The organism is Empedobacter tilapiae (genome assembly GCF_004785645.1).
GTDB lineage: Bacteria > Bacteroidota > Bacteroidia > Flavobacteriales > Weeksellaceae > Empedobacter > Empedobacter tilapiae.
Window position 1 is genome coordinate 115343 of the sequence record NZ_SRPE01000004.1, and the last position, 115343, is coordinate 230685.

Below are 115343 nucleotides of genomic sequence, written 5' to 3' on the forward strand. Positions count from 1 at the left end.
GGAGCTAAGATTTCTGGAATTTCCTCTAATCTTTTAACGATTGAAGGAGTTGAGAGTTTAGGAGGAACAGAACATACATGTTTACCAGATATGATTGAAATTGGATCATGGATAGGTTTGGCTGCAATGACAAAATCTGAAATAACAATTAAAAATGTTTCATGGGAAAATTTAGGCGTTATTCCAGATGTTTTTAGAAAATTAGGAATTAAACTAGAAAAAGTTAATGATGATATTTATATTCCAGCTCAAGAAAATTATTCGATTGAACGTTTTATAGATGGTTCCATTTTAACAATTTCTGATGCTCCTTGGCCAGGGTTTACTCCAGATTTATTATCTATAATTTTAGTTATTGCAACACAAGCAAAAGGAAGTGTTTTGATTCACCAAAAAATGTTCGAATCTCGTTTATTCTTTGTAGATAAATTAATTGATATGGGTGCGCAAATTATTTTATGTGATCCGCACCGTGCAACAGTTATTGGACTTAATCATGAAACACCTTTAAAAGGTGCAGAATTAACTTCTCCTGATATACGTGCAGGGATGTCTTTACTGATTGCTGCACTTTCTGCGAAAGGAAAAACAGTTATTCATAATATCGATCAAATTGACCGTGGTTACGAAGATATTGATGTACGTTTACGTGCATTAGGAGCTGATATAATAAGAGCTTAAAAGATAAAAAATGCAGTCTATTATTGAGTTTATCACAAATTTTGTTCAACGTCCAGATAAGGTGTTAATGGACATAATCAATAATTATGGTTATTGGATTTATGCCATTTTATTCCTAATAATTTTTGCTGAAACAGGTTTAATTGTTATGTCATTTTTAATGCCATTTTTACCTGGGGATGCGCTAATTTTTTCTATTGGAATGATTGCAGCTAATGATGACCAAAACCATTTACATATCGAATATATTATTCCATTGTTAATGGTTGCAGCAATTCTTGGAGATAATGTAAATTATTATGTTGGACGTAAATTTGGAGGATGGATTCTTGGTAGAAAAGATTCTTGGTTTCTTAAAAAGAAACATATAGAAAAAGCAACAGAGTTTTTTAATGAAAATGGTAAAAAAGCAATTATTATCGCTCGTTTTATGCCTGTTGTTCGTACCATAATTCCGTTTATTTGTGGAGTTACAAACCTTAATTACCGAACATTTATTACTTATAGTTTTATTGGTGCGGTACTTTGGGTTGGTGTAATTTCATTATTAGGACATACATTAGGTCAATTTGATATTGTAAAAAATAATTTAGAGAAATTCATTTTCGGAATAATATTATTGGCAAATATGCCACTAATTATTCGTTTAGTGAAAGCTCAATTCAATAAAAATAAAACAGAAGAATGAGACAATTTGGATTAATCGGAAGAAATATTTCCTATTCATTTTCTAAATCTTATTTTGCTGAAAAATTTAAAAACGAAAACATTGTAGACGCTGTCTACAATGTTTTTGATTTAAAGCAAATCGATGAAGTAGAAAAAGTATTCGAAACGGAAGGTTTAATAGGATTTAATGTAACAATTCCTTACAAACAAGAAATAATTCCATTTTTGGATGAATTATCGCCAGAAGCTAAATCAATTGGTGCTGTAAACACAGTTTTAATAAAAGACGGAAAGCGAATCGGTCATAATACAGATTGTTATGGTTTTCATCATTCATTAGAACCTCTCTTAGAATCACATCACAAAAAAGCGTTAGTTTTAGGAAATGGAGGTGCTGCAAAAGCAGTTTATTATATTCTTGATTTATTACAAATTAAATATAAAATCGTTTCGAGAGCAAAATTAGATAATTATTTAACTTATGAGGAATTAGATGAAGAAGTTATTAATAATCATCAAATTATTATTAACTGTTCACCTGTTGGAACATTTCCGAATGTAGAAAATTCTCCATCTTTACCTTATCAATTAATCAATGAAAAACACTTATTGTACGATTTGATTTACAATCCACCATTGACAAAGTTTTTAGAAAATGGTAAAAATCAAGGAGCTAAAATAAAAAATGGACATGAAATGTTAATATTACAGGCTGAAAAAGCTTGGGATATTTGGAATAAACTCGATTAATGAACTTGATATTGTCCCCAAATTTTATTAAGTTTGAGGAACAAAACTTTTTTTCTTATGAATACTGAAATGGATAACCTGCAAAATGCAGATGGAGAACAATTACCAAAATCTGCACCTATAAATGATTCTAACACGGAAACATACAAAACAGAAGAGTTAACGAATCAAGAAAATGTAAATAATATTTCTTTTAAAGATTACGAAACATTTAGTTTTGATGTATTGATTAACGAAGCTAAAAATCTTCTAAGTAAATACGATGTTCAGGATATTCGTGAACATTTTAATCAAATTCGAGAAGCATTTAAAAATAAATTGGAAGAAGATGAAGCTGTAAAAAAAGAAGCTTTTTTAAATGAAGGAGGAGAAGAGTTAGATTTTAGATACGAAACATCTTTTAGAGCAAAATTTAATGCTGTCTATAACGATTTTAAAAATCAATTGGCAATTTTCCATAAAGAAAACGAAAAAAAGGAATCTGAAAATTTAAAAGAACGTATAGAAATTATTGATGAATTAAAAGCTTTATATCAAGAGCCAAATGATTCATCTGCTGCTATGTTCAAGAAATTTCGAGAATTAAAAACTCGTTGGCATAATGCAGGAAGAATACCAAGTAAAAATGCTGAAAATGTATTCAAAAATTACTTTTTCCATTTAGACAACTTTTATACATATTTGGACATGAATAAAGAATTACAAACTTTGGATTACGTGCATAATCTTGAAGTTCGTTATTCTATTATCAAAAGAGCAGAAGAACTAGTCTTAGAAAATAATGTTCAAAAAGCGTTGAATGAGTTACAATATCTTCACCGTTTATGGAAGGAAGAAGCTGTTCCTGTACAAGAAGATTTACGCGAGCCAACTTGGCAAAAATTCAAAGAATTGACAAATAAAATTCATGACCGAAAAGGAGAATTGAATGAAAAAATAAAACAAGAACAAAAAGATAATTTAGAGAAGAAAAATCAAATTATTGCTCGTATAAAAGAAATAGCATCAACTACTGTAAGTAAGTCACATAGCGATTGGCAAAAAGCAATTAAAGAGGTAAATACATTGCGTGAAAACTTTATTTCTTTAGGTAGAGTTCCGAAAGAAAAAAATTCTGCTACTTGGGAAGCTTTTAAAGAAGTTACAAGAGAATTTAATCACATCAAAAATGATTTTTATAAAGATTTAAAATCTGAACAACAAATAAATCTTGAAAAGAAACTAGCATTACTTGAAATAGCAAAAGAACATACAGATAGTATTGATTGGAATAAATCTGTACAAGTCATTAAAAAAATCCAAAATGATTGGAAAAAAATTGGTCATGTACCAAGAAAAAACTCTGATAAAATATGGAAAGAGTTTAAGGATACATGCAATCAATTCTTTGATCGTTATAAAAAACGTCACGAACAAGCGAATCAAAAATTCGAACAGAATTTAGAAAATAAACAAGCTTTCTTAGAAGATTTCAAGAATCAAACAATTTCTGAAAATAAGAATGAGGCGTTGAAACAATTAGAAGAAATTCAGAATAATTGGACAGCTTTAGGAAAAGTTCCTTCTGATAAAATATCGATTAACCAAGAGTTTACAGATTTATATCATAAGAAATTAGAAGCTTTGAATCTTTCTAAAAATGAATTGAATGATTACAAATTACAATCTTTTGTAAATAAAGTAAAATCTGGAAATAATGGGAATTTATTAGATGATGAGATTAGAAAAACACGAAAAATAATTGAAGATTTAGAGAAAGAAATCAATCAATTAGATAATAATGTACATTTCTTTTCGAATGCAAATGAAAACAATCCTTTGTTAAAAGATGTTTATAAGCAGATTGACGATAAACGTAAAAAATTGATAGAGGCTGAAATCAAACTGAAAACATTATTCAATATTGATTTTAATGCATAATTTTTAGGCATGGCACAACAATCTATCGATGAGCAATATATGGCTCGTTGTATACAAATTGCAACAAACGGGTTAGGAACAACATATCCTAATCCGTTTGTTGGTTCTATTATTGTACATAATAATCAAATAATAGGCGAAGGTTTTACATCAGAATATGGTGGGCCGCACGCGGAAGTTAACGCAATTAATTCGGTTAAAAATCAAGAATTATTAAAAGAATCCACATTATATGTTACGTTAGAACCTTGTTCGCATCATGGTAAAACGCCTCCTTGCGCCGATTTGATTATTAAAAAAGAAATTCAAAAAGTAGTAATTGGAACTCTAGATCCTTTTGCAAAAGTAAATGGACAAGGTTATTTGCGTTTACTGAAAAATGGTGTTGATGTAACATTAGGTGTTTTGGAAAAAGAATGCATCAAACTTAATAAGCGTTTTATGACGTTTCATCAAAAAAAACGTCCATATATTATCTTAAAATGGGCGCAAACAGAAGATGGTTATATGGGACGCGATGATGTGCAATTGTGGATTACAAACCAATATACAAAACAATTGGTACATAAATGGCGAACGGAAGAACAAGCTATTTTAGTTGGAAAAAATACAGCTCTTATTGATAATCCGCAGCTTAATTCAAGATTATGGGAAGGGAATAATCCGTTGAGAATAGCGATTGATAAAAACTTAGCGATTCCGAGAAGTTTCCATTTGTTTGATCAATCACAACCTACTGTTATTTTTAATTCGATTGAAAATTGTTCTGAAGAAAATCTAGAACTTGTTCAATTAGATTTTACGCAAAAAATATTGCCTCAAGTAATGGATTATTTGTACGAAAACAATATTCAATCCTTGATTATTGAAGGTGGAAGTGATACCATTCAACATTTTATTGATGCTGATTTGTGGGATGAAGCACGAATTTTGAGTTCGGATACCATTTGGAATGAAGGAATTTTAGCTCCTCGACTAAAAGGAACTCGAACTGAAAAACATCGCTTTTTGAATGATGAATTAAATATTTTCGAAAATAGAATAGAAATTGAAGAACCTTAGATTTTAAGGTTCTTTTTTATTTTCCATGAGTCATTTTAAGTATTTGTGCATTTCTCTTATCAATAATTATTAGAAATGTTCCTCCAATATAATTTTTATCCAAAGTTCCATTTACAACATAATAATTTCCAAAATCATTTATTCCGTAAGGTTTTTGATCTTCAATATTTTTCTTCCCATAAATATCAAAAAGTATAGGTTCTATTACGCTAATTAACGTTTCTTGATTTTTAATTATTTTATCTTTAGAATTAATTATGTTATGAAGTTTATTATTTGCAAGAACTTCTTTTAATTGATATTCAGCAGCTTCTTTTGATAAAGCAATTCGATTTTTAGAATCTTGTCCACAAGAATAATTAAATAATAAAAAGACAAATGATAAGCTTAAAAATATATGATTCATAATGTTAATTATTTAATGTTAACTAATCCAAATTAAGATTTTCTTTTTAATCTTCCATTTTCCATTCACCTTTTCAAAAATATAAACTGAACTTTCTCCACATAACATTTCACAATGTTCTGTTATTTTGATAAGTGCTAAATCAGAATTTGAGGATAAAATTGGTTCAGAAACTGAATAATAAAAAGTTGTTTTTTGATTCTTATTATTGAGATTCTTAAACTTATTTCGGCTTTTATAATTTACTAATTCTTTAAAATTAGAAAATAGCAATTGTACATAAACAGAAGGTTTATCAATTAATGAAAAAGATTTTAAATATTCAGAATCAAATTCAATATTATCTTCAGCCTCTACTATATTATAACCAGAAATAATATTCGTTTCATTCAAAATTTGCTCAGTGATTACATTTTTTTCATGATTAGAATGATATTGAAAAACCGAATAAGCCAATCCAATTAATAGAATTGCTAAAATAATTTTTATTGATTTTGAAAATTTACTCCTTTTCATCACTTATAAATATAAAACCTTTTTTCTTTAAAAGTACTATTTAAACTATCTTTGCGGTACTTTTCAATACAACATGACGGACAATTATCGTACAATCGAGAAAGCGGTGGAAGATGTAATTTTCAAAGAATTGGGTAGTAAGTTTATTAATTTTGCTTATCCAGTTGAAAATGAAGATGACATCAGAATTTATTTGGATCAATTGCGCGAAATTTATCCCGATGCAAATCATCATTGTTACGCCTATGCACTTGGAATTGATGGTAAAAATCATCGTGCAAATGATGATGGGGAACCAAGTGGTTCGGCTGGTTTACCAATTTATAATCAAATTTTATCAAGTGAAATCACTAATATTTTGATTGTCTCTGTACGTTATTTTGGTGGAACAAAATTAGGTATTCCTGGTTTGGTAAAAGCGTATAAATATGCCGCACAAGTTGTACTAGAAGAAGCAAATATTGTAGAAAAATTTGTTTCGAAACGTGTGAAAATGGTTTTTAGTTATGATCAACAAGGAATTGTAGAGCGCAATGTCGATCGTATTTCTGGTGAGATTAAAGACAAACATTTTTCTGATAAGTGTATGTTTATAATTTCTGTAAGAGAAAGTAAATTAGATGAATTTATTCGCATGTTTGACGAATATTATCAAATGGAAATTAAAATTATTGATTAATGCTAAATAGCTTAACTTCTTTACGTTTTTTCTTTGCTTTTGTCGTATTCTTAAGCCATTTAACGTTTGTAAAAACCGATTTAGCTTGGTATAATAATCTAAAAAACAACGTCTTTTTCGAAGGTTATTTAGGTGTTGGTTTCTTCTTTATTTTGAGCGGATTTGTTCTGGCTCTTAATTACGAAAAGAAAATCATTGACAATCCAAATTTTGATAAAAAGAAGTTTTATATCGCGCGAATTGCTCGTATTTATCCGCTTCATGTCCTAACATTTTGTGTCATGTTGCCGTTTGTTATCATCAATGTTTGGCAAAGTTATTTTCATTGGGATATTGCAGGCGCAAACTTATTTTTATTGCAATCTTATATTCCGATAAAAGACTTTTATTTCTCTATTAATAACGTTTCGTGGAGTATTTCCACCGAATTATTTTTCTACTTAATGTTTCCTTTTTATGTGATTTGGTTGCATAAATTCTCGAAGCTGAAATATATTTTATTACTAATTATTCCGATTATCATTTTTGCTGAACCTTATTTTAGAACAAATATGAAGTTGGAGAAAGCAATTTTTTATATCAATCCAATTGTTCGCAGTTTCGATTTTATTTTAGGAATTATTACGTGTCAAATCTATAAAAAGATAAAAGATACTCCTATCAATTTTTCAAAAGGAACTTTAATAGAAATCGCTGCTATTACAGTTTTGATAATCTTTTTTTATTTCCACAATGATGTTGCAAGAGCTTTTCGTTATGGAATTTATTATTGGATTCCGATGATTGGAATTGTATTAGTTTTTGCATTACAGAAAGGTTTATTTTCTAAGATTCTTCAACATAGAAGTCTTGTTTATTTAGGAGAAATTAGTTTTGCATTTTATATGATTCATATGATTGTTATAAAATATGGGAATCAATATTTACCTGCAATAAACGATTTTGTGAAAATTGGAATCTATTTAAGCATTGCTTTAATTTTAAGTGCTTTTACTTTTGAGTATTTTGAGAAACCAGTTGCAAAAATGATAAAAGAAAAGTTTAAATAGCAATTATTAGTAGTGAAAATTACATATTTAATAAATATACCTTTATTTTTGTTTTATATCTGTATTTCTAACTAACAAACAGTAGTTAATTTTTTGCTTTTTTTACTTTTTTTAAAAATAATTTCTATCATTCTTAATATTAGTAGATATTTTGTGAATTTTTAGGATAAAACATTATCAAAAAAGTTAAGTTATACATTTTTTATATAATTTAATCACAAAATAAATTAACACTAATATGAAAAAAAATCAATTTAAGGCTTTACTACTTTTACCTTTTTTATCTTTCCAATTTTTGAATGCTCAAAATCATGAACAAGAAGTAAAAAAATATTTTCAGACGAATTTGAAAAGCTTAAAAGCTTCAAATCAATTAAAAGATTTTAAGATTGTAAATGTAGATCCTTCCAAATCTTTAAAAGCTGATATTGTTTCAGTTCAGCAAGAAATTAATGGTATTCCTGTTTTTAATCGTTCTGCTACTTTTTTAATTAAAGATGGCAGAATAAATCATGTAACTGATGGTTTTGAATACAAAATTAATATTAGAAATCTAGATCAAAAGAAACAGGTAACGAATGAAACCAATGCTTTTTTGACTTTTGCTAATTCAATAGAATTGAAAAATGCATCTTCTTATACTTTTGAAAAAAAATCGAAAGAAGAAAATAATTTATTGAAAACAAGTAAATTGGATCAGGTTAAAACAGATTTAATTTATTATATAAAAGATAACGAAGCTAAACTTGCTTATAAAATTGTGTTTCGTGAAAAAAATACATCTAATAATTGGTTAGGAATAGTAGATGCTGCAACTTCCGAAATATTACTTAAAACGAATACTACAATTTATGATCATTTTCATCAAAATGATTCATTTCTTTCTCAAAACTATACTTCTAAAGATTCAAAGAAAACAGTAGCTTATCCGCTTAATAAAACTACTGAAAAAACTAAAGCTACTACTGCTAGATATAATGTTTTTAAACTTCCTGTAGAGGCACCAAATTTTGGGAATAGAAGTATTGTAAATGAACCTTTTAATGATACTTATGCTCCTCTTGGATGGCACGATACAAATCATCCAGATTTTGAAGGTTTTAAAGATTATTCCATTGGAAATAATGTAGCTGCTTATACTGATGAAAATAATAGAAATGCCCTTGATGATTTATCTCAAGCCGCATATGGAGGGCCTTCTAAAAACTTTGATTTTCCTCTGGATATAAATTCTTCAGTTGATACTTATCGTGAAGCGGCTATTACAAACCTTTTCTATATGAATAATGTAATGCATGATATTTCTTATCAATTTGGTTTTACAGAAACAGCTAAAAATTTTCAATATAGTAATCTAAATAGAGGTGGGGAAGAAGCAGATTTCGTAATGGCAGAAGCCAGAGATGGTGGAGGTTATGATAATGCTAATTTTCAAGTTTTAGAAGATGGAAGACCAGCTGTAATGCAAATGTACCTTTGGTCTCCAAAATATATAAATGGAATAAAAGTTAACTCACCTTCTGAATTAAAAGATTTTTCTACAAATACTAAATATCCTGCGGATGTTTTGACATTTCCAGAAGAAGGAATAACTGGAAATATAGCGATTGCATTGCCAGAGAATGGTTGTTCTGAATTTACTAATCCTGAAAGTGTAGTCGATAAAATAGTACTTATAAAAAGGGGAGAATGCTCATTTCAAGATAAATATATAAACGCAGCGAATGCAAATGCAAAAGCAATTATTTATTATAATGCAAATGACGAGCAAGTATTAGGGGCTTATAATTCAGGTGTTTTAGTAGAAGGTTTAGCATTTTATTCAATCTTAGTTGATCATAAAGCTGGCGAAATATTAAAAGAAGGTTTAAAAAATCATGGTCAGCTTAATTTAACAATTAATAAAGATTTATCATCAGTTCCTCAGCCAGATGGTAGCTTAGATAATGGTATCATTGCACATGAATATACTCATGGTATTTCAAACCGTTTAACTGGTTTAGGTGATGGATTATGTTTATTAGCACCAGAATCTAATGAACAAATGGGAGAAGGATGGTCTGATTATTTGGCATTAATGTTAACATTAAAACCGACAGATAATGAAACAATACCAAGAGGTATAGGAACTTATTCTCAGAATCAAGATATTAATGGATTAGGAATTCGTCCTGCTCAATATTCTCCTGATTTTAGTGTCAATAATTATACGTATGGTAGGACAAACGGAATGGAATATCCAGCAAGTATTTTTGGAATTGTAGTAGGAACTATGCCTGATGTTCATAGTATAGGCTTTGTTTGGAATACTATGTTATGGGATTTGACTTGGAAATATGTAGAAAAATATGGTTATAATCATGACGTAACAGCTGATAAAAAAAGTGGGACGGCAAGAGCTTTACAGCTTGTAATGGATGGAATGAAATTACAAAAATGTAATCCTTCGTTTGTTGATGGTCGCGATGCTATTTTAGCAGCCGATAAGGCTCAGACAGGCGGTGAAAATAAATGTTTAATATGGAATTCTTTTGCAAAACGAGGGTTAGGAATTAATGCTTCTCCAGGAGGTGTTAATGGAACTTGGTATAATACGGATGGTCAACCAAACCCAGATCTTTATGATCAAGTAGAAGATTTTAATGTACCTAAAGAGTGTGAACTTTCAACTTCTGACATTAATACAACTAAACAAATTATCATTTCACCAAATCCAGCTAAAAATGAAGTGTTTATTAATAGTAAAAGTTTAAATGGAAATTATAATATAAAAATTTATAGTATGACAGGTTCTGTAGTAAAAGAAGATAACTATAGTGCTTTAAATCAGATATCTATAAATGTTTCAAATCTGCCAAATGGAGTTTATATTATGAAAGTTGAAGGAGATAAGATTAATCACTCTCAAAAATTAATAATAAAAAAATAGATTATATAATTACAAAAAAATCAGCTTAGAAAATATTTCTAGGCTGATTTTAATTTTAAGAATTTATTAATCAAAATAATATTGACAACTATTAATGATTATTTCTGCAATTTTATCTAAACCTTCTGTTAAAGCTGCAGGACCTGGTTGTAAAATCAATTCAGATTTTATTTCATACAATTGATTTTGTTGTATAGCTTTTATATTCTCGAAACCGATTCGTTGTTTTACTTTCTCAGGTTTAAACATTTTACCACACCAAGAACCAATAATTATTTCAGGATTTCGAGCAATAACTTGTTCATTCAATAAAATTCTATCTTTTGCTAAAGCTTTATTTTTGAGCTCAGGGAAGGCTAATTTTCCACCAGCGATTTCAATCAAATCATTTACCCAAGCACTTCCTGAAATGATAGGATCATCCCATTCTTCAAAAAAAACAGTTGGATGATAAGAAAGGAGAGAAGCTTGTTGTTTTATTCCTTCGAGTTTTTTTTCGTAAGATTCCACTAATTTTAATCCTTTTTCTTGACAACCAATTAATGAAGTAAATTGAATAATCATATTTAAAATTTCTTCAACTGTTCGATGGTTAAATATAAAGACATTGATTCCTCTTTTTATTAACTCTGAAGCAATATTAGCTTGTAAATCTGAATATCCGACTACTAAATCTGGTTTTAAATCAATAATATCTTCAAACTTTGCATCTAGAAAAGTAGAAACTTTTGGTTTTTCTTTTCTAGCTTCTGGAGGGCGATAAGTAAAACCACTAATTCCAACCAATCGATGCTGTTCGTTGATATTATATAAAATTTCAGTCCCTTCTTCAGTTAAACAAATAATACGTTGAGGAAAACGATTTAATAACATTAATTTTATTTTAAATATAGATTAACTAATCCAATTTGAAAAGTTGATTATAAAAAAGTGAAACTAAAAATAAAGCTATCAATTTTATAATTGATAGCTTTAAATAATTTAAGAGAATTTTATAATTATTTATGTCCTAAATATATTTGAAAACCTACGGCTAAACCTAATCCATTTTGAGCCTGAGCATTTGCTAAATCAGATTTTGAATAGTTATAACCAACCATTCCTTCTAAAGCTACATTTCTTGAGACAAAGTGTGCGTATCCTGCATTTATTCCAAAGGCAAAAGACGTTTGTGAATTTTGCTCAGCTGTTGCTCCAGTTCCTGAAATACCAATATCACCTTGACCAAAAAAACGTCCTGTAGAGCTTGCACCTTCAGGAAAATAGTAACGTACAAATGGAGCTACTTTATAATTCCAAATATTTTTACCTTCTTTCACTGTTTGTAAACCAGCTCCAACACCTAAACCGACAGCTATACCATCTGATATAAAATAACCAGCTTGCGGATTAATATTAATATTGAATTTTTCTCCCTCAAATGAATAACCTAATGACCCGATAGAACCTCCAATTAACCAATTTCCTTGTTTGATTGGAGTGGAACCTACATCTGCTGAAGTTTGTGGAGTTGTTAAATCTTGAGAAAACGCAGTTGTTGCAGTTGCTGCGAATACTAATGTTAAAAATAAATTTTTCATAATTTGTTGATTTTAAAAGAAGTCTGCATACATCGTACCAAAAAAATGTTAATTCTATTTTTTTTGTAAAAAAATAGAATTAATAAAAAATTGTAGATATAAGGATTCCTTATTTAATAAAAAATCACGTATTATTACATTTTGAATATAATTTATTAAACATAACTACAAAATTAACCACAAAATATGAAAAGATTTTTTATTACAATTTCCACTTTATTTATCGTTGGAATATCACAAGTTAATGCACAATATGCATCAGAATATGATGGAGGATTAGTTGTTAAACTGAACCCAGAAGGAAGTAAATATGTCCGATTTATATTATGGGGACAGACTTGGTTTCAAGATTATGAAGGAAAGCATGCAAATGATGGATTTTCAATAAAAAGAGCTCGTGTTTTAGCTTATTCACAAATTAATGATAGATTTATGATTTTAACTCATTTTGGAGCTAATGGAATTTATGATAATAATCTCTCTCCAATGGGAAAAAGTTCAGATGTTTCGTTCTTTTTGCATGAAATGTTTTTGCAGTATAAAGTTACAAATAACTTAGCAATAGGAGCAGGAGTTCATAATTTTGGAGGGATTTCACGTGGAAATGGGCAAGGGTCTATTAATATGTTGATGTTAGACAATAATCGAGCGGATTGGTCTACACTTGGTTTATCTGATCAGTTTTCAAATCATTTAGGGATTTTTGCTAAAGGGAGAATAGGAAAATTAAATTATCGTTTGGCACTAAGTGATGCAATAACAAATACGTTAGATGGAAATTCAAGTACTATATTAGAAAATGGTCAAGAAAAATATTTAGGAAAAGCTTTACTTGGAGAAGGTAAATATGCTATTTCAGGATATTTTGATTATCAATTTCTTGATCAAGAATCTAACGCTTTACCATATCGTGTAGGAACTTATTTAGGTACTAAAAAAGTTTTTAATCTTGGAGCTGGGTTTTTTAATCAAAGTAAAGCCATTGTTAAAAAAGAGGATGATAATTTAATAGGAGAGAATGTTACTCATTTTGCTGTTGATGCTTTTTATGACGCACCAATAGGTAAGACTTCATCTATTACAGCTTATGCAAAATATCAAAATTCTGATATGGGTGAGAATTATCTTCAAGGAAATGTTGTAGGGAATGGTAATCAATTTTCTGGACATATAGGCTATCTTTTGCCTAAGAATCTTAAAGAAGGAGAGGGGAAATTTCGTAATAGAATACAACCGTATGTAGGATATTCTTATAGAGATTTTAAAAGTTTAGTAAAGCCTGCAAATGAATTGAAAGTTGGTGGAAATTGGTATATAGATGGACAAAATGCAAAAATATCAATAGAATATCAAAAATCATTTGATCAGCCAAAAAATATGGATGATATGATTACAATTCAAGCAATGATTTTGTTATAATAGTTAAATAAAATAAATGGAGTTCCATCAACTCCATTTATTTAAAATTGTTTTACATCAGTTCTTTTTCCATGATAAAAGAGAATCTTCCAATGTTCTTCTTTTGCTTGAATTTCCCATTGTAAACGATCCTCCATAGCTTTAATTCCATCAACATCATTTTTGAAAGCTGCATGATATCTAAAATAATTAAGTTGAGGCAAATTATCCGCACCATAGAAAACAATATCTTCATCATTTTTGATCCAAAAAACTTGTTGGAACGGAACGTGTCCTCCTACCACTTCAAATTGGATATTCTCTGAAATAGAACCCGAATTTTCATCATTCATCCAAACAATATTTTTGAATGATTTTAATTTTTCTAAACGTTCGTAATTATATGAATTATTTGATTGAGCAACCGCATAATCGTATTCACGTTGTTGAATATAGATTTTTGCATCAGGAAAATTACATACAAATTGTTCTCCAATCCATGTTCCAATTCCATTAATATGATCTTTATGTAAGTGGGAAATCAATACTTTCGTGATTTGATTTGGCGTAATATTATGTTCACGTAGTTTTTTTAGAATAATTGGTTCACATTCAATTTCACTACCATATCCAGTATCAATTAAAATATTTTCTTCTCCAACTTGTACCAAAAATGAACGTACAATAAGATTGTAACCATCTATTGGACGTTTTACATCTACATCATCACTCAAATAATGAAACTCTTTTTTTGCATCAACATGAAAAATACCTTCTAATAGAGGAATAACTTTCATTTACTTTTATTTTTTACAAAGGTAATTCGTTTCTTGTTTAATCTATTGGAAAAACTTTTATCGTATAGTGTTTTATGTTTTAAATGTGTGTTTTAGAAAAATTACTTATAACTTTTCAAAATAAGAAGATAAACTTATAATTCGCTCATAATTACTTGGATTGATATATTTCAGAAACATATGTTCACTACTATGACCTGTAGCCTCTATTAACAAAGGAGTTGGAATTTTTCCATAGAAGTTTGTCGCAAAACTTCTTCTTCCAATATGACTTGATAGCATTTCCCATTTATTAACCAGCATAGTCTTGGAACGAAAACCTAAACGTTTTCGAGCTTTTATAGTTTCATCAATATGTGCTATTTTAGCAATTTTTTTAATGCTTATATTATATTGTTGAATATCCATTTGTTTTGGAAACTGGTTTTTATTTCTTCTCAAAATATCTAAAACAATAGGATGCAAGGGTAAAATAATTTCCTTTTTTGTCTTCTGTTGGGTAAATTTAATACAAGATTTATCACCAATTTTTATCAATTGATCGGAACTGAAATTCATAAAATCTGAAAATCGTTGCCCTACAAAACAACTGATTAATAACCAGTTTTTTGCGTCTTTTAAGTCTTTTGAAACTCTAGTCGATTTTATTTTTTTAATTTCTTTGTCATTTAAGGTAACCATTTCTCGCGATTGTTTTCCTCGGCGTATTTTAAGTTCTCTAACATTTGTTCTGAAACCTTTTATTTCTGCAAAGTTTAGAATAGTTTTCACAAAGCAAATGGTACGATAAATTGTACTTTCACTATATTTTTCATCTTTTCCGAAAATCATAAAATCTCTCATGAAATCTGCATTAACTTGATTAATATACAGCCGTTTACAAGTAAAACCTTCAAAACGTTCTAACAATTTAAAAAAAACTTGATAGCGTTTATATGTTGAATGACAGATGCTCTCTTTTTTTAAAAAAATATAATTTTCCATCAATAACATCAATGAATTATCAGGAATTTTTGTGATTTTTTCTTTACAAATTAGTTTGATTTCTTTAGATAAAACACGCTGTTGAATATTTTTTTTAGTTGCGAGTTTTTCCTGAACATGTTCAGTGACTTGTAGTTTAATTTTATCCAACAAATTATTTATTTTCTTAAATCTCTTTAGGTAAATATTAATTGGACGTTGTTTTTCTTTGTCCCAATCATCCTCAGAAATCTGTAATTGTGTACGAAATGTATAGGTCGTATTTTGTACAGGGTCAATTAATGAAAGATGAATGTTTTTTAGATTTCCATAATTAGGTAAGAAAAAATTAAGCATCATTTTTGTGTTTTTAAAGCACAAATCTAATAAAAAAAGTAGTCCTATATAGACTATAATGAATAAAACAAATGATTGATAAATAGTGATTTAAGTTTGTTTTCAGGAAGTAATTATTGAATTGATTTTTTTTAATATTCGTTTATTAAATGAATATTTTACTATAAATCAATTTATACATTATTATATTTTAAATAAATAAAATTATAAATAGTCTATATAGGACTACTATTACCAAACCATTTAAAATATCTAACCTATGTTACTACATAAAATTAAAGCGTATCTCTATGATAACGTATTAACAAAAGACAATCCCAACGATTTTATCGCGCGTACTGTGAGCGAGCGATCATTGAATGTGAAGCAGATTTGTGAAGCCGCTGTAATACGAGGTGGAGCTGATGTTTCGGCAACTGCGATGGAGCATGCAACTGAACTTTTTCTGAAAGAAATGGCATATCAATTATGCGATGGCTTTTCTGTAAATACAGGATATTTTACTGCGGGACAGAAACTTTTAATAATCAAAAACATAATATTTTATTTCAGTTTAATCAAGGTGAGAAATTAAGAAGCCTAATCTCCACAATAGAAATTTCTATTTTAGGTGTAGCAGAAATAGGATCTGCAATTCTCCAAGTAAAAGATATAAAAAGTGGTACAATAAACGATGTTCTTACTCCAAATCGTAATCTGATAATTAGTGGGAATAAAATAAAAATTGCAGGTAACAATCCTTCAATTGGCATTTACTTCATCAATACTGAAACTGAAGACCGAATAGTAGTAGATACGAATGATATTGTTATCAATAACCCGTCAGAACTGATCGTGGTCATTCCAAATTTACTACCTGCTACTTATACCATAGAGGTTGTTACACAATATGCCGTAGGCACTTTACTAAAGGAGCCTCGCACTGCAAGTTTCGACAAAATATTGAGTATTTTATAGCCAAAAGACATTTGTCCGAACAGATAAAGGTCTTTTATCAATATTAACAAAGAATATTTGTCAACGTAGATAAAATATGTTTATTCGTTCTATACAAATGAATATTTTGGGTCTTGTACTTCAGATTTTTATTTAAACCAATTTATTATTTATTATACCTAACTAACCTCCATGATCAAGTGGATAAAAAAACTAAAACATGTAGGGGAAGGGAAAATTTATTTTCTCTTCCTATACTTATGTTCGCTTAATTTATCTGCACAGGTTTATGTAAAAGAAAATACTATTTTATATGGTTTTGGAGATACTATTGTTTCTAAAAATGAGATAATTCAACAAAAAAAAGAAGCCGAAAAAACACAGATTTTTATAACAAAGGGAACTACGATTGTTAATTTAGAAAAAATCTCTCATGCAGAAATCGTTTCAATTGATAATACAACAAAAGATAAAACGAAATCTTATTCAGAGGTAAAAAGAAAAATCAGTCAAAAAACATCAACAAAAGAAATTAAAACACTGAAAGTTATACAGTGGAAAAAACTTTTGTATTCGAGAAATCTAATACAAACTCTTTTTTTGGGAACTGATTCTTTACACAAAGCCTTTTTAGTTGTTAATTCCCATTGGCATACAACTATTTTACCTTTGCTCCTAATACTTTTAATCTTCATTTTCTTGGCGAAAAAGAATTGTTTTTTATACAAGAATACTTACAACTATATTTTATTTCATTCAAAACATTCACGTGGACCACCAGAAAAAACGAAACATTTCTCTAATGTTTTAAACTTAATAATAATGCTAAACGGAGTCTAGTAAACTTCGTTCAGTTACAAAAAACAATACAGATCTTAGAAAAATGAAATTTCTGAGTATGTAAATAATAACCAATAATTAAAAGAATGAAAAAAATCTTTAACCTATTAGCTATATCGTTGTTAGGTATCAGTTCTTTTGCACAAACAAAGCCTGGGAACACCACCCTTGACGTAGAAGTTTGGCTAAAAGCAGATGACATTACAGTAGCAGATAAAGCAAATATTTCTACTTGGACTGATAATTCAGGCAAAGGAAGAAACTATGTACAAAACGGATCCAATGCGGTACCTCTTTTTGACAAACAGAACTTAATGAACTTCCAACCTTCATTGAGTTTTCCTGCATCTCCAACTAATCGAAAGTTGATATTGAATACTCCTTTTATAACAAATACGAAATCTTATTTTGTTTTCTACGTATCAAAAGTTATTAATAATACCTCAAGATCTGTCACTTATTCAATAGATGGAGATCTTGATGGTAGTGTTGGATGGAGATATCAAGACCCATTCGTTTATAGTACAGCAACTAGTAATACTAATACTATGCGTCGTATGTATGGAATAAACACTGCTATTTTTAAGAATAAGACAGGAACAACTAATCGAAATTTAATATACCATAATGGGGTGCCTAGTACACTTCTTAATGGAACTGCTGTTGAAGGAACTGCTAATGTTTTTGCTGGTAGTGATTTGACTCGTGCATCAGTTATAGGAAACTCTAATATAACGACTGCTTACCCTTTCGTAGGAAATATTCAGGAAATTATAGTGTTGTCATCAAATGTTACTGGTGATATGATTCATCCAGATGAATTGAGAAAGGTATCTTCCTATCTTGCTTTGAAATATGGTATTTCATTAGATAAGGAAGCTCAAAAAAACTATGTTAATTCTGATAATACGGTTGTTTGGAATGGAACAGAAGATGTTACGTATAACAACCATAGATTTGGTATAGGGCGTGATAACGCTAGTGGTTTGTACCAAAAGCAATCTACTAGTTTTGATAAAAGTTTTGCAACTGTATTTTTAGGAGATTTAGCAATAACGAATAACGAAAATACTGATACATCACTTAATAGTGGAGATTATCTTATTTTTGGTTCTAACGGAATGACAGGAGGAACTGTTTACGAATATAGTGAAGGTACTTCTTTTCCATTAGGAGGTACATTTACAAAAGATGTAAATAGGAGAACGCGTACAATACTGAAAGCGCAAGCGACAAAAGCATTTACTGTAAACATCCGCCCAGAGGTACGTGCAACACATGTATTAGTATCTAATGACGCTACTTTTTCTCAAGTAAATACAAAGATATATCCGCTTGATGCTAATAATATTGCAAAAAATGTAGCGATAAACAATGGAAATTATATTAGCTATGCTTATTTCTTAACTGCTCCAGGAGGTGTTACTGACGGGATGAGAGTATGGCTAAATGCTGATGAAACGAACTTAGATTTAGTAAACGGGAACGAAGTAAATGTATGGAATGATTTGTCTCTTTATGGAAATGATTACTCGTACGCTGCATTAGCAGGTTCAGGAAGATTACGTCCTACTTATATTTCTTGTGATCCTTTAATGAATTTTAATCCATCTGTTAATTTTGGTATCAATGATTATTTAGCAATTGCAAACGGACCAATGAGTACTGATGCTCCTAATGCGTTTACCTCTTTTACTGTTTATAGCGCAACAGCGTATGCAGATAGAGATAGACTTTATACTCATGGTTTTGGAGGAACTAATCCTACAACTAGTGCCACAAGATATCCTGCTATGGGATTTGCACCAGATGATCAAGTAGGTCGATTAAGAAATGATGGTACTGGACAAACTAACAATGATGGAAATGCTAAAGGATTTAAAATAAACACTACAGCACTACAAATGATTAGCACAAAAAAAGCCAATGGTGTTAGCGGTGCAGGTTATACTATACATGATTTTGGAGGATGGCAAGATCATGTTAATGCTACTGGAAATTTTGGAGATGGGTTTCGTATGGCACAAGGAGGTACAATTGGAGGTGCAAGTTTAAGTAATGCTTCTTTTCAAGGAAGAATGTCAGAAGTTTTCTTCTATGAGAGAGAGCTTACACTAGTCGAACAAAATGCTATTCGTTCTTATCTAGGAATGAAATATGCTATCACATTAGATGCCGATGGAGCAAGTACAACAGTAAATTACGATTATATTTTATCAGATAATCTAACCAAAGTATGGGCAGGTAATAGTGTACCAAACAATAAATACCATAACAATGTAGCTGGATTGGTACGAGACGATGTTCAGAATCTGAATATTCGCCGAGCAAAATCTACAGCTAAGGGAGCTTCAATTACTTTACTTACCAAAGGAACAGAAACATGTGGTGTAAATGGTGAAGAATTTGACAATCGAAATGGGATTTTTGTAGGACATAATAACGGAAGTGTAGATTATAAAGAGAAAGCTGCTGCTGAAAGTTCTTGCGGTTCAATAGAGCATTCTTTGACAATGACAAATGGTGGAGAAGGTCGTATTTGGTTAGCACAAAACTCGTCAGAGGGAAATGTAATACCAACTTCTAAAAGCATTACTATAAGAGCTGGAGGAGAGATCTTTCCATTTGATGGTGCTAGTTTTGAAGTGTATCTTATGATATCGAATAATGAAGCTGATTTGAAAAATAGTAATTGGGAGAACATCCAAACAGTACCTATGACATATGTAGACGGAGAACATGAAGTAAACTATATATTTACGAAAGAGTATACATATTTTACGTTTGGAGCGAAATCGGTTATGGGAGATTGTGATAGATGTGAATTTGGAGGTATCAAAACATTAGATTTCCCAAGAAATAATTGGGATAGAGGTCAAAAAGAGCGAACTTTCGATCTTGATGATAATTTCTTTGTAGATGTAAAAGTGGAGGATTATAACCTAATGTCTAGAAATTATCCAAGACCCTATGTTCAAAAAACTTTACGAGAAAGAAGAAAAGGAACAGATAATGTTACAACAACTTTTAACTTCTATAATAATGTAGTAACAGAAGGCCCAAATGATACTGAAATAATTGAGAAATCTCCAATAAGCTCAACGGTTAATTTTCAACTTTATCATGTAGACAGGCAACATTATAATTATAAACAGCTTCAAGTAGTTGGTTATTGTGACGGAGCAAGAGTGTATCCTAAGATGACTTATATAGAAGAACGTCGCCCAGAGAGAAGTAAATATAACATCATAGGTCAAGGTAAAGCATATGCCAAAAAGAGAGGAGAAAGATACAGTGGTTCTACTGGTTATACAAACAAATATGGACGAGTTTTCGTAGAATTTGAATCACCTGTTTCAAAAATTGAGATTATCAATACAATAGAAAAGGATGTTTCAGACCCACTTAGTCATATAACAGATTTTGGTATTGGACCAATGGAGTTTTATTGTCCAGCACCACTCCCAGCACCAAATGAAGAAGGATTGATTTTCGTAAAACAAGGAACACCAGAAGTGTTACTTTGTGAGGAAGTAGATTATTCATTCCGTATCATCAATACAAATTGTGATGAAAAAGAAATGACATTCACAGATGAACTACCTATGGGAATGATATGGGTGAATAATTCTGTAGGTACAGAATTAGAATCTGGATCAATTAATGGCTACGGTACTCGCAAATTAACAATTGATAACTTGAAAGTTCCTGGAGGTGGAGCAACACATGTTATTCGTGCAAAAGCTATTTTTGAACAGAATGCTACAGCTGGAGCGTACACCAATAGAGCTAATATAGTATACACAAATAGAATAACGGGAGCTACTGAAAGTTTATATAGTACAGATCGCTTAACAGGTGAGGAAGAAACTATTACAAATGCGCTTAACTCTGATCGCCCAGAACAAATTATAGCAACTATCGAAACAGATAAAAGCTGTTATAATGTAAATGGTGAAATTGAAGTTAAAGTAATTCTTTCCAACCCTAATGGAGATATAATTAATAGCGCTTATTTAAACTTGGATTTTGATGTTGATATCTTTAAACTGAAATACGGTAAAGACAAAAATTATGGTATCGAGACAAATATCCCCGGTTTATTAGATAAGCTTATAGACGATGTAAATGATCCTGATTATGAACCAATAAATGAAACTGGAAGTATCGAATTTGAAGGTTTTACACTAAAAAATGATCAAGAGTATTGGATAACATATACTGTAAAATCATCTGACAATGAAGCAGATTATAACAATATAGATCCTAATACGTTCGCGCCAGAAGATGTGTCGTTTGGTTTTGACTTCTTTATTGATTCAGATGATGTTTGTACAGCTTCTTCTGCAGCCAATGCAAGTGGAACTATAGATTTATCTTTCTGTACTTTCTGTACAGAATTACCTACAGGAGGAAAACCTACTCCATCAAATGTTGGTATTTCTGCATTTAAAGATCAAATAGAAGGATGGCCACAAAACGTAGCAAACGGTTACTTGGTACTTGAATCAGGTAAAAAAGGAATGATTCTATCTAGAACTACACCAGAAGCTATTGGTGAAGCAAACTGGAAAGAAGGTATGATTATATACAATACAGACCTTAAGTGTATCAATATCTATGACGGTACGGAATGGAAATGTATCCAACGTTCTTGTAACAAAAATTAGAAGAACAAAAAGTTAAACTTACCAGAGTAATTCTGGTAGGTTTTATATGTCACACAAAAACAGTAACAATATGAAAAAAATAATCATAACATTTATTTTGCTTATTTCATCACAAGCTTTTTCTCAAGTCTCTATTGGTAAAAGCGAGGTTGAAAAAGGTGGATTATTGGATTTCGGGAATGATAATCTCGGAATTATTCTTCCCGCAGTAAAAGAATTACCAAAAAATCCAACGAGTGGAACCTTTCTTTTTGATACCGAAGACAAGAAGGTGAAAGTATATTATGAATATACTAATCAAAATAATGAAGAAAAAGAAGAATGGTTAGAGCTAAGTGATGAAGGTTCTTTGGAGATACAACAAGGAAAAAATGGAGCAGGAGAAAACATTGACGTAACGACTAAAAGAGTTTTAAATACAACTGTTGAAGAAGGAGACGGTGTAATCATTGGCGATATCGATGCAAATGGCAACGCTCCATCAGGAGCAACTGGAATCTTGGTATTAGAAGCTATAGATAAAGCATTGATCTTACCAAAAATAGAAGATCCACATCTGACTATAAAATCACCAACAGCTGGTACAATGGTTTTCGATACAAAAAGCAAATCTTTAGCTGTATTTGATGGAAAAGTTTGGAATTATTGGAAATAATATTATAACGTTAGTTTTCTAAAAAAATATTAAAAATCTTAATTAATCAACCTGTTACAAAAGCGGGATAGAAATATCCCGTATTTGTAATAAACTAGATCTAACCTAAATATTATGAATTTCAAAAAAATCCATATTGGAACATTAATTAAACAATTGATTACAGAAAAAGAAATTGATAATCTTAGAATTTGTAATTTCTTAAAATGTACAGAAAAAGAAATTGATAAAATGTATCAAATGAAAAGTTTAGATGCAGAAATTTTATTAAAATGGAGTAAACTTTTGGAGTACGACTTTTTTCGTCTCTATTCGCAGCATTTGATTCTCTATGCTCCACTAAGTAGTAATAATTATAATGTAAAGAACGAGAATACTAACCAATCGTTACTACCGCGTTTTCGTAAAAATATATATACGAGAGAAGTGATTGATTATATTCTGAATAAAATTGAGAAAGGAGAGATGAAAAAATCAGAAGTAATAGAACGATATAAAATCCCTAAAACAACCTTATACAAGTGGATTAGTAAATATAAAACGAAATAAACAATAGCTACTGATTAAAACTAAAATTAAATGATACAAAAAATAGATTATAAAACACTTTACACAGATATTTTGATCGAATTATATCCTGAAAGACTACCGTTTTGCCAAGAAATAATGAATAAGAAGATATTGTCTGTTCTAGATATACTTGAATTGAACAGATTAGTTTTTGGTGAACAACATTATAAAAATAAAGCACTTAATCAGAAATTTAAATCTTATTCAGAACAAGATATTCTACTTATTTTGGATTATCAAAAAAAGCATAAATTAAATGATTCTCAATTAGCGAATCATTTTAAATTAAGTCGAAATACGGTAGCAAAATGGAAAAAAATATATTTATAAAAAAAGAGCCTTATATATTATTGAGATATGTAAGGCTCTTTTTATATTGCTAAAAACTTTTATTAACGAACTATTGTCATTTCATCAACGATGTGTTTTGCTCCAGCAAATTTATCAACAACCCATAAAACATAACGAATATCTACAGATATCGTACGTTGTAATTTAGGATCGAAGATTACATCACCAGCCATTGCTTCAATGTTTCCGTCAAATGCAATACCGATTAATTCACCTTTACCATTCATTACTGGAGAACCTGAGTTACCACCTGTAATGTCATTATTTGATAAGAAATTTACGTGTAAATATCCATCTTTATCTCCATATTGTCCATAATCTTTTGCTTTCGCTAAATCTAATAAACGTTGTGGATTTTCGAACTCTTCGTCACCTGCGATGTGTTTTGCAACTGTACCTTCTAATGTTGTGAAATAATTAGAAGCAACATCTGGTTGACGTTTTGGATTTGTACTTTTTGGTAAATTTTGGATAGATCCGTAAGTTAAACGTAATGTAGAGTTTGCATCTGGATATAAGATATTTCCGATTTTAGACTCACGTAAACCTTTTACTAATAAACGGAAGTTTTTAGAATAAACATCATTCAAATTAGCTTGCTCATCAGTTTGTTTAGAAGCTCTTTCTACTAAAGCATTTGATAAAACGTATAAAGGATCTTTTTTCAATACTTCTACATCTGGAGAAATTAAGAAATTTTCAACTTGTTTTTGATCAGCGAAGAAACTTCTTTCAACTGCATCATTTACAAAAGAAGTAAAGTTCTTATTATTTTGCTTCGCTAAATCAGCAACATAAGGTGCTAAACCAGCTTCGTTCGCTTTAGAAGCATAAAGATTTAACTGAGCAGCCAATAAATCTTTTTCTAAAGGCAAATACATTTTTTCGTAGTATGCATTGATTGCATTCTGAATTCTCGGACGCATTTCATCACGTTTTGCATCATTTGCAGCTGCATAATTTTCTAATGCTTTTCCGATAGAATAAGGTGCACTTGCTAAAGTAGAGTAACGTAATAAAATATTGATGTAATTGTTATGACGAGCATCTAAATTTGTTTTCGCATAATAATTATTCAAGCTAGAAACAACATCACCATATTCAGCTTTGTTAGCTCCTTTTTGAGCCCATTTATTGAATTTTTCTTCTTCTTTTGTTTTCTTAGCAACAGTTCCATGAAGTTTTAACGCTTCAATCATTCCATCGCGATTTTTCCAATAGTTCGCAACTCCAGCATATTTAGAAGCATAATCAATATTTACTTTTTGATTTTGATCCATATACTTTTTCATTTGATCCATTGTCACTTTAGAAGCTTCAACCCATGCAGGATAAGCGTACTCTACATTTTGAGCAACTCCTTGTGCTGGCATCCAACGGTTTGTACGACCTGGGTAACCCAAAATCATAGCAAAATCATTTGGTTGGTATCCTTTTAAAGAAACTGGTAAATGATGTTTTGGTTGTAACGGAACATTGCTTGTAGAATAAGCCGCAGGATTTCCATCTTTGTCACCATAAACACGAAACATTGAGAAATCTCCAGTATGACGTGGCCATTCCCAGTTATCAGTATCTCCACCATATTTCCCGATAGAACTTGGAGGTGTTCCTACTAAACGTACATCTTCATAATCTTGGTAAACGAAGTAATAATATTCATTTCCTTGGAAGAATGAACGAACAGAAACTACATATTTTCCGTTTTCACTGTTTTCTTTTTCAATTTTTGCAATCTCTTGGTTAATCGCTTTCTCACGATCTAACTCAGACATTTTATCATTTACAACACCTAAAATACGTTTAGAAACGTCATCCATACGAACGAAGAAACGTACTTTTAAGCTTTTTGGTTTTAATTCGGCAGCTTTATCTTTTGCCCAAAAACCGTCTTTTAAATAATCATGTTCTGGAGCAGATAATTCAGCAATTGCACCATAACCACAGTGGTGATTTGTCAAAACTAAACCTTGACCAGAAACCATTTCAGCAGTACATCCACCACCAAATTGTACAATAGCATCTTTTAAAGAGTTATTGTTGATACTATAAATTTCTTCTGAAGTTAATTGTAAACCTTGTTTTTGCATATCACGGTGATTCAGACGTTCGATGAACATCAAAAACCACATTCCTTCGTCAGCTTTCACTTTAAAAGGAAAAAGCATAACCACTAAAAGAGTGGATAATAAAATTCTTTTCATTTTTGTTTGTCTTCAATTTTACGAAATGCTAAAATAATTGATTCTTTGAAGTTCTCCTAATTATTAGGTATTTAATAAAGTATTATTGTGTTTTTTTGAATAAATATCAATAGAATTAATGACTAAGAAAATATTAGCTTGAGATTTATATTTGTTATTTTAATAAAAAAGACCACTTACAAAAGTGGTCTTTTAATTAAGTTTTTAGCTTAAATTATATATTTTTAGAATTTGCACAGCTATAATCAACTGGACCATCGTTTGGAATATCTTTTAAAATATCTAGTAAATAATCCCAGAATTTTTGAACTGAAGCAATTTCTACTTTTTCGTCAGGAGAGTGAGCGCCAGAGATATTAGGACCGAAAGAAATCATATCTAAACCAGGATAATTTGTTCCAATGATTCCACATTCTAAACCTGCGTGACATGCTACAACTTTTGGTTCTTGTCCGAATTTTGAAACATAAATACCTTTCATCAATTCTAAAATTTCTGAATGTGTATTTGCTTTCCAACCAGGGTAAGAACCAGAGAATTTAACCTCAAAACCACCTAATTCAAATCCTGATTTTAATGTTTGTGCCAACGCTTCTTTACCCGATTCTATAGAAGAGCGTGTCAAACATAAAACACGAGCGTTACCGTTGATAACTTCTACGCGCGCTACATTATTAGACGTTTCTACTAAACCTTCAACATCTGGACTCATTCTGTAAACACCATTGAAAGCAGCCATTATAGTTTGAATAAAAACTTTAGAGTCTTGTGCTGATATTGCAGAAGTTACTTCGGCAACCTCTAAAGTAATCACCATTTTAGGTTCTTTCGTTTCGTATTCTTCAATAATTTCTGAACGTAGAGTTTCGTAAGTAGCTTTGAAAGCATCCACTTTGTCTGTAGGAATCACAATTGTAGCCCAAGATTCGCGAGGAATTGCATTACGCAAACTTCCACCTTCCATATGAGCGATTTGCAAACCAAACTCATTTCCAGCGTTTAACAAACGAGCGATTAATTTATTCGAATTTCCTAAACCTTCGTGAATTTGTACTCCAGAGTGACCTCCGTTTAGGCCTTTTAATGTTAAAGTAAAAGCCGTTCCGTTTGTATTTTCAGGAGTATAAGTTTTAGTAGCAGTAACATCAACACCACCGGCACAACCAATATCTAATTCATCATCTTCTTCTGTATCTAAATTTAACAAGATTTTCCCAGATAAGAATCCAGCTTTCAAACCTAAAGCACCAGTCATTCCAGTTTCTTCGTCAATCGTAAAGAAAGCTTCGATAGCAGGATGAGGAATGTCTTTCGATTCTAAAATAGACATAATTGTCGCAACTCCAATTCCGTTGTCAGCACCTAAAGTTGTTCCATTTGCAGTTACAAATTTATCATCTTCAATGTACATTTCAATTCCTTGAGTATCAAAATCGAATTCTACATCATTATTTTTTTGACAAACCATATCCAAATGTGATTGCATCACTATTTTTTTACGGTCTTCCATTCCTGGATAAGCTGCTTTTTTGATCAAAACATTTCCTACTTCGTCCGTTTCGACAGGCAAACCTAAGTCTTCACCAAATTTGATGATAAATTGACGAACTTTTTCTTCTTTTTTAGAAGGTCTTGGAACTGAGTTTAATGCTGAAAAATTTTTCCAGATTGCTTTTGGTTCCAAATTAAGAATATCGTTATTCATTGTTTGTTTTTTATTGTTCATCAAAGTTACGGAATTGCTCGGAATAGTTAAAAGAAAGAGATTTTAAATTTACCTTATTAAGTTGTATTAATATCTAATCATTCTTTTATACTATTTATTTATGGTAATTAAAACTTATTATGAAAATTTAGAACAGTATAAATAAAATGAAAGAAAAGTAGAAGTATACTGCCGAGAGAGCAGAGGAATATAAGAAGTATAATCTTGTTATAAAATAAGAAGCTTCTCGTTATATAACGGGAAGCTTCCTTTTGAGTAATTAGAAGCTTTTTATTGGTAGATGAGAAGCTTCTAGTTTTTTATTTGTAATTAGATATTTATCTTGTGGAAGGCATTGGAGATTCTTTGTCTACAACGGGTCTATTTTCAGCGTTTGCTAAAATCCAAATAGTATTGAAAGCTAATTTTGTACGACGTGTTAACAAATCATATTCAATTTTATCTGGTGTATCTCCTGGTTGGTGATAATCATCGTGTACACCATTAAAGAAGAAAACAGAAGGAATGTTATGTTTTGCAAAGTTGTAGTGATCAGAACGATAATAAAAACGATTAGGATCATCAGGCGTATTATAACGCATATCCAAATTAATGCCCAAACCATCATTTGCTGCTAAGACAGCTTTATGTAAATCAGAGGATAACATTTCTGAACCAATTACATACACAAAATCTCTTGTTTTTTCATTATGTTCATAATCTACACGTCCAATCATATCAATATTAACATTTGCAATTGTACTTTCTAATGGGAAAACGGGATGTTCTGAATAATATTTAGAACCTAATAATCCTTTTTCTTCACCAGAAACATGCAGTAATAAAACAGATCGTTTTGGACTAATTCCTTTCTTTTCAGCTTCTCGTAAAATGCGGCCTATTTCCATAACAGCAACAGTTCCAGATCCGTCATCATCTGCTCCTGCATAAAGTTTACCATTTTTTATTCCTTCGTGATCATAATGAGCAGAAATGACCACAATTTCTTCAGGTTTTTCAGAACCTTTGATAAATCCCATAACATTACGCATCTGACCTTTTACACGGTTAAAAGTACTTGCAGGAATAATTTGAAAATAATTATTATTAGGTCCATTTATTCCTAATTCTTTATAATAATTAGATATATAATTACCCGCTTTTACTTCACCTTCGCTTCCTGCATTTCTACCTTCCATTTCTGTTCCAGCAATGATGTAAAGCTGTTTTTTTAATTCAGCTTCAGAAATTTTATCTGTATATTTTACAAGACTTTTTTGATATTTCTCTTGAGAAATTGGTTTTGTAGAATTACAACTTACTAAAGTAGCAGCTAAAGCAATTGCAAATAAAAATTGTTTCATGTAAATTTTTTAATTTAAATTTAAAATTAATCTAACCCAGCAAAAGAAAAAAGAAATTTTGTATAAAAAACCAATATTTATGCGAAATCTATCCATTTTTGGAATTGACTTTTTTATATTTGCCCGTTTTTAAATAAATTATGTCACAATTATTCAGAAAAAAATCTGTTGAGTCTATTTTAGCAGAATCAGCTAAAAATACGACTACAATGAAAAGAACTTTAGGCGTTCGAGATTTAACAGGTTTTGGTATCGCCGCGATTGTTGGAGCTGGTATTTTTAGTACTATTGGTCGAGCAAGTTTTGAAGGTGGACCTGCAGTTATCTTCTTATTTATATTTACAGCAATAGCCTGTGGTTTTACAGCTTTTGCATATGCCGAATTTGCTTCATTAGTACCTGTTTCGGGAAGTGCGTATACCTATAGTTATGTTGCGTTTGGAGAATTATTTGCTTGGGTAATTGGTTGGGCATTGATAATGGAATATGCAATAGGGAATATTGTACTTGCTATTTCGTGGAGTGATTATTTTACCACTTTACTCTCCGGAATGGGGCTTCATCTGCCAGAATGGATGACTATGGATTATTTCACTGCGAGAGAAGGTTTTGAGTTTGTTTCAAATGAATTAGCGAAAGGTAAAACATTAGAAGGAATTGCAAATTCGCCTTATGCACAAGAGATTCCAAAATATTTAGCCTTTAAAGATGCGCCATATCTAGGATTTAATTTAGTTGTAGATATTCCAGCTTTAATTATTACCTTTTTGATTACAGCGCTGGTTTATCGTGGAATTAATGAATCGAGAAAAGCAAGTAATGCAATGGTTGTGTTAAAATTAGCTGTAGTGCTTTTAGTAATTGTTGTTGGTGCTTTTTATGTAAATCCTGATAATTGGAATCCTTTTGCTCCGAATGGAATAGGAGGTGTATTGGCTGGAGTTTCATCTGTTTTCTACGCTTATATTGGGTTTGATGCGATAAGTACAACTGCGGAGGAATGTAAAGATCCGAAACGCGATTTACCTCGTGGAATTTTTGCATCTATTATTATTTGTACTGTTTTATATGTGTTGATTGCTTTGGTGATAACAGGGATGGTACATTATTCTGAATTGAATGTTGGAGATCCTTTAGCCTATGTTTTTGATAAAATAAAGGATTTAAAATGGTTGGCTGGAATTATTGCTTTTTCGGCTGTAGTTGCAATGGCGAGTGTATTTATAGTATTTCAGATTGGACAACCTCGTATTTGGATGACGATGTCTCGCGACGGTTTATTACCAAAGAAATTCTCTACAATTCATCCAAAATTTAAAACACCATCTTTTGCTACTATATTTACTGGATTTGTAGTTGGTGTTCCTATTTTATTTACAGACTTGGAATTGGTTGTAGATGCTTGTTCTATCGGAACTCTATTTGCATTCGTTTTGGTTTGTGCTGCTGTTTTAAAGATGGATGCTGATCCAAATGCTAGAAGAGGAAATTTCAAGACACCTTTTATTGATGCAAAATATATAATGCCAATTGTTACAGCTGTTATTGTATTTTTATGCGCAACAACATTTAAAGATGATTCGATTGATTTCTTTACAAATAAGCCACAACCTATGCCAGTTGAACATTTTGTAAGTTCATTAACACCAAAAGAATTAAAAGATTCTTATACAACAATTAATGAATTAACGGGATCTGAAATCGAATTTTTAGATGATTATTTGACGCAATTAACACCTGAACAATATAAATCTACATTGAACAAATTGCCAGTTTACGAGGATAAGAAAATGGAAAAAGGTTGGGATGTTTTCAAACACAAAATTCCAATGATTCTATTTTTAATGATTTATGTTTTTATGGTTGTCAGAACTTTTTTCAAAAGAACTTCTATTATTCCATTAGCAGGAATGTTGTGTTGTTTTTATATGATGGCACAATTAGGACTTAAAAACTGGATGATTTTCTTAATTTGGATAGCAATTGGTTTGACAATTTATTTTACTTACGGTTATAAACATAGTAAACTGAGAAATCAAAATTCATAATAGTTCTAAAAGCGATTCAATTTTGAATCGCTTTTTTATTGAAATTATTTTCTCAAAAAAGTTATATAACTTCTTTATTTCACATCAAAACTTTACCTTTGCTCAATAAATTTGACGACAAATGTTTAGAACTCATACTTGTGGTGAATTAACACAAGCCAACATTAATGAAAAAGTAACGTTAAGCGGTTGGGTATCAACGCTACGTGACAAAGGTTTTATGATGTGGATCGATTTACGTGACCGTTACGGAATCACACAAATCATCTTAGATGAAGAACGTTCTTCAAAAGAATTATTTGAAACTGCTCGTCATTTAGGACGTGAGTTCGTAATTCAAGTTACAGGTACTGTAATAGAAAGAGCTTCAAAAAATCCAAACATTCCAACAGGAGATATCGAAATCTTAGCAGAAAATATTAAAATTCTTAATGAATCTGCTTTACCACCTTTCACTATTGAAGATAATACAGATGGAGGAGAAGATATCCGTATGAAATATCGCTATTTAGATATTCGTCGTAATCCAGTAAAAGAAAAATTAATCTTCCGTTCTAAAGTAGCTCAGGAAGTTCGTAAATATTTAGATGCACAAGAATTCGTAGAAGTTGAAACTCCTGTTTTGATTAAATCTACACCAGAAGGTGCGCGTGATTTTGTGGTTCCATCTCGTATGAATCCAGGAGAATTTTACGCATTACCACAATCACCACAAACATTCAAACAATTATTAATGGTGGGAGGTTTAGACCGTTACTTCCAAATTGTAAAATGTTTCCGTGATGAGGATTTACGTGCAGACCGTCAACCAGAGTTTACGCAAATTGACTGTGAAATGTCGTTTGTTGAACAAGAAGATATCATGAATGTTTTCGAAGGTTTGGCAAAACATTTATTACATACCTTCAAAGGTTTAGAGTTTGGAGATTTTCCTCGTATGACATTTGCTGAAGCAATGCGTCGTTACGGAAATGATAAACCAGATATTCGTTTTGGAATGGAATTCGGTGAAATTACAGACTTAGCGAAAGGAAAAGATTTTAAAATATTTGATGAGCAAGAATTAATCGTCGGTATTGTTGCTGAAGGATGTAATTCTTACACGCGCAAAGACATTGATAAATTAATTGAATGGGTTCAACGTCCACAAATTGGTGCGACTGGTTTAGTTTGGGCTCGTTATAACGAAGACGGAACGTTCAAATCATCTGTAGATAAATTCTATTCTCAAGAAGATTTAGCAGCTTGGGCAGAACGTATGAATGCAAAACCAGGAGATTTGATGCTGGTGATGTCTGGGAACACAAACAAAGTACGTGCGCAATTATCTGCGTTACGTATGGAAATTGCCGAACGTTTAGGCTTACGTAATCCTGAAGTTTTCGCACCGTTATGGGTTGTAGATTTTCCATTATTAGAATGGGACGAAGAATCTGAAAGATATCACGCAATGCATCACCCATTTACTTCTCCAAAACCAGAGGACATGGAATTAATTTCTACAAATCCAGGTGAAGTTCGTGCAAATGCATATGATTTAGTTTTAAACGGTAATGAAATCGGTGGAGGTTCTATTCGTATTTACGATAAAGATGTTCAAGCAAGAATGTTCGAATTATTAGGATTTACACCAGAGCAAGCAGAAGCACAATTTGGTTTCTTAATGAATGCTTTTAAATATGGAGCACCACCTCATGGAGGTTTAGCATTCGGATTTGACCGTTTTGTATCTATTTTAGACGGTTCTGAAACAATTCGTGATTACATTGCATTTCCTAAAAACAATTCAGGTCGTGATGTAATGATTGATGCTCCATCTCCAATTGATCAAACTCAGATGGAAGAGCTAAATATCACATCTACTTTCAAAGAAAAATAAATAGAATTTTAATTATAGAAAAAGGTCTAAGATGTAAATCATCTTAGACCTTTTTTCATTGAATTCAAAATATAATTAGTTCATATTTATGATAAAGTCCTCATGTAATATCGTTGATTTTATGAATCTAACTGATTTTGAAAAAAATAATATTTTATCGATTGTATATTGTTGTGGTTGTAAATCTTCTGAGTAGAATTCTATCATCTTAAACTTATTTATTGTAAAACGCTAAATACATAAGTTTATTTTTTAATCGATTGTTAAAATAATGTTATTATTTTCTATAACTTTTCTTAGATTAATAATTGCATAACGCATCCTTCCTAATGCAGTGTTTATACTCACATCCGTTTCTTCTGCAATTTCTTTAAAACTTAATTCTTTAAAAATTCTTAATTCTAAGACTTCTCTTTGATCTTCAGGTAATTGAGTTACTAAGTTTCTTAAATCATGCTCAATTTGAGTTTTAATAAGTTTAGTTTCTGAACATTCGTCGCAAATTCCAATAAAATCAAAAATGTTAAAATCATCACTGTAGCCAACTGTTTCACTTACAGTGGGCATTCTTTTATTTGATCGAAAATAATCGATAGTCAAATTATGAGCAATACGCATAACCCAAGGTAAAAATTTTCCTTCTTCGTTATATCGTCCTCCTTTTAAAGTAAGGATAACTTTGATAAAGGTATCTTGAAAGATATCTTCAGTTACATCTTTATCTAAGACTTTAGAGTATATAAAACTATAGATTCTTCCTTTGTATTTCTCTATTAATGTTTCTAAAGCATTTTCATTACCTCTTAAATAATCTTGAATTATTAGAGAGTCATCTTCATAGTTCATAGTAGCAATTGTTAATAATAAAGTAGAATTTAATCTATAGGCTGTATTTTTTTGTTTATCCAAATATAGTTAAACAAAATTTTGTTACAAGTATTTTAACATAAAAAATCTAAATTTTTTTTAAAAAGTTCTTAAAAAAATAAATAAATGTTAATTTTTGTAAATTTTATTAATTTAAAATTTACATTATTGTGGATTTTATAAAGTGATAGTAGTTAGTAAAATAAGAGTTAGTTTAAATTAATATTTAGTTGAGATCCCAATTTTTTTACTTTAACACTTGATAAGGATTTAGAAAAAGCTAATAATTTATCTACAGTTGATTTTTTAGGGCCAACATTTTGTAATTCTTTTCTCATTTTATATTATTTGTTAAACTAAAATCAAATATTAGTCCATAAAATATTAAGAAAATATTAAAAAAAAGTCTTTCCAATTTTGGAAAGACTTTTTAATGTGTGTTATTACTTATAATCTTGAAATGTGTTGAACTAAATCAACAACTTTGTGTGAATATCCAATTTCGTTATCATACCAAGCAACTAATTTTACGAAAGTAGGGTTTAGCATAATACCTGCTTCTGCATCAAAAATACATGTTCTAGTATCTCCTCTAAAATCCATAGAAACTAAAGGTTCATCTGTGTAACCAAGAATTCCTTTTAAATCTCCTTCAGATGCATCAAGCATTACTTTTTTTATTTCATCGTAATTAGTTTCTCTTGCTAATTTAACAGTTAAATCAACTACAGAAACATCAACTGTAGGTACACGGAAAGACATTCCTGTTAATTTTCCATTTAATTCAGGAATTACTTTTCCAACAGCTTTTGCAGCTCCAGTTGAAGAAGGAATGATGTTTACCATTGCACTTCTACCACCTCTCCAATCTTTATTTGAAGGACCGTCAACTGTTTTTTGAGTTGCAGTTGTAGCGTGAACGGTTGTCATTAACGCTTCTACAATTCCGAATTTTTCATGAACTACTTTTGCTAAAGGAGCTAAACAATTTGTTGTACAAGAAGCATTAGATACTATTATATCTTCGGCAGTTACGTTTTCATGGTTAACTCCCATTACGAACATTGGTGTGTCATCTTTAGAAGGTCCTGTTAGAACAACTTTTTTTGCTCCAGCTTCTATATGTTTTCCTGCTGTTTCTTTTGTCAAGAAGATTCCTGTAGCATCAATTACAATTTCAGCTCCAACCTCATTCCACTTTAAATTAGCAGGATCTTTTTCTGAAGTAACTCTAATCTTTTGTCCATTTACAATTAAATGTCCATTTTCTACTTTAATTTCTCCATTAAACTTTCCATGAACAGAATCATATTTTAGCATATATGCTAAATAATCAACATTTACTAAATCATTAATCCCTACAATCTCGATGTCTTCTCTTTCAATAGCAACCCCAAAAACAAGACTACCAATTCTTCCGAATCCATTTATTCCAACTTTAATTTTTGACATATATAATTCCCTTTTATTTTTTTAAATTGCTAATATATTGGCAACTTTTATTAATTCTGAATCAATTTCATTATGTTTTTTTATAGCTTCATCAATAGGAGTAAAAACTACTTTATTAGAACGAATACCAGCCATTAAGTTAGTTTGACCATTTAATAAACCTTCTACAGCTGCAATACCTAAACGACTTGCTAAAACACGATCGTGACAAGATGGAGAACCTCCACGCTGAATATGCCCTAAAACTGTGACACGGATATCATATTCTGGATGACGATTTTGAACTTGTTTTGCTAATTCGAAAACACCTCCTAGTTTTTCTCCTTCTGCAACTACAACAATGCTTGATTTTTTTCCAGACTTCTCAGAACGTTCTAAAGAAGAACATAAATCCTCAACACTATCACGCTCTTCAGGTATTAAGATATCTTGTGCTCCAGAAGCAATACCACTATTTAAAGCGATGAAACCCGCATCTCGACCCATCACTTCAACAAAAAATACACGATCATGTGAAGTTGCAGTATCTCTTAACTTATCAATAGCATCAATTACAGTATTTAAAGCAGTATCATATCCGATTGTGAAATCTGTTCCAAATATATCATTATCAATAGTACCTGGAATTCCTATAAAAGGAATGTTAAATTCTTTATGGAATATGTTTGCACCTGTAAAAGAACCATCTCCTCCAATAACAACTAATGCATCAATATTATTTTGTTTAAGATGATTATACGCTTTTTGACGACCTTCTATAGTTTTAAATTCAGCTGATCGAGCTGTTTTTAGAATTGTTCCACCTTGGTTGATGATGTTTTTTACAGAACGCGGACCTAATTCAATCATGTCATTATTAATCAAACCTTCATAACCTTGGCGGATACCAACAGATTTGATGTCATAATATTTACATGCTCTTACAACAGCACGTAGAGCTGCATTCATTCCAGGTGCATCTCCTCCAGATGTTAATACACCTATTTTTTTTATATTATTTTCCACTTATCCTTTATATTAAATCAAATATAAAAAAAAAACAGAATATTATTATTATAGGTAATATTAAAGATAGATTAATCTTCGTCTATAGGTTTTAAGATCCCATCTGCAAAATCGCGTTGAAGAATTACCGCAATATACAAATCTTCACGAGTTCTTTTAGGATCAAAAGTTTGTTTTAAGTCTATATTAAATGCACCACTAGCTGCTTGATATAGAAAAGCATTTAATCCTCCTCTTAATTCCTTGATAATATCGTATGATGTTTTATCAGTTTCTTTATAAATTAGTTTTGTTAAAATTTGCCCTCGAGAACTTGACATGTTTTTTAATTGATTCTCAAATTGATCTGCTAGATCTTTTTGACGAGATTTAATAAAACGTTTTTTTTCACGTCTTTTATCCATTGTTTGAATGGTGTCCGAAACATAATTGTACTCTCTAACAGCAGTTCTTACGTATGGCCAGACATCACGCACACGTTTTCTTAACCATAAATAGTATTTTTTTTCTAAATCAGTTTTTAAATGTACAGAATAAAAATTTGATTCGTTCAAATGAATTGTGTCAAAAGGACTAAAAGATAAATCATCAATATTAATCGAATCATTTTTAATTTCTTGAGAAGGATTTTTCCCACCTAAATCTAATCCGAAAATTTGAGCTTTAAGATTATTAAAACCAAATAATGAGAGTATTAAAGTTATATGATAGATGTAAAATTTCATATTAGAATTTGTTCAAAAATTGTTCCTAAAATTAGTACATTTGTTAGATAAATAAACTAAAATGAGTACAAATAATTTGTTTGATCAACAATCAATAGACTTTTTGACTAAATATTTAAATACAGCTTCTCCAACTGGTTTTGAAAGCGAAGGACAAAAAGTTTGGATGAATTATGTTAAACCATATGTAGACGAAGTAAAAACAGATAATTATGGATCTGCCTACGGAATTATTAATCCAGAAGCAAAATATAAAGTTGTAATAGAAGCTCACGCAGATGAGATTTCGTGGTTTGTAAATTATATTTCGGAAGATGGTTTGATTTATGTTATTCGAAATGGAGGTTCTGATCATATGATTGCTCCTTCTAAAGTAGTAAACATTCATACAAAAAAAGGAATTGTAAAAGGAGTTTTTGGTTGGCCAGCGATTCACTTACGTCAAGCAGGAAAAGATGAGGCTCCAACTCCAGATAAAATTTGGATTGATACAGGTTGTACATCGAAAGAAGAAGTTTTAGAATTAGGAATTCATGTAGGTTGCGTGATAACATATCCTGATGAATTTTTTACATTGAATGATCGTTATTTCGTTTGTCGTGCTATTGATAATAGAATGGGAGGGTTTATGATTGCCGAGGTTGCGCGTAAATTGTCTGAAAATAAAGATAAACTAGATTTTGGCTTATACATTGTAAATGCAGTTCAGGAAGAAGTTGGATTACGAGGAGCAGAAATGATTACACAAACAATTAAACCAAATGTAGCTATTATAACAGATGTAACACATGATACAACAACTCCTATGATTACAAAGTCAAAAGAAGGAGAACAAAAGTGCGGGGATGGGCCAGTTGTTTATTATGCACCAGCAGTACAAAATAATGTACGTGAATTGATAATTGATACTGCAGAAAAAAATAATATACCTTTTCAAAGAGCTGCTAGTTCTCGTGTTACTGGAACTGATACAGATGCTTTTGCTTATAGTAATGGTGGAGTTCCATCTGCCTTAATTTCTTTACCACTTCGTTATATGCACACAACTGTAGAGATGGTTCATCAATCGGATGTAAAGAATGTGATTGAATTGATATATGAATCGGTGAAATCAATAAAAAATGAACAAAGTTTTAAATATCATAATGTTTAAAATATAAGATTGATAATAAAAAAGCCGATTAGAAACTTTTTCTAATCGGCTTTTTTTAGCTAATAAAGAATTATGTGTACTAAAAAATCGCTGAGAGAACTTGAATAATATCAGTTTATTAATAATTAGTCTAAATAAATTGTTAATTATTTAGAATAATTCTATCTTCGCAATCTAATTTGAGAAGCGAATGTTTGGTAATTTAATGGGGAAATTTAGAGGTGTACTTGTAATTATGGTTTTTAGTTCAAGTGTAAATGCTCAGAATATCAATCAACAATTAAAATTACATGTAATAGATAGTGATAGTATAGCATTACAAGATGTAAACATCATTATTAATAATAGTAAATCTATTCAAACGGATAATAGAGGATTTGCCGAAATAACTTTACCAATTGGTAATTATAGTTTAAATATTTCTCATTTAGGATATGAAAACAAAAACGTTAATATAAGTCTTACTAAAAATAGGACATTAACATATGTACTCATATCTAAAGAAATTGCTTTGCAAGAAGTTGTTTTTACTGCAAAAGAAGATAAAGGATTGACATCTAAATCTGTAATAGATAGAAAAGCTATGGAACATCTACAACCATCTAGTTTTTCTGATTTGATGGAACTTTTACCTGGTGGATTAGCCAAACAACCTAACCTTACAACGACCAATGTTGCTCTGATTAGAGAAAGTTCGGGAAGACCAATAGAAGGTGGTTATAATACATCATCTCTAGGTGTACAATTTATGGTAGATGATAATATTATTAATTCTAATTCGGATATGCAACGTTCATTAAATCAACTGGCTTTTTCTTCAGCTCCAAAGAGTAGAAATACAATATCTACAGGGATTGATATGCGAAGCATTTCAACGAATGATATAGAAAAAGTAGAGATAATAAGAGGAATTCCTTCTGCTGCTTATGGTGATTTGACTTCTGGATTAATTAAAATAGAACGAAAAATAGGTGTAACTCCTTTACAAGCACGTGTTAAAGTAGATGGTTATAGTAAACAATATTATGTAGGAAAAGGTTTTAGTTTACGTGATAATTGGAAGTTGAATACTTCTTTCGATTTTTTAGACGCAAAGATGGATCCAAGTGATGATCAGCAAAATTATCAACGTATAACAGCTTCATTACGATCTGAATTAAAACTTAAATTATGGAACAATCCGTTGAAATTGAGATCTAATTTAGACTTTTCAGGAACATTGGATAATGTTAGTATTGATCCTGATAATGCTTATGCACCAACTGATAGATATAAATCTTATACAAGAAAATTTACGGTTACAAATAATTTTATATATGAACTTCCTAAAAAATCATTTTTTGATTTAGTAACTCTAAATACGTCTATTAGACAAGGTTTTGATCGTATTGAACAAAGACAATTTATACAATATTCGGGACCAAGAGCTTTACCATTGTCAACAGAAGAAGGAGAAAGTGTAGGGATTTTTGCAGCTACTAGCTTTGTGTCTGAATATATGACTGATGGTAAACCTTTGGATTTGAATGCTCAATTACAAACAACAGGTAAGAAGAGTTTTTTAGGATTTACAAATACTTACGAACTTGGGATAGATTGGCGCTACAGTAAAAATAATGGTAGAGGAGATGTATATGATGTTACACAGCCTCCATCTCCTAGTATGTCTATTCGCCCTAGAGCATTTCGAGATATTCCTGCAACACAAAATATTGCTGCTTTTATAGGAGATCGTATCAATTATAAATTAAATAAACACTCTTTTACTCTATATGGAGGTTTACGTATGAGTAAATTGTTGGGTGTAGATAATTCATATAAAATAAGTAATAAAATTTTTGTAGAACCACGTCTTAATTTTCAGTACGGATTACCACAATTCATGATTGCAGGAAAACCACTTCAAATTGATTTGACACTAGGATATGGATTGTTCTATAAGCAACCAACGACTTATTATTTATATCCTAATAAGCAGTTTACAGACTATGTTCAGTTAAATTATTATCATGATGATGCGCGTTATCGCTATATAAATTATATGACTTATGTGCAATCATTAGAAAATAAAAATATTACAGCTGCAAAAAATATAAAGAAAGAAGTTAGAGTAGATTTTTCTTACAATAAGCATAACTTCTCGATTACCTATTACAAAGAAGATATGAATAATGGTTTTCGACCATTTAATAATTTCAGAGTTAATTCATATAAAAAATATGACGCTACGAAAGTAGATCTTAACAATTGGACAGCAAACGGACCAGATTTAACAAATGTGCCATATACTATTGTAAGAGAACATGCAGCTTTTACAACCACAGAAAACGGAAGCGTTACGGATAAAGAAGGAATAGAATTTCAGTATAGTACACCACGTTTCAAAGGTGTTAATACACGATTTACGTTAAGTGGTGCTTGGTTTAAAACCAAATATTACAATGATATTCCTGTTTATGAAAAACCAACTATATCTATAGGAGGAGTTATAGGTTCTTTTCCGTATATAGGAATTTATGAAAATGATGATGCTTATACAAGGTCTAATCTAAATTATAATATGATGATGGATACATATATTCCAAGTTTAGATTTAACATTTTCGGCGTCTGTACAAGGTTCTATTTTTAACCATTACATTCGAGAGAAAATTATCGCATTTCCAACATCTTACATTGATTTGGATGGACAGATAAAACCATATACAGAAGTAGATAAAACGGATATATATAAACAACATTTAGAAAGAAACGTTGCAAGATCAGAACCATTATCTGAAAAGAAAAGTTATACAATTAATGTCAATTTTAAGGTAACAAAAAGTATTTACAAAGCATTACGAGCATCTATGTTTGTGAATCAACTGTATAATTATACCAATCCCTATTATTTCAATAATATAAAAGTAGAAATGGTAAATAAAAGTACACCATATTTTGGTGTTGAAATGAATTATAATTTTTAAAATATATTTAAATAGAATCATATGAAACAAAGATTTTTATTACTAAGTTTTTTAGCACTCACAACTTCTTATACATTAGTATCATGTTCTAATGATGATGATTTTGGAACTGAAATTGTTCAAAATAGTACATTAACTTTATCTTTTAATGGAGAAAATATTTCAACATATAAGACTTTAGAAATAGAGGTAAAAGAATTAAATACAGGAGCAACAACAACTAAAACGATAGAAGGAGCCAATGCATATACACTTGAATTATTAAAAGGATCATACAAGATTTCTGTAAATGGTACAGTTATTACAACAACTAATGAAGAAGTAAAAGTAGGAGGTACATCAACAATAGATGTTAAGAGTACAGCAGAAAATTTAACTGTAGAATTGTTTGTTAAGCAATTTAATGATGATTTTATTATAGAGGAAGCTTTTTATACAGGAGTTAAAACACCAGAAGGAAAAAACTATAATTCAAGTCGTTATTTTAAAATAACAAATAATACAGATAAAGTATTATATGCAGATAAATTAATTTTAGCACAATCAGAATTCTTAACGCAAGTAGATAATAAAGTAACACCTTATCATCCAAATACAGCTTTTGCGGTAAAAGGAGTGATGGTATTACCTGGAAATGGAACTGATTACCCTGTACAACCAGGAGATTTCATTGTAATTGCTGATAATGCAGTAAATCATAATTCAGTAACTAGTACAGCTTTTGATTTGAGCAAAGCAGATTTTGAGTTTCCATCAGAAAACCCTGCTTTAGGACAAGTAGATAATCCTAACGTACCAAATGTAAATATTATTTATTCACAAATGAATTATAATATGTTTTTCTTACATAGCAGCGGTGTAGAATCTTATGTTATTGCTCGTTTTCCTGCAGGAGAAAGTACAACAACTTTCTTAGAAAAATATAAATATAGTTACGAATACGTAAATTCGGCTGGAAATATTACAAAGAAAAATACATACGAAATTCCAAATACATGGATAGTAGATGGAATGAATAATAGCGTTCCGGATAAATTTTTACATATCTTGACATCACCTACAATTGATGCAGGCTGGACAGGAGTTGGTGAATTTTGGAATGATGCCAGTCGTTTAGGAAAATCTGTACGTAGAAATGTTTTAGGAAAAATGGAAAACGGAAAAAATGTTTATAAAGACACTAACAATTCTACGGTAGATTTTATAAAAAATTCTGAACCAAGTTTAAAAAATGGTATTGTTCATTAATTAAAATAATTTATTTTGAAAATTTTAAATAGCTTTCGTTTTTTATTGATAGTATTGTTTACTTATAATTTTGTAAGTGCACAAGACAGTCTTTCACTTTTTCAAAATTTGAAGAATCAATATGATTCTGAAAGAGATTTTAAAATAAAAGCTTTCTATAATCCAGCAAATATGTTGGATTATAGTTCTTTTTCTTCATCAGAACTATATGTAGATTATTTTAATCAAAAAGATAAAGTATATCGACAACAAAAAGGTTCAGAAAAACAAGGATTTGGAGTGAAAACAAATTCTTATCAAAAGCTCAAAAACGATAAAGCGCTTTGGGGTAGTGCTTCTTATCAAAATCTAAAAACAAAACGTATAAAATATAATGAGAATTTAGATTTTGATCGAGTAGCTCCGTATATTTCATCTGATACAGTTGGAGGTGATTTAGAAATTGAAAAATACCAGTTTTTAGGTGGTTATGCTCAAAAATTTAATAAAGTAACCTTAGGAGCTCAAGCTAGTTATAATGCTCAATTGGGGTCAAGAGCTAGAGATCCAAGAATAAATAATACTACTTCAGAATTAAATCTGAAAGTAGGTATTAATTACGCTTTTTACAAAAAATTTGATGTTTCATTATTTGCTGAAGGTGAACGATATTTACAAAATAGCAAGATTAGATTTGCAAGTAAAATTGGGCAACCACTTGTTTATCAAATGACAGGATTGGGACTTTATAATAATCTTTTTAGTGGAGGAACATCTTCACTAGAAACAATTCATGAAGAGTTTGGATATAAAATTGGAGGAGAAATTAATCATAATAAAGGAAAAGATTTTTATATTTTGGCTCAAATAGGGCAATCTAGTATGCTAAAAAGTTATAGAGGGTCTACAAATAGATATTATGATCTAGCTGATCTAGAAAAAGATTATTTAGAATTAGAAGGAGTAAAATTTTTTCAAATTAATAATCATAGAGTTGGGATAAAGCTAAATTATTTGTCAAATAAAATAAAAGGAAAAGAATATGGTTATACGAATAATACTCAATTGTTAGAGCAAATTTATAAACGTTTATCGTATAAAAGAGATGAAACTTTAACTAGTTTTTCGTTATTTTACTCTTTAAATAAGGAAAAGGTAAGTTTTTCTGTAATACCATATTATCGTTTGAATGAAATCAAAGAACAACGAATTAATCCATATAGTGGTCAAAAATTTGAGTATTCTATTGTTGGATTAATAATGGATTATAAACAACAATTAAGTAATAATCAAATAATAACTTTTCGACCATTTTTTGATATCAAATCAGTTTCCTCATCTAAAAATATTTTAGCAACAAATAGTCTGCCTAGTATAAACAATTGGATCAATCAAGATTATAATTATTTAGCTAGTGAAATAAAAACAATAGGGGCAAGTTTGCGTTATGATTTTAAATTAGAGAAAATACCTGCAGTATATATAGAAGCAGGAGTTTCTCAAGCTAAAATTCAATCAAAAAATAATAATTTTTCTACTATTTTAGTAGGAATTACATTCTAAATAAAATGAAACTAAAAGTATTTATTACCTTCTTAATTCTATGTTCTTATTTCTTGGTAAGTTTTGCACCTGCTGTAAAAAATGATTTAAATTACCTTCAAGATCCAACGATTCAAGACATTGTAGAAAGTTATAAAAAGAATATCAGTATTTGGCCTAAACCAGTTATTGATAAAGGTGTTGAATGGAAAGAGTTTAGTTCTATTCAAAGAGATACAGCATATTTTAAAACACAAGAAAAACCAATTGTTATATTAGGGAAAATGTTATTTTTTGATCCTAAATTATCTGGTTCAAATCAAGTTTCATGTAGTTCTTGTCATGATCCTGAAATGGGTTGGACAGATCGTAGAAAAGTATCATTAGGAAATAATCATTTAGCAGGAACAAGAAATACTCAGTCTTTATATAATATAGGGGAAAGAACGTCTTTTTTTTGGGATGGGCGTGCTAGCACACTAGAAGATCAGGCGATTGGACCATTGTCAGCATTTCATGAAATGGATATGGATTTAACTAAATTATCAGAAAAAATAAATCAATATAAAGGTTATAAAAAGCTTTTTAAAGATGCTTTTGAAGACGAAACTATCACAAATGAAAAAATTGCAAAAGCTCTGGCAAGTTTTCAGAAAACGATAAAAAGTCAACCAAGTCGTTTTGATCGTTTTATAGATGGAGATTATAAAGCTTTATCAGATCAGGAGATTTATGGAATGCATTTGTTTCGAACAAAAGCACGTTGTATGAATTGTCATAATGGAAAATATTTGACAGACGAATCTTTTCATAATATAGGATTGACTTATTACAAACGAAAGTTTCAAGATTTAGGACGTTACGAAATTACAAAAAATGCAGACGATGTTGGAAAATTCAAAACACCATCATTACGTGATTTATTAAATACAAGACCGTGGATGCATAATGGCTTTTTTGATGATTTAGACGGACTTATTAATTTATACAATAGTGGAATGCATATGATAGATCCTACACCTGAAAAAAAGGCTGCTGATGCTTTATACCCTTATACAGATCCATTATTGCAACCTTTGAATTTAACGAAAGAAGAGAGAGCTGCATTGAAATCTTTTTTAGAAGCCTTAAGTGGATCCAAGTTTAAAATGGATCGACCAACATTTCCTGTAGAATAAATAATAAATAAAAACAATAAATAAAGGTGAGTTCTTTTGGACTCACCTTTTTTTTAAATTAGTATTCTGAATCATTATATAATTAGCTCATTTATATAACATTTGAAAACTATTTATCTTTATAACAGATTTACGTGTTTTATTTCCATTTTACCTCCAAATTTTCAAAAACAGCTTGTTGAGGTCGGTTTGTTAAATCTTTAGAAAAAATTGATAGTTTTAATTCTCTAATAATAGGAATATTTGTTTCAATTTCTCTAAATGTAATAGTTGCTTTAGTTGGAATATTAGGGTTAATATTCTCAGCTCGAATTCCATTATTAAAAGAAACAATAACCTCATATGTTTGTGATTGATTTCCTTGTAAATCTACGAAGTAAGCTTGTTCACATTGAAAAAAATTTCGAATTTCAGTTTCTATATTTTTATAAATAAATGTAATAGTAATGGTTTTATCAATCTTAGATCCAATAACACTTGTTATGTCAAGTTGTAAATCATCTATTTTAACAGACTGAATAGGTTTTATTAAATTTAATGTTTCTTTATAATAATTATTTTGAATAATTAATTCTTCATTTTTAATCTTACAATTTTTCAAATCATTTTCTAATGTTAAGCAAGCATTTTTCTGAGCAATTAAATATGAGTAAAAGAATAAATTTAAAGAAATGAATGTTAATAGTTTAATTTTCATATTTTATATAAGTTTTAGTAGTTAACTTGTCTAAATTACAATAAAACCTTTAGGTAATTTTGTAATATCTAAGTCTTTAGGGTTTGCTCCTTGAATCAATGAAATGATAATTTCATCCTTTTTTAATTCTTCAAATTCATCATAACCTAAATTAAATAATGCTTGTAAATTTATGTTCAATAATTTCTCTTTGTCATTTACATAATTATCAGAATAAATTCGAATGAATTCTTTTTTAAGAATTTCACTTACTTCAAAACTCTTATACTTCATAAAATCACCTTCTTTAATACTGAATATTTTTTTCAAAAAAGTAAAATCTTGAAGTTCAATTTCAGTAATTATTCCGTCAGATAAAATAAAATTAGCGTAAGAGATTAACCAATCAATCGCTTCTAATTGAATATCTTGAATGTTATCCTTTATTATAGATTTAAATAAATGATAATCAAACTGTTGTTAGAAAGAATTTATAACCTTTGTAAAAAACTCAGATTGATCTTCGTTTTTGTTCAATTCAATAAATTCAGTAAAAGATGGTGAAAAGTTATACATTGTACTATATTTTTTATAAGTTTCTTAAATATACAACTATACTAAATAGAATAGTTTAATTCTTACCTTTGCGTTATTCTTCAAATTTCGATAAATAAATTTATATCATTTTATGGTTTATCGTAAAAGAGATAAAGATTCTCATTCTTGAAGTGTTTGTTTTTACTGATAAAGTGATTCAAAATTTGTTTTCATTAAAAATAAAATAGAGTTACTTTGAATATCGAAACGAAGGTTGCTTTGGCATATTTTATGAAATACTAAAGTTATATTTCTACTATTATATATTTATAAAAAAAACCTAAAACTTATATATGAAAAAGACTCTTTACTTTTTTATGGTATTACTCTGTTCTGTAATTTCTGCTCAAAAATCTGAATATATTTATGAAAAACTGCGAACAGAATTAACTACTTCTCCTAATGAATTCTTTAAAAATATTGAAAAAGAAAAATTAAATGCATTAGCCTCTCAAGATTTAAAATTAGTAACAAAGCTAGATTATTTGAAAGGTTTTGGTTATTATTTGAATAATAATGCCGATTCATGTGTCTTCTACGCGAATGAAGCTATAAATAGAGCAAATAATATTTCTTATATAGAAGGAGAAGCAATGGGATTGCGTCTTCTGGGGACTCAGTATGCGAAAATGGGGTTGTTAAGTGAATCTGATTCTGCTTTGGATAAAGGTTTGGTATTAATAAAACATCTAGATAATGAGGAAGCAAATGATTTAAGAGGAAGTTTGTTTGCTTCAAAACTTGTTTTAATGGATGATACTGTAAATCTAGAAGAAAAACTAAATGTTGCTAAAAAATCAATCCATTCTTATGAACGTTTAAAGTCATTAAAGAGGAAAAAAGAAGTTTTGCCATCTGCTTATACAAATGTAAGTTATATGTATACAAAATTGGAAAAGTACGATTCAGCATATAATTACTCAAAAAAAGCTATATCTATAGTAGATCCTTCTGATAAGTATATGAATGCAGCTATATATCATGATTTAGGTCTGATTTTTTTGAGAAAACATGAGTATAATAAAGCTATAAATTACTTAGAAAAAGCATTGGATTATTGTAAATCAACAGACTTTTTAAGTAAGAAACAAGAAATCCTAAAAAGATTAGTTGAAGCTTATACTGGTTTAGGAGATTATAAGAAGGCAAATGAAGTGAATGAAGAGTTTATGGAATTGACTCATGAAATAGATAAGTCAGCAAAATCTGCTGTAAGTTCAGTTGTTCAACAAAAAAATTCTAAAATAAATAGTTTGACAAAGTATGAAAAACTGTTTTATGTTGGTTTAATCTCCTTTCTACTTATAACTGTTTCAACAATAATTTGGTTTTATACTAAAAGAAGTACTAAAATTTCAGGTGATAATTCTATTGATTTAACAGAAAAAGAAGATTCGTTTTCGATTAATGATTCAACAAAAAATAAAATTATTGAAGAATTGAAGAAATTCGAAATAGAAGAAGGCTTTATCGATCAACATATTACTTTATATCATTTGTCTAATAAAATAGGATGTAATACAAAATATCTTTCACGTACAATTAAAGAAGAATATGGAAAGAGTTTCTCAAACTATATTAATGAACTTAGAATTGAATATTTACTCGAAAAGTTGAAAAATGAAGAATCTTTTCTAAATTATAAAATAAGTCATTTGTCTAAGTTAGCTGGTTTTTCATCTGATCCTACTTTTATAAAGGCATTTCAAAAGAAAACAGGAATGAATCCTTCCGAATATTTAAAATTGAATAAATAGTTAGAGTGTTTATTTGTAGTTGTTTAGGTTTTTGAAAATAAGAATATTTAATTTAAATATTGAAAGAATTCTGAATTTTTAAAATATGTGAAATGAGAAAAAGATTATATTAATTAACCATATTATAATTTTGTAGTATCAATTTAAAAACCAAATCAACCAATGATAAAAGACCTTGAAAAAAAGATTACTTCTTTTATTCTTTTGGGTACTACTTTCAGTTTATTTGCTCAGGTAGGAATTAATACAAAAGATGTAAAAGGAGCATTTCATGTAGATGGAAAGATAGACAATCTTAGTACACCTACTAATGAACAAGCCGATAATGATTTTATAGTAACAACTAATGGAAATGTGGGAGTCGGTACGATAACACCTATTACAAAACTTGATCTTAGATCAACTTCTAACTCTAATAATGCTTTAGGTATTGGTTTTACATCTAGAACAGCAGAATCAGTAGGAGCAGGAGTTATTCGCTATATCAATACTTCTGGAGGAAAGTTACAAATTTCTGATGGTATTCAATGGATGGATATTTATTCTGTACCAAAGAAATCGTTTGTAGTGGCAAGAATTAGGACTGCAGATAAAGCAATTAAGTTTATTTATAATACTGCAACTACAGTTGCTGGTTGGGAGGTTACTAATGATATTTCTAATAATTTTAATGCTGTAACTGGAGAGTTTGTTGCTCCGAGAGATGGCGTTTATACTTTTAGTTTTGCTTATGATTTTGTTCATGAAGGAAATACATTCTTGGCAAATAGTTCAGTTGAGAGTCAGTTTGTGAAAAACACGAATGTAATTGAAGTAAAATGTTTAAAAACATATGGTAAATCAACAAGGGGAGCTCAAGCTGGAGGAAGCTGTGTAAGTAGTATGAAATTAAATCAAAATGATAAGGTAGTTGTAAAATTGCTTCAAAGGATTGATAACTCTACGAGTGGAGGGAGAGGTCTTCGCTCAGATGTTGTAGTAAATACTCCTAATTTTGGATTCAATAATTTGACAATTGTAGAGCAGTAAAATAAGGTATATGAAAAATATTTATTTAATTTTTAGTTTTCTGATTACAACAACTCTTTTCGCGCAAGTGGGAGTGGGAACAACTAATCCTCAGCAAGTTTTACATGTAGATGCTGCAAAAAATAATAATAGTTCTACTCAAAATATTTACGAAGATGATGTAGTTATAACTTCAGAAGGTAAATTAGGTATTGGAACTATAAATCCTATAACAAAAGTTGATTTAAGAAGTAAGACGTTAACAGATAATGTGATAGCTATAGGTTCTACTACACAAACGGCTACTCAAGCCAAAGAAGGTGCTTTGCAATACAATGATAATTTAAAACTGTCTGATGGTGCAAATTGGATAAATCTTCCTGGTAAATCATTAAATGCTTTGGTTTACGCTAATAATTCTTCTAATCAATCTTTAGCAAATAATACACAAGTTTTAATTAAAAGTTGGACAAAACAAGAAGATGTAACTAATAGTTTAGATGTTGTAACTGGAATTTTTACAGCTCCTAAAGATGGAGTTTATGTAGTAAGTTTTAATGCTGCTTTGTCATCTGCTGCTATTCCTAATAATAGTTATATCGAAATACATTTAAAATCTAATGCAAGTCAAGGGGTTCCAGAGTATAGATGTTTAAACTCTTATCCAGGATTTTCAACAGGGAATGCAACTAATATTAGTTCAATAAACTGTACTGGTATTTTTTATCTGAAAAAAAATGAAACATTATCACCTAACATTTTCCATACTTTTGGTGGTAGTCGAAACTTAATTAATGATGCGAGTTATAATACCTTAACAATTTACGGCTTATGAAAAATATGATTATATTTTTAACATTTTCTTTTTTCTTTCTTTATATGGATGCGAATGCACAAATAGGAGTAGGAATAGAACAACCAAAAGGAATCTTACATATTGATCCTTTAAAAAATACAATTAACACAATTTCAAGTGCAACAGATGATTTTTTAGTAGAAAATACAACAGGAAACATAGCGATAGGAAATAATTCGCCTAAGGTTAAATTGGATGTCAGAGGAGCTACAGAAAGTGCTATAGGATTAGGAAATACAAGTCAAACAGCAATAGAAGCAGAAGAAGGGGCAATTCGATACAATGAGACATCTAAAAAAATACAGTATTCTAATGGAATTGAATGGAATGATGTTATTATTAACCCAATTGAGAAATCAGTATTTATTGCTACTAAAAATTCGCAAGAAGTCGTGTGTTATACACAAGGAGGAGTAAGCCCAGGAACTTATAACGGTATGCCACATCGTACACCTTGTTATATAACATCATGGACTCAGAAGTATAATAATTCTAACGATGGAGGTATATTTAATCCTACTAATGGAGAGTTTACAGCAAAAAGAGATGGCGTTTTTACAGCAACTTTCACATTTGCTTTAGCATCAGGTATGATTAGAGCTTTACCTAATGCTAGTGATAATAACCAAATTGAAGCTATTTGGAGATTAAAAGATTCAAATGGAATAGAAATAAATGCAGTCAAATGTGCTAATAATTTTCCTAGTAACAGTAGAAATAATACAAATGATGCAGGTAGTGCACCAGCTGCGTCTAATTGTACAGCAAGTTTTTATATGTTAGCAGGACAAAAAATTAGACCTGAAGCTTGGATTGATTTAGATCCAAGTCAACAAAAGTTGTTTAACTCTACTTCATCTGGAAGTGGAGCCACTTTAACCTCTTTTTATAATAATTTGACAATTATAGAACACTAAGTTTTTTTAATAGTATAAATGAGATTGAAAACGTCTAAGTCAAAATGTAATATATCTTTGATTTAGACGTTTTTTAGTTTTTGTTAAAATATATTTTTCTTTATAATGCTTATTAATCACTTTTATATTCAAATAAAGAGTGATTTTTATATATTGTTTAAGCTTCTGTATTAATCAAAACCAAAGTGACAAAATCTAAATTACCAAATATAAGATTCTATTGTATACTTCTGTGCAGATAAATTACCTTTGCAAAAAATCCGTTATGTTTTCTGCTATCAAGAAAAAATTAAATTCAGATCCTGTTTATAATCTTCATTTTATTTTAATGTGTTTGAGTTCGTTGTTGTTTTCAGCGAGTTTTAATATGATGATTCCCGAATTACCTGCTTATTTAAGTAGTATGGGAGGAGCAGAATACAAAGGGTTTATTATTGCATTGTTTACCTTGACAGCGGGAATTTCGAGACCTTTTAGTGGAAAATTAACTGATAAAGTAGGGCGGGTTCCCATTATGGCAGTCGGTTCTATTGTCTGCTTTGTGTGCGGAATTTTATATCCTGTTTTAACAACCGTTTCAGGTTTTTTATTTTTGAGATTGGTACACGGCTTTTCGACAGGTTTTAAACCCACTGCAACAGCTGCCTATATTGCGGATATTATTCCGCGCGAACGTTGGGGCGAAGCATTAGGATTACACGGGATTTGTTTCAGTATTGGAATGGCGATTGGACCTGCGTTAGGAAGTACAATTACATTATATTCATCGATTAATGTGATGTTTTTTACGTCTTCCTTTTTTGCATTATTATCAATTTTGATTTTATTCAATATGAAAGAAACCTTGCAAAATAAACAAAAATTTTCGTTTGGATTACTAAAGATTTCGAAGCAAGATGTTTTTGCAAAAGAAGCTTTACCAGCGGCATTGATTACGTTTCTTTCGTATGTGGCTTATGGTTCTATATTGACCTTGATTCCAGATTGGACTGAACATTTAGGTTTTCAAAACAAAGGCGTTTTCTTTATTGTATTTACAATATCATCAATGATGGTTCGTTTCTTTGCAGGTAAGATATCTGATCAAAAAGGACGTGTATTAGTGATAAAATTAGGATTGGTTTTATTGATTGTGGCTTTGGTACTTTTAGCTTCTATTGATGCAAAAATAGGCTTGATTTTAGGTGGTTTGATGTATGGAATTTCAACTGGAATTCTTTCACCTGCACTAAATGCTTGGACAATAGATTTTAGCAAACCTGATGAACGTGGAAAAGCTATGGCAACTATGTATATCGCGATGGAAGCGGGTATAGGACTTGGAGCATTGTGTGCAGGTTGGTATTTTCAGGATTATTTGGATCGAATTCCGATGGTGATTTATGTTTCGGCATTTATTTGTCTTTTGGGAACCATTTATATGCTGAAATTTAAGAATAAGCCGCAAACGATTTAATTGAAAGAAATGAAAGCAGAATTATATCAATTTATAGTACAACAAATTAAAGATAAGATTAAGTATTTGAATGGTTTGATTGACGATTTACGTGCTTCTAACAACGATACTAAAAGTAGTATGGGTGATAAGTATGAAACGTCGCGCGAAATGATGCAACAGGAAATTACTCGAATTCAAAATCAATTGAATGAAGCCTTGATTCAGCAAGAAATCTTTTCTAAAATTAAAATTGCGGAAAATAAAACAATTGGTTTAGGGTGTTATGTTGAAACTACGATGGGGAATTTTTGTATGGCGTGCAGTTTTGGTGAAATTATTTTCGAGAATAAAAAGATATTTGTCCTATCAACTCAAACCCCTTTGGCTAAAATTTTAATTGGAAAGTCGAAAAAGATACTTTCGAAATGAATGAAAAGTCGTTTCAGATTACGAAAGTTGATTAGAAAATTTTACTTTAATAAATCTTAAAGTGATAAAAAATATAAGTTGTATTACTAATGTTATACCTATAAAAAATAGAAATGATTTAATATAATCCTCTTTTAATAAATACTTTGAGATTGTGTGTTGAAGAATAAATAATGGCGTTATTGTATAAAATAATATTGAGCGCGTAAAATTGAATTTATTTTCAATAATAAGATTGTTAAAAGAAAATTTATACAGATAAATAAAGACAAAAATAAATCCAAATATCACTGGAAAAATAAAATCAATAATAAATAAATCAAAATTATCAAGGAAGATGCTTTTTAAAAAGGTAAAGCATAATGTAAAACCAATAGTAAAAACGCATGAACTAATTAACCATGGTTTGTAAATAAATTTAATTTTCTCTTTTGTAGATAACATGTTCAAATATACATAAAATGAAAAAAGGACGTAGTTGCGGTACGTCCTTTTTAATTGAAAAGTATGTATTAGAATTGTGCGGCTTCCGTACTTTCAGCCATGGCTGTAGTAGATGAAATGCCTTGTTGCACTGTGTTTTGTACGTAATCGAAATATTGTGTTCCTACAAAAGATTGGTGTTTTACAGCTGCAAAACCTTTTTCTTGTAACGCAAATTCTCTTTCTTGTAATTCGGAATATCCTGCCATTCCTTTAGCTTTATATGCTCTTGATAACTCGAACATAGAGGTGTTCATCGCATGGAAGCCAGCTAAAGTGATGAATTGGAATTTGTATCCCATTTCAGCTAAATCTTCGCGGAATGTTTCCATTTGTGCTTCTGTTAAATGTTTTGCCCAGTTAAATGATGGTGAACAATTGTATGCTAACATCTGATTTGGGTATTTTTCTCTAATGGCTTGTGCAAATTCTCTTGCCATTCCTAAATCTGGATTAGATGTTTCCATCCATATTAAATCAGCATAAGGTGCATAACTTAATCCACGATCAATTCCTTGTTCCAAACCATTTTTAACATTGTAAAATCCTTCAGAAGTTCTACTTCCAGGAATAATAAAACGCAAATCTCTTTCGTCAATATCCGATGTAATTAAATTTGCGGCTTCTGCATCTGTACGTGCAACTAATAGCGTAGGAGTCCCACAAACATCTGCTGCCAAACGTGCTGCTACTAATTTATTAATCGCTTCCTGTGTTGGAACTAAAACTTTACCGCCAAGATGACCACATTTTTTAGCTGATGACAATTGATCTTCGAAATGAACGCCTGCAGCACCAGCTTCTATCATTTGTTTCATCAATTCATAGGCATTTAAATTTCCTCCAAATCCAGCTTCTGCGTCAGCAACAATCGGTACCATATAATCAATATTCCCTTGTTCAGTAACTGATTGTATTTCATCTCGACGACGCAATGCATTGTTGATACGTTTTACAACCATAGGTACAGAATTAGCTGGATAAAGAGATTGATCAGGGTACATTTCTGCAGAAAGATTTGCGTCAGCAGCAACTTGCCATCCTGAAAGATAAATTGCATCTAAGCCAGCTTGAACTTCTTGAATTGCTTGGTTTCCGTTTAAAGCACCAAGTCCAGCCATAAATGGTTTAGAATTTAATCCTTCCCATAATTTTTTAGCACCTAAAGTCGCTAAAGTGTAATCGATGTCCAAAGAACCTCTTAGGCGAATTACCTCTTCTGCTGAATAAGGACGAGTTACATCTGTCCAGCGTGGATTAGTTTTCCAATCCTGCTGAATTTTTTGAATTCTTTCTTGATTGCTCATAATTGTGTTTTTGTGTTTTGTTTATGAAAGTGTGTTGTGTGTTTCTTGGTTATAATGTGCTTTTAAATATACTTATAGGCTTCTAATGTTAAAAATTCTGTAAACTTGTGAGATAAAACCAATTCATCAAAAATTTGGATAGCTAATTCAAATTTTCCTTTCGAATAGCTTTTTTCTCCGACTAATTCTTTTATTTTTTGAACCTCTTCGGCTCTTAATTTTTTATATTTATCGATGTTAAATTCACATCCATCTTCTAATTTTATATGTTGATGTAGCCATTGCCAAACTTGAGTACGAGAAATTTCTGCAGTAGCAGCGTCTTCCATCAAGTTATAAAGAGCTGCTGCACCACGACCAGCTAACCAACTTTCTATATATAAAATTCCAATATTTATGTTTTCTCTTATACCTTGTTCGGTTACAGTTCCTTTTGGGAGTTCTAATAAAGATTCTGCTGTTGTTGTAACATCTTCACGTTTATTAGAAATTTGATTTGCTTGAGGCATATATTCATCAAAAACATTTGAAGCAATTTCAACTAATGCAGGATGTGCAACCCAAGTTCCATCGTGTCCATTTTTTACTTCGCGAAGTTTGTCATTCTTCACTTTTTCAAAAGCAATTGCATTAGCTACGTTATCATTTTTAATTGGAATTTGAGCAGCCATTCCTCCAATTGCATGGATATTTCTTCTATGACAACGTTGAATAACAGCTTGTGAATAAGCAGCCATAAAAGGAGAAGTCATTGTAACTTGTGAACGATCTGGAACAATAAAATTCGGGTGTTTTTTGAATTTTTTGATGTAAGAAAATATATAATCCCAACGACCACAATTTAATCCTGCTATATGTTCTTTAAGTTCATAAATAATTTCATCTAATTGAAAAGAAGCGGTAATTGTTTCAATTAAAACAGTAGCTTTAATTGTTGCTTGTGGTAAGCCGATATAGTTTTGCGCAAATACAAAAACATCGTTCCACCAGCGCGCTTCTAGGTGATGTTCTAATTTAGGAAGATAGAAATAAGGCCCACTTTGCTTGGAAAGTAACGTGTGTGCATTATGGAAAAAATATAAACCAAAGTCAAATAGTGAGCCTGATATTTCTTGTTTATTTATTATGATATGTTTTTCATTCAAATGTAATCCTCTCGGTCTTACCATTAAGACAGCAGTTTTTTCATTTAATTGGTAATATTTTCCATTATTTTCAAAGGAAATTACACCATTTACTGCATCTTTTAAATTTTGTTGACCTTGTAGATTATTATCCCATGTAGGAGAGTTACTATCTTCAAAATCGGCCATAAATGTTTTTGCACCAGAATTCAATGCATTGATAACCATTTTACGGTCAACAGGTCCTGTTATTTCAACGCGTCTGTCTTGTAAATCATCTGGAATAGGAGCAACTATCCAATCGCTATTTCTGATGTCTTTTGTTTCTGAAAGAAAAGAAGGGAAATTTCCTAAATCAAAAAAGATTTGTCTTTCTTTTCTTTCGGCTAAAAGCTCCAAACGTCTATCGTTGAAATTTTTATGTAAAGCAGTTAAAAAATCAACAGCTTCTTTTGTCAAAATGTCTGGATAACTATCCAGCTCTTTCTGCGATAATTTTAAATCAGTTGTAATAGAATCCATTCTTTGTGTTTTTTGTTGTAATTTTGGGTTTAGTTATCTTAAGCGGAAATTTACTTCCAGCGAACGTTCGCTAAATTATAAAAATTCGTTTACATTTACCAAATATTTTTAAAAAAATTATGCAGGAAGAATATATTAAATTAATTTTTGGATTAAAATTAAAACAAATAAGATCGTCTAAAGATTTGTCTTTGTTTAAGTTGTCTAAATTGACAGGGCTTTCAAAATCTTATTTAAATGAGATTGAAAAAGGAAAGAAATATCCAAAAACTGATAAAATTGTTGCTCTTGCTGAAGCATTAGAAGTTCCTTATGATGAGTTAGTTTCGTTGAAATTAGATAAAAATTTAGCTCCAGTTGCAGAAATCCTTCAGTCAAATTTGTTACAGGAGATTCCATTAGAATTGTTTGGAATTGAAGAGAGGGATTTAATCGAAATTATTTCGAATGCGCCAATGAAAGTAAATGCTTTTATCTCTACTTTGATTGAAATTGGAAATAATTATAATCTTACTCGTGAAAGTTTTTTCTTAGCATCGTTGCGTTCTTTTCAAGAAGCTAATGATAATTATTTTCCTGAAATAGAAAATTCAGCAAAAAACTTCTTAAGAGAATATTTAGTTGATTCAGATGATTTTGTATCGAATGAAGTAATGGAGGAAATTCTTAAAGAAGAATATAATTACACAATAGTTTATAAAGATTTTAGTCTTTTTGGAGCAAAAGATTTAGCTAAGCTACGTTCAATCTTTATAAAAGAAAAAAAACTACTTTATATTAATTTAATTTCTGATAACGATCAAAAAAGATTTATCTTGGCGAAAGAATTAGGATATAATTATCTTGATTTAAAGGAGCGTTTATATACTTTTTCGTGGGCAAGTTTCGAAACTTTTGACCAACTGTTAAATAATTTCTATGCTTCATATTTTGCAGGCGCATTATTGTTACCGGAAGCCAAATTATTGAAAGATATGCAGGATTTGTTTGCTGTAGAACATCATGATTTGTCTAAATTTCAAGAGATTTTAGGTAAGTATACTGAGTCTCCTGAAACGGTTTATCAACGTATGACGAATTTGTTGCCAAAACATTTTAATATTCGTGATTTATTTTTCTTAAGATTATCTACAAAAGTTGGATCGAATTCATTTAAATTAACGAAAGAGTTGCATCTTAATCAGCAACAATCACCTCAGGCAAATGAAACAGATGAACATTATTGTAGACGTTGGGTTTCTTTAAATGTATTAAAAGGATTAGAAAAACATCAAGATGATCATCATGAAATTTCAGCTCAGATATCGTTGTATCCATTTAATAATAATCAAAAATATTATGTAATTTCTTCAGCAACAAAAGATCCTTTTAATCCTAATTATCTACGTAGCGTGACAATTGGAGTATTATATAAGTCGGCTCAACGTAAAATAAAATTTATGAATGACCCATCAATTCCTGTAAGGGAGGTTGCGGTTACATGCGAAAATTGTGGAATGAAAGATTGTGTAGAGAGAGCTGCAGATCCAATTCGTTTTGAAAAAGATATTCGTAATAAACGATTAAATGTTACAATAAATGATTTTATAAAAGAACAAAGTAAATAATAAAAACTTCAACTCAATTTTTGAGTTGAAGTTTTTATTATTAAATTATTTCAATCCCCAATCAACCGCAAAAACAGCTTGTAAAGCAGCAGTTTCAGTACGAAAACGTTGATGCCCAAGACTAATTTCTGTGAAATTATGATCTTCTGCAGCGAAAATTTCATCTCTTGAAAAATCACCTTCAGGACCAATCATAATTAAAATTTTCTGCGGATTATTTTCCAGAACTGTTCGTAAAGGAGTGCGTTCAATATCTGCTTCGCAATGCGCAATACACTTCGTAAAACCTTCAAAATCCTGTTTGATAAATTCATTGAATTTTGTCAAATCATTCACTTTTGGCAAATACGCTTTTAACGATTGTTTTGTTGCAGACTGAACAATTTTTTCGATTCGCTCGATTTTAATATTTTTTCGTTCCGAATGAAAAGTTTGCAGAAAAGTAATTTCATCTATACCAATTTCAGTTGCTTTTTCCAAGAAAAACTCCAAACGTTCCATTGTTTTTGTTGGTGCAATTGCAACATGTAAATAGTAATTTTTCTGCTCGAAACTTGTTTTTAAATCAATAACTTTTCCTTCAACTGCTTTCTTAGAAATCGACGTGATTTCTACTTCCGCCAAATTTCCTTTTCCATCTGTCACATGAACCAAATCGCCTTCATTTCCGCGCAAAACTTTCGCAAAATGATGACTTTCTTCTTCGTTCAGAATAGCTGTTTCTTGATGAATTTTTCCAAAAAATAATTTCATTAAATATGGTATTTAGCCACAGATTTCGCTGTGTTTTCTGTAAATAACTCTTGATCAAATTTTAAACTTCCAACCATTGCAATCATCGCTGCATTATCTGTTGTATAAGCAAATTTTGGAATAAAAGTTTTCCAACCAAATTCAGTTTCTCCGTCTTTTAATCGTTGACGAATTTCAGAATTTGCCGAAACTCCACCTGCAATCGCAATTTGCTTAATTCCAGTTTCGTCCGATGCTTTTTTTAGTTTTTCCATTAAAATATTAACGATAGAATGCTGAATAGAAGCGCATAAATCATCAATATTTTCTTCGATAAAATTAGGATTCGCTTTGACTTCTTTCTGAATAAAATATAAAATTGACGTTTTGAAACCGCTAAAACTAAAGTTTAAACCTTCAATTTTTGGTTTTGCAAATTTGAATTTTGTAGGATTTCCAATCTTAGATTTTTTGTCAATTATTGGACCTGCAGGATAAGGTAAATTTAAAATTTTACCCGCTTTATCAAACGCTTCACCAGCCGCATCATCAATTGTTTCACCTAAAATTTCCATCTCAAAATAATTATTGATTTTTACAATTTGAGTATGTCCTCCAGAAACTGTCAAACATAAAAATGGAAAAGTTGGTTTTTCGTCGTTGGCATCTTCTATAAAATTAGCTAAAATATGTGCTTGCATATGATTGACCTCAATCAACGGAATATCCAATGATTGACTGAAAGATTTTGCAAAACTTCCGCCAACCAAAAGTGAACCCATCAATCCTGGGCCACGCGTATACGCAATTGCTTTAAGTTCTTCTTTGTTAATATTAGCCTGTTTTAAGGCTTGATCTACGACGGGAACAATATTTTGTTGATGTGCTCTCGAAGCTAATTCTGGTACTACGCCACCATATATTTCGTGAATTTTTTGGCTTGCGACAACATTAGAAATAATTTTATTTCCGTCAATAATTGCTGCGCCTGTATCATCACAAGAAGATTCTATGGCTAAAATGTAGTTTTTATCGCTCATAATTCCTTGTAGAATAAAATTTATAACTTATTTTTACCCTGCAAATATCGTAAATTTAAACCATTGAAAATAGTCAGACGAATAGGAAGATTTTTATTGTCATTGATTATACTCGTTTTAACCCTTGTTTTAACAGTAGCAATCGCAATACAAATCCCTGCGGTACAGACAAAAATAGCTCACTTTGCGTTAGAAAAATTAAATAAGTCTCTAAATACTCAAATGTATGTGGATTCGGTGGATATTGATTTTTTTGGACGAATATATTTCCATGGGGTTAAGATAAAAGACGATCATAAATATGATTTTATGAAGTCGAAAACCTTAGAAACAACAATTAATCTTTGGACACTTCTGCCAGGAATTAAAAAAGATCACATTAATTTAAGTGAGGTAAAATTGATTCAGCCGGAAATTCGTGTGATAACATACAAAGGTGATTCGATTTCCAATTTTATCAAATTTGTGAACGGTTTTAGTTCTGATAAACCAAAAGATCCGAAAAAGATTTTCAAATTGGATGGAGATTTTATTTTGGAAGATGGTAAAGTTTCAATTGTTAATCAAAATTCTGGAAATGTTTGGTTGGATTCGAAACAATTGAACATGACTGTAAAAAAGTTTCGATTAGTTGATTCTGATATTACGGCTGATTTAGAAAACTTCTGCTTTATTGCAACTAAAAATAAAGAAACGTATAACGTACAAAATTTTACAGGAAAAGTTCATTATTCGAAAAAAGAAATTCGAGTTGGGAATTTGAATTTGAGAACGGATACATCTGTTTTGATTGGGAATTTGTTATTGAGTTACGACGAACCTTCGGATATGAGTGACTTTGAAAATAAAGTTCGTTGGGATGTTTTCTTTGATCGAGGTTCTAAAATTAACTTTAAAGAAATTCGTTATTTTACTCCTTTATTTGATAAAAATTCGTCTGTAGATTTATATGGAAAAGTAAACGGAACGCTGAATAATTTGACTTTTTCTGATTTCGAATTGAAAGGAGAAGATAATTATGTTGGAGCTTCGCGTTTGCAATTACAAGATGTTTTACATGGTTCGTTATTGAATTTTTCGACAAGAAATCTAAAAGTCAATACATCATATCAGAAAATTACAAAATTACTTCCGACATTTGTTTCGAAGAAAATTCCGAATTTGTTGACGCGTTTTGGGAATTTAAATTATCGTGGAGATATTTCATTAAATCCAAATGAAATTCATGCGAATGGTTACGCAGTTTCTGGACTTGGAGATGCAGATATTAAAGCGCAAATCAAGAATTATAAAAATGTAAAAGCTTTAATTTATAAAGGAACTTTAGATGCGAAAAATTTAAATCTTCGTCAATTGACAAATGCAAAAGATTTGGGTTATGTAAGCGGAAAATTTAGATTTGATGGACGAGGAACAGACTTGAAAAATATCAATTTAGATGTAGACGGAACACTTCGTTATATGGATTTGATGGGTAAACGTTATCAAAATATTACGGTTGATGGTTTGGTCAAAAATTATCAATTCAATGGTTTGTTTGATATCAAAGATCCTAATCTAAATGCGCAATTGAAAGGTAGAATTAACTTTAGCGGAAAACCTTATGATTTTGATTTTACTTCGAATATTCGTCAGATTAATTTAGATTTTCTTGGGCTTACAAAAAATCTAAACGCAGTTGTACGTGGTGATGTTGCAGGAAATTTTAAATTAACAAATATTAATGATTTTAGAGGAAATATTGATGTCAAAAATCTTTATTTCCGTTCCAAAAAAGATACATTAGAATTGTCACATGTTATCTTGAATTCAGAAATTAATGGGTCGCATAAAATCATGACTTTGGATGTTCCTAATTATATGCGCGCTACAGTAGATGGTCGCTATAATATTACGGAAGTTGCAAATGTCATCAATAATTCGCTTGTAGATTTAATTCCATCTTTCCGTCATAAAAAAGTTTCACCAAATCAAGCATTTTCATTTGATGTTTATGTGCAAGAAAACTTATTGAAATATATTGATCCATCGATTTCTATTGAACCTAATACACATGTAAAAGGTTATATTGATGGAACTGAAAATCAATTAGAAGCTACACTCGAAACACCAGGGATAAAATATGCTGGAATACAATTGTTTCAGTCCAATGTTAATCTAAACACAATTGCAGAATTACCAACCTTAAATGCAAAGATTGATAGTTTAAAAGTAAGTGGTGTAACGATTAATGCGATTAATGTAAATTCAATTCCGAAGAATGATACAATGATTGTCAAAACAGATTTTAATATAGGTCGCAAAAATCCAATTTTATTTAATCTGAATCTTTTTCATACAGTTCAGAATAATAATGATTTGATTTTTGGATTTTCCCCTTCGACGATACAAATAGATTCGACACAATGGACAATTAATCATTTGAATGATGCAAATTCGAATCGTGTAATTTTTAATCGAATCAATAAATCATTGAAAGTTGAAGATTTATCATTAGAATCGGAAGAGCAATATTTAAAAGTAAGTGGTTTGTTTAATAACAATGTAGATTATAATTTCAATGCTGATTTTAAAGATTTGCATTTAGAAAAGATCATTCCTAAAACATTGTTGAATAACTTAAAAATAGTTGGTATAGCAAATGGTAAAGTAGATATTATTAGGACAAAAGAAAAGTTAGAACCAACGCTTGAAGCTAAAATTGATAAGTTAGGTTTAAATGATTTTGAGCTTGGTAATTTGACTTTACAAGGAGGTTATAATGTAGCAGATAAACAATTTAATTTTGAAACGAGCTTGCAGAAAGAGCAAATTCAATCGTTGGTTGCTTATGGTAATATTATTAATAAACCAACAGGTCCTGAAGTTGATGTAGATGCCAATTTTGATGAATTTCATATAGATTTCTTAGAAGGATTCTTGAAATCAGTTTTTTCTAATATGCGTGGAACATTGTCTGGTGATTTAAAAATTACTGGACCAGTTGATCTACCAAATCTTAGTGGAAATATGATTGCAAAAGACCTTGGATTAAAAGTTAATTTCTTAGGAACAGATTATTTATTTGAAGGAGAAAACGAATTGCTTGTTTCGAAACAAGGAAAAGGGCAAGGGATTATTATGTTAAATGATATTGCTTTTAGAGATACGGCTTATAATACAAAAGGAAAGGTAGATGGAGCAATACTTTTTAGAAATTTAAGTAAATGGGGTCTCAATTTAGATTTTGATACCGAAAATTTATTGGTAATGAATACAACAATCAAAGATAATGAATTGTTTTATGGAAAAGTCTTTGCGAAAGGAAATGTTACCATGTTTGGTGCGGTTGAAGAGTTAGAAATTGCAGGTGATGCAACTGTAGTTGGGAATTCAGAATTGACAATTAATACTGGTAGTACAACTATTGAATCTGAAAATAACTTGGTTCGTTTTGTTCCAAATCAACATTTGGATGAGAAAGCTAAAAATAATCAAGTTAATGCGCCAAAAGGAATGTCTATTGATGTTAATATTAATGCGTACCCAAATGCGATGGTAAATTTAATTTTTGATGCAACCACAAATGATAAAGCAACTGCACGTGGAACAGCTGAGAATCTTCGTTTTTTAATGAACAAAGCGGGATTAAATATTACGGGAGTATATAATATAGAAAGCGGAACATATGAGTTTAGACAATTTCCACTGATTCCGAAAGATTTTAAAATCAAAAAAGGATCTTCTGTGCAATTTGCAGGAAATCCACTTGATGCAACACTTAATATTACAGCAGAATATCAGCGTTCAGTTTCAAATGTTGGAGATTACTTAGGAGTTGGACATTCGCAGATTCATGATGCTCTTTTATCAATTAATATTTCTGAAACATTGAAAAAACCGATTATCGATTTTGGATTAACAATTCCAAATGCTGGATCAGATATTAATTCGCAATTACAATCAAAATTCCGTTCTAATACTGAAGAGCAGATGCTTCAGTTTAGTTATATTTTATTAACAGGGAAGTTTGGTGACGCCTCAGCTGTTCAATCTGGAGTTACAAGTACAGCGGCTGACATTGGTTTATCAACGATTGCAGGAATGTTGTCTTCTATAGCGAATAATGTAGATATACAAATGGAGTATGTAGGAGGAAGTGCACAATCTGATACAAATGATAAAATTAGAACATCTGTTTCCTATCGTGTTAATAATCGATTAAGTTTGAGAGGATCATATGGAATTGCTGTAACAAATAACCGAAGTGTACAAGAAAATTTTGATGGAAACTTCGATGTTACATACGATATTTCTAAACTAAATAATGGTTCTTTATTATTAAGAGCATTTACAAAACCAACAACTTTCGGGTTATTACCAGGAATGGAAAATAACTTAAATCAAAGTTTTGGAGTTGGTATTCAGTATAATAAAAGTTTCGATACATTTAGAGGTTTTATAGGTTTAGATGAAAATAAAAAGAAATCTAAAGCGAAAAATATTGAAAAAAAGCAAGAGAAATTTGATTCGATTGTATTTCCGAAACAGATTAAAACTGAAGAAAAAAGAATAGATTCTACACATCAAAATAATAAAGATTCTATCAAGGTGACTTATCAAAAAAATACTCAGCCCAAGGTTCAGCAAAAACGCCGTGGATTAGTCAAAATCAAATAAAAAAAAAAGAGTTTATTGTGGTTAGACAATAAACTCGCGCAAACAAACAAAAGTGATTAGTTCTTTCTTTTTTGAACTATTATTGTAGCAAAAGTAAAATATTAAATAAATCATTAAAAAATATTTTGATGTTTGTTTGTTTTATTTATAATTTTGCTAAAAATTAATTCGATTTTTTATTAAAATAACAATAATAATCAAAAATTAGGAAAATGAATTATATAATTGATGATGTAGATAAGAAAATTTTGATGTATTTGATTGATAATACAAGAATGCCATTTACAGAAATAGCTAAAAAAATGAATGTTTCTGCAGGGACTATTCATGTACGTGTCAAAAAATTAGAGGAAGCCGGAATCATCAAAGGAACAACACTAATTACGGATTATGATAAAATGGGTTATCAGTTTGTTGCTTACGTAGGTTTATTACTTACAAAAACAAATAAAACTCAGAAAGTAATAGATGAGTTATATAAAATTCCTAACGTAACAGTAGTACATGTAGTATCAGGAAAATACAATATTTTCTGTAAAATCCGTGCTAAAGATACTGCAGATGCTAAAGATGTTATCTATAAAATAGATCAAATAGATGATGTTTTGAGAACAGAATCTATGATTTCGTTGGAAGAATCTTTTAATGATAAAAATAGATTGATGCATTCAATTTTTCATTAAGAAGTTTAATTTTTTTAATCATCCCACAAAATGACAGACGAAGAAAAAGAAAAATATTTTCAGGTCGCTCTATGTTCAAGTCTCGTACTTTTCGGGTTTGATGGTGAAGATCTTAAAATATTAGTCTATAAAAAACTAAACGAACCTTTTAAAGGAGCTCTGGTTTTACCAGGAAAATATATTGCACCAACGGTAAGTAATGATCAAGCAATTCATGAATTACTTATCGAAAAAATAGCTTACGATGAGCATCAAACATACATAGAACAGTTAAAAGCTTTTACTAAAGTATTTAGAAATCCATTGGGACGTGTAGTAAATGTAGCATATTATGCATTGGTGAAATTAACTCCACAAATAGAGGCGAAAGTAAAAGCTCAAGGAGGGGTGTGGTTTCCATATGATCGAGTTCCTGATTTAGCTTTTGATCATAATGAGATTGTAAAATATGCAAAAGAACGTGTAAAACGTCGTGTAAAGCGTCGTCCAGTTGGATTTAATCTTTTGGGAGACGAGTTTACTATTGCTCAGTTACAAAGTTTATATGAAAAAGCATTGAATAGAGAATTAGATAAACGTAACTTTAGAAAGAAAATATTTAATTCAAATTTGATTATTGAAACTGGAAATACTACAGATCCAAAACAACATCGTAAAGTTTCTAAATTATATCGTTTCGATGAAGAAAAATATGAAAAATTAAGTTTGAAAGGATATGATTTCTTATTTTAAAAATTAAAAGTTATGACAAATACAACGCAAGATAAAGAAAGAGATGATATTTTTGATACAGATGTTTTGATGCAAAAAGGCAACAATTCAAACCCTATCAAACATGAAGGAAATAAAAAATCATTTTTATTTAAATCAATGATTCTTATAATGGTCTTCTTAATTTTAAGCATTCTTTATCGTGGTTTTCAATTGTTGATTACAAATGATTATTTATTCCGACAAATGTTAAATGAAGATGCTCCAGAAATGCCAAAATGGTATCCTATTGTAACAATTGTTTTAGGTGTGTTAGCATTGATTGGAATATTTTTGGTTAACAATTATAAAAGAGTAGGAGTCTATATGGTTGTTATTTCTTTATTTGCATCAGCAGTTATACAACCAGAATTTATGGCAGATGGAACGCTATTTACAATGTTCTCATTATTTGTGTTTATAGGTTATGGCTTAGCTATTGTTTATCCTTATTGGTACAAATTCAAATAAACAAAAAATTATAAAGTCTATAAAAGAGGTTACATTTTGTAACCTCTTTTTTTATGATGTTAAATAGCTTTTTTACTTAATATCATTCAATATGAATATTTTAAGCTTAATAATTGTTTAACTTGATAAAAAAACTATGAAAATAAAGTGAATATGTGAATTTAACGGTTATATTTGTCTCGTGTGGAAAAAATAAATTAAAGGTACAAAATGGATTGTATTTCAGTATTTGATATGCTTAAAATTGGCGTTGGCCCGTCAAGCTCTCATACTTTAGGCCCATGGCGCGCAGCAGAAGCTTTTCTGAAAGAATTAGAAGCAGCGTCACTTTTTAATAAAATTACTCATGTTCGTGTTGATCTGTATGGATCTCTATCTCTAACAGGAAAAGGACATGCAACAGATTATGCAGTAATGTTAGGATTAAATGGGGCAGATCCTGAATATATTCCTATAGAAGACATTTCAACTATAATTAATACAATAAATAGCGATAAAAAATTAAATTTTGGTAATAAATTTTTAATCGATTTTGACCCTAAAACAGATATTGTTTTCAATCGAGAATTTTTAGATTTTCATGCAAATGGTATGATGTTTACAGCCTTTTATGAAGACGAAGAATTTACCTCAACATTTTTTTCAATTGGAGGAGGTTTCATTACAAAAGAAAATGACGATTCTATAAATGAAGATGTAACTTGTTCTTTTCCATACTTATTTAATACATCTACAGAGTTATTAGAATTTTGTGATAGAGAGAATAAAATAATTTCAGAAATCATGTTCGAAAATGAAAAATCAATTCGAACAGAAACTGAAATTCATGATGAATTAATGCGAGTTTGGAATACAATGTTAGAATGTATGTACATAGGTTGTCATACAGAAGGTGTATTACCCGGAGGATTGAATGTTAAACGACGAGCTTATGATATGCATAAGAATTTGGTTGGAACAACTCCATATTCTAATCCACAAGAATGGATTTCATCTATCCGAAAAACTAAAGTATATTTTCGCCAAATTCTGAAATGGGTAAGTTGTTTTGCTTTAGCAGTAAATGAAGTAAATGCTTCATTAGGTAGAGTTGTAACAGCTCCAACAAATGGAAGTGCAGGTGTGATTCCAGCAGTTTTGATGTATTATCTAGTTATCGAAAATCATAAAGCAGGTCAAAAAGAAATTGAACAGTTTTTGACAACAGCAGGAGTGATTGGTTCTATTTTTAAGAAAGGAGCAACTATATCAGCAGCGATGGGAGGTTGTCAAGCTGAAATTGGTGTGTCATCGGCAATGGCAGCTGCAGCTTTATGTGAATTAATGGGAGGAACCCCTGCTCAGGTGACAATTGCAGCTGAAATAGCTATGGAACATCACTTAGGATTAACTTGTGATCCAATAGCTGGATTAGTCCAAATTCCATGTATTGAACGTAATACAATGGGAGCTATTAAAGCTATTAATGCAGCAGAATTAGCATTGGATACGGATCCTCTAAATGCAAAAGTTCCTTTAGATAAAGTAGTTAATACGATGTGGGAGACAGCAAAAGATATGAATAATAAATATAAAGAAACTTCCGAAGGAGGATTAGCAGTAGCAGTAAATATTGCAGATTGCTAAGTAATGTATTTATAATCATATTGATACAATTATAATTGTGCGATTTGTAAGGATTGTGAAAGTGTGTTGTGTGTTTCAAAAAAAATCCTTACATTTGCACAGCCTTTTAGAAATAAGGTACGGATGTTAAAGAATATTCATTTAGGGATTTTTTAGGCTGCTCAGCCATTTAATTTTATTCTTTCATATCTGTTGGTTAAATAATTTAAAATAAAAACCGTGATATGAAATATAAATGAATTTCATTATCTCGGTATCGTATCTAACATGATTACATTCAAAGAATTAGGACTTCAAGAAGAAATCCTAACTGCAATTGAGAAGATGGGATTCGTTACCCCATCTCCAATCCAAGAAAAAGCTATTCCTCAAATCCTTTCATCAGAACAAGATGTTATTGCATTGGCGCAAACAGGAACAGGAAAGACTGCAGCATTTGGGCTTCCAATTTTAAATCAATTAGACAGTAATTCAAAATCAGTACAGGCAATTATTTTATGTCCTACTCGTGAATTATGTTTACAAATTGCAAAAGAATTAGAATCTTTTTCTGCGGATATGCGTGGAGTACGTGTACAGGCAGTTTACGGTGGTGCTGACATCGTTAAACAAATTAGAGGATTAAAAGATAATCCACAAATAGTTGTAGGAACTCCAGGTCGTACAATGGACTTAATCAAACGTGGTGCATTAAAAATTAATGACATCACATGGACAGTTTTAGATGAGGCAGATGAGATGTTGAACATGGGATTCCGTGACGAAATCGATTCTATCTTAGAAACTACTCCAGAAGAAAAACAAACTTTATTATTCTCAGCAACAATGCCTTCAGAGGTTCGTCGTATAGCTTCAGAGTATATGCACAATCCAGTTGAGATTGCTGTAAGTAAAGTAAATACTGCATCAAAAAATATCGAGCACCACGTTTATTTAGTGCGTTCTTCTGATCGTTACTTAGCTTTAAAACGTTTGGCCGATTATTACCCAAATATTTATGGTATCGTTTTCTGTAGAACTCGTCGCGAAGCGAAAGATGTAGCAGATAAATTGATGCAAGATGGTTATAATGCGGACGCATTACATGGAGATTTATCACAGTCACAACGTGATCATGTAATGGATAAATTCCGTAACCAAAATATTCAAATTCTTGTTGCAACAGATGTTGCTGCTCGTGGTATCGATGTTAATGAATTGACACATGTAATAAACTTCAATTTACCAGACGATCCAGAAGTTTATGTACACCGTTCAGGACGTACAGGACGTGCAGGGAATAAAGGGATTTCTATCATTATTTCAGGAGGACGCGAAGCTCGTAAAATTAGAGATTTAGAAAAATTAATCGCTTCTAAAATAGAGCCTAAAAATGTACCAACTGGAGCAGAAATCTGTGAAAAACGTTTAATATCTTTAATTGACAAAATCGAGAATATCGAAGTTGATGAAGAATTAATCGAACCTTACATGGAAACTGTAAACGAAAAATTGGCAAACTTAGATCGTGACGATTTATTAAAACGTTTCATGACAGTTGAGTTCAATTCTTTCTTAGAATATTATAAAAACACGAAAGATATTACATCTGAAGGTGATCGTGGGGATAGAGGAGATCGTTCTTCTAATCGTCGTGGGGGACGTGATTTCTCTCGTTTCTTTATCAATATAGGTCAAAAACACAACTTACGTGTTCCAAACTTAATTGGTTTAATCAACGAGCAAACTCGTAACCGTAATATTGAAATCGGAAAAATTGAAATTTTACGTAATTTCTCTTTCTTCGAAGTTGATACACAATTTGAATCATTAGTGTTAGAATCTTTCAAAGATGCACAACGTGATGGTGTAGATTTAGATGTTCAAATTTCTAAACCAGAACCAAGACGTGGTGATGGTGAGCGTCGTGGTGGAGATCGTCGTCGTAATGACAGAGGAGATTCTCGTGGACGTGGTTTCAACAGCCGTCGTGATAATGACCGCGAAAGAAGTGGAGGTTATCGTGGTGGTGATCGTGACCGCGGAGGAGACAGAGGTGGATTCCGTGGCGGAGATCGTGATTCAAGAGATTCTAGAGGAGGAGATCGTGGTGGTTACCGCGGAGGAGACCGTAATAGAACAGGAAACTCAAGAAGAGGTAGAGATTAATATATTCTCAATAAATAATAACAAAAAGGATGATTTTAATAAAATCATCCTTTTTTTATTCCTGAAAAGCCATGTTTGAATAAATAATTTTTCTATATTTATTCAAAACCACAAATAAATGACAGTACAAGAATTATTTAATTCTATTCGATTAACTATCGAAGAAGAAAATTATGCGCAATTAAAAGAGATTAAAATTTTTAAACCAGAAAAATTTAATTGGGTAAGAGATATTTTTGAACCTTATAATGTTAACCAACTTGGAAAACAAAAAGGATTAATTTGGAAGTATAATAATCAAAGAGAAGATTATACTTTTCAGGATTTGTTGAATAAATACAATCAATTTTTAAATTATCTCCGAAATAAAGGAATTGTGCAAGGAGATAAAATGTTTTCTCAAGTTCCATTATTACCAGTTACTTGGATAGGCTATTTAGCAGCTATTAAAGGAGGATTAATCATTATACCTGCAGCAACGACTTTAGAGGCTCGTGATTTAACTTTTAGATTTGAATCTTCTTTTCCCGAAGTAGCATTAGCAGATCAAGCGAATGCATCTAAAATAGATGAAGCGGAAGCTAAATTTGATAAAAGAATTAAAGTTAAATTAATCACTGAAGGAGAAAGAGAAGGTTGGATTAATATTGATGAGTTATGGAATGAATCTATTGCTTCTAAAGCCGCAGATACTAAAGCAGATGATGATTTGTTTTATTTTTTTACTTCTGGTACAACAGGAATGCCAAAAGTTGTAGTACATACACATTATACTTATCCACTTGGAGGTTTTACAACTTCTTCTTGGGTTGGGATGAAAAAAGGTGATTTGCATTATAATATTTCGCAGCCAGGTTGGGCAAAATTCTTTTGGAGTAGTTTCTTTGCCCCTTGGAATATGGGTGCAACAATTTTAGGTTATCATGCAGATAAATTTGTTCCAAAAGAACAATTACAAACGATTCAAGATTTAAGAGTAACAACTTTCTGTGCCCCACCAACAGCGCTACGTGTTCTGATTTTGGAAGATTTGAAAAGTTATGACTTCAAACTTCGTCAATGTGTTTCAGCAGGAGAGCCTCTTAATCCTGAAATTATTGATGTATGGAAAGAAGGAACTGGAATAGTAATTCGAGATGGTTATGGTCAATCAGAATCAACTGCAATGATTGCAAATTTACCAAATGAAAAAATAAAATATGGTTCGATGGGAAAACCTGCTTTTTTATATGACATTGTTATTGCTGATGAAAATGGAAATGTTGTACAAGATTGCGAAGAAGGGAATATTTGTGTTGTTTATAATAATAACACAATTAGTGGAATTTTTAAAACCTATTTGATTCAAAAAGACAAAATGTCGAAGGTTTTTAAACATGGTTTATACTATACTGGTGATAAGGCTTATAAAGATGAGGAAGGTTATGTATGGTTCGTAGGGAGAGACGACGATGTTATAAAAGCTTCGGATTTTAGAGTTGGTCCTTTTGAAGTAGAAAGTGCATTATTGGAACATGATGCAATAATGGAAGCTGCAGTTGTTGCAAGTCCTCATGAATTAAGAAGTAATGCTGTAAAAGCTTTTATTATTTTAGCTCCTGGATATGAAGCATCTGAAGAGTTAGCAAAGGACATTTTTAAATATACAGAAGAGCATTTAGCACGTTATAAGATACCTAGAATTATTCAATTTGTTGAGGCTTTACCAAAAACAATTTCAGGTAAAATTCGTCGAGTAGAATTACGTAGCCAAGAAGCTAAAGATAAACAAGCTAAAGCTAAAATTCTAAATGAATTCTTTCATGAAAAATATTAATGATTTTATAAAAAAAAACTCAGTTATTTAACTGAGTTTTTTTTTGTGTTTACGCTTCTTATTTCGCCAAATAATGAAACCTGTAATTGGTAAACTTGCTACTATTATTGAAGACATAAAAGCTAATATTATTTCCAAATAAGCCCAATATTTGTCCTGTATGAATATCATACATTGAATTTGTAAACTTTTTTCCATTCGATAAATTATGATTCATCAATTGAGAAACGTGAAACTGTTCTGAATCGGATTGGTATTCATCAACTGCATAATAACGCAAACTTTTTCCGAATATGGATTAACATAACTAGTCGCTCCTTAATTTGATGTCATCTAATTAAGGAGCGACTAGTTATACATTCTAAACAAATACAAAGCGAATCAAACGATTCGCTTTTTTTGTTATATTCTTGTAATGATGATAAAAAAGATGATGATAAATTTTTTATAACTCCTTTAATTTGTCTTTAATTTCTGTGTCATAGATTTCTAAAAACCGTTCATCGTAAATGTCTTGATCTTTATAATTTTTTTTGATTAAATCTAAAGCTTTTTGATAATTGAATTTTGCAGAATCTTTTTGATTGGTAAGTCGATACGTTACAGCTTTGTAATAATAAGCTTCTGCAATATTTTTATCTAAAAAAATAGTCTTATTATAAAAATCTAAAGCTTTTTGATAATTTTTTCGATCAGCTTCAATTTTTCCGCGATAAGTGTACATTCTTGGATAAATATTATCAGGATTTTTTTCGGACGCAATAAATTTATCATAATAAACAATAGCTAAATCATAATTGCCTAAACCTTGATAACAAATTCCCATTTGAAAGTAAATATTTTCTCCCCAAGGATATTCCACAACGTTAGACAATTTATCCAATCGATGAAAATCTTTTAAGGCATTTTCGTAATCTTTTAGTTTTGTATATTTTATCCAACCAGCATAACCTAAGTGATCAAGAGGGTTTAGTAAAGTTGCTTTATTTAAACGATACATTCCTTCTTCAAAATCCCCATTTTTATTATAAGCAACTGAAGATTCCCACCAAAATTTTGAATTTTTAGGTTCTGATTTTAATAAACGATCAAACATAAAATCAGAATAAAAAGAACCCTGAGTGTCACCTGCTAATACAAATTTTTTATTGTTAGAAGAAAATAAGAATTGATAAATAGCAAAAACACTTCCGCAAAAAATAGGAATAGAAATCAATAATTTCAATGTTCCACAAATAATTCGCCACGTTTTTGACTTAAAAAATGTCTTCAACTTTTCCATTCTTCAGTTTTATTTGAATTTGATAATAGGAATCTTCATCTTTTCCATTCCAATCTTTTAATTGCTGAATAATAGCAACAATTTTCTTTTGCAAATCGTCAGAAATCTCGACTTTTTTATAATCTTGATCAATTGCTTTAATTTTGAAATATCCAATTTCGTTTTTACAATTAATTACAAAACGAACATTTATATTTCCAGAAAAATTAGGAAACTTTAATTGATGAATTGGTTCAGAAATTACTTTACGAATTCCATAACGTTCAGTTTTATAACCTCCATTAGTACTATAATATTGATAAATTGTAGAAGAACAAGGTTTAAAAGAAGTGTCTTTATCGATAATTTCTTTTTTATTAATATTCCCAACTTTAGTTTTGAAAGAAAAGTAAATTATTGAGGCTAGAATTATCATTGCAACAATAGTTAAATAGACAAAATAATTGATGTATTTCATTCTGTCGAAGATATATAAACTTTTTGCATAAAAAAACTCAATTCATCGAATTGAGTTTTTGAATTATTTAAAATAATGTTCTGCTTCTATTACACTTTCAGGTCGACCAACATCGATTAAAATTCCGCCAGAATGGTCAAAACCAAGAATCGATTCATTTTGCATTAAATCCATATAGACTTTCATGATCGAAAACTTACCTTTCTCCGTGATTTTATCAAAAAGAGTAGGAGAAATAACATGAATTCCACTAAAAGCCAATTCTTTGCAATTGTCTAAGGAATCTACAGCTTTTATTTCTTCTTCAGTTTTCAGATTTCGCCAACCTTTTAACTCATTTTTTTCATTGAAAAATAGTTTGCGAGACGAATTTCTATCCGAAACTGCCAATGTTACCAATGCTTTATTTTCTCGATGTGCTTTGATAAAATCAGCAAGATTTAGATCTGTTAAAATATCTACATTCATCACCAAAAAATCTTTCTCGAAATTAGCTTTTGCTTTCACCAAACCACCACCAGTTTCAAGAACTTGATCCGTTTCATCAGAAATAGTAATTTCAATTCCGAAATAATTATTTTCTTCTAAAAACTCAATGATTTGATCTGCATAATGATGAACATTAATTACAATTTCATTAATTCCGAAAGATTTCAAATATTCTATATTTCGTTGCAAAAGAGGTTTTCCATTTACAACAGCTAAAGCTTTGGGATGATTATCAGTAAATGGTTTTAAACGAGTTCCAAGACCCGCTGCAAAAATCATTGCTTTCATATTAATAAGTCTCGTTTATCCAATTTTTTTCTTCTTGAATAACATGATGTAATGTAACTTGCGTTTCAGGAAATTTCTCTTGAATATGTTTTGCAGTCGCGTCAGCAGAATAAACCGAACGATGTTGCCCGCCTGTACAACCAAAATTGATTTCTAAATTCTCGAAATCACGTTGTAAATAATCTTCAATAGAAATATCAATAATTTGAAAAACGCCTTCCAAGAAAATTACAATTTTAGTTTCTGTTTCCAAGTATTTTTTCACGTCTTCGTCGCGTCCTGTTTGCGTTTTATATTCCTTGATACGCCCTGGATTTAAGATTCCACGACAATCAAAAACAAAACCGCCACCATTTCCTGTTGGATCGTTTGGAATTCCTTTTTTGTACGAAAAACTACGAACGTTGATATTTAATTTAGCCATTTATTTTATGATTTATACGTTCTAACGTTTCTGGAAGAACAAGGATTTTTATAATATGTTTTAATTCTGAATAATTTTGTAAAATAGGATAATCGATTATAGATTCTAAATTTTTAAGACCAAACGAAATACTTTCTAAAAAGTGTTTTTTACGTTCGATAATTCCTCTCAACCCATAGGTTCCTAAAACCTGTAAAAGTCGAGCAACAACGCAGTATTCATAGGATTGACGAAAATCTATCGGGACCAAAGTTGGAATTTGTTTGGTTAATTCTTGGTAATAAAATTCATACAATTCTTTCTTAAATTCAAATGATAAATTGGCTTTCGCTTGCCAAATTAATGAAACCAAATCATAGACAACAGGCCCATACAAACCGCCTTGATAATCGATAAAATATGGTTCGTTTTGATGAATCATAATGTTGCGCGTTTGGAAATCTCTGAACACAAAGCCTTGTGGTGAAAGTTTATCAAATTGAGATGCAAAACGATCAAAATCTTTGATTAATTTTCCTGCATTGTAATCAATTCCTAAGACATCTAAAAAGTAAAAATTAAACTGAAATAAATCTCTTAAAATTAATGTTTTATCTAATTTTGGATACGAAAAAGTATGATTAAAATCGATTTTAGTTGCTCCTTGAATTTGAGCAATTGCTAATTTTTCTAAGGTTTTAAAATAATATGGTTTTGCTTTTTCAAAATCATTCAATACAATATTCATCAAAGTTTCGTCACCTAAATCTGTTTGAACATAGGTGGCGAAATCTTCTGAAAATGAAATAATTACTGGGATATTATTGATAACTTTTTTTAAATCTAATGAAAACTGAATAAACACTTTATTTTCTTCGATATTAGAGCTTTCTGCTAAAATATACGATTGATTTTGATCAAAAAATCTCGAATAAACCCGAGCCGAACCTCCTCCCGAAAGTTGAGTTAAACTTTCAATTGCTTTTTGAGTAAAGTTTTCTTGCAAAAATTGAGCTGTAGTATCGTTCATCAGAATATTTTGCGAAAGTTACGCATATCAAAAATGATTTAAAAATATTTGTTAGCTGTAACTTTTTTCAAAATGTTGCATCTATTTAGTAAAAAGAGAACTAATATGAAGAAAATAGCACTTATTATCGTAATGATTTCGTTACAATCGTGTATAACAGTGAAAGTTAATGCGGATGTTGATTCGAATAGTTTTTATAAAAAAGTTGATAATCCGAATATCAAATCACAAGGAACTTTTTTTGATAAAGGAGTTGGAGATTCCAAATGGTCGAATTCTAATGGAGATAATTGGACGAAAGCTAAGTTTGATGATGCTTCTGGAACGAGTTATATCAAGTTAAATATTTCGAAAAATTTAACAGCTAACTTTCATTCAAATATCAAAATAGATGGTGAAATGAATTTTGAAATTGTAGATCAAAATAATGAAGTAGTGTTTAACCGTCAACTTATAAATTCGAAAGAAGAAAACTTTACACTTGATTTGACAAAAGGTAATTATCAAATTCGTTGGAATTCTACGAATGCAACTGGAAGTTATTTTTTAGAATGGAAAGAAAAATAAAAACTGATAAATCTTAGCATGTTTTTAACTTTTTTAATTATGTTTTTGATGTAATTTTAAAAATATTTTAAATACATAATTATGGCGTTAATAGATGATTTGAAATGGCGTTATGCCACAAAAAAATATGATCCGTCTTTGATTGTTGAAGAAGAAGACGTTAAAAAAATTGTAGAAGCAGCACGTTTAGCTCCAACTTCATCAGGTTTACAACAATTCAGAATTTTAGTGATAAAGAACAAAGAATTGCAACAGAAAATTGTTCCGATTGCTTATGATCAGGAAGCTGTAGCAGATTGCTCACACTTATTAGTTTTTGTTGCATGGGATCGTTATACAGAAGATCGAATTGATGCAATTTACGATTATACAACTGATGAAAGGGATTTACCAAGAGGTCGCTTTGGAGCTTATACTGATAAGTTGAAAGGAATTTATTTACCTCAAACTTCGGAAGAAAATTTTGTTCATACAGCACGTCAAGCATACATTGGTTTAGGTTTTGCTCTTGCTCAAGCAGCAGAATTAAAAATTGATAGTACACCAATGGAAGGTTTTGATAATGTTGAATTAGACGATCTACTTGATTTGAAAGAGAAAGGTATGAAGAGTGTTTTACTACTTCCTTTAGGTTACAGAGATAGTGAAGATTGGTTAGCTCCTATGAAAAAAGTTAGAAATCCAATGAAGGATTTTGTAACAAAATTATATGAATAATAAAAAGGATTGAGTTTTCTCAATCCTTTTTAAGTTTTCTCAATTACACGAAAGCACTAAATCCTGTGATAGATCGACCAACAATAAGAGAATTGATTTCTTTTGTTCCTTCGTAACTATAAATAGCTTCGGAGTCGGCAACAAAACGAGCGACGTCATGCTCTAATAATATTCCATTTCCACCCATTACTTCTCGTGCTCGTGAGACAACATCTCGTGTTCTCATTGTACAAAAAACTTTAGCTAAAGATGCGTGTTCGTCCAATAAAATCCCTTCATCTTGCATTTCAGATAAGCGAAATACTAAGGTTTGCATAGCTGTTAAGTTAGATAACATTTCGACTAAATGCCCTTGTATCATTTGAAAAGAAGCAATTGGTTTCCCAAATTGTTCTCGATTTCGTGTATAATCTAAAGCACTTTCGTAAGCGCCACGAGCGCATCCTGTTGCCATCCATGCAACTCCAGCACGTGTCATTCGCAATACTTTTGCTGTGTCTTTAAATGAATTAGCATTTTGTAAACGATTTTCTTCTGTAATTAAACAATCTTTTAATGTAATTAAACCATTTTGAACAATTCTTAAAGCCATTTTTCCTTTGATTTTTTCGACAGAAAAATCAGGATTATCTTTTTCGACAATGAAACCTTTTACTTCTCCATCATCTATATCTCTTGCCCAAATAATCACTAAATCTGCGAAAGTTGCATTACCAATCCATTTTTTTTGACCATTTAAAATCCAACCTTTTTCTGTTTTTTTACAAGTTGTTGTTAAGCCCCCTGCAGCTCCCGATCCAACTTCTGGTTCTGTTAATCCAAAAGCTCCAATTTTTTCAAAATTTTGCATTTGAGGTAACCATTTTGTTTTTTGTTCTTCAGAACCACAAATATATATTGACCCCATTGATAAACCAGATTGAACACCAAAAAAAGTTGCGATAGAGGCATCAATACGAGCCATTTCCATTGCCAACACACCTTCCATTATAAAAGGTAAATTTGGGCAGCCGTAGCCGTCGTAAGTCACACCACAAATATTAAGTTCTTTAAATTTCGGAATTAATTCAAATGGAAATTGATCACGAAGCCAATAATCATTTACAATAGGTTTAACATCTTTTTCCATAAAAGCTCTTACTTTTAGTTGTAATTCACGTTGTTCAGGCGTAAGAGTATGGAAAACATCATAAAAATCTCCATCAATAGGAGGGAGTTCTTTGTGTTTTTTCTTTGGATTTAACATTTTAATCATTCCTTGAAGTTGTTTATCATCAAGTTTCGAAAAGTTTTCCATTAAAAGAGGTAAATCTACTTTTTGAGAAATTTTATTTAATTGCTCTAAATCAACAGATTTTAATAGATGAATAATATTTTTTAAATTAGAAAATGCTCCTGACATATTTTATGGTTTTAATCAAAATAATCAAAGAGCATTCCTAAAAATATTGTTTTACAAAATAAAATTAAGCTTTAGCTAATTTTATTTTCAAGTTATTAAGCATTGTTGTCGTCATTTTATCGATGTCGAATTTTGGAGAAAATCCCCAATCTGCTTTTGCAACAGAATCATCGATAGAAGAAGGCCAAGAATCAGCAATAGCTTGTCGGAAATCTGGTGTGTAATTAATTGTAAAGTTTGGAATATGTTTTTGTATTTCAGCCGTTAAATCTTCTGGTGCAAAACTTAATCCTCCTAAATTATAAGATTTAAATTCGCCTAATTGTTTTGGATCAGCAGACATTAACTCAACAATTGCATTAATTGCATCGTCCATATACAACATCGGTAAATATGTTCCTTCTTTTAAGAAAGATGTATACTTTCCTTCTTCGATTGCTTTATAATAAATATCGACAGCATAATCTGTAGTTCCTCCACCAGCAGGAGTTTTCCATGAAATAAGACCAGGGAAACGTACAGAACGTACATCTACATTATGATTTTGTTGATACCATTTACACCAATATTCTCCCGATAATTTTGAAATTCCGTAAACTGTAGAAGGTGTTTGAATTGTATTTTGAGGTGTATTGTCTTTTGGTGTATCTGGGCCAAAAACTCCAATAGAAGAAGGCCAGAATATTTTATCAATTACTTTATCTTTAGCTAATTCTAAAAAAGTTAGTAAAGTATCCATATTTAATTTCCAACCGAACATTGGATTTTTTTCAGCTGTACCAGAGAGTAGAGCAGCTAAATGATAAACAGTTTTGATATTATGTTTAGCAATTACTTCCTTTATTCGTGTTGTATTCATAACATCAATTACTTCGTAAATACCATCGTAATCAACCTCCTTAGGATCTCGTATATCAGAAATAATTACATTGTTTTTTCCATGAATTGTTTTTAATTTTTCGGCTAATTCAGAACCAATTTGTCCTAATGCGCCGGTGATCAAAATCGTCTCGGTTTCCATTCTAAAAGTTACTATTGTTTGTTTCCTCCAAAGGTAAAATAATCTGTTAAATTTTTAAACTTATTTTAGTAGATTTGTAACACACGTCGTAGAAGTTACGACAAATAATATCAAAATACTTAGTACAAACATGAAAAAACAATTATTTGTTGCAGCTTTTGCATGTACTTCTATGTTAGCAATGGCGCAAGAAGCTTATCAGGCTTTTAATCCAAATTATATGGATAAGTCTGTTCGTCCACAAGATGATTTATATAATTATGTTAATGGAAATTGGATGAAAATCACTGAAATTCCTTCTGATAGAGCACGTTGGGGGAGTTTTGATGAATTACGTGAAAATACAGATAAAGTTACATTAAAATTAGTAAAAGATTTAATTAAAACTAAACACGCTAAAGGAACAAGTGAGCAAAAAATTGCAGATTTGTATGATGCGTATATGAATGTTGATGCGCGTAACAAAACGGCTTTAGCACCATTACAAAAATATTTTAAGCAGATTGATGCGATCAAAGATATGAAAGGTTTACAAGATTATTTAATTGATGTAGCTTCTATCGGAGAGAACCCATTTTATGGTGCTTATGTTTATACTGACCTTAAAAATAGTAAACAAAATGCTGTTTATTTAGGAGATATTGACTTGACTTTAGGTAAAACTTATTACCAAAAAGAAGATGCTAAAAACACTGAAACTTTAGCTAACTTGAACAAGTTTATCGATCAATTGATGCCTTATACAGGTTCTAAAACACGTGATTTGAAAGGTCCAAAAATTGTGGCTTTCGAAAAAATGATGGCGAAATACATCAAAACTGTTGAAGAAGATCGTGATCCAAATAAATCATACAATCCTGTAAAATTATCAGAAGTTAAGAATTTAACGAAGAATGTTGATATTGAGCGTTATGTAAAAGCGTTAGGAATTAATCCTGAAACGGTAATTATTGGTGAATTAGATTATTATAAAAATTTAGATAAAATCTTAAATCAAGAGAATTTACCTTTGATTAAGGATTATTTACGTTTTAAATTAATCAATTCTTATGCAAGTTATTCAACATCTGATTTAGATAAAATTAATTTCGAATTTTACGGAAAAACTTTATCTGGTCAAAAAGAGCAACGTCCATTAGAAAAAAGAGGTTTAGCATTTGTAAATGGAGCAACAGGAGAATTATTAGGACAAATTTATGTGAAAGATAATTTTCCGCCAGAGGCAAAAGCAAAAGCTGAAGAGTTAATCAGTTATTTATTCAAATCTTTTGACAAACACATCAAAGAATTAGATTGGATGTCTGACGCAACTAAAACGAAAGCGTTAGAAAAATTAAACAAGTTTACTGTAAAAATTGGTTACCCTGATAAATGGAAAGATTATTCTGGATTACAAGTAAAATCTTTGGCAGATGGAGGAAACTTAATTGAAGATGTAATGGCAATTAGCAAATGGCGTCAAGCAGAAAACTTGAAAGATTTTGGAAAACCAGTTGATAAAACTCGTTGGGGAATGTCGCCACAAACGGTAAATGCATATTTTAATCCAACTAATAACGAAATTGTTTTCCCAGCAGCAATTTTACAACCACCTTTTTATGATTATAGAGCGGATGCAGCTGTAAACTTTGGTGGAATTGGAGCAGTTATCGGTCACGAAATTTCTCACGGATTTGATGATTCAGGTGCTAAATTTGATGGAGATGGTAATTTAGTAAACTGGTGGACACCACAAGACGAAGAGAAATTTGCAAAAGCTACAAAAGCTTTGGCAACGCAATATGATGGTTATGAACCAGTAGCAGGAACACACGTTAATGGTACATTTACATCAGGAGAAAACATTGGAGATTTAGGAGGAGCATCAGTGGCATTTGATGCTTTACAAATGTACTTGAAAGATAAAGGAACTTATGGAAATATTGATGGATATACACCACAACAGCGTTTCTTTTTATCTTGGGCAACAATTTGGAGAACAAAAGCAACAGAAGAAGCTTTGGTAAATCAAGTGAAAACAGACCCGCATTCACCTGGATATTACCGTTCTTTTGGACCAATCGTTAATATTGATGCGTTCCACGATGCGTTTAAAACAAAACCAGGGGATAAATTGTATAAAGCACCAAAAGATCGAATCAGAATTTGGTAATATGCTTGGCAAAATTATTGATTGGATAAAAAATAGAAAAAGAATTATTAAAATGACAACAGTTGAAGCAATAAACAATGCGAATGTTACATTAGTAGATGTTCGTGAACCTTATGAATTGGATATGGATGGGTTTGTTCCAAATGCAATTAATATTCCATTAGGAGACATCCCTACAAAAGTAGAGGAATTTAAAGGAATGTCTAAACCAATTGTAGTATTTTGTAGAAGTGGAAACCGTTCAGGTCAAGCAGCTCAATATTTACAATCTCAAGGTGTAGATGAAATTTTTAATGGAGGAGGTTTTCAGGATGTTTTAGATGTTTTGAAGAAATAATTCGTAGATAATTATTTATTTTATAAAAACCGATAAATTTTTATTTATCGGTTTTTTTTGTATTCTATTGCAAATTAAGTAGATATTTGTGTTAGATTAAAATATTTTAAAAAAAATAAAAATAATGTGTGACCAAATAGGAATTGGTGTGTCATAATAAATGTAAGCAATTAAAATGTCAAAAGATTCTATAGAAAATATTGCAGATGACATTTTGGTGTATAAGATTGTTGAAACAAAGAATCAACATTTATTTGGAATATTGTATGATAGGTATGCACATACAGTTTATAATAAATGTTTGAGTTTTGTAGAAGAACAAGAAGAAGCACAAGATATGACGCATGATATATTTGTTAAGTTGTTTGTGAAACTTAAAACATATGAGTCAAAATCTAAATTCTCAACTTGGTTATATTCTTTTACATACAATTTTTGTGTCAATCATGTACAACGCAAAATAAAAGAAGAAAGAAAAAATTATTCGGTTACGGATGATTTGGTTGATAACTATAATGAAGAAATAATTGATGATAAAGAAATTTTTGAATTAAAAATCGAAAAACTAACGCAATCTTTAAAAGAATTGGAAGTGGAGGATAAATCTATTTTACTTATGAAGTATCAAGACGAATTTTCGATCAAAGATATTTCAGATACTTTAGAGATTGGTGAAAGTGCAACCAAGATGAGATTGAATAGAGCAAAAAAACGTTTACTAAAAATTTATAATGCTTTGTAAAATGGAAAATCCTTTTAAGACTATATTAGCCAATGAAAAGCTTCCTGATACAATAAAGCAAAAAGTAATGGATGATGTTGCTTTGATTAAACTATCATTAGAAGTAGCCGATTTGGTTTCAGTAAAATACCCAAGCACAATTGGGAATTTCTTTGGAATTAGTAAAAAAACAACCAACAACAAACCTAGTAATAAAGAAAAAGAAGATTAACTAGAAATAGAGTATATGAATATAGGTTTAAATTTTAGTTTGTTAGAAAGTTTATATCAAGAAATGGTACTAGTGTTTCCTAAAGTTGTGGGAGGTATAGTATTTATTATATTGTCTTATATTCTACTAAAATTAATCTTAATACTAACTAAATACATTTTAAAATTATCTAAAATAGATAAACTAAAAAATGCATTAAATAATAATGAGGCGTTAAAAAACTCTTCTATTGAAATAGATCCAGCTAAAATTATATTACAATTTGTAAGATTATTCATTATCTTATTAATTATAATAATTGGATCAGATATTTTTGGACTAACAGTGGTTTCAAATCAAATAGGAAGAATTGTAGATTATCTACCTCAATTTTTTAGTGCAGTATTGATTTTTGCAGGAGGTTTTTATTTAGCAAATTATATTAAAACTTTTTTAAGAAGCTTAATTAAATCAATTGATCTGAATGGAGCTAATATTATAAGTAACATAATTTTTTATATCGTTCTTATTTTTACAATAATTACTTCATTAAACCAAGCTGGAGTTAATACAGATTTGATTACAAATAATCTGTCTTTAATTCTAGGATCAATCTTTTTAACATTAGCAATAGCTTTTGGTCTTGGATCTAAAGACGTTATTTATAGATTATTATTGTCTTTTTATACCAATCGAAATTTTGAAATTGGACAAAAAATTATAATTGAAGATGATGTACAAGGCGTAATAATTGCTATTAATAATATATGTATGACGATACAGACAAAAGATGAGAAAATTGTCTATCCGATAAAAGTAATAACAAATAAAAAAATACGAATTATAGAAGATTAATCTTATCCTGCCTAAACCTATTTTTTTATAATTATTAACCAACCTATTAATTATTTATTAAAAAACCAAGCCGACTTTAACCTACCAACCAAAAATCGTGAAAGCTTGACTTTTACAACTAAACAAACCTTTTTTACGATTTAATAGAAAATAATTACATCACTTTCTATTGACTATTAAATCAAACTAAACCAAATTTACAAGAGACCAAACCAACCAGAATGGTCTCTTTTTTTATCTTTAAAAATAATCAATTAATTATAAAATTAGTTGTACATTTGCACCTCATTACATAATAATTATTAAACAATATTGGCATGTACTTAACATCAGAAGTAAAAAGCGAAATTTTCGCAAAGCATGGTAAATCTGCAACAGATACAGGATCTGCAGAAGGACAAATCGCATTATTCACGTATAGAATTAACCATTTAACTGGTCATTTAAGAAAGAATATTCACGATTTTAACACAGAAAGATCATTAGTTATGTTAGTTGGTAAGCGTAAAGCATTATTAAACTACTTAAAGAAAAAAGATATCACAAGATACCGTGCGATTATCGCTGAATTAGGATTACGTAAGTAATTTTAAAAACAATATAAAAGGGCAATTACGTAGAAATTGCCTTTTTTTTTGTTATAAATTAAAATAAGATATATATCTTTATATAATGCAGTTAAAGTAAACGGCTTTAACTTTAGACGAATTAAATACTAAGAAGACGAATGATTCCACAGGCGATCACAGAAAAAATTACTCTTTCAGACGGAAGAGAAATTACAATCGAAACAGGGAAATTAGCAAAACAGGCTGACGGATCTGTGGTTGTACGCATGGGCGACACCATGTTATTAGCTACAGTTGTAGCAAACAAAGAAGCCAATCCTGGTGTAGACTTTTTACCATTAACTGTAGATTACAGAGAAAAATTTTATGCAGGAGGACGCATCCCAGGGAATTTCTTCAGAAGAGAAGCAAAACCATCTGATGATGAGGTATTAACAATGCGTCTTGTAGACCGAGTTTTACGTCCAATGTTTCCAGAAGATTTCCACGCTGAGGTTCAGGTAATGATCTCACTTATTTCTTATGATAAAAATGTAATGCCAGAAGCTTTAGCTGGTTTAGCTGCATCAGCAGCCATTGCAATTACAGATATTCCTTTCACATTAATTTCAGAAGCTCGTGTTATTCGTTTGAATGGTGAGTTGATGATTAATCCTTCAAAAGAACAATTAGAACAAGCTGATATCGATATTATGGTTGGTGCTTCTAAAGATTCTGTTGTAATGGTAGAAGGGGAGATGAGCGAAATTTCTGAGCGTGAAATGTTAGACGCGATTGAATTTGCTCATGCTGAAATCAAAAAACAAATTGAAGCACAAGAGGCTTTAGCAGTTAAAGTAGGAAAATCTACTCCAAAACGTGAATATAATCACGAAACTCACGACGAAGAAATTCGCGAAAAAGTGTGGGCTTATGGTTACGATAAATTCTATGATATTGCAAAACATCCGTCTGATAAACACGAAAGAGGTGAAAAATTTGCAGCTGTTGAAGAAGAATTCTTAGCACAATATGCAGAAGATGAAGAAGAGTTAGCACGTGTTAAACCTTTTGCTCATATCTATTTCCATGATGTACAAAAAGAAGCTGTACGTCAATTAATTTTAAACGAAGGAATTCGTTTAGATGGTCGTGATCCAAAAACGATTCGTCCAATTTGGTCTGAAGTTGATTATTTACCTTCAACTCACGGTTCTGCAATCTTCACTAGAGGAGAAACTCAAGCATTAGCTACAGTAACTTTAGGCTCTTCTAAAGATGCAAATATGGTAGATGGAGTTGTAACAAACTTCGACGAAAAATTCTTTTTACATTATAATTTCCCTCCATTTTCTACAGGTGAAGCTCGTCCATTAAGAGGAACTTCTCGTCGTGAGGTTGGTCACGGAAACTTAGCTCAACGTGCATTAGCGCAAATGTTACCAGACGAATGTCCTTATACAGTACGTATCGTTTCTGAAGTTTTAGAATCTAACGGTTCTTCTTCTATGGCGACAGTTTGTGCAGGAACATTAGCGTTGATGGATTCTGGTTTACAAATGAAAAAACCAGTTTCAGGTATTGCAATGGGATTAATTACAGATACTAAATCAGGTAAATTTACAGTATTGTCTGATATCTTAGGAGATGAAGATCACTTAGGAGATATGGACTTTAAAGTAACAGGAACTGCAGATGGTATTACAGCTTGTCAAATGGATATCAAAGTTCAAGGCTTATCTATGGAAATCATGGAAACAGCCTTATTACAAGCAAAAGAAGGTCGTGAGCACATTTTAGGTAAATTACTAGAAACTTTACCAGCGCCTCGTCCTCAATTGAAACCAAATGCACCTAAAGTTGTTGTTGTTGAAATTCCAAAAGAATTTATTGGAGCAGTAATCGGACCTGGTGGAAAAGTAATTCAAGAATTACAAAAAGAAACTGAAACAGTTATTGCAATTACTGAGTTGGATACAACAGGACGTGTAGAAATCAATGGCGTGATTCAAGAAAACATCGATCGTGTTGTAGAAAGAATCAAACAAATTGCTTTCGTTCCAGAAGTTGGTGAAACATATCATTCAGTTGTAAAATCTATTAAACCATTTGGAGCGTTTGTAGAAATAGCAAAAGGTGTAGAAGGGTTAGTTCATATTTCTGAATTAGAGCACAGACGTCTTGAGAAAGTTGAGGATTCTGTAAACATCGGTGATAAAATTGATGTTAAATTCTTAGGTTATGATGATAAAAAGAAAATGAAATTATCTCGTAAAGCATTATTGCCAAAACCTGAAAGAACAGAGAAACCAGTTAAGCCAGCAGACAAAAAAGAGGATAAACCTCAAGAAAATAAAGAAGCTTAATCAAGTTTATATATAAAAAAGTCCGAGTTTCTCGGACTTTTTTTATTTTATGGTTTCTGTTTTTAAAATAACTATTTATGTTTGCATTAAAATAAATACAATATCATGAAAAAGAAAATTTTATCAACTTCATTATTTATTTTGGGATTGATAAGTGTTAATGCTCAAGAAAAAGGACATTTCAAAGCTGGAACCCATGTAGGGATTCCTATAGTTAATATTGATTTTGGTTACTCAGTGAATTTAGGACTTGATGTAGCTTACGTTTGGAGATTAAATAAAACAGTAGAGTTGGGTGCTACAACGGGTTTTTCTAATTATTTTGGAAAAGAGGAGACAGTTAGTTTTATGGGGTATTCTGAAACTTTTGAATTTAAAGATGTTCAAATTATACCGCTTGCAGCGACAGCTAAATTTAATTTAACATCAAAATTCTTTTTAGGAGCTGATTTAGGTTATGCATTCATTCTAAATGAAAATTCTGATACTGGTGCATTCTATTTTCAACCAAAGGTAGGACTTGATATTAAGCAGTCTGAATTGTATTTAGCTTATAAAGGAATGGCTAAAGATGGAACAGGAATAGGTTCTATAAATTTGGGATACGCTTATAATTTCTAATGAAAAAACTCCATTATTTTTTAAATAATGGAATTTTTTTGAATTTATTATTCTATTTTAATTCCAAGGTGTTCAACTAAACCAATCAAATTATCTTTCGAAAAAATAGCTCCTTTCAATTGGTTTTCATTCGAATTAATTCTAAAATTATAAGAAGTTTTAAGATTAGCTTGTTTTAAAATAGTTTGATCAAAAATAGCATTCGAAAAATTACAATTGCTGAAATAAGAATTACTTAAATCTGTATAAGAAAAGTCGACATTTTGTAATGAACATTCAATAAACTTCGACTTTTTAAGTGGTAATTGATAAAAAGATGAATCATTTAAAATACATTGATTAAAATTGACATTTAATCCAAATTGATTACATTCTTCTAAATTAAAACCGATCATTTTACAGTTTTTAAATTCAACTTGCTGAAAACTCGTATTGATAAGCTTTGTATTACTTAAATTACACTCGATAAATTCACAATTGATAAATTTCACATCATTTAGATCTAAGTTATTCAAATCGCAATTAATAAACTGACAATTCTCGTATTCACTAACTAAATTTAGATTTTCTGAAAAATTGATTTGTTCAAATTTTTCTTCGAAATGATAATCCATGTTATTATTTTTTTACGATAAAGTTTCTTAAAGCTAAACAAAAAATCATCACAATCATATCAATATAAATGGTAACTTTTAATTGATTTATTTGCGAACAAAGATTTTTTCCTGTGACAGAAGAAATACAAGTTTCTATTCCATTTGTTTCATTTTTTATGCTCAACATTGTGCTGATAATCATGTAAAAAACAATTGGAATAATAAGAATAATTATCGCTAAAATTATGTTGTAATATCGTTTTGTCAACATATTAATCTTCGAATGTAATTTCTATTTCTTGGCCAAATTGTAAGATATAACCATTGTTGTCATAAATCGCAAACTCGCGCATATCCCATTCAAATGTCTCAATTTCATAAACAATTTTGCAATCATCTTTCACCTGATTCCATAATTCGTCTACATTGTCTACAACAAAATAAAAAGAACCTGTGAAATTTGCTTGTTCAAAATCTGCTCCTTCATTTGGATAAGCCAACATAATTTCTACATCGTCTTTTTGCAAGCAAGCCCAAATCCAATCTTCATTCTGATCAGCAATTTTAAATCCTAATTTTTTATAGAATTTTGTTGTTTTTTGTAAATCTTTCGTCCAAATTATTGGGCGTAAACTTTTAAAAGCCATGTTATATTATTTTCGATAAAATTACTTCAATTTTTCTTAACTCTCAATCGCATTTTGAATGATAATTATGCTATTAATTAATATTATTTTATCGAAAGTTTATTCCATAAAAAAACTCCTAACACATAGGAGTTTCATTCTATAAATCAAAAACTGATTTATGGATTATATTTTTTGTTTAATGCTTTTAAGATTGCCCAAGTTTCAGCATCTACAACTCCATCATATTTTTCTGGACGGAAATGCATCTGAAATGCAACAATTGCATTTTTTGTTTGCGTATCAATCATTCCATTTGTAGGAACATTGTAACCATATTTTTTAAGGTCAGTTTGCACTTGTGTTATAAAAACTGAACTTGTTGTATCCCAAGGATATTGTTGCATAAATATATACTTGTCTGTATCATCATACCAAGCACCAACACCGTAATCTGTATATAATTTTTTCCAAGGGAAAAGTGGACCCGGATCTGGTTTTCTACCTGGCGCAACATCAGAATGCCCAATTACATTAAAAGGAGAAATGTTATAACGTTTCACAATATCTTGTGTCAATTCACCTACTTTTTTGATTTGATAATCTGGATAAGGCGCGTAATTTGGATAAGCATCCGTTCCTTTGTTTCCAAGGTTCACGATTTCGATACCAATAGAAGAAAAGTTTATATTATCCAATCCTTTCCAACTACTAACACCTGCATGCCATGCACGTTTTGTTTCGTCAACTAAAAGATTAATTGTTTTATCATCATAATCATTTATCAAATAATGTGCACTTACATCTTTCTGAGTCAATACTTTTAACGATAATTCTGTGTTAATAGCTGTGTAGTGTAACACCAAAAATCGCACACGTTCATCTTGCGAAATAGATGGATAATAATCTGTTGTTACCTTGTACTTGTCAAGCTTTGCAGCTCGAGTCATTTCTGGTTGGTCTGTTTTTGAATTAATAATGACTGTGTCACGAATTACTTTTGTAATTGTTTTTGGTGGAACTTTTTTAGTTGCACAACTAGCCAAAATAAAAAAACAAGAAATTGCCGAAAATACTAATCCTTTAAAATTCATTCTTTTAGTTCTAAATAGTCTTTTGAATAGCCAAAATTAAGCCAAATAATTTAATTTTTTTTCTAAAAAGACTTGTTTTGAAATAAAAGTCAATATATATTTGCAACCGCTTTATGAGACTAATCAGTCTTATTCTTAAAAGTTAGGAGAGGTGCCAGAGCGGTAATGGAGCAGATTGCTAATCTGTCATCGGGAAACCGATGCCAGGGTTCGAGTCCCTGTCTCTCCGCTTTTTTAAAGCTTGTAATAAACACCATTCGGGGTGTAGCGTAGCCCGGTCATCGCGCCTGCTTTGGGAGCAGGAGGTCGCAGGTTCGAATCCTGCCACCCCGACGAATTTTAGTAATAAAATTTTGGATTGGTCCAGTAGCTCAGCTGGATAGAGCAACTGCCTTCTAAGCAGTAGGTCTCAGGTTCGAATCCTGACTGGATCACAATCTAAAGAAAACCCACAATGATAATCAGTGTGGGTTTTTTGTTTATTTCTGTTTTATTACAATTAAATTTTTGAGTAAATTGAAAATCACTATTCTTAGTGAGATCCTTTCAGTATAGTGTACTTATTTTTATTTAAATAAATTTTATGAATCAATCTATAAAAATAAAAGTCTCAAGAATATTTTTAGGATTGACAATTTTCTTCTTTCTATGCTTTATTATTATGTATAATATTGATGGAAATGAGATTGCTAGATGTCAAAATTTTATGTTAGATTTTATAGCCATTATAGGGTTTGCGTCTTTTATTTTATGTCCACTTTTTTCAATACTGTCAATTATTTTTAACTATAGAAATAGGATATTATATCTTGTATTACTTTTAAGTTTTATTCCTTTTGTTGGAATTTTAAAACTATTTGAAGGTGCTAATTTCGGAGGAAGTTTTTAGACTTGTACTAAATTTTCTTTCCCTTTTTCACTCAACTGCTTAAAGTTAATTGCAGGAATAGTTGGATTCAATTCAGACTTGAAATTAGTAACACTTGGCGTTTCAAAAAAATCTAATTCGTATAAGCCATCTTCCACGAATTGACACTCATCGGTTAAAATATAGACCTTAGGAAAACTTGGTTTTCGTTCTATTTTTACTTTTTTAATGTTATTTTGATCCGTGAAAACTTCTCCTTTCTTTGTGTTTGCCATTGTTTCTTATTTAGAAGAACAAATTTCTTAATAAAATTGAATATTAAAAAAATCAATTCGTAATATTCAAAATATTTCTACCTTCGTTACAAATAAAACCACGTGAAATATACAATTCAAGCAATACTTTTGTTTTTTGTTTTAGGATTAACAAGTTGTTTACTAACCAAAACAGTTTCCGAAACAAAAGTTGTGACTCCAGAAATTAGTGATTTGTCGGGTAAATGGAATATAAATGATGGAGGAGATTACATTATTTTTGAAGATGCAACGAAAAAAATGGTAATGAAAACGACTTGCGGAATTATTACGGCTGATTATACCAAAATAAATCAAGCTATAATTTTTAATCATTTAAAACAAGTGAATTCTGATTGTGAAATTCCTCTAATTTTGATTCAAAATTTGCAAAAAACTGCATATTTTAAAGTAAAATCATCAAATCAAATTACTTTTTATGATGAGGCTCATAAAGAAAAGTTAACTTTGAATCTAATAAAATAAATCACAAGAAAATATATTATGCTTAGCATAATTTTTTATTAAATTTGTCTAAATTTCTAATGTTGAAGAAAGTTTTAAGTTATCCGTTATCTATAATTTTTTATGTTTTTTATGGATTAACGTTATTGGTAATGCACGTTGTGCAATGGTTGTGTCACAATCTTGGAGGTTATGCTACTCATCATAAAAGTGTAAAAGTGATGAATGGTCTTTTGGTTTTTTGGACAAGAATTTTGGGTACAACATATACCTATAAAGGACACGAAAATTTGATACAAAATGTACCATTGATTTTTGTGAGTAATCACCAAAGTATGTATGATATTTCTCCTTTGGAATATGATTTGGCTGATTATCATCCAAAGTTTATTTCGAAAATAGAATTAGGTAAAGGAATTCCGAGTGTGTCGTACAATTTAACGCATGGAGGTTCTGCATTAATCGATCGTAAGAACGGAAAACAAGCAATAGAAGAAATAAAAAAATTAGCGCAATACATTCAGAAAAATAATTATTCAGCTATTATTTTTCCTGAAGGTACAAGAAGCAAAAATGGAGTACCAAAGTCTTTCAAAGAGAATGGATTGAAAGTTTTGACGAAATATGCTAAAGACGCTTATGTTGTTCCTGTTACGCTAAATAATACATGGGAAATTGAGAAATGGGGTAAATTCCCAATGTATTTAGGAGCAAAAGTAACAATACAATATCATAAACCCTTAAAAGTAAGTGAATATAAGTTTGATGAAATATTCGAGCTTACCGAAAAAACTGTAAAAAGTAGTATAACCGCATAAAATAATTATATGTCAATAAAAAATGTTCGCCTGGAAGTAATGCAATTTCTTGAGAAAGATATTGATGCTTATATGGACAAATTCTTAGTTCCAGCCGATAAAATTTGGCAACCAACAGATTTTTTACCGAATTCTCAAACAGATTCTTTTTTTGACGAAATCAAAGAATTACAAGAGCTTTCGAAAGATTTGCCAGATGATTTCTGGATTACATTGATTGGAGATACCATTACCGAAGAAGCTTTGCCAACCTACGAATCTTGGTTGATGCAAATGGACGGTGTAGTAGATGAAGAAGGAAATTACCTAGAAAATGGTTGGGCAAAATGGATTCGCCATTGGACAGGAGAAGAAAATCGCCACGGTGATGTTTTGAATAAATTTTTGTATTTATCAGGACGTATCAATATGCGCGAGGTTGAAGTAACAACGCAACATTTGATAAATGACGGATTTGATATTGGAACAGCACACGATCCTTACAAAAACTTTGTTTATACAAGTTTCCAAGAATTAGCAACCTATGTATCGCATAATAATGTATCAGCAATTGCAAAAAAATACGGAGCGAAAAAATTATCGCGTATGTGTAAAATTATTGCTGGAGATGAAATGCGTCACCACTTAGCTTATACAGAATTCGTTCGTCGTATTTTCGAAGCTGATCCTTCAGAAATGATGTTAGCTGTTCAACATATGTTCAAACTTAAAATTGTAATGCCAGCGCATTTCTTAAGAGCTTCTGGAGAAGAAAGAGGAACTTTGTTTGATGCGTTTTCAGATGCAGCGCAACGTATTGGTGTGTACACAGCATTTGATTACATCGATATTATGCGAAAATTAATTGAAGCTTGGCAATTGGATAAAATCTCTGGATTGAATGCTGAGGCTGAAAAAGCAAGAGATTACATTATGAAATTCCCAGATAGAATGGATAGAATTTCGCAACGTATTGTGATTCCTGAAGATGGACCTCAATTCAAATGGTTAATTCCTGCGACAGTTAAGTAGATAATAAATTTTATTAAGATGTATATCAAGATTGTTTTACTTTTTCTATTTATAATTTCATGTTCAAATATAGATGGGTTAAATTATCCATCTGATATTCTTGAAATTAAAGAAGTTGTATTAGAAAGATCTGATAGTAATTCAAATGGAAAATTTGCTGAGATAAAACAATTAAATAATAATCAGGTAAAACAACTTTTAGCTACTTTAAGTAAAGCTAAACAAATAGATTCTAAAAATTTTGATGAAGATTTTCAAATTATTTTTTCAACAGAGTCTGGAACTAAAAGAATTATGGTAAGAGGTAATAAAATTAAAAATTTTGAAAGTAATAAAGTTTATCAAATACCGAATGTAGATTATTTGAATAATTTTTAAAAATTACATCTAATCAAAATCATATAAAAAGAGGCAATTCAAAAACGAATTGCCTCTTTTTATTTAGTAACTTTAACCAACATAAAAAATTAAAAACGACTACTTATGGACGATTTTATTGCTGCCAGAAGTCAGATGGCGATGTCGCTTGCCTTTCACATTGTTTTTTCGTGTGTTGGAATGGTGATGCCTTTTATGATGGCAATTGCTCACTACAAATACCTCAAAACTAAAAACGAAATTTACAAAGGGTTAACCAAAGCTTGGAGCAAAGGGGTCGCAATTTTATTTGCTACTGGAGCAGTTTCTGGTACAATGCTTTCGTTTGAGTTAGGATTACTATTTCCTAAATTTATGGAACACGCAGGACCAATTTTCGGAATGCCATTTTCGTTAGAAGGAACAGCTTTTTTTATTGAAGCCATTGCTTTAGGTTTTTTCCTTTATGGCTGGGACAAATTCAATAAATGGTTTCATTGGATTTGTGGTGTAATCGTTGGCGTTAGTGGTTTAGCTTCAGGAATTTTGGTTGTTGCTGCAAATGCTTGGATGAATTCTCCGTCAGGTTTCGATTTTGTAAATGGTGAATATCTTAACATAGATCCTGTAAAAGCTATGTTCAATGATGCATGGTTTTCACAAGCATTGCACATGACAATTGCAGCTTTTTGTGCCACTGGATTTGCGGTTGCGGGTTTACATGCTTATCTTATTTTGAAAGGTAAGAATGTAAATTTTCATCGCGAAGCATTCAAAATTAGTTCTGTTTTAGCGATCACAGCAGCAATGTTAGCTCCTTTGAGTGGTGATATTTCGGCGAAAGATGTAGCAAAACGTCAACCAATTAAATTGGCTGCGATGGAAGCACATTTCAAAACAGAAGAAAGTGCTTCATTTGTTTTGGGTGGAATAGTGGACGAATCGAAAGAAGAAATTAAATACGCGATAAAAGTTCCGGGTGTGTTGAGTTTCTTGGTTCATTCAGATTTCAAAACGCCTGTAAAAGGTTTAGAAGAATTTCCGAAAGATGAGTGGCCACCTGTAGCAGTTGTACATTATGCATTTCAGATTATGATAACATTCGGAATGTTGATGATGGGAATAGCTGTGATTTATTTGATTGCGCAATTTTTTAAGAAAGATTGGCGAACAAAACGATGGTTTTATAAATTATTTATGATTGCGACACCTTTCGGATACATCGCTTTAGAAGCAGGCTGGACGGTAACAGAAGTCGGTCGTCAGCCATGGATTATTTACGGAATTATGCGAACTGTAGATTCCATCACGCCAATGCCAGGAATTCAATATTCGTTTTACATTTTCACGTTTGTATTCATCACATTGTCCATTATTTTGGTATTCTTAATGAATCGACAGATACAAATGGTTGCCAAGCTTTATGATCCAGAAGATCCAAATTATAAACCAGAAAAACATTAAGTATGATTTACGTAGTAATAGCATTTTTGTGGGTTGCCATCTGTTTATATTTAATTTTAGGCGGAGCAGATTTCGGCGCTGGAATTGTCGAATTATTCTCTGAAAAGAGTTATAAAAAACGTACACAGAAGATCATGTACAATTCGATTGGACCAATTTGGGAAGCAAATCATATGTGGTTAATCATTGCCATTGTAATTTTGTTTGTCGGTTTTCCTAAGGTTTATGCAGATGTTTCTAATTATTTACATATTCCGTTGGTGATTATGTTGTTGGGAATCATAGCGCGTGGAACATCGTTTACGTTCAGAAATTATGATGCAATCAACGATAAATGGCACAATTTGTATGATGTCATTTTTACTTATTCAAGTGTTGTAACACCTTTGTTTTTGGGTATAATAGCAGGATCTATCGTTTCGGGAAGTATTGATGATAATGCACTTTCGTTTCAAGATGCGTATATATTTTCGTGGTTAAGTTGGTTTAATTTTTCGGTCGGAATTTTCACTGTTGTGATTTGTGCTTTCTTGGCTTCGGTTTATTCAATTCAAACTGTTAAAAACGAAGAAGATAAAGTGATTTTAAGAAAACGAGCGAAGATTTATACAGCTTTAATTTTTGTTGCTGGTGCATTGGTTTTTGCAGTTTCACTTTGGAAAAACATTCCATTATTTAGCTGGATAACATCAGAAATTTATGGTTATATCGCAATTGTAATCGCATCAATTTCAATTGTATTATTGCTTACAGCCTTAAATAAAGCGAAGGATTCTTTGTTGAAAGTTTATGCAGGAATAATTGTGATGATGATTTTGTTTGCAGCATCTTATTCACACTTTCCAAATTTAGTGTTATTCAAAGATGGTTCAACATTATCATTATTGAAAGATTATGGCGCAATGAGTACAATAAATATGTTAGCGTGGGCATTATTACTCGGCTCGATATTCATTTTACCATTTCTATTTTACTTAATTTATTCATTCAATAAGAAGCAAAAAATATAAATTATAGTTAACTTATATGTGATCTTTAATTATGTAAATAATCTATTTTATTTAATATTAAAACTTTAGAATTTAAATATAATAAACCTCGTAATCAGGAGGTTTTTGTTATAGATTAACTTAATAGTAACAAGTGATAAATAGAGCGCTAAAGAGCTGTCAAATAAAACCTGCGCAGCTTTCGATAGAAAGCTGCGCAGGTTTTAAGTAAAAGGTAAGCAGGTTTTAACCAAAAGCCGCGCAGGTTCTTCTATAAACCTGCGCGGCTTTTAATCGTCTATTGCTTTACTTTTATAAATGAGACAACTTTTAGTGCATCATTTATACGTTTACCTGGTCGATAGTTTACTTTAGCACCCTTTATTAAACCTGTATGAAATTCATTTTCTGTTGCCGATGGTCCACTGCTTAAACTAGGATAGAAACTACCTAATTTATCTAACCGAATAATCTTTCCGTTTGCTAATTGCTTTTGAATAACGTTTTCTAGAGCGATGATTACGCCACGAATATCAGCTTCCGACAAAGCCGAAAACTTCTCAATCTCTTCTACCAATTGGTCTATACTCAGCTCTCCATCTGTTTTTACCTGAGCATACCATTTCTTTGTGCCACCGCCTGTTACACCAGGTTGGCCACGTTCTACTACTGTGTACTTAATACTCATAACTTCTAATTTTAGTGGTTAATTACTTGTAAATTAGTTAATTAAATCCATTAAAGCAAATTGTAAATGGTTTATTGTTATTGTAAGGCGCCATAAGAGAGTAGTTGATAAAAATATTGAAGGAGGTTGTTTAGATGAAAGGATGTAAGAATAGAGTATATAGCTTTAATATGAATTCTTAGGTTTTTGTTTTTTAATTAATTTGTAAATTTCAAGCATGAAAGACTTCTTGTTAAAAAAGGATATTCAGATTTCTGCGAAACGATATTTTATAGATGCGATGGGAGCAATGGCTTATGGTTTGTTTGCGACATTGCTTGTGGGGACAATTTTAAAGACAATTGGGGAAGAGTTTAATATTGTTTTCTTGAAAGATGTTGTTTGGCCAGTTGCTAATCAAGCAACAGGCCCTGCAATAGCTTTGGCAATCGCATATAGTTTGAGAGCACCTCAGTTGGTATTATTTTCATCAGCTGTTGTAGGTATTGCTTCTTATCAATTAGGTGGTCCTTTGGGTGTTTTTATAGCTACAATAATAGCTGTAGAGGTAGGTAAAATGGTTGCGGGAGAAACACGGATAGATATTGTGATTACACCAATAGTAACGGTTTTAGTAGGTGTGGTATTGGCGCAAATTATAGGTCCATCTGTGCAAGAACTAATGAAATGGATAGGTGGAGTTATTATGTTGTCTACTGATGCAAATCCATTTATTATGGGAATTGTAGTTGCAGTGATTGTAGGAATGGTACTGACTTTACCTATTTCTTCGGCAGCTTTGTGTCTAATGTTGGAGTTAGATGGTTTAGCGGCTGGTGCAGCAACAGTAGGTTGTTGTGCACAAATGGTAGGTTTTGCAGTTATTAGCTATAAAGATAATGGTTTGAAAGGTGTTTTGGCTCAAGGATTAGGTACGAGTATGTTGCAAGTTCCAAATATATATAAGAATTGGAAAATTTGGATTCCACCTACTTTAGCATCGACGATTATTGGGCCTATTGCTATTATTTATTTTCAGATGGAGAATACAGCTTTGGAATCAGGTATGGGGTCTTGTGGTTTGGTTGGACAAATAGGAACGTTTAACGCAATGAAATCTAAGTATGATACTACTTATATTTTAACCTCTATCTTGTTGTTGCAGTTTGTAGCACCAGCTGTCATCTCTTATTTAATTTATGTTCTTATGAAGAAGAAAAACTGGATAAAAGATGGTGATATGAAGTTATTTTAAGAATAATATATTCAGTTTGAGGTTATTTATGAAAAGATATATTTATTAAATTAAAAAAATAAAGAGCGAAGAACCGCTCTTTATTAAAACACTCTAATCTAAAATAACCCTTATACAATTAACTATACTATGAATATACTTGTATAAATAAATTCGAAACTTTCTAATTACGAATCACTAATAAGAATTGTAAAACTAGTTGTTTTGATTGTGTTGTAAATTGATGTAGATCAAGAAATAAGATTTTGTTTAGCGAACTTAGAATTTATTACATTTGTTTTAAACTTAAATGATATGATAAGAACTAAGTCAGTTTTCTTGATATTGATTCTCATGATAGGATTAATTTCTTGCCAAAAGAAAACGATTGAAAACAAGGTAAGAAATAATGTCCTTTCGGAAGTGAAAATAGATAATCTTACACTTTCTGATGATGAATTGGGATTTGGTTGTATAACTGAATATTATAGAAAAGGAGAAAAGATGCATGATGAGATTTATGTGCAAACAAGTTCTAAAGATGATAAAGCCTGGATAAACTATATCTCAATAAATGGAAAGAAGGAAATATTTTATTCTAATAATGAAGATACTAAAATGGCTGTCGATGAAGAAGGTTATAATTTACGATTAGAAAATGAGCATTATATTGTTGAAATAGATGCTAAAATAAGTGAAGAAAATATGCAATCAGATTCAGCATTAGCATCAGGAATACTTACAATTACAAGAAAATCTGATCAAGCTAAAACTACAATAAACTTTGAAGGAGGAACTGCTTGTTAGTAAAACTTGATCAGTTTTTTTACTTAGAACTAATCAATAATATTGAATTGTTTCATTAAGTATAAAGCATTCATTGTTTTCGTTGTACCTTTTCTTAGTATATAATCAGAGAAATATTGATTGTTTACATTTTTTAACTCGAAACAATAGTTTGTAATGTGATTTGGATATTCTATTTCCATCTTTGTTAACTCCAAGTCATGAGTTGCAATAAAACCGATTAATTTTGTAGGCGATTTAATTAATTTTTCTAGAAACTTTCTAGAACCAATCAATTTATCTTCGGAATTTGTTCCTTTCAGAATTTCATCAAGAATGATAAATTGAGGCTTATTAGATGCTAGACAATCAATCAGTATTCTCAATTTGTTTATTTCGTTTTTAAAATAAGAATCTCCAGAAGACAAATTATCTACAGTACGAATACTTGTAAATAATTCCATTGGATAAAATTTCATTTCATTGGCACTTACATTAGCACCGTTCATTGCTAAAACTAAATTAGTTCCAACAGTTCTCAAAAAAGTACTTTTTCCTGCCATATTAGCACCTGTTATTATTGCAATGTTATTGCAATATTGATTTTCGAAACTGTTCTTTGTTGCTTTATTTTCCTTTAAAAGAGGATGGTAAGCATCTTTTAATTCAAATAAGAAAGGCTGTTCAACAATTATGGGCGTATTAAAATTTTGGAATTTATTATTGAAGATTGCAAATGAAATAAAAGCTTCCATTTTTGATAATTCTTCCAACCAAGGTTTTAAAAGTTCAACAGTTCTTTGAATTCTATCTTCGAATTGAATAGAATAATACAATCTCCATAAAAATAAATTATCAAGAATAAAACCGACAAGAGGAAAATATGAAGCTTCAATAGCTTCTTTGCTTAATGATATAGCTTTTATAAGTTCGGAACTTTTTTGGTTTTGATGATTGAATTTTTGTTGAATACTCTTGTTAAGATAAGCTTCAAAATCTTCTTTTTCTATGTGATTAAAAATTTCAAATAAATTTACTAACTCATCAGCTTTCATTGTTGTATAAGCAGAAACTTTTCGTATTTGCTTTTTAAAAATAAAATTTATCAGAACTCCAACTATAAAAGCAACAAGGAGCCAATAGAAATAAGCTTTAGTGTTTGATTTTGAAATGATTAAATAAAGAAAAGTTGAGAAATTAATAATTGAAATAACTAAAGGAATAAAGCGAATAGATAAATTAACAAATACGCGTTTCTCATATTTAAAAATAGATGTTTCATTTATATTTAAACGTTTTGCATAAGTTAAAAACTTAATAATCCAGTCATGTTTCTTAGCTAATTCTGCAAAAGATTTTTGTCTATTTGTAATTTCTTCTCTATTTAATAAAGGAGTTGAAAGAAAATTTTTCAATTGTAAACTTCCAATTCTAGTTTGTGTTTTATTAATCCTATTGAATAAAGAATTTTCTTCAAGAATATCTAAATCCTTGTTAAATATATTATCAAATTTATCATTATCAGTTACAAAAAGATCTGTAGTATCATCAAGTTTTATTTGTTGAATAATTTCTAATGCCTGTGTAGTATATTCTAATTGAGCAACTATTTTAGAAGTTTTTATAATAAGGATAATCAACGTAACAAAAAATAATATAGATAATATCAGGTATAAATTATTGGTAGATGTTGCGTAAAAATAAAATAGAACGGAACCAAGGGCAAAAAAGCCCAATCGTATATTACCTAATTTACTTTTCTTTGATTTAAGAATAAAGTATTCTTGTTGTAAATTCTGTTCTATTTCTTTATAATGAATCATTATCATATTATTGAAAATTCTTTGTGAATTTAACAAAAAAAGATTACCAATCGTTTATTTAGATACCGATATACAAATAAGTGAGTTTTTATATTGATACTTCCTCAACTTTAATTTTAATTAATACATTTGCATCCTAATAATTTAGTAGATGAATTTTAAGAAATTAGCTTTAGCAGCTCTAGCAATTGGAACAACTGCTTATATTGTTAATCATAATAAAAAAAATATAAAATATAAACCTGTTCAAAATTTTGATTTAGGAGGATTTTTAGGACGTTGGTATGAAATAGCACGTTTAGATAATAAAGTGCAAAAAAATCAAACAAATGTAACTCATCGTTTTATTTTAAATGAAGAGAAAGAATCATTAGAGATAATTGTACGTGGTTATGATACAAAGAAAAGAAGTTGGAATAAATTGGAAGGCATAGCATCACAAGATATTGAGAATGTTGGATTATTTTCAACAACCTTTTTACCAATTTTTGCTAAAAAATTATATATAATTGATTTTGATAAAGATTATAATAATGCTTTAGTAGCAAGTGAAGATTATAAGAAATTATGGATTTTGTCACGTAAAAAAGAGATATCTGATAAAGTAAAAGAGAGATTCTTGGATTCTGCTAAGAAAGTAGGGTTTGATACAAGTAAGTTAATTTGGCCGTCTCAAGTTCCTATAGCAAAGTAATGTTAAAAGTAAACTTTTGGAAAACTTAGTCATTAATAAATCGGTGAATTCGAAGAATAATAGGGTCAAATAACAAGACGAATTCACCGACAAGTTTTGAAGTAGTCGATTGATTAAATCTCAACTTCACGTTCAGAATTTGTGCAATTGCTATGAACGATATAATCGATTAGTTTTCCATTCTCAAAACATAGCATCAAATCTTCTTCATAAATTGATGTATGTGTTAGTTGATTAAATTCTAATAATTTTCCTTGAGGAATTTTTACAATCCCAGAATACCATCTTGCAAAAACTTCTTTTTCTTTTGGAAAAAGATAAGACATATCTACTTCATTTAAGTCATCTAGGTAACCTCTAAAATTAATTAAAAATAATTCATCATTTCTTAATTCCCATTTTCCATAATAACCTCTCCAACATGTAGGAGAAGGAGGTGTGAAATAAGGAGGATTTCTAAATTTTTTTAAATAATGATATAATGGTTGTTCAGCTATAATATATTGTTGGTTGTCAATAGATAAAATTTCCCCTATTTGAGCAGTCATTTCTTATGATTTTACTCAAATGTAAAATAGCAGAATGAATAAATAAAAAATCAACAGCACTATTTTATCAAAATAATAAAAATTGACCGACTAAAATAAATATCTAAAAATTATATTGACTTAAAAAGATAAATGTGAAAAAAATTATTTATTTTAAAACTATTTTTTCTCCTTGTTTTGGAAAAATATAATTAATTTTATATGGATTATATTTTAATAATTCTTCTTTAATTTTTTCTTCGTTATCACCTTTAGGTTTTATATGTGTCACAATAATTGTTAATCCTTTCAATTTATTTTTTCCAACTTGTTTTCCTAGTTCTCCTAATTCTTCATTAATTAATTTAGGAGTTAAATGACCAAATAATAATTTCTCTGGTTGAGAATTAGAAAAAGAAACTTCTAACATTAATGTCTTTAATTTTCCTGATTTAATTTTTGGAGTAATAGCTTTCCAAATAGTAGTTAAGTTTTTTGTTTCTTCAATTCTATCTGCTCCTGTATCTCCAAAATAAAGAACTGCATTTGAATCATTTTCAACTAATATGGCAGAACTTTTTAAAGGATTTACATGACTCAATTCGTAAATTGTTCCTGTAAAATTAGTTCCTTCTATTGTGAAAGGTGTTCCTATTTCTGCATTCTTGTAGTAATATTTATTCAAAATAGGAGATTCGCCTTCATTGGCAAAGTTTGCCCAAGCATCATTTGTAAAATATTTGTTTTTTAAAACAGAAATTGTTTCAGAAATTCCATAAATAGGTTTATTGGAATCTTCGGGTGAATTGATAATCATTCCAGAAAGATGATCTAAATGTCCATGTGAAATAAAATATCCTTTTATGTAATCTCTCAATATTTTATTTTGATCTTCATTAAAAGTTCCATTTTCTATTGCTTTATTAATTCCAGAATAGATTGTTCCGGCATCCAAAGCTAAATAATTGTTTGTACTTTCTTCAGCAATTAAATAAGAAGAAAGATTACTCTCATTACTTCCTCCATAAACACCGAGTGGAACAATTTGAATATTTTGAGAAAAAGCAATTGTAGCAATTGTAAAACCAATAGTTAATAGATATTTTTTCATGACGAGACAATTTTGACAAAAATACAATTGTAAGTGTTATTAAACTAAATTATGTTAATACTTTGTAAAAACTTTAGTATTTTCACATTTCTAAAAAATTAACGCATAAAAATTAGTTAGAATGAAATCGAAATTATCTACTAAAATATTGAAAAATTATGCGACTCAACTGATGACAAAAAAAGCAATGTATGCTACGGCAATTGCTTTATTGGCAACAAATGTTGATGCGCAAAAGAAACCATTAGATTTGACTGTTTTTGATGAATGGCAATCAATTGGAATGAAAGAATTATCGAATAATGGTTCGTGGGTTGCTTATCAAGTTAACGCGCAAGAAAGTGACAATACATTGAACTTTTTTGGTTTGAAAACGGATAAAAATCTAAGTTTTCATCGTGGTGAACAAAGTGTTTTTACAGCCGATTCTAAATTTGCCGTTTTTAAAATTCGACCTTTTTATAAAGATTTGAAATTGGTTAGAATTAAAAAGAAAAAAGAACATGAAATTGCAAAAGATTCAATCGGAATTTTAAATCTTGCAACAAATCAAGTTGAGAAATTACCGAATATAAAATCATTTAAAACACCGAAAAAAGGAGGATCTCTTTTAGCTTATTTATTAGAAAAAGAAGAAGTGAAAAATGATAAAAAAGATAAGTCAGATTCTACAAAAACGAAGGATAAAGTTGCAAAACCATCTGGAAAAGATAAGAAAGATACGCCGTTAGAATTGGTGTTGAGAAATTTGATTTCTGGTCAGAAAAAATCTTTCAAAAATGTGATGAATTATGAGTTTAGTGAGAATGGTAAGCAATTAATCTTTTCGACAAAACAAGAGAAAAAAGACAGTTTAGATAAAACTAAATATGGCGTTTTCTTGGTAAATACCGCAACTTTTGTTCAAAAACAATTGGTTGATACAATTGGCGATTTCAAACAATTTGCGTTTGATGAATTAGCAAATAAGGTCGCTTTTGTTGGAACTTCTGATGAAGAGAAAAAGGAAAATAAAACATATTATTTATATTATTCTGCAACAAATAATCCACAACAAATCAAGAAATCTGAATTGTTAGGATTGAAAAAAGATTGGCAAGTTTCAGAAAATCGTCAACCAAAATTTAGCAAAGATGGAAATTCTTTGTTTATCGGTTTGATGCCGAAATTAGCAGAAAAGGATACGACTTTAATTGCTGATGATTATGCAAAAGTGGATGTTTGGAGTTACAAAGACGATTTTATTCAGCCACAACAATTAAAGAATCTTGAACGTGAAAAAAAGCGTTCGTATTTATCTGTGATTGATTTATCGAATCCTATAAAGGTGATACAATTAGCGGATTTGGATATGAATCAGGTCGAAATATTGAATGAAGGAAACTCAAATTTTGCTTTAGGAACTTCTGATAATGCCTATCGATTAAGTTCAAATTGGGATTTAACTGGACGTAGGGATTATTATATCGTTAATTTAAAAACTGGACAACGAGAGCTATTAGTAAAATCTTTAGCAGGAAAAGTTGAAATGTCTCCGAATGGAAAATTTGCTGTTTTTTATAATGCTGAAAATGGCTTATGGTCGAGCTATAATATCGAAACGAAGGAAACAAAAGTTCTGAATAAAAAGCTAAAAGTGAAATTCTATGACGAAGAAAATGATTCGCCAACTTTAGCACAAGAATATGGTGTTGCTTATTTTACTGAAAATGATGAAACAGTTTTAATCAAAGATCGTTATGATATTTGGGAGTTTGATTTGGTTGGAAATCGTCGTGCTGAAAACATGACAAATGGTTTTGGACGTAAACATAACATCACTTTTGATATCAATCAATTGAATGATGATATTAAAACACTTAATCGTGATAATTTAGTTTATTTAGGAGCTTTTAATAATCAAAATAAACAATCTGGAGTTTATCAAACAGTCATTTCGAAAGCAAAAAATCCTGAAGAAGTTGTAATGTCGAATACTTGGGGAACACAAAAAATGACGAAAGCGTTGAATGCGAACGAATTTATTTATACAAAAGAATCGTTTCGAAATTCGCCTGATGTTTATATTTCAACGAATTTTAAAGATGAGAAAAAGATATCTGCAATCAATCCGCAACAAAAAGATTATTTGTGGGGGAATGGTGAATTGATGACATGGAAAACATATTCGGGGAAAGATGCAACAGGCGTTGTTTACAAACCAGAAAATTTTGATCCAAATAAAAAATATCCAATGATTGTTTACTTCTATGAAAAACTTTCAGATAATTTGAATCGTTATCAAGCGCCTGCGCCAACCCCTTCTCGTATCAATCATACATATTTTGTAAGTAACGATTACATTGTGTTTACACCAGATATTTCGTATACAATTGGTCATCCTGGTAAATCTGCCGAAGATTATATCAATTCTGGAGTAGAAGCATTGAAGAAAAATACGTGGGTAAATGGTAGTAAAATTGCTATACAAGGGCAAAGTTGGGGAGGATATCAAGTGGCACATTTGATCACTACAACAAATATGTATGCTGCTGCTTGGACGGGTGCGCCTGTTGTTAATATGACTTCTGCTTATGGTGGAATTCGTTGGGGAACGGGAATGAGTCGTCAATTTCAGTACGAACAAACGCAAAGTAGAATTGGTAAAACTTTGTGGGAAGCGCCAGAATTATATATCGAAAATTCGCCTTTGTTTAACATGCCAAAAGTTACGACTCCAGTTGTAATCATGCATAATGACGAAGATGGTGCTGTTCCTTGGTATCAAGGAATTGAGATGTTTATGGCATTGCGTCGTTTACAAAAACCAGCTTGGATGTTAAATTATAATGGTGATGATCATAATTTGATAAAACGTGCGAATAAAAATGATATTCAACAACGTCAAGTTCAGTTTTTTGATCATTATCTGAAAGATAAACCTGCTCCAAAATGGATAACAGAAGGAGTTCCAGCAATTAATAAAGGCATTGATTGGGGCTTCGATCTTGAGAAATAAGTAGACAAAATAGTAAAAGCGATCAAATTTATTTGATCGCTTTTTTTGTTAAAAGAATTTCTTACAACACAATTATATTGTTAAATTTACAATTCATTTTGATTAACTTGTTGAAAAAGTTTAATTTAAAGATTTAATTGCACTGAATATGAATACAAATAATCGACAAATTGTTTATATCCATGGACTAAAAAGTTCTGCTAATTCTACTAAGTTTAAATCTATTTTAAAAATATATCCTTCTGCAATTTGTGTAGAATGGAAAGCTGAACATAATATAGGAACTGTTTTATTTGATGCTTACGATCATTTAAAAGGTTTGGTAAATGATTTGACAATTATAGGAAGTTCTACTGGAGGAAATTTTGGTTGGCAATTGCAACAAAAATTAAAGGAAAATGGAAAATCAAGCGAATTGATTTTGTTAAATCCTTTGGTTGATGTGTCGATGAAAGTCGAAAATAATTTTCCAGAAAATCTTTCGCAATATTTAGTTGATATGAATCGTTTCGAAAATACAAAGGTTTTCCTTTCTGTACATGATGAAGTTTTAGATTTTGAGAAATTAAAAAGTTTCTTCGAAATTCAACAATGTATATTTCCAAAACAAATCGAAATCATAGAAATTGATGACAATCATCGAATACGTAACTTCGAGTCATTGTTAACGTTAATTTAATTTACGCTTTACAATTATTTAATTTTATTAACTGCATTTTTGCACACGAATCAAGAAACAAATAAACATGAGGCAATTTTTAATATTAATACTTATTGTATTTTCAATCAGTTCGTATGCGCAAGTAAAAGATTCTACAGAGTCTAAAAAGAAAACTGTACAGGATTTTAAGAATATGATGTCGCCCTATTACAGCTATGGTAACGGATTGGGGATTACTTCTCCAGATAGTCTTTATCAGGTCAACATTAGATTTCGTATGCAAAATCGCATTAGTTATAATCATAATGATGGAGAAGAAGATAATATTGATGGACAAATTCGTCGTTTAAGATTGCGTTTTGATGGATATATCGGAGATCCAAAGTTTGGTTATTCGATGCAATTATCTTTCGCTGCAGGAGATGTTGGAAAAGCAGAAGAAGGGAAGAATACGAATATTATTCGTGATGCGATGATTTTCTATTACCCAAATAAACATTGGAGTTTAGGATTTGGTCAAACAAAACTTCCAGGAAATAGACAACGTGTTAATTCTTCTGGAGCATTACAATTAACGGATCGATCTATCAATAATGCAGATTTTAATATCGATCGCGATTTTGGATTTCAGGTCTTATACAATAAAAGAAATCAAGAAAAATTCTCATATATTTTGAGAGGAGCTATTTCTACTGGTGAAGGGCGAAATTGGACTAATTTTAAAGATACAGGTTTAGCTTATACTGGAAAAGTTGAGTTGTTTCCACTTGGAGAATTTACGAAAGGAGGAAGTAACTACGAAGGTGATTTAGTACACGAACAAACACCAAAATTGATGCTTTCTGGAGCTTATAGCTATAACGATAGAGCGCATAGAACAGCGGGGATGTTAGGAGATGATATTGTAGGCGGAGGAACAGCTAATATAAAATCTTTATTTTTGGATGCGATGTTAAAATATCGTGGATGGAACTTGATGTATTCTTATATGAATCGTAATTCTGATAATGTATTATTTTATAATCCTACAGATATTTCTGATTTTAATTATATCTATAATGGAGAAGGTATGGATTTTCAAGGTTCGTACACATTTCCGAAACATTGGGAAGTGATAGGGCGTTATTCAACTCAAACAGTAGATAAAGATATTTTTGAGTTTACGCCAAACACAAATCAATATACGTTAGGATTAACAAAATATATTTGGGAACATGCCTTCAAATTGCAAGCTGAGTTTACATATGAACAACAAAAATTCTATAATTTAGAAAAGAAAAACAACTGGTACGCGCGTTTTCAGATAGAAATTGGGATTTAAGATATCTAATTGCTTTTAAATATTTTAAAAAAAATATTATAATATCTATTTGAATTATTTTTATAAATTTGTAGTTCAAATATCAACCAATGCAAGCCAATAAAAAGAAAAAAAGTCTAAATAGAAATGCACAATTTGGGACTAAGAAAATCCAATTTAAGGATATAGTAATAGTATCAATTATTATTTTTATTGTGGTATTAGTCCTATTACAATTTATAAATTAAATTATCCAAAAGAAATAAAAAAAAGCCACTGAATAAGTGGCTTTTTTTTATTTCTTTTGGATAGAAACTAATTTAGAATCTTCTTTACAAATTTCAAGAACAAAATCATAGTTTTTAGAGTTGTCTTTACTTTTATAATTTGCTAAATATTCTCTACATGGAACTTGATCTTTTTTCGAATGGTCAAAATCAACTTTACTTCTTTTGAATAATTCTTTTTTCAAAAATGTAGAATCTAAATTTTCTGTTTTTAAAAAAGCTTGTGCTTCTGGTGAAATAGATAATCTTTTTGAAAAAGCTTCATCCAAAACCCTTGCATTTGGAAAGTAATTACATGAGAAAGCACGAGGACCAAACGCCATAGCGACGAAAACCATCCCGATTCCTACTCCCATTAAATACTTCATAAACCTTTGCGTAAATGTCATATGATTAATAAATTAATGTCGTGAAATGGTAAATCAAACCAATCACATAAATTCTTTTTTACAATTCTTCCTTTGTACAAATATACGCCATTTCTTATAGTTTTATCTGATTGTACTACATTCGTAAAACCAGATTCTTCAGAAATTTGAAATAAATAAGATAAGAAGTAATTGCTTAACGCTTTGGTAGAGGTACGTGCAACGCGAGAAGTAATATTTGAAACGGCATAGTGAATTATATCATTCTTAATAATTATAGGATGATCATGGGTTGTTAATTCAGATGTTTCAAAACATCCGCCTTGATCAATACTAACGTCGATAATAACAGCACCAGCTTTCATGTTTTGAACCATCATTTCTGTAACAACACAAGGTGTACGAGTTTCTCCACGAAGTGCTCCAATTGCTAAATCACAACGACGTAAAGCTTTTCCTAATTCCTTTGGATCTAAAGTAGAAGTTGAAACTCGTTGTCCAATATTTTGTTGTAATCGTCTTAATCTGGTTAATGAATTATCAAAAACACGGACTGAAGCGCCTAAACCTAGGGCAGTTCTTGTTGCATTTTCTGCAACCGTTCCAGCTCCAAGAATGACTACTTCTGTTGGTCGAACTCCTGTGACACCGCCCATTAAAACTCCATTTCCTCCGTTTGTAGAAGACATCAATTCACTTGCGACTAAAATTGCTGTTGTTCCAGCAATTTCACTTAATAATCGAACAACAGGTAACTGATTTTGTTCATCACGAATAAATTCAAATCCAACCGCATTAACTCGTTTTGCAATTAATTTCTGAAAATATTCACGTTTCAAAGTATTAGTCGGAACAGATGAAATAATCAAAGCATTTGGTTTTATCCAATCAATTTCATCTAAAGTAAGTGGACCAACTTTTAGAATAATAGGCTTCTCGAAAACAGCTTGCGTATTGTAAGAAATTTGTGCGCCAGCTTCTGAATATTCTTTATCAGAATAATTTGCACCTTCTCCTGCTCCAGTTTCTATCGTAACTTGATGACCATTATTGACCAAAATTTCTACTGCATCAGGAGAAAGACAAATTCTTTTTTCTTGATTATTTGTTTCTTTAGGAATTCCAATATCAAAGCGTTCTTTCTTATGAGGAATCTCTAAACGCTCGGGTTGTGGGATAAGATCTTCTTGAGAAAAAGGCGTAAAAATATTTTTTCCGTCCATATATTATTAACTAAAATTTAAATGACGAACGCCATCTACATTTTTCAATGTAATAGTGTGGTGCTCATCTGGTATAAAGTTAGCAATTTTATCTGGCCATTCCATTAAACAATATTGATTAGAATATAAATATTCTTCAATCCCAAAATCTAAGGCTTCATCTTCATGATTTAGACGATAAAAATCGAAATGATAAACTTTTCCTTTATCTGTTTCATATTCATTTACAATCGAAAAAGTAGGACTAGAAGTTTCATCATTTGTTCCCAAAGCTTTTACAAATTCTTTGATAAAAGTTGTTTTCCCAGCTCCCATTTCTCCTTCGAAAGTGATTAATTTATATTGAAGTTGATCGATTATTTTTTGAGCAACTTCTGGTAATTCGTCTAAATTATTGATGATAAATTCCATTTAATTTTTTGGTGTTAAAACAACCATTGGGATAATTATTTCCTCCAACGAAATTCCACCGTGTTGGTAAGTGTTTTTGTAATAATTAACGAAATGATTGTAATTTTTTGGATACGTTAAAAATAAATTTTCTTTTGCAAAGATATACTTTGACGTAACATTAACCTTAGGTAAAAGGAATTTTTCTGGTTGTTCAACGGCCAAAACATCTTTCGGATCGTATTGTAATTGTTTCCCTAATTTATAACGTAAATTTGTACTCGCTTCTTTGTCACCAATCACTTTTGTAGGCTCTTTGACGTAAATTGTTCCGTGATCGGTTGTTACAATAATTTTCATTTTTTCTTGCGCTGCTTTTTTCACAATTTCCATTAAATATGAATTCTCAAACCAATGTTTTGTGATCGAACGATACGTTTTATCATCACGAATAATTTCGCTAACAATTCGATTATCTGTTTTTGCATGTGAAAGAATGTCAATAAAATTGTAGACAATTACATTCAAATTATTTTTTTTGTAATTATTAAAATCATCCGCAATTTTTTTCTCAAAATCAGAATTTAAAATTTTGAAATAATTATAGGATAAATCTCCCATTCCCAGACGTTTTAATTGTTCTCCTAACAATTCTTTTTCGTGCATATTTTTATTTCCTTCATCAGTGTCATTCAACCAATATTCAGGATATTTTTTCTCAATTTCTAAAGGCATCAAACCTGAAAAAAACGCATTTCTAGCATATTGAGTTGCTGAAGGTAAAATACTGTAATATAAATTTTCGGCTTCTGAATTATAATAACGATTGAAAATTGGCTCAATAACTTTCCATTGATCGTAGCGTAAATTATCAACCATAATCAATAAAACATTTTTATCTTTTCCAAGATGTGGACGAACCAATTGATTGAAAATTGTGTGCGATAAAACGGGACGATCTTCGTCGTCATGCAACCAATCTTCATAATTACGTTCTATAAATTTGAAGAAAGCTGCATTTGCCTCACTTTTTTGATTTTCGATGATTTGAGAAAGTGCTGTATCTTCAATGTTTTCAAGTTCAAGTTCCCAAAAAACTAATTTTTTATAAATTTCTTGCCAATCCTCAAAATCGCGCGCATTCATCATATCCATTGTGATATTTCTGAATTCCTGTTGATAATTGATAACCGTTTTTTCAGAGATAATTTTAGATGCATCCAAAATCTTTTTCAAACTCAATAAAATTTGATTTGGATTAACAGGTTTAATTAAATAATCTGCAATATGCGAACCAATTGCATCTTCCATAATATGTTCTTCCTCACTTTTTGTGACCATAATAACAGGAAGGTTTGGACGTAATTCTTTAATTTTTGGTAAAGCTTCCAATCCGCTCAAACCAGGCATATTTTCGTCAATTAAAACCGCTGCAAAGTTCTCTTTTTCTATTTCTTCTAATGCATCAGTCGCATTATTTATCATTGTTGTATCGTATCCTTTTTTCTCTAAAAAAAGTTGGTGTGGTTTCAATAAATCGATTTCATCATCAATCCATAAAATTTTTATAGTCATTTGTTATGTTTTTATTTTTTATATTGATTTCTACTTTTAGAATTATTCCAAATATAGCGATAACGGAAATGTTAAAATCAAAATTGTATGTTAAACAAAATTGTAGTTTTCCCAAAATTTGCGATGATTATTTAGCATAAATAATTCCAAAAATAATTTTTATCTAAAATATTTTATAAAAACCATTTTTAATCAAAAAAGTAACGTTTAGAATGAGTAAAAATTCTTATCTTTGCTGATAAAATAGTACGTTTGAATCCATTAAACAATAATAAGTTGAAGATAGTAAATGATCCCGTTCATGGATTTATTACGATTCCAAACGAGCTTATTTATCAGATTATTCAACATCCATATTTTCAACGACTTCGTAGAATTACGCAAACTGGATTAACAGAAATGGTGTATCCAGGTGCTAGACATTCTCGTTTTCATCACGCTTTAGGTTGTATGCATTTGATGCAAAAAGCCTTAAATATTCTCAAAAGAAAAAACGTCGAAATAACTCCAGAAGAAGAAAATGGTGCTTTAATTGCGATTTTATTGCATGATTTGGGACACGGACCTTTTTCTCATTCTCTTGAACATTCTATTATTAATGGTTCACATCACGAAGAAGTTTCGCTTCGTTTGATGGAAGAATTGAATCAAATTTTTGATAATCGATTAGCTTTAGCTATTCAGATTTTTAAAGGAAATTATCCGAAAAAATTCTTGTCACAATTGGTTTCTAGTCAATTGGATTGCGATCGCATGGATTATTTGAAGCGCGATAGTTTTTACACAGGAGTGGTAGAAGGAAATATCAATCCAGAACGAATTATTTCGATGATGAATGTTTCGAATGATGAGTTGGTGATAGAAGCAAAGGGAATTTCGTCGGTAGAGAAATTTTTGATGGCGCGTATGTTTATGTATATGCAAGTGTATATGCATAAGAAATCGTTTACAGCAGAGAATTTTTTGATTAGCGTTTTGAGAAGAGCGAAAGAATTGACAAAAGCGGGAGAAAATCTTTTTGCAACGTTTGCTTTTAAATACTTTTTAGAAGAAAATGAAGTTGGAAGTTTATCAAAAGAAGGTTTAGAAATTTTTACGCGTCTAGACGATTCGGATGTTTTATCAGCGATAAAAGAATGGCAGTTTCATGATGATTTAATTTTGAGTAAATTATCAAAAAATATCATTCAGCGTATATTACCAAAATCATATTTGATGGATACAAAATTATCTGAAGAAGAAATTTTGGTAGAAAAAAATAGAGTAGAAAAAGCTTTAGGAATTGATGATGCAAGTTATTTTGTGGAACAGACAACGATAAAAATTGTTCCATACGAAAAATCAAAAAGTCCAATAAAGGTTTTATATAAAAATGGTGAGGTAAAAGAAATTTCGAGTTCAGAAAAAAGTTTGTTAACGCAATTTTTGCAACAAGAAATTACAAAATATCATTACCACAGTGTTTAAATAGTGATTTGAAGAATTTGACAAAAAAGTTAAATAACTTAAATAATCATTTTATAAATTTAAGAATAATTATTAGTTTTGCAGACTATGAAATTTAAAGCTGCAGAGATTGCGCAATTATTGCAAGGAACCGTAAAAGGTGATGCAAATGTAGAGGTTTCCACATTATCGAAGATAGAGGAAGGAAAAGAAGGTTCGATTTCGTTTTTGGCTAACCCGAAATACGAGCATTTTATCTATACAACAAACGCTTCTATTGTTATTGTGAGTAAAGATTTTGTGGCAACAGATTCTATTTCGTCTACATTGATTGTGGTTGAAGATGCTTATCAAGCCTTTACACAGCTGTTGCAGTATTACAATACGATAAAAAATAATAAAGTTGGAATAGAAGAATATACGAAAGTAAATTCTACTGCGCAACTAGGAGATAATGTATATATTGGAAGTTTTTCTTATATTGGAGCTAATGTTTCGATTGGAGATAATGTTAAAATATATCCAAATGTAACGATTGGCGATTATGCTAAGATTGGTGATAATACCGTTTTACATTCGGGCGTACAAGTGTATGAAGAGTGTGAAATTGGTCAAAATTGTATCATTCATTCTAATGTTGTGATTGGTGCTGATGGTTTCGGTTTTGCGCCAAATCCAGACGGTTCTTTCGAAAAAATTCCTCAAATAGGAAATGTTTTGATCGAAGATAATGTTGAAATTGGAGCAGGATCAACAATAGATAGAGCAACAATGGGATCTACAATTATTCGTAAAGGAGTAAAATTAGATAACCAAATTCAAATTGCTCATAACGTTCAAATTGGTGAGAATACTGTTATTGCTTCGCAAAGTGGAGTAGCAGGATCTACAAAAATTGGACGCAATTGTATGATTGGAGGTCAAGTTGGTATCGCAGGTCATTTGACAATCGGAGATTTTGTACAAGTACAAGCTCAGAGTGGTATTAATGGTGATGTAGAAAGTAAAATGCAATTGTATGGTTCACCAGCAATAGAAGCGTCAAGCTTTAGAAAATCATATGTACATTTTAGAAAGTTTCCAGAAATTGTGAAACGAATCGATAAATTAGAAAAAGAGAACAAACAAAAGTAAAAGTTAATGTCTGATAAACAAAAAACTTTAGCGAATGAAGCCGTTCTAAAAGGTGTTGGCTTACATACAGGTAAATTTGTTACCCTAACATTTAAACCAGCAGAACCTGATACAGGATTTGTATTTGTTAGAACAGATTTAGAAGGTCAACCTCAAGTGGAAGCTGATGCACAATATGTTGTGAGCACAGCTCGAGGAACAACTTTAGAGAAGAAAGGAGTTAAAGTACATACAACAGAACACGTTTTGGCGGCTTTGGTAGGTATGGATATTGATAATTGTTACATTGAAATTGACAATGCGGAACCACCAATTATGGACGGTTCTTCTCGTTTTTTCGTTGAAGCAATAGAATCTGCTGGAATTGTAGAGCAAGATAAAGACAGAGAATATTATAGAATTAAAGAAATTGTAACATACGTAGATCCAGAAACAGGATCAGAAATCACTGCAATTCCTGCAGATGAATACCAAGTTACAGCAATGGTAGATTTCGGAACGAAAGTTTTGGGAACTCAAAATGCAACTTTAACATCTATCAAAAACTTCAAACAAGATATCTCTCAAGCAAGAACATTTTGTTTTTTACATGAGTTAGAGCAATTGTTGGAAGCTGGTTTAGTAAAAGGTGGAGATTTAGACAATGCAATTGTTTATGTTGACAAAGAAATTACACCAGAAACAAAAGAAAAATTATGTAAAGCGTTCAATAGAGATGATGTTTCTATTCGTCCGAATGGAATTTTAGATCATTTGACTTTACATTATCCAAACGAAGCTGCTCGTCACAAATTATTAGATGTAGTAGGAGATTTGGCTTTAGTAGGTAAAAAATTAAAGGCTAAAATTATTGCAACAAAGCCTGGACATCATACCAATACAAATTTTGCAAAGAAATTAAGCAAACAAATTAAATTAGCGCAACGTAATAAAGTTCCAGAATTTGATTTGACAGCAGAACCAGTTTATGATATTAATGATATCATGAAGTTATTACCACATCGTCCACCATTTTTATTGATTGACAAGGTAATTTCAAAAAGCGCAACAGGTTTAATCGGTGTGAAAAATGTAACGATGAACGAGCCTTTCTTTGTTGGACATTTTCCTAAAGAACCTGTTATGCCAGGTGTATTGCAGATTGAGGCAATGGCACAATTAGGAGGTTTATTGATTTTAGGAGAATTAGAAAATCCTCAAGATTATTCAACTTATTTCATGAAAATTGAAAGTGCTAAATTTAAACGCAAAATTATTCCAGGTGACACATTGGTGTTTAAATTAGAATTGGTTGAACCTATTAGAAGAGGAATTGTTCATATGCAAGGAATTG

The 115343-nt window shown here is 30.4% G+C and carries 101 protein-coding genes and 3 tRNA genes (2 of these 104 running past the window's edge); 65 read left to right on the forward strand and 39 right to left on the reverse strand.

Translation table 11 applies throughout. The features are described 5' to 3' along the window. The 5 genes in view from murA to ribD are tightly spaced (at most 57 nt apart) and all read left to right on the forward strand, a layout consistent with a single transcriptional unit that may run on beyond the window. On the forward strand, positions 1 to 681 hold the 3' portion of the coding sequence (gene murA / locus E4J94_RS06495; RefSeq protein WP_135835045.1) for a UDP-N-acetylglucosamine 1-carboxyvinyltransferase. It extends 630 nt beyond the left edge of the window; the window shows 681 of its 1311 coding nt (coding positions 631–1311); the start codon falls outside the window, past its left edge; it ends in the stop codon at positions 679 to 681. 10 nt (positions 682 to 691) lie between these two features. Continuing rightward, positions 692 to 1369 (forward strand): VTT domain-containing protein, encoded by a 678-nt coding sequence (locus tag E4J94_RS06500; RefSeq protein WP_135835046.1) that lies wholly within the window; start codon positions 692 to 694, stop codon positions 1367 to 1369. Next, positions 1366 to 2100: a shikimate dehydrogenase family protein gene (locus E4J94_RS06505; RefSeq protein WP_135835047.1), complete on the forward strand. Its 735-nt coding sequence runs from the start codon at positions 1366 to 1368 to the stop codon at positions 2098 to 2100. The genes E4J94_RS06500 and E4J94_RS06505 overlap by 4 nt, the downstream gene beginning before the upstream one ends. A gap of 57 nt (positions 2101 to 2157) precedes the next feature. Continuing rightward, positions 2158 to 4020: a DUF349 domain-containing protein gene (locus E4J94_RS06510; RefSeq protein ID WP_135835048.1), complete on the forward strand. Its 1863-nt coding sequence runs from the start codon at positions 2158 to 2160 to the stop codon at positions 4018 to 4020. Positions 4021 to 4029: 9 nt separating this feature from the next. Further along, complete coding sequence (gene ribD / locus E4J94_RS06515) at positions 4030 to 5082, forward strand: bifunctional diaminohydroxyphosphoribosylaminopyrimidine deaminase/5-amino-6-(5-phosphoribosylamino)uracil reductase RibD (protein WP_135835049.1); 1053 nt, start codon at positions 4030 to 4032, stop codon at positions 5080 to 5082. Positions 5083 to 5098: 16 nt separating this feature from the next. Here the strand turns inward: ribD and E4J94_RS06520 are convergent, their stop codons facing one another. Further along, positions 5099 to 5488, reverse strand: a complete 390-nt coding sequence (locus E4J94_RS06520) for an NTF2 fold immunity protein (protein WP_135835050.1) — start codon at positions 5486 to 5488, stop codon at positions 5099 to 5101. Positions 5489 to 5506: 18 nt separating this feature from the next. Beyond that, positions 5507 to 6004 (reverse strand): hypothetical protein, encoded by a 498-nt coding sequence (locus E4J94_RS06525; RefSeq protein WP_135835051.1) that lies wholly within the window; start codon positions 6002 to 6004, stop codon positions 5507 to 5509. A 73-nt stretch (positions 6005 to 6077) separates the two neighbouring features. Here E4J94_RS06525 and E4J94_RS06530 point away from each other — a divergent pair, with 73 nt between their 5' ends. The 3 genes from E4J94_RS06530 to E4J94_RS06540 all read left to right on the forward strand — a co-directional run bounded on the left by E4J94_RS06530 (position 6078) and on the right by E4J94_RS06540 (position 10661). After that, positions 6078 to 6683: an IMPACT family protein gene (locus E4J94_RS06530; RefSeq protein ID WP_135835052.1), complete on the forward strand. Its 606-nt coding sequence runs from the start codon at positions 6078 to 6080 to the stop codon at positions 6681 to 6683. After that, entirely contained in the window at positions 6683 to 7732 is a 1050-nt protein-coding gene (locus E4J94_RS06535) for an acyltransferase family protein (protein ID WP_135835053.1), read from the forward strand. Before E4J94_RS06530 ends, E4J94_RS06535 begins: the two co-directional genes overlap by 1 nt. 238 nt (positions 7733 to 7970) lie before the next feature. Continuing rightward, positions 7971 to 10661: a T9SS-dependent M36 family metallopeptidase gene (locus tag E4J94_RS06540; RefSeq protein ID WP_135835054.1), complete on the forward strand. Its 2691-nt coding sequence runs from the start codon at positions 7971 to 7973 to the stop codon at positions 10659 to 10661. Positions 10662 to 10727: 66 nt separating this feature from the next. On the opposite strand, the gene E4J94_RS06545 is transcribed toward E4J94_RS06540, so the two are convergent. Next, positions 10728 to 11534, reverse strand: coding sequence for a cobalamin-binding protein (locus E4J94_RS06545; RefSeq protein ID WP_135835055.1), 807 nt, complete (start codon positions 11532 to 11534; stop codon positions 10728 to 10730). 125 nt (positions 11535 to 11659) lie between these two features. Continuing rightward, positions 11660 to 12241, reverse strand: coding sequence for a DUF481 domain-containing protein (locus E4J94_RS06550; protein WP_135835056.1), 582 nt, complete (start codon positions 12239 to 12241; stop codon positions 11660 to 11662). 186 nt (positions 12242 to 12427) lie between these two features. Here E4J94_RS06550 and E4J94_RS06555 point away from each other — a divergent pair, with 186 nt between their 5' ends. Then, complete coding sequence (locus tag E4J94_RS06555; protein WP_135835057.1) at positions 12428 to 13660, forward strand: hypothetical protein; 1233 nt, start codon at positions 12428 to 12430, stop codon at positions 13658 to 13660. 41 nt (positions 13661 to 13701) lie between these two features. On the opposite strand, the gene E4J94_RS06560 is transcribed toward E4J94_RS06555, so the two are convergent. Together E4J94_RS06560 and E4J94_RS06565 are read right to left on the reverse strand one after the other, a co-directional pair. Then, the gene (locus E4J94_RS06560) at positions 13702 to 14436 is read right to left on the reverse strand and encodes an MBL fold metallo-hydrolase (RefSeq protein WP_135835058.1); all 735 of its coding nucleotides are present in this window, start codon (positions 14434 to 14436) and stop codon (positions 13702 to 13704) included. A gap of 105 nt (positions 14437 to 14541) precedes the next feature. Further along, entirely contained in the window at positions 14542 to 15759 is a 1218-nt protein-coding gene (locus E4J94_RS06565) for a phage integrase SAM-like domain-containing protein (RefSeq protein WP_135835059.1), read from the reverse strand. Positions 15760 to 16015: 256 nt separating this feature from the next. Between E4J94_RS06565 and E4J94_RS17965 the strand changes: the two genes are divergently transcribed. From E4J94_RS17965 to E4J94_RS06595, 7 genes are all read left to right on the forward strand, one after another. Further along, positions 16016 to 16330, forward strand: coding sequence for a DNA-binding domain-containing protein (locus E4J94_RS17965; protein WP_221411280.1), 315 nt, complete (start codon positions 16016 to 16018; stop codon positions 16328 to 16330). After that, positions 16225 to 16713 (forward strand): DUF4469 domain-containing protein, encoded by a 489-nt coding sequence (locus tag E4J94_RS06570; RefSeq protein WP_221411281.1) that lies wholly within the window; start codon positions 16225 to 16227, stop codon positions 16711 to 16713. The genes E4J94_RS17965 and E4J94_RS06570 overlap by 106 nt, the downstream gene beginning before the upstream one ends. 171 nt (positions 16714 to 16884) lie before the next feature. Continuing rightward, positions 16885 to 17532 (forward strand): hypothetical protein, encoded by a 648-nt coding sequence (locus E4J94_RS06575; RefSeq protein WP_135835060.1) that lies wholly within the window; start codon positions 16885 to 16887, stop codon positions 17530 to 17532. A gap of 86 nt (positions 17533 to 17618) precedes the next feature. Beyond that, positions 17619 to 22202, forward strand: coding sequence for a hypothetical protein (locus E4J94_RS06580; RefSeq protein ID WP_135835061.1), 4584 nt, complete (start codon positions 17619 to 17621; stop codon positions 22200 to 22202). A 70-nt stretch (positions 22203 to 22272) separates the two neighbouring features. Beyond that, positions 22273 to 22857, forward strand: a complete 585-nt coding sequence (locus tag E4J94_RS06585) for a hypothetical protein (RefSeq protein WP_246034270.1) — start codon at positions 22273 to 22275, stop codon at positions 22855 to 22857. Positions 22858 to 22971: 114 nt separating this feature from the next. Beyond that, on the forward strand, positions 22972 to 23406 hold the full coding sequence (locus tag E4J94_RS06590; RefSeq protein ID WP_135835063.1) for a transposase: 435 nt from the start codon (positions 22972 to 22974) through the stop codon (positions 23404 to 23406). Between the two features lie 30 nt (positions 23407 to 23436). Beyond that, positions 23437 to 23757: a helix-turn-helix domain-containing protein gene (locus tag E4J94_RS06595; protein ID WP_135835064.1), complete on the forward strand. Its 321-nt coding sequence runs from the start codon at positions 23437 to 23439 to the stop codon at positions 23755 to 23757. Positions 23758 to 23819: 62 nt separating this feature from the next. Here E4J94_RS06595 and E4J94_RS06600 read toward each other — a convergent pair whose 3' ends face one another. The 3 genes from E4J94_RS06600 to E4J94_RS06610 form a co-directional block, all read right to left on the reverse strand. Continuing rightward, complete coding sequence (locus E4J94_RS06600) at positions 23820 to 25982, reverse strand: S46 family peptidase (protein ID WP_135835065.1); 2163 nt, start codon at positions 25980 to 25982, stop codon at positions 23820 to 23822. Positions 25983 to 26196: 214 nt separating this feature from the next. Beyond that, positions 26197 to 27687, reverse strand: a complete 1491-nt coding sequence (locus E4J94_RS06605) for an aminoacyl-histidine dipeptidase (protein ID WP_135835066.1) — start codon at positions 27685 to 27687, stop codon at positions 26197 to 26199. A gap of 338 nt (positions 27688 to 28025) precedes the next feature. Beyond that, on the reverse strand, positions 28026 to 29051 hold the full coding sequence (locus E4J94_RS06610) for a M28 family peptidase (RefSeq protein ID WP_135835067.1): 1026 nt from the start codon (positions 29049 to 29051) through the stop codon (positions 28026 to 28028). 140 nt (positions 29052 to 29191) lie between these two features. On the opposite strand from E4J94_RS06610, the gene E4J94_RS06615 reads away from it, so the two are divergent. Together E4J94_RS06615 and aspS are read left to right on the forward strand one after the other, a co-directional pair. Next, positions 29192 to 31099, forward strand: coding sequence for an amino acid permease (locus E4J94_RS06615; protein WP_135835068.1), 1908 nt, complete (start codon positions 29192 to 29194; stop codon positions 31097 to 31099). A 121-nt stretch (positions 31100 to 31220) separates the two neighbouring features. Beyond that, positions 31221 to 32978 (forward strand): aspartate--tRNA ligase, encoded by a 1758-nt coding sequence (gene aspS / locus E4J94_RS06620; RefSeq protein WP_135835069.1) that lies wholly within the window; start codon positions 31221 to 31223, stop codon positions 32976 to 32978. A gap of 252 nt (positions 32979 to 33230) precedes the next feature. Here aspS and E4J94_RS06625 read toward each other — a convergent pair whose 3' ends face one another. From E4J94_RS06625 to E4J94_RS06640, 5 genes are all read right to left on the reverse strand, one after another. Then, entirely contained in the window at positions 33231 to 33824 is a 594-nt protein-coding gene (locus tag E4J94_RS06625) for an RNA polymerase sigma factor (RefSeq protein WP_135835070.1), read from the reverse strand. A gap of 230 nt (positions 33825 to 34054) precedes the next feature. Further along, entirely contained in the window at positions 34055 to 34183 is a 129-nt protein-coding gene (locus E4J94_RS17900; RefSeq protein WP_262710465.1) for a hypothetical protein, read from the reverse strand. A gap of 109 nt (positions 34184 to 34292) precedes the next feature. Beyond that, positions 34293 to 35297: a type I glyceraldehyde-3-phosphate dehydrogenase gene (gap, locus tag E4J94_RS06630; RefSeq protein WP_135835071.1), complete on the reverse strand. Its 1005-nt coding sequence runs from the start codon at positions 35295 to 35297 to the stop codon at positions 34293 to 34295. A gap of 21 nt (positions 35298 to 35318) precedes the next feature. Continuing rightward, positions 35319 to 36302, reverse strand: a complete 984-nt coding sequence (gene pfkA / locus E4J94_RS06635; protein ID WP_262710466.1) for a 6-phosphofructokinase — start codon at positions 36300 to 36302, stop codon at positions 35319 to 35321. A 71-nt stretch (positions 36303 to 36373) separates the two neighbouring features. Beyond that, positions 36374 to 37027 carry a DUF4294 domain-containing protein gene (locus E4J94_RS06640; protein WP_135835072.1) on the reverse strand — a complete coding sequence of 218 codons (654 nt, stop codon included), beginning with the start codon at positions 37025 to 37027 and terminating at the stop codon, positions 36374 to 36376. Between the two features lie 61 nt (positions 37028 to 37088). Here E4J94_RS06640 and E4J94_RS06645 point away from each other — a divergent pair, with 61 nt between their 5' ends. The 5 genes from E4J94_RS06645 (at position 37089) to E4J94_RS06665 (ending at position 45092) form a co-directional block, all read left to right on the forward strand. Then, entirely contained in the window at positions 37089 to 38180 is a 1092-nt protein-coding gene (locus E4J94_RS06645) for a M42 family metallopeptidase (RefSeq protein WP_135835073.1), read from the forward strand. Positions 38181 to 38370: 190 nt separating this feature from the next. After that, a complete protein-coding gene (locus E4J94_RS06650) occupies positions 38371 to 41145 on the forward strand; it encodes a TonB-dependent receptor (protein WP_135835074.1) in 2775 nt (924 codons plus the stop codon). Positions 41146 to 41166: 21 nt separating this feature from the next. Next, positions 41167 to 42393, forward strand: a complete 1227-nt coding sequence (locus tag E4J94_RS06655) for a DUF4876 domain-containing protein (protein ID WP_135835075.1) — start codon at positions 41167 to 41169, stop codon at positions 42391 to 42393. A gap of 108 nt (positions 42394 to 42501) precedes the next feature. Next, on the forward strand, positions 42502 to 43935 hold the full coding sequence (locus E4J94_RS06660) for a DUF6850 family outer membrane beta-barrel protein (RefSeq protein ID WP_135835076.1): 1434 nt from the start codon (positions 42502 to 42504) through the stop codon (positions 43933 to 43935). Positions 43936 to 43940: 5 nt separating this feature from the next. After that, positions 43941 to 45092 carry a cytochrome-c peroxidase gene (locus tag E4J94_RS06665; RefSeq protein WP_135835077.1) on the forward strand — a complete coding sequence of 384 codons (1152 nt, stop codon included), beginning with the start codon at positions 43941 to 43943 and terminating at the stop codon, positions 45090 to 45092. 139 nt (positions 45093 to 45231) lie between these two features. On the opposite strand, the gene E4J94_RS06670 is transcribed toward E4J94_RS06665, so the two are convergent. Both E4J94_RS06670 and E4J94_RS06675 read right to left on the reverse strand, forming a co-directional pair. Beyond that, on the reverse strand, positions 45232 to 45789 hold the full coding sequence (locus E4J94_RS06670; protein ID WP_135835078.1) for a hypothetical protein: 558 nt from the start codon (positions 45787 to 45789) through the stop codon (positions 45232 to 45234). Between the two features lie 30 nt (positions 45790 to 45819). Then, positions 45820 to 46098, reverse strand: a complete 279-nt coding sequence (locus E4J94_RS06675; protein ID WP_135835079.1) for a hypothetical protein — start codon at positions 46096 to 46098, stop codon at positions 45820 to 45822. A 560-nt stretch (positions 46099 to 46658) separates the two neighbouring features. Here E4J94_RS06675 and E4J94_RS06680 point away from each other — a divergent pair. The 6 genes from E4J94_RS06680 to E4J94_RS06705 all read left to right on the forward strand — a co-directional run bounded on the left by E4J94_RS06680 (position 46659) and on the right by E4J94_RS06705 (position 52770). Further along, on the forward strand, positions 46659 to 48122 hold the full coding sequence (locus tag E4J94_RS06680; RefSeq protein ID WP_135835080.1) for a helix-turn-helix domain-containing protein: 1464 nt from the start codon (positions 46659 to 46661) through the stop codon (positions 48120 to 48122). Positions 48123 to 48284: 162 nt separating this feature from the next. Beyond that, positions 48285 to 49151 carry a C1q-like domain-containing protein gene (locus E4J94_RS06685; RefSeq protein ID WP_135835081.1) on the forward strand — a complete coding sequence of 289 codons (867 nt, stop codon included), beginning with the start codon at positions 48285 to 48287 and terminating at the stop codon, positions 49149 to 49151. Positions 49152 to 49161: 10 nt separating this feature from the next. Continuing rightward, positions 49162 to 49965, forward strand: coding sequence for a hypothetical protein (locus E4J94_RS06690; RefSeq protein ID WP_135835082.1), 804 nt, complete (start codon positions 49162 to 49164; stop codon positions 49963 to 49965). A gap of 5 nt (positions 49966 to 49970) precedes the next feature. Beyond that, positions 49971 to 50903 carry a hypothetical protein gene (locus tag E4J94_RS06695; protein ID WP_135835083.1) on the forward strand — a complete coding sequence of 311 codons (933 nt, stop codon included), beginning with the start codon at positions 49971 to 49973 and terminating at the stop codon, positions 50901 to 50903. Between the two features lie 265 nt (positions 50904 to 51168). Next, positions 51169 to 52359, forward strand: a complete 1191-nt coding sequence (locus E4J94_RS06700) for an MFS transporter (RefSeq protein WP_135835084.1) — start codon at positions 51169 to 51171, stop codon at positions 52357 to 52359. Positions 52360 to 52368: 9 nt separating this feature from the next. Then, complete coding sequence (locus tag E4J94_RS06705; RefSeq protein WP_135835085.1) at positions 52369 to 52770, forward strand: hypothetical protein; 402 nt, start codon at positions 52369 to 52371, stop codon at positions 52768 to 52770. A 512-nt stretch (positions 52771 to 53282) separates the two neighbouring features. Here the strand turns inward: E4J94_RS06705 and aceA are convergent. Further along, complete coding sequence (gene aceA, locus E4J94_RS06710) at positions 53283 to 54560, reverse strand: isocitrate lyase (protein ID WP_185145632.1); 1278 nt, start codon at positions 54558 to 54560, stop codon at positions 53283 to 53285. A gap of 62 nt (positions 54561 to 54622) precedes the next feature. After that, positions 54623 to 56206: a malate synthase A gene (gene aceB, locus E4J94_RS06715; RefSeq protein ID WP_135835087.1), complete on the reverse strand. Its 1584-nt coding sequence runs from the start codon at positions 56204 to 56206 to the stop codon at positions 54623 to 54625. Between the two features lie 119 nt (positions 56207 to 56325). On the opposite strand from aceB, the gene E4J94_RS06720 reads away from it, so the two are divergent. Beyond that, on the forward strand, positions 56326 to 57813 hold the full coding sequence (locus E4J94_RS06720; RefSeq protein ID WP_135835088.1) for a helix-turn-helix domain-containing protein: 1488 nt from the start codon (positions 56326 to 56328) through the stop codon (positions 57811 to 57813). A 45-nt stretch (positions 57814 to 57858) separates the two neighbouring features. Here E4J94_RS06720 and E4J94_RS06725 read toward each other — a convergent pair whose 3' ends face one another. Both E4J94_RS06725 and tsaD read right to left on the reverse strand, forming a co-directional pair. Beyond that, positions 57859 to 58566, reverse strand: a complete 708-nt coding sequence (locus E4J94_RS06725; RefSeq protein WP_135835089.1) for an RsmE family RNA methyltransferase — start codon at positions 58564 to 58566, stop codon at positions 57859 to 57861. Further along, positions 58566 to 59585, reverse strand: a complete 1020-nt coding sequence (gene tsaD / locus E4J94_RS06730; RefSeq protein WP_135835090.1) for a tRNA (adenosine(37)-N6)-threonylcarbamoyltransferase complex transferase subunit TsaD — start codon at positions 59583 to 59585, stop codon at positions 58566 to 58568. Before tsaD ends, E4J94_RS06725 begins: the two co-directional genes overlap by 1 nt. A 63-nt stretch (positions 59586 to 59648) precedes the next feature. Here tsaD and E4J94_RS06735 point away from each other — a divergent pair, with 63 nt between their 5' ends. From E4J94_RS06735 to E4J94_RS06765, 7 genes are all read left to right on the forward strand, one after another. After that, the gene (locus tag E4J94_RS06735; RefSeq protein WP_135835091.1) at positions 59649 to 64244 is read left to right on the forward strand and encodes a translocation/assembly module TamB domain-containing protein; all 4596 of its coding nucleotides are present in this window, start codon (positions 59649 to 59651) and stop codon (positions 64242 to 64244) included. 212 nt (positions 64245 to 64456) lie between these two features. Beyond that, positions 64457 to 64927 carry an Lrp/AsnC family transcriptional regulator gene (locus tag E4J94_RS06740; protein WP_135835092.1) on the forward strand — a complete coding sequence of 157 codons (471 nt, stop codon included), beginning with the start codon at positions 64457 to 64459 and terminating at the stop codon, positions 64925 to 64927. Between the two features lie 30 nt (positions 64928 to 64957). Next, positions 64958 to 65659, forward strand: coding sequence for an NUDIX hydrolase (locus tag E4J94_RS06745; RefSeq protein ID WP_135835093.1), 702 nt, complete (start codon positions 64958 to 64960; stop codon positions 65657 to 65659). A 12-nt stretch (positions 65660 to 65671) separates the two neighbouring features. Next, positions 65672 to 66148, forward strand: coding sequence for a hypothetical protein (locus tag E4J94_RS06750; RefSeq protein ID WP_135835094.1), 477 nt, complete (start codon positions 65672 to 65674; stop codon positions 66146 to 66148). Between the two features lie 210 nt (positions 66149 to 66358). Continuing rightward, a complete protein-coding gene (locus E4J94_RS06755; protein WP_135835095.1) occupies positions 66359 to 67774 on the forward strand; it encodes an L-serine ammonia-lyase in 1416 nt (471 codons plus the stop codon). 267 nt (positions 67775 to 68041) lie between these two features. Beyond that, on the forward strand, positions 68042 to 69922 hold the full coding sequence (locus E4J94_RS06760) for a DEAD/DEAH box helicase (RefSeq protein ID WP_135835096.1): 1881 nt from the start codon (positions 68042 to 68044) through the stop codon (positions 69920 to 69922). A 118-nt stretch (positions 69923 to 70040) separates the two neighbouring features. Beyond that, positions 70041 to 71738, forward strand: coding sequence for an AMP-binding protein (locus tag E4J94_RS06765; RefSeq protein WP_135835097.1), 1698 nt, complete (start codon positions 70041 to 70043; stop codon positions 71736 to 71738). A 445-nt stretch (positions 71739 to 72183) separates the two neighbouring features. Here E4J94_RS06765 and E4J94_RS06775 read toward each other — a convergent pair whose 3' ends face one another. The 5 genes from E4J94_RS06775 to E4J94_RS06795 form a co-directional block, all read right to left on the reverse strand. Beyond that, positions 72184 to 73020, reverse strand: a complete 837-nt coding sequence (locus E4J94_RS06775) for a tetratricopeptide repeat protein (RefSeq protein WP_135835098.1) — start codon at positions 73018 to 73020, stop codon at positions 72184 to 72186. Beyond that, a complete protein-coding gene (locus E4J94_RS06780) occupies positions 72995 to 73435 on the reverse strand; it encodes a hypothetical protein (RefSeq protein WP_168801834.1) in 441 nt (146 codons plus the stop codon). Before E4J94_RS06780 ends, E4J94_RS06775 begins: the two co-directional genes overlap by 26 nt. A gap of 105 nt (positions 73436 to 73540) precedes the next feature. Then, complete coding sequence (locus E4J94_RS06785; protein WP_135835100.1) at positions 73541 to 74254, reverse strand: nucleotidyltransferase family protein; 714 nt, start codon at positions 74252 to 74254, stop codon at positions 73541 to 73543. Between the two features lies 1 nt (position 74255). After that, the gene (locus E4J94_RS06790; protein WP_135835101.1) at positions 74256 to 74678 is read right to left on the reverse strand and encodes a RapZ C-terminal domain-containing protein; all 423 of its coding nucleotides are present in this window, start codon (positions 74676 to 74678) and stop codon (positions 74256 to 74258) included. After that, on the reverse strand, positions 74671 to 75687 hold the full coding sequence (locus tag E4J94_RS06795) for an aminoglycoside phosphotransferase family protein (RefSeq protein ID WP_135835102.1): 1017 nt from the start codon (positions 75685 to 75687) through the stop codon (positions 74671 to 74673). Before E4J94_RS06795 ends, E4J94_RS06790 begins: the two co-directional genes overlap by 8 nt. Positions 75688 to 75792: 105 nt before the next feature. On the opposite strand from E4J94_RS06795, the gene E4J94_RS06800 reads away from it, so the two are divergent. Continuing rightward, positions 75793 to 76254 carry a hypothetical protein gene (locus E4J94_RS06800; RefSeq protein ID WP_135835103.1) on the forward strand — a complete coding sequence of 154 codons (462 nt, stop codon included), beginning with the start codon at positions 75793 to 75795 and terminating at the stop codon, positions 76252 to 76254. Positions 76255 to 76335: 81 nt separating this feature from the next. Beyond that, positions 76336 to 76971, forward strand: a complete 636-nt coding sequence (locus E4J94_RS06805; protein ID WP_135835104.1) for an NAD(P)H-dependent oxidoreductase — start codon at positions 76336 to 76338, stop codon at positions 76969 to 76971. A 43-nt stretch (positions 76972 to 77014) separates the two neighbouring features. Here the strand turns inward: E4J94_RS06805 and E4J94_RS06810 are convergent, their stop codons facing one another. Further along, entirely contained in the window at positions 77015 to 78373 is a 1359-nt protein-coding gene (locus E4J94_RS06810; RefSeq protein ID WP_135835105.1) for an acyl-CoA dehydrogenase family protein, read from the reverse strand. Positions 78374 to 78437: 64 nt separating this feature from the next. After that, positions 78438 to 79394: an NAD-dependent epimerase/dehydratase family protein gene (locus E4J94_RS06815; RefSeq protein ID WP_135835106.1), complete on the reverse strand. Its 957-nt coding sequence runs from the start codon at positions 79392 to 79394 to the stop codon at positions 78438 to 78440. Between the two features lie 130 nt (positions 79395 to 79524). Here E4J94_RS06815 and E4J94_RS06820 point away from each other — a divergent pair, with 130 nt between their 5' ends. From E4J94_RS06820 to E4J94_RS06855, 8 genes are all read left to right on the forward strand, one after another. Then, entirely contained in the window at positions 79525 to 81546 is a 2022-nt protein-coding gene (locus E4J94_RS06820; RefSeq protein ID WP_135835107.1) for a M13 family metallopeptidase, read from the forward strand. A gap of 52 nt (positions 81547 to 81598) precedes the next feature. Then, positions 81599 to 81883 (forward strand): rhodanese-like domain-containing protein, encoded by a 285-nt coding sequence (locus tag E4J94_RS06825; RefSeq protein ID WP_135835227.1) that lies wholly within the window; start codon positions 81599 to 81601, stop codon positions 81881 to 81883. 175 nt (positions 81884 to 82058) lie between these two features. Then, entirely contained in the window at positions 82059 to 82625 is a 567-nt protein-coding gene (locus E4J94_RS06830) for an RNA polymerase sigma factor (protein ID WP_135835108.1), read from the forward strand. 1 nt (position 82626) lies between these two features. Then, complete coding sequence (locus tag E4J94_RS06835; protein WP_135835109.1) at positions 82627 to 82836, forward strand: hypothetical protein; 210 nt, start codon at positions 82627 to 82629, stop codon at positions 82834 to 82836. A gap of 15 nt (positions 82837 to 82851) precedes the next feature. Next, positions 82852 to 83670 carry a mechanosensitive ion channel family protein gene (locus E4J94_RS06840; protein WP_135835110.1) on the forward strand — a complete coding sequence of 273 codons (819 nt, stop codon included), beginning with the start codon at positions 82852 to 82854 and terminating at the stop codon, positions 83668 to 83670. Positions 83671 to 83987: 317 nt separating this feature from the next. Then, entirely contained in the window at positions 83988 to 84257 is a 270-nt protein-coding gene (rpsO, locus tag E4J94_RS06845) for a 30S ribosomal protein S15 (protein WP_135835111.1), read from the forward strand. A gap of 140 nt (positions 84258 to 84397) precedes the next feature. Next, positions 84398 to 86584: a polyribonucleotide nucleotidyltransferase gene (locus E4J94_RS06850; RefSeq protein ID WP_135835112.1), complete on the forward strand. Its 2187-nt coding sequence runs from the start codon at positions 84398 to 84400 to the stop codon at positions 86582 to 86584. A 105-nt stretch (positions 86585 to 86689) separates the two neighbouring features. Further along, positions 86690 to 87205, forward strand: coding sequence for a hypothetical protein (locus E4J94_RS06855; RefSeq protein ID WP_135835113.1), 516 nt, complete (start codon positions 86690 to 86692; stop codon positions 87203 to 87205). A gap of 47 nt (positions 87206 to 87252) precedes the next feature. Here E4J94_RS06855 and E4J94_RS06860 read toward each other — a convergent pair whose 3' ends face one another. From E4J94_RS06860 to E4J94_RS06870, 3 genes are all read right to left on the reverse strand, one after another. Continuing rightward, entirely contained in the window at positions 87253 to 87819 is a 567-nt protein-coding gene (locus E4J94_RS06860; protein WP_135835114.1) for a pentapeptide repeat-containing protein, read from the reverse strand. Positions 87820 to 88073: 254 nt separating this feature from the next. Beyond that, positions 88074 to 88448, reverse strand: coding sequence for a VOC family protein (locus E4J94_RS06865; RefSeq protein ID WP_135835115.1), 375 nt, complete (start codon positions 88446 to 88448; stop codon positions 88074 to 88076). A 158-nt stretch (positions 88449 to 88606) separates the two neighbouring features. Then, positions 88607 to 89521, reverse strand: a complete 915-nt coding sequence (locus E4J94_RS06870; protein ID WP_135835116.1) for an N-acetylmuramoyl-L-alanine amidase — start codon at positions 89519 to 89521, stop codon at positions 88607 to 88609. A 145-nt stretch (positions 89522 to 89666) separates the two neighbouring features. Here E4J94_RS06870 and E4J94_RS06875 point away from each other — a divergent pair. From E4J94_RS06875 to E4J94_RS06885, 3 genes are all read left to right on the forward strand, one after another. Further along, positions 89667 to 89750: transfer RNA gene (locus E4J94_RS06875), tRNA-Ser, on the forward strand. Between the two features lie 29 nt (positions 89751 to 89779). Further along, positions 89780 to 89854 (forward strand) — tRNA-Pro (locus E4J94_RS06880). A gap of 27 nt (positions 89855 to 89881) precedes the next feature. Further along, positions 89882 to 89955, forward strand: a tRNA-Arg gene (locus E4J94_RS06885). Between the two features lie 451 nt (positions 89956 to 90406). Here E4J94_RS06885 and E4J94_RS06890 read toward each other — a convergent pair. Beyond that, positions 90407 to 90664, reverse strand: coding sequence for a hypothetical protein (locus tag E4J94_RS06890; RefSeq protein ID WP_135835117.1), 258 nt, complete (start codon positions 90662 to 90664; stop codon positions 90407 to 90409). A gap of 102 nt (positions 90665 to 90766) precedes the next feature. Here E4J94_RS06890 and E4J94_RS06895 point away from each other — a divergent pair, with 102 nt between their 5' ends. The 6 genes from E4J94_RS06895 (at position 90767) to E4J94_RS06920 (ending at position 95807) form a co-directional block, all read left to right on the forward strand. Next, entirely contained in the window at positions 90767 to 91168 is a 402-nt protein-coding gene (locus tag E4J94_RS06895) for a hypothetical protein (protein ID WP_135835118.1), read from the forward strand. 62 nt (positions 91169 to 91230) lie between these two features. Continuing rightward, the gene (locus tag E4J94_RS06900; RefSeq protein ID WP_135835119.1) at positions 91231 to 91965 is read left to right on the forward strand and encodes a lysophospholipid acyltransferase family protein; all 735 of its coding nucleotides are present in this window, start codon (positions 91231 to 91233) and stop codon (positions 91963 to 91965) included. Between the two features lie 9 nt (positions 91966 to 91974). Beyond that, on the forward strand, positions 91975 to 92976 hold the full coding sequence (locus tag E4J94_RS06905; protein ID WP_135835120.1) for an acyl-ACP desaturase: 1002 nt from the start codon (positions 91975 to 91977) through the stop codon (positions 92974 to 92976). A gap of 18 nt (positions 92977 to 92994) precedes the next feature. Next, positions 92995 to 93354: a hypothetical protein gene (locus E4J94_RS06910; RefSeq protein ID WP_135835121.1), complete on the forward strand. Its 360-nt coding sequence runs from the start codon at positions 92995 to 92997 to the stop codon at positions 93352 to 93354. Positions 93355 to 93459: 105 nt separating this feature from the next. Then, positions 93460 to 94797 (forward strand): cytochrome ubiquinol oxidase subunit I, encoded by a 1338-nt coding sequence (locus E4J94_RS06915; protein WP_038333673.1) that lies wholly within the window; start codon positions 93460 to 93462, stop codon positions 94795 to 94797. Between the two features lie 2 nt (positions 94798 to 94799). Continuing rightward, complete coding sequence (locus E4J94_RS06920) at positions 94800 to 95807, forward strand: cytochrome d ubiquinol oxidase subunit II (protein WP_135835122.1); 1008 nt, start codon at positions 94800 to 94802, stop codon at positions 95805 to 95807. 277 nt (positions 95808 to 96084) lie between these two features. Here E4J94_RS06920 and E4J94_RS06925 read toward each other — a convergent pair whose 3' ends face one another. Further along, positions 96085 to 96474, reverse strand: a complete 390-nt coding sequence (locus tag E4J94_RS06925) for an HU family DNA-binding protein (RefSeq protein ID WP_135835123.1) — start codon at positions 96472 to 96474, stop codon at positions 96085 to 96087. 217 nt (positions 96475 to 96691) lie between these two features. On the opposite strand from E4J94_RS06925, the gene E4J94_RS06930 reads away from it, so the two are divergent. Together E4J94_RS06930 and E4J94_RS06935 are read left to right on the forward strand one after the other, a co-directional pair. After that, positions 96692 to 97708, forward strand: coding sequence for a PTS transporter subunit IIC (locus E4J94_RS06930; RefSeq protein WP_135835124.1), 1017 nt, complete (start codon positions 96692 to 96694; stop codon positions 97706 to 97708). 294 nt (positions 97709 to 98002) lie between these two features. After that, entirely contained in the window at positions 98003 to 98494 is a 492-nt protein-coding gene (locus E4J94_RS06935; RefSeq protein ID WP_221411282.1) for a hypothetical protein, read from the forward strand. Between the two features lie 29 nt (positions 98495 to 98523). Here the strand turns inward: E4J94_RS06935 and E4J94_RS06940 are convergent, their stop codons facing one another. Then, complete coding sequence (locus E4J94_RS06940; protein WP_168801835.1) at positions 98524 to 100296, reverse strand: MutS-related protein; 1773 nt, start codon at positions 100294 to 100296, stop codon at positions 98524 to 98526. A 151-nt stretch (positions 100297 to 100447) separates the two neighbouring features. Here E4J94_RS06940 and E4J94_RS06945 point away from each other — a divergent pair, with 151 nt between their 5' ends. Further along, positions 100448 to 100990: a lipocalin family protein gene (locus tag E4J94_RS06945; RefSeq protein ID WP_135835127.1), complete on the forward strand. Its 543-nt coding sequence runs from the start codon at positions 100448 to 100450 to the stop codon at positions 100988 to 100990. Between the two features lie 113 nt (positions 100991 to 101103). Here E4J94_RS06945 and E4J94_RS06950 read toward each other — a convergent pair whose 3' ends face one another. Beyond that, a complete protein-coding gene (locus tag E4J94_RS06950) occupies positions 101104 to 101538 on the reverse strand; it encodes a hypothetical protein (RefSeq protein ID WP_135835128.1) in 435 nt (144 codons plus the stop codon). A 148-nt stretch (positions 101539 to 101686) separates the two neighbouring features. Beyond that, on the reverse strand, positions 101687 to 102628 hold the full coding sequence (locus tag E4J94_RS06955) for an MBL fold metallo-hydrolase (protein WP_135835129.1): 942 nt from the start codon (positions 102626 to 102628) through the stop codon (positions 101687 to 101689). 121 nt (positions 102629 to 102749) lie between these two features. On the opposite strand from E4J94_RS06955, the gene E4J94_RS06960 reads away from it, so the two are divergent. The 3 genes from E4J94_RS06960 (at position 102750) to E4J94_RS06970 (ending at position 107608) form a co-directional block, all read left to right on the forward strand. Beyond that, positions 102750 to 105626, forward strand: a complete 2877-nt coding sequence (locus tag E4J94_RS06960) for an alpha/beta hydrolase family protein (protein ID WP_135835130.1) — start codon at positions 102750 to 102752, stop codon at positions 105624 to 105626. 148 nt (positions 105627 to 105774) lie between these two features. Beyond that, positions 105775 to 106305 carry a YqiA/YcfP family alpha/beta fold hydrolase gene (locus E4J94_RS06965; protein WP_135835131.1) on the forward strand — a complete coding sequence of 177 codons (531 nt, stop codon included), beginning with the start codon at positions 105775 to 105777 and terminating at the stop codon, positions 106303 to 106305. A 67-nt stretch (positions 106306 to 106372) separates the two neighbouring features. Next, positions 106373 to 107608: a porin gene (locus E4J94_RS06970; protein WP_135835132.1), complete on the forward strand. Its 1236-nt coding sequence runs from the start codon at positions 106373 to 106375 to the stop codon at positions 107606 to 107608. Positions 107609 to 107882: 274 nt separating this feature from the next. On the opposite strand, the gene E4J94_RS06975 is transcribed toward E4J94_RS06970, so the two are convergent. Genes E4J94_RS06975 through porX form a run of 4 tightly spaced genes read right to left on the reverse strand, consistent with a single transcriptional unit; the run spans position 107883 to position 111430 of the window. Further along, a complete protein-coding gene (locus E4J94_RS06975) occupies positions 107883 to 108242 on the reverse strand; it encodes a hypothetical protein (RefSeq protein ID WP_135835133.1) in 360 nt (119 codons plus the stop codon). A 17-nt stretch (positions 108243 to 108259) separates the two neighbouring features. Further along, positions 108260 to 109465, reverse strand: coding sequence for an alanine dehydrogenase (locus E4J94_RS06980; protein ID WP_135835134.1), 1206 nt, complete (start codon positions 109463 to 109465; stop codon positions 108260 to 108262). A gap of 6 nt (positions 109466 to 109471) precedes the next feature. After that, positions 109472 to 109876, reverse strand: coding sequence for a tRNA (adenosine(37)-N6)-threonylcarbamoyltransferase complex ATPase subunit type 1 TsaE (gene tsaE, locus E4J94_RS06985; protein ID WP_135835135.1), 405 nt, complete (start codon positions 109874 to 109876; stop codon positions 109472 to 109474). Continuing rightward, entirely contained in the window at positions 109877 to 111430 is a 1554-nt protein-coding gene (gene porX, locus E4J94_RS06990) for a T9SS response regulator signal transducer PorX (protein WP_135835136.1), read from the reverse strand. Positions 111431 to 111706: 276 nt separating this feature from the next. On the opposite strand from porX, the gene E4J94_RS06995 reads away from it, so the two are divergent. The 3 genes from E4J94_RS06995 to E4J94_RS07005 all read left to right on the forward strand — a co-directional run. Continuing rightward, a complete protein-coding gene (locus E4J94_RS06995) occupies positions 111707 to 112897 on the forward strand; it encodes an HD domain-containing protein (protein WP_246034271.1) in 1191 nt (396 codons plus the stop codon). A gap of 87 nt (positions 112898 to 112984) precedes the next feature. Beyond that, positions 112985 to 114010, forward strand: a complete 1026-nt coding sequence (gene lpxD / locus E4J94_RS07000) for a UDP-3-O-(3-hydroxymyristoyl)glucosamine N-acyltransferase (RefSeq protein ID WP_135835138.1) — start codon at positions 112985 to 112987, stop codon at positions 114008 to 114010. Between the two features lie 6 nt (positions 114011 to 114016). Further along, positions 114017 to 115343 carry the 5' portion of a bifunctional UDP-3-O-[3-hydroxymyristoyl] N-acetylglucosamine deacetylase/3-hydroxyacyl-ACP dehydratase gene (locus E4J94_RS07005; RefSeq protein ID WP_135835139.1) on the forward strand. 62 nt of this gene lie beyond the right edge of the window, so only the first 1327 of its 1389 coding nucleotides appear in the window; its start codon is at positions 114017 to 114019; its stop codon lies off the right edge, out of view.

Bases quoted from the DNA above. Each gene is read 5' to 3' on its own strand.
- E4J94_RS06760 (WP_135835096.1), top strand. From the start codon at position 68,042: ATGATTACATTCAAAGAATTAGGACTTCAAGAAGAAATCCTAACTGCA.
- E4J94_RS06510 (WP_135835048.1), top strand. From the start codon at position 2,158: ATGAATACTGAAATGGATAACCTGCAAAATGCAGATGGAGAACAATTA.
- E4J94_RS06680 (WP_135835080.1), top strand. From the start codon at position 46,659: ATGAAAAAGACTCTTTACTTTTTTATGGTATTACTCTGTTCTGTAATT.
- E4J94_RS06785 (WP_135835100.1), bottom strand. From the start codon at position 74,254: ATGAAAGCAATGATTTTTGCAGCGGGTCTTGGAACTCGTTTAAAACCA.
- E4J94_RS06925 (WP_135835123.1), bottom strand. From the start codon at position 96,474: ATGAGTATTAAGTACACAGTAGTAGAACGTGGCCAACCTGGTGTAACA.
- E4J94_RS06560 (WP_135835058.1), bottom strand. From the start codon at position 14,436: ATGAAAGTTATTCCTCTATTAGAAGGTATTTTTCATGTTGATGCAAAA.
- E4J94_RS06765 (WP_135835097.1), top strand. From the start codon at position 70,041: ATGACAGTACAAGAATTATTTAATTCTATTCGATTAACTATCGAAGAA.
- E4J94_RS06700 (WP_135835084.1), top strand. From the start codon at position 51,169: ATGTTTTCTGCTATCAAGAAAAAATTAAATTCAGATCCTGTTTATAAT.
- E4J94_RS06810 (WP_135835105.1), bottom strand. From the start codon at position 78,373: ATGTCAGGAGCATTTTCTAATTTAAAAAATATTATTCATCTATTAAAA.
- E4J94_RS06905 (WP_135835120.1), top strand. From the start codon at position 91,975: ATGTCAATAAAAAATGTTCGCCTGGAAGTAATGCAATTTCTTGAGAAA.
- E4J94_RS06870 (WP_135835116.1), bottom strand. From the start codon at position 89,521: ATGAATTTTAAAGGATTAGTATTTTCGGCAATTTCTTGTTTTTTTATT.
- lpxD (WP_135835138.1), top strand. From the start codon at position 112,985: ATGAAATTTAAAGCTGCAGAGATTGCGCAATTATTGCAAGGAACCGTA.
- E4J94_RS06935 (WP_221411282.1), top strand. From the start codon at position 98,003: ATGATAAGAACTAAGTCAGTTTTCTTGATATTGATTCTCATGATAGGA.
- E4J94_RS06600 (WP_135835065.1), bottom strand. From the start codon at position 25,982: ATGAAAAGAATTTTATTATCCACTCTTTTAGTGGTTATGCTTTTTCCT.
- E4J94_RS06955 (WP_135835129.1), bottom strand. From the start codon at position 102,628: ATGAAAAAATATCTATTAACTATTGGTTTTACAATTGCTACAATTGCT.
- E4J94_RS06775 (WP_135835098.1), bottom strand. From the start codon at position 73,020: ATGGAAAAGTTGAAGACATTTTTTAAGTCAAAAACGTGGCGAATTATT.
- E4J94_RS06820 (WP_135835107.1), top strand. From the start codon at position 79,525: ATGAAAAAACAATTATTTGTTGCAGCTTTTGCATGTACTTCTATGTTA.
- E4J94_RS06910 (WP_135835121.1), top strand. From the start codon at position 92,995: ATGTATATCAAGATTGTTTTACTTTTTCTATTTATAATTTCATGTTCA.
- E4J94_RS06740 (WP_135835092.1), top strand. From the start codon at position 64,457: ATGAATTATATAATTGATGATGTAGATAAGAAAATTTTGATGTATTTG.
- E4J94_RS06645 (WP_135835073.1), top strand. From the start codon at position 37,089: ATGAGTACAAATAATTTGTTTGATCAACAATCAATAGACTTTTTGACT.
- E4J94_RS06865 (WP_135835115.1), bottom strand. From the start codon at position 88,448: ATGGCTTTTAAAAGTTTACGCCCAATAATTTGGACGAAAGATTTACAA.
- E4J94_RS06920 (WP_135835122.1), top strand. From the start codon at position 94,800: ATGATTTACGTAGTAATAGCATTTTTGTGGGTTGCCATCTGTTTATAT.
- E4J94_RS06805 (WP_135835104.1), top strand. From the start codon at position 76,336: ATGGCGTTAATAGATGATTTGAAATGGCGTTATGCCACAAAAAAATAT.
- E4J94_RS06725 (WP_135835089.1), bottom strand. From the start codon at position 58,566: ATGAAATTATTTTTTGGAAAAATTCATCAAGAAACAGCTATTCTGAAC.
- aceA (WP_185145632.1), bottom strand. From the start codon at position 54,560: ATGAGCAATCAAGAAAGAATTCAAAAAATTCAGCAGGATTGGAAAACT.
- E4J94_RS06720 (WP_135835088.1), top strand. From the start codon at position 56,326: ATGCAGGAAGAATATATTAAATTAATTTTTGGATTAAAATTAAAACAA.
- E4J94_RS06930 (WP_135835124.1), top strand. From the start codon at position 96,692: ATGAAAGACTTCTTGTTAAAAAAGGATATTCAGATTTCTGCGAAACGA.
- E4J94_RS06615 (WP_135835068.1), top strand. From the start codon at position 29,192: ATGTCACAATTATTCAGAAAAAAATCTGTTGAGTCTATTTTAGCAGAA.
- E4J94_RS06505 (WP_135835047.1), top strand. From the start codon at position 1,366: ATGAGACAATTTGGATTAATCGGAAGAAATATTTCCTATTCATTTTCT.
- E4J94_RS06565 (WP_135835059.1), bottom strand. From the start codon at position 15,759: ATGATGCTTAATTTTTTCTTACCTAATTATGGAAATCTAAAAAACATT.
- E4J94_RS06585 (WP_246034270.1), top strand. From the start codon at position 22,273: ATGAAAAAAATAATCATAACATTTATTTTGCTTATTTCATCACAAGCT.
- E4J94_RS06970 (WP_135835132.1), top strand. From the start codon at position 106,373: ATGAGGCAATTTTTAATATTAATACTTATTGTATTTTCAATCAGTTCG.
- E4J94_RS06500 (WP_135835046.1), top strand. From the start codon at position 692: ATGCAGTCTATTATTGAGTTTATCACAAATTTTGTTCAACGTCCAGAT.
- gap (WP_135835071.1), bottom strand. From the start codon at position 35,297: ATGTCAAAAATTAAAGTTGGAATAAATGGATTCGGAAGAATTGGTAGT.
- E4J94_RS06705 (WP_135835085.1), top strand. From the start codon at position 52,369: ATGAAAGCAGAATTATATCAATTTATAGTACAACAAATTAAAGATAAG.
- E4J94_RS06665 (WP_135835077.1), top strand. From the start codon at position 43,941: ATGAAACTAAAAGTATTTATTACCTTCTTAATTCTATGTTCTTATTTC.
- rpsO (WP_135835111.1), top strand. From the start codon at position 83,988: ATGTACTTAACATCAGAAGTAAAAAGCGAAATTTTCGCAAAGCATGGT.
- E4J94_RS06640 (WP_135835072.1), bottom strand. From the start codon at position 37,027: ATGAAATTTTACATCTATCATATAACTTTAATACTCTCATTATTTGGT.
- E4J94_RS06535 (WP_135835053.1), top strand. From the start codon at position 6,683: ATGCTAAATAGCTTAACTTCTTTACGTTTTTTCTTTGCTTTTGTCGTA.
- E4J94_RS06915 (WP_038333673.1), top strand. From the start codon at position 93,460: ATGGACGATTTTATTGCTGCCAGAAGTCAGATGGCGATGTCGCTTGCC.
- porX (WP_135835136.1), bottom strand. From the start codon at position 111,430: ATGACTATAAAAATTTTATGGATTGATGATGAAATCGATTTATTGAAA.
- E4J94_RS06830 (WP_135835108.1), top strand. From the start codon at position 82,059: ATGTCAAAAGATTCTATAGAAAATATTGCAGATGACATTTTGGTGTAT.
- aspS (WP_135835069.1), top strand. From the start codon at position 31,221: ATGTTTAGAACTCATACTTGTGGTGAATTAACACAAGCCAACATTAAT.
- E4J94_RS06975 (WP_135835133.1), bottom strand. From the start codon at position 108,242: ATGAAGTATTTAATGGGAGTAGGAATCGGGATGGTTTTCGTCGCTATG.
- E4J94_RS06625 (WP_135835070.1), bottom strand. From the start codon at position 33,824: ATGAACTATGAAGATGACTCTCTAATAATTCAAGATTATTTAAGAGGT.
- E4J94_RS06945 (WP_135835127.1), top strand. From the start codon at position 100,448: ATGAATTTTAAGAAATTAGCTTTAGCAGCTCTAGCAATTGGAACAACT.
- E4J94_RS06695 (WP_135835083.1), top strand. From the start codon at position 49,971: ATGATTATATTTTTAACATTTTCTTTTTTCTTTCTTTATATGGATGCG.
- E4J94_RS06960 (WP_135835130.1), top strand. From the start codon at position 102,750: ATGAAATCGAAATTATCTACTAAAATATTGAAAAATTATGCGACTCAA.
- E4J94_RS06555 (WP_135835057.1), top strand. From the start codon at position 12,428: ATGAAAAGATTTTTTATTACAATTTCCACTTTATTTATCGTTGGAATA.
- E4J94_RS06755 (WP_135835095.1), top strand. From the start codon at position 66,359: ATGGATTGTATTTCAGTATTTGATATGCTTAAAATTGGCGTTGGCCCG.
- E4J94_RS06840 (WP_135835110.1), top strand. From the start codon at position 82,852: ATGAATATAGGTTTAAATTTTAGTTTGTTAGAAAGTTTATATCAAGAA.
- E4J94_RS17965 (WP_221411280.1), top strand. From the start codon at position 16,016: ATGTTACTACATAAAATTAAAGCGTATCTCTATGATAACGTATTAACA.
- E4J94_RS06815 (WP_135835106.1), bottom strand. From the start codon at position 79,394: ATGGAAACCGAGACGATTTTGATCACCGGCGCATTAGGACAAATTGGT.
- E4J94_RS06950 (WP_135835128.1), bottom strand. From the start codon at position 101,538: ATGACTGCTCAAATAGGGGAAATTTTATCTATTGACAACCAACAATAT.
- E4J94_RS06745 (WP_135835093.1), top strand. From the start codon at position 64,958: ATGACAGACGAAGAAAAAGAAAAATATTTTCAGGTCGCTCTATGTTCA.
- E4J94_RS06540 (WP_135835054.1), top strand. From the start codon at position 7,971: ATGAAAAAAAATCAATTTAAGGCTTTACTACTTTTACCTTTTTTATCT.
- E4J94_RS06940 (WP_168801835.1), bottom strand. From the start codon at position 100,296: ATGATTCATTATAAAGAAATAGAACAGAATTTACAACAAGAATACTTT.
- E4J94_RS06550 (WP_135835056.1), bottom strand. From the start codon at position 12,241: ATGAAAAATTTATTTTTAACATTAGTATTCGCAGCAACTGCAACAACT.
- E4J94_RS06795 (WP_135835102.1), bottom strand. From the start codon at position 75,687: ATGAACGATACTACAGCTCAATTTTTGCAAGAAAACTTTACTCAAAAA.
- E4J94_RS06965 (WP_135835131.1), top strand. From the start codon at position 105,775: ATGAATACAAATAATCGACAAATTGTTTATATCCATGGACTAAAAAGT.
- E4J94_RS06520 (WP_135835050.1), bottom strand. From the start codon at position 5,488: ATGAATCATATATTTTTAAGCTTATCATTTGTCTTTTTATTATTTAAT.
- E4J94_RS06610 (WP_135835067.1), bottom strand. From the start codon at position 29,051: ATGAAACAATTTTTATTTGCAATTGCTTTAGCTGCTACTTTAGTAAGT.
- E4J94_RS06595 (WP_135835064.1), top strand. From the start codon at position 23,437: ATGATACAAAAAATAGATTATAAAACACTTTACACAGATATTTTGATC.
- E4J94_RS06575 (WP_135835060.1), top strand. From the start codon at position 16,885: ATGATCAAGTGGATAAAAAAACTAAAACATGTAGGGGAAGGGAAAATT.
- E4J94_RS06690 (WP_135835082.1), top strand. From the start codon at position 49,162: ATGAAAAATATTTATTTAATTTTTAGTTTTCTGATTACAACAACTCTT.
- E4J94_RS06605 (WP_135835066.1), bottom strand. From the start codon at position 27,687: ATGAATAACGATATTCTTAATTTGGAACCAAAAGCAATCTGGAAAAAT.
- E4J94_RS06890 (WP_135835117.1), bottom strand. From the start codon at position 90,664: ATGGCAAACACAAAGAAAGGAGAAGTTTTCACGGATCAAAATAACATT.
- E4J94_RS06790 (WP_135835101.1), bottom strand. From the start codon at position 74,678: ATGGCTAAATTAAATATCAACGTTCGTAGTTTTTCGTACAAAAAAGGA.
- E4J94_RS17900 (WP_262710465.1), bottom strand. From the start codon at position 34,183: ATGAGAAAAGAATTACAAAATGTTGGCCCTAAAAAATCAACTGTAGAT.
- E4J94_RS06780 (WP_168801834.1), bottom strand. From the start codon at position 73,435: ATGATAATTCTAGCCTCAATAATTTACTTTTCTTTCAAAACTAAAGTT.
- aceB (WP_135835087.1), bottom strand. From the start codon at position 56,206: ATGGATTCTATTACAACTGATTTAAAATTATCGCAGAAAGAGCTGGAT.
- tsaE (WP_135835135.1), bottom strand. From the start codon at position 109,876: ATGGAATTTATCATCAATAATTTAGACGAATTACCAGAAGTTGCTCAA.
- E4J94_RS06530 (WP_135835052.1), top strand. From the start codon at position 6,078: ATGACGGACAATTATCGTACAATCGAGAAAGCGGTGGAAGATGTAATT.
- E4J94_RS06590 (WP_135835063.1), top strand. From the start codon at position 22,972: ATGAATTTCAAAAAAATCCATATTGGAACATTAATTAAACAATTGATT.
- E4J94_RS06650 (WP_135835074.1), top strand. From the start codon at position 38,371: ATGTTTGGTAATTTAATGGGGAAATTTAGAGGTGTACTTGTAATTATG.
- E4J94_RS06570 (WP_221411281.1), top strand. From the start codon at position 16,225: ATGCGATGGCTTTTCTGTAAATACAGGATATTTTACTGCGGGACAGAA.
- E4J94_RS06685 (WP_135835081.1), top strand. From the start codon at position 48,285: ATGATAAAAGACCTTGAAAAAAAGATTACTTCTTTTATTCTTTTGGGT.
- E4J94_RS06525 (WP_135835051.1), bottom strand. From the start codon at position 6,004: ATGAAAAGGAGTAAATTTTCAAAATCAATAAAAATTATTTTAGCAATT.
- tsaD (WP_135835090.1), bottom strand. From the start codon at position 59,585: ATGAGCGATAAAAACTACATTTTAGCCATAGAATCTTCTTGTGATGAT.
- ribD (WP_135835049.1), top strand. From the start codon at position 4,030: ATGGCACAACAATCTATCGATGAGCAATATATGGCTCGTTGTATACAA.
- E4J94_RS06670 (WP_135835078.1), bottom strand. From the start codon at position 45,789: ATGAAAATTAAACTATTAACATTCATTTCTTTAAATTTATTCTTTTAC.
- E4J94_RS06580 (WP_135835061.1), top strand. From the start codon at position 17,619: ATGAAAAAAATCTTTAACCTATTAGCTATATCGTTGTTAGGTATCAGT.
- E4J94_RS06825 (WP_135835227.1), top strand. From the start codon at position 81,599: ATGACAACAGTTGAAGCAATAAACAATGCGAATGTTACATTAGTAGAT.
- E4J94_RS06750 (WP_135835094.1), top strand. From the start codon at position 65,672: ATGACAAATACAACGCAAGATAAAGAAAGAGATGATATTTTTGATACA.
- E4J94_RS06860 (WP_135835114.1), bottom strand. From the start codon at position 87,819: ATGGATTATCATTTCGAAGAAAAATTTGAACAAATCAATTTTTCAGAA.
- E4J94_RS06800 (WP_135835103.1), top strand. From the start codon at position 75,793: ATGAAGAAAATAGCACTTATTATCGTAATGATTTCGTTACAATCGTGT.
- E4J94_RS06655 (WP_135835075.1), top strand. From the start codon at position 41,167: ATGAAACAAAGATTTTTATTACTAAGTTTTTTAGCACTCACAACTTCT.
- E4J94_RS06835 (WP_135835109.1), top strand. From the start codon at position 82,627: ATGGAAAATCCTTTTAAGACTATATTAGCCAATGAAAAGCTTCCTGAT.
- E4J94_RS06850 (WP_135835112.1), top strand. From the start codon at position 84,398: ATGATTCCACAGGCGATCACAGAAAAAATTACTCTTTCAGACGGAAGA.
- E4J94_RS06980 (WP_135835134.1), bottom strand. From the start codon at position 109,465: ATGGACGGAAAAAATATTTTTACGCCTTTTTCTCAAGAAGATCTTATC.
- E4J94_RS06855 (WP_135835113.1), top strand. From the start codon at position 86,690: ATGAAAAAGAAAATTTTATCAACTTCATTATTTATTTTGGGATTGATA.
- E4J94_RS06545 (WP_135835055.1), bottom strand. From the start codon at position 11,534: ATGTTATTAAATCGTTTTCCTCAACGTATTATTTGTTTAACTGAAGAA.